This is a genomic window from Serratia sp. CY82433 (assembly GCF_052166535.1).
Taxonomy (GTDB): domain Bacteria; phylum Pseudomonadota; class Gammaproteobacteria; order Enterobacterales; family Enterobacteriaceae; genus Serratia; species Serratia sarumanii.
The window spans coordinates 226,330-340,056 of sequence record NZ_JBJNOR010000001.1 but is presented as its reverse complement, the minus strand read 5'-3'; the positions used below and the strand labels follow the sequence as shown (position 1 = coordinate 340,056).

Sequence of the window (113,727 nt, the reverse complement as noted above, 5' to 3'; positions counted from 1 at the left end):
GTTTGACGATGCGGGCATTGTGACACGTCACAATTTCGAAGGCGGCAAGTCCGTGTTCGAGCTGACCCAACAGCATCACCACGATCACCTGATTTGCCTGGACTGCGGCAAAGTGATTGAATTCAGCGACGAATCCATCGAAGTTCGCCAGCGTGATATCGCCAAGCAGCACGGCATCAAGCTCACCAACCACAGCCTGTACCTGTACGGCCACTGCGAAACCGGTGACTGTCGTGAAGACGAAACGCTGCACGACAAGAAATAAGCCTGACCGGCTATGAAAAACCGCCTCACACCGAGGCGGTTTTTTTATGCCCGCCGTGCAACGGGCAAAAAAATCCCCGGACAAGCCGGGGAAAATCATGTCATGAAATATCACAATTGCAGCGGCACTGCGACTCCACGTACTACTCTCACTTCAACGTCCACCCCGCGCCGACACGCGCGAAGGCAGACGCATTCCCCCTTCGTTATACGGCCTGCCGCCGGGCAGCAGGCCGTTGCACCGGGCTTAAACCTTCTCGGCGCGGCTGTAGCGTTTACCGTCCGGGCTGACCGAACGCACCTGAACGTCACCGGAAACCGCCGGTTTGGCCTTTGCGTCATAGCGCTGCCACTGCTTGCCGCCGTCGGTGGAATACTCGATGCCCAATCCCGGCAGCGCGATATTCGCCTCCAGCTTGCCGCCCGCTACGCGCGCGCCCGGCACCGGCAGACGGTAAGCGACGCCGCCTTTGTCCAGCTTGGCCAGTTCACGCTGGCCCAGAATATTGGCGAAGCGCAGCCAGTCTTTCTCCAGCGCCTTGGTATCGACAAAGTGGGTTTCCCCGCCTTTGTATTCGCGGCCGGCGCGATAGTCCTGCTCCCAACCGGCGCGGTGCCAGGCGCGTTCCGCCACCGACAGCGCGCGTGGGAAGATCATGTATTCCATCTGCGGATCGGTGCGCTGGGTTTCGCTCCACAGCTGAGCGGACAGCCCGTAGGCACCCGGCCACGGCTTGTCGCTCTTGGCGCTGAAGGGGTTGCCGTCGCGGTCGACCGAGGTTTCCGCGTTCTGCGGCATGTTGTCCGGCGCAAAGCTGAACACCTTGCGCTCGTCGCTGAAGCGGGTGCCCCAGTAGTAACCGCGCTCGTCCGGGTTCACCTCGTAAGGGAAGTCCATATAGACGTAGTCCGGGTTGGAAACCACCACTTCATACCCTTTGTTGGCCCAGTCGTTGACGCTATCGAAACCGCCCCAGTACAGGGTATCCCAGAAGTTGACGCCTACGCGCGAGGTGGCGAACGCCTTCGCGCTCTCGGCGTCTTTCAGGCCGTCCTGCCAGGCCTGCATTCTGTCGATGCCGTGCGCCTTCACCAGCTTGCTGACCTCTTGGCCGAAGTAGCTCGGCAGGTGCTCCATGTCGGCCACCTTGCCTTCTTTGATCATCGTCTGGCACACCTGCGACTTGGCCCACGGCTTGTCTTCGTTGCTCTGATCGATGATGCCTTTGCCCGGCTCCGGTTTCGCCTTGTCGGTATAGCCGGCGCCTAGGCGAATATTTTTCGCTTCGTCGCCGCCGAAGTGCCAGGTCTTGATCGGCTGGCCGGCTTCTTTATGCATCTGGGCGATCTCGCCGATCACCTTGTCGACAAAGCGCTGGGAAGAGTCCAGGCATGGGTTCAGGTAGCTCTGGCGGTTAAAGAACTGCACGGAGGTGGTGTTGGAGGTATCGGTCGGATCCACCAGGCGGAATTCGTTGGCCTCCTGCTCTTTCCCGGCGGCATGCAGCTTTTTATAGCGCGCTTCCATCGAGACCACCGCGGCGCGGGCGTGCGCCGGCATGTCGATCTCCGGGATCACTTCAATCTGGCGCGCCTGGGCGTATTTGATGATGTCGATATAGTCCTGACGGCTGAAGAAGCCGCCGTAGACGTCCGGCCCCTGGCCGTACTGCGGCAGCAGGCAGGTGGTTTCGCTCAGATCGTGGCAGCGCTGGCCGCCGACTTCCGTCAGCTCAGGCAAACCGGGGATCTCGATGCGCCAGCCTTCGTCATCGCTCAGGTGGAAGTGGAATTTGTTGAGCTTGTAGGCCGCCATCTGATCCAGCAGGCGCAGCACCGCGTCCTTCTTATGGAAGTTGCGCGCCACGTCGAGGAAAATGCCGCGATACTCGAAGCGCGGTGCATCGCTGGCGTCCAGCGTGGCGATCTTGCCGCTGCCGTCGCTCGGCACTAACGACAGGATCGACTGCAGCCCGTAGAACACCCCGGCCTGATCGAAACCGATCACTCGCGCCTCTTTCTTGCCGATTTTCAACTCATAGGCGCCTGACACCGCCATCGCGCCTTTAAACTTGCCCGGCTGAATGTCGGTCTTGATAGGATAGCCGTTGGCCTGAACCGGCACGCCCAGCAGCGCAAAGCGCTGGTTGACGGCGTCCGCCGCCGGCTTGACCAGCGTGCTCAGATCCGGTGCCACGCCGTTACGCAGATCGGCATCCTGCGCGTGCACTTTCACCTGCATCGGCGTCGGCACGATCTGGCCGCGCAGCGCGCCGGCAGGCAGCGTCTGCAGATCGGCATTGCTGACAAAGCGCGAAGCCGGCGTCATCAGAATGTTTTTGTCGTCCTTGGTGCGCTTCCACTGGTCGCCGGTGAACGGCGCCACGAACTGATCCAGATTTTCGGTATCGGTATTCGCCAGCATTTTCGGCTTGGCGTCGCCGGACGTGGCATACCAGCGCGGCAGGAAGTCGTTTCTGAACAACTGCCAGTATTCGGCCACCACTGGAATTTCCACCGCCTTACCGGCCGGGAAACCGCTGAATTTGGCGGTCGGCTCCAGCTTGTACAGATCGCCGGTGAGGTGAGCGATCTTGAACTGGTCGTTGTCCACCCGCAGAGTCTGGCGCGGGCTGTGGAAATAGATGACCCAGTCTTTGCCGTCGATCGCCTGGCCGTCGTTGCTGAGGGTGAACAACACCCGGTTGCAAGAGGCCCAGTCGGCGCCCAGCGCCGCGCAATCCACGCCGTTTTCGCCGGCGCGGTTATCCAGCATTTTCACGTTCAGCTTCAGCTGACTCAGTTGATCCACCAGCTGTTGATCAGCCATGGCGTTTCCCATGCCGCCCAGGAATCCCATCGTTGCCGTCAAAGCGGCTAATGCGCTCAGTTTGAATGCGTTCATGTTCTTGTCCTTCTTAATTATTGTTATCGCGAATTTCTTGCCACAGCTTGCCGCACTTGGCGTCGTAAGCCTGACCGTTGCCGCTGTGAACCGCCATAATGCAGTTCTGATAATCCATCACCCGCACCGTTTCCTGCGCGGCGAACTGCTGGTGCTGCTTCTCTTGCTTCAGCACGTTCAGCACCGCCTTGCAGGGCTGCAGACGCTCCGGCGAACCTTCGGCGGTGTTGATGCAGGCGCTGTAAGCCTGCTTCAATTTGGCGTCTTCCGGCGGCGCGGCGGGTTGCGCGCAGGCGCTCAAGGCCGCGGCGGCCGCCAACATCAGCATGATTTTTTTCATCGTTGAATTCCCTTAACTGCCCCCGGCGGCGAGGCCGGGGAACGCATCAGAAGATGGTGAATGGCGCGATGACCATGAACTTGACGTCTTTCTCGTCCTGGAAGATGTTGCCGTAACCGCCGCCCCAGCTCGGGATGTTGGTGTGGTTGTCATACTGGGTGTAGTGCAGCTTGATCAGCGTGCCCTTGGCGCGCCCTTCCTGGATGGTGTACATCGCGTCCAGGCTCCAGGCGCTCTCTTTCAGGCGCTGGCTCTGATCGTAGATCGGGTTGGTGCTCGGCTTGGCGTCCCAGGCGTAAACGTAGGAGCCGCCGACCGCCATGCCCGGCAGGTTCCAGTTGCTGAGGTCATACATCACGCCGGCGTACACCGCTTTCTCGCCGTTGGCGTTAAAGTCAGAGCGGTTGTCCCACCACACGTCCAGACGGCCGTTGGATGAGGCGTAGGTTGGGGTCATGCGCTGCAGGAAGAAGCCCTGGTTGCCTTCCGCCTTGACCATGGTGCCTTCCAGACGCCAGTTGAACTGCCCGGTGGTGTAACCGAAGGTCAGCGCCTGCAGCCAGGCCAGGCCGTCGTAGATGCTGTTTGGATCGTTCTTGTCGCTGATGCGGTCTTCCGCACCGTAGAACTGGTAACTGGTGGTCAGCGGGTTGCCCAGCAGATCGAATTTGTAAGACGCTTTAGTGAAGTATTGATTCACGTATCCCTGCGCCTGGCCGAAGGCGGCTTCCAGCACCAGATCGTTTTTGAAATCGTATTTGGCGCCCAGCGAGTGCAGGTAGGAGACGCGGGTTTTCCTGTCGTTCTGGCGGAAGTCGTCCACCTCGATATGCCACGGTGCCTTGTATTTGTCGGCCCACATGTAGGAGAAGCTCAACGCGCCGGCATCGCCGTAGTCGAACTTGGCGCCGGCTTCGGCCCCCTGATAGGTGCCCGGCATAAAGCTCCAGTGTGGCGCCAGCAGGGTTTGGCCGCTCGGCTGAATATAGCCGGCGCGCGCCCAGACCGGGCCGTATTTGAATTTGGCGGCGGCTTTGTACAGGCTGATGCCGCCCTTGTCACCGGAATAGTCTTCGTCGTAGGTCCGGTTTTTCGAGGAAAACGCGATCTCGTTCGGGTGGCCGCTGGCGCTGGATTCCGCCAGCTCGATAGCGGTGAAGGCACCGACGTCCAGACCGAACATATCCCAGGCGTAGCCCGAAGCGAAATCCAGGCTCAGGTTGGCGGTGGAGTGCGACAGGTTGGTGGTATATTGGTTGTAGTCCTTGCTGTCCGGATTGAGATCTTTACGGTCGCGCTCACGTTGCCAGTAATAGATGCCGCCGGTCAGCGTGGAATCATCGATAAACCCTGCGGCTTTCGCCTCAGGCGCCATGGCAAACCCTGTTCCCAACAGCGCGCCCGCGACTGCGAGCGCCAGCGTTTTACGCTGAGCACCGTGCGTACCCATATTGAAATTCCTCTTTGACTTAACTTAAAAGTTGCAGCCGCCTGTGTTCACCACTGCCCTGCACGACTGCCAATAAAAAACCCGAACGGGTAAAAAATATTGCCGACGAGATGTTATTCCCACAGCACTAATTGCTACAGACAGACTATTTTTCGCGACGCGAATTATCAAATGAAAAATGCGGGAGATTTGTCAAAGTATGACAAGGAGCACATATCAGTGAGATTTTGTTACGCCGGTGATCATGGAAGGTGTCGAATAAAAAATTCAATTAAATCAGAATAAATTGAGATACCAGGTCAACCAGAGACGATTAATGGTTTCAGCCTGACTAAATCCGTCAGTCAGGCGATAAAAATTGAAAGCGCTCTCTAAATGAAATTAATTCGCATCACGAATATATAAGCAAATATTAAGACTAACAAGGCCAATATCAGAAAGCTTATGGGTTAATGCGCCGTGATTAATTAAACGCGCTCCGGTTAAAATCAGAGAGGAATAGATCGCAGGTGAAACCATAGGCAAAAAAAAGCGCGGCCTAAGCCGCGCTGATTCATTAATTTTCTAGGCGAATAAGATTAGCCCTCGATTTTCGCCCAGGTGTCGCGCAGGCCGACGGTGCGGTTAAACACCAGATGCTCGGCCGACGAATAGCGACTGTCGGCGCAGAAGTAACCTTCACGCTCGAACTGATAGGCTTTCTCCGGCTGTGCGGCCGCCAGGCTCGGCTCGACGAAGCCGTGCTTGATCACCAGCGATTCCGGGTTGATGGTGGAGAGGAAATCTTCCGCCGCGCCCGGGTTAGGCACGCTGAACAGGCGATCGTACAGGCGAATTTCCGCCGGCAGCGCGTGCGCCGCGGACACCCAGTGGATCACGCCCTTCACCTTGCGGCCGTCTGCAGGATCTTTGCTCAACGTTTCCGCATCGTAGCTGCAGAAGATGGTGACGATCTCGCCCGCTTCGTCCTTCTCGACGCGCTCGGCCTTGATCACGTACGCATTGCGCAGACGCACTTCCTTGCCCAGAACCAAGCGCTTGTACTGCTTGTTGGCTTCTTCGCGGAAGTCGGCGCGATCGATATAGATCTCGCGGCTGAACGGCACATCGCGGCTGCCCATTTCCGGCTTGTTCGGGTGGTTAGGCATGGTGACCATTTCCACCGCATCGCCCATGTTCTCGATGACGATTTTCACCGGATCCAGCACCGCCATGGCGCGCGGCGCGTTCTCGTTCAGATCGTCGCGGATGCAGGATTCCAGCGCCACCATCTCGACGTTGTTGTCTTGCTTGGTCACGCCGATGCGCAGGCAGAACTCGCGAATCGAGGCGGCGGTATAACCGCGGCGGCGCAGACCGGAGACGGTTGGCATCCGCGGGTCGTCCCAGCCTTCGACGATCTTCTCGGTCACCAACTGGTTCAGCTTGCGCTTCGACATGATGGCGTATTCGAGGTTGAGACGCGAAAACTCGTACTGACGCGGGTGGCAAGGAATGGTGATGTTATCCAACACCCAGTCATACAGACGGCGGTTATCCTGGAATTCCAGGGTACACAGCGAATGGGTGATCCCTTCCAGCGCATCGGAAATGCAGTGGGTGAAATCGTACATCGGGTAGATGCACCATTTATTGCCGGTCTGGTGGTGTTCGGCGAACTTGATGCGGTACAGCACCGGATCGCGCATCACGATAAACGGCGAAGCCATATCGATCTTGGCGCGCAGGCAGGCGGCGCCTTCGGCGAACTCGCCGTTGCGCATCTTCTCGAACAGCGCCAGGTTCTCTTCCACGCTGCGATCGCGGTACGGGCTGTCTTTGCCCGGCGCGGTCAGGGTGCCGCGATATTCACGGATCTGCTCCGGCGACAGCTCATCGACGTAGGCCAGCCCCTTGGTGATCAGCTCGACCGCATACTGGTGCAGCTGATCGAAATAGTCTGAGGAGTAACGAACGTTGCCGCTCCACTCAAAGCCCAGCCACTCCACGTCGTGCTTGATTGACTCCACGAACTCGATGTCTTCTTTCACCGGGTTGGTGTCATCGAAACGCAGGTTGCACTGGCCCTGATAGTCCTTGGCGATGCCGAAGTTCAGGCAGATGGACTTGGCGTGGCCGATATGCAGATAGCCGTTAGGCTCCGGCGGGAAGCGGGTATGTACCGACGTGTGTTTCCCCGACGCCAGATCTTCATCGACGATCTGACGGATAAAATTGGTTGGGCGGGCTTCAGCCTCACTCATTTCACTGTTCCTCAATGCAAAGCGCTACACATAACCGCCTATGATCCAACAAGCCACGTCTGGAAACAACCGTTTGTTGCACGAAAAATGCGGCGCGTTGCCCCCTCGGCGCGCAGCGCACCGCCGTGGGGCGAAACGGGATAAAAAAAGCGGGAAGAGATCGCTCTCTTCCCGCCAAATCGGGGCAAACTCCGCCATGATGCGTGGCCGGCCCCCGGTACTACTCAGGTAAAAACGGCCTTACTTTTGGATCTCGTACAGCTTGGTCTGACCGGCGACCACCGATCCGCTGGCCAGCGCCGCCAGGCCGGCGTAGTCGTCAGAGTTGCTGACCACCACCGGGCTTATCATCGAACGCGCGTTGGCGTTGAGATAATCCAGATCCAGTTCCAGGATCGGTTGACCGGCTTTCACTTCCGCGCCCTCTTCCACCAGGCGTTTGAAGCCCTGGCCTTCCAGCGCGACGGTGTCGATCCCCATGTGCACCACGATCTCGGCGCCCTTGTCGGTTTCCAGGCAGAACGCGTGGTTGGTATTGAAGATTTTCACCACGGTGCCGTCCGCCGGCGCCACGACGATGTTGTCGGTCGGGCGAATCGCCAGCCCGTCGCCTACCGCCTTGCTGGCGAAAGCTTCGTCCGGCACCTGATCGAGCGCCACGACTTCACCGGTCACCGGCGCTACCAGCGTTTCAAACGCGGCTTTCGGCGCGTTCGGCACCGCCTGCGGTTTGGCTTCCGCGGCAGGGGCCGCCGCCGGGGCCGCCGCAGCCGCTACCGGGCCGGCTGCAATCACGTTGCGCATTGCGCTGGCGATAAGTTCAGCACGGGTGCCGACGATCACTTGCACGCTCTGCTTGTTCAGGCGGATAACGCCGGATGCGCCGAGGCGTTTCGCCAAGGCGTCGTTCACCAGCGCGGAGTCTTTCACATTCAGACGCAGGCGGGTGATGCAGGCATCGATGCCGGTCAGGTTGTCGGAACCGCCGATCGCGCCGACGTAGCGACGGGCCAGCGTGGTGGTTTCGTTTTCGTCTTTACCGGCGTTGCTGTCGACGTTGACGTCATAACCGTCGGTTTCGTCACCGGCAACCGCCAGTTCGCGGCCCGGGGTCATCAGGTTGAATTTCTTGATGGTGAAGCGGAACACCACGTAGTAGATGACGAAGAACACCAGGCCTTGCGGGATCAGCATGTACCAGTGGGTCGCCAGCGGGTTGCGGGACGACAGCACCATATCCACCAGCCCGGCGCTGAAGCCGAAACCGGCGATCCAGTGCATGCTGGCGGCGATGAACACCGAGATACCGGTCAGCACGGCGTGGATCACGTACAGCACCGGTGCCACGAACATGAAGGAGAACTCCAGCGGTTCGGTGATGCCGGTAAAGAAGGCGGCGAACGCGGCCGCCAGCATGATGCCCGCCACTTTGGCTTTGTTTTCAGGACGCGCGCAGTGATAGATGGCCAGCGCTGCACCCGGCAGACCGAACATCATGATCGGGAAGAAGCCCGCCTGATAACGGCCGGTGATGCCAACAACCGCTTTACCGGCTTCGATTGACTGCTGGCCGCCGAGGAAGTTAGGAATATCGTTGATGCCGGCCACGTCGAACCAGAACACCGAGTTCAGCGCGTGGTGCAGGCCGACCGGGATCAGCAGACGGTTGAAGAAGGCGTAAATGCCGGCGCCGACCGAACCCATTTTCTGAATGTGTTCACCGAAGTTCACCAGACCGTTGAAGATCACCGGCCAGATGTACATCAGAATGAAAGCGACCAGGATCATCAGGAAGGAAATGAGGATCGGCACCAGGCGGCGGCCGCTGAAGAACGACAGCGCCTTAGGCAGCTCGACGCCGCTGAAGCGGTTGTACACTTCGGCGGAGATGATACCCACCAGAATACCGACGAACTGGTTCTGGATCTTGCCGAACGCGGCAGGCACCTGATCGAGCGGGATCTTCTGAATCATCGACACGGCGGCCGGTGAACAGAGGGTGGTCAGCACCAGGAAGCCGACGAAGCCGGTTAACGCGGCGGCGCCGTCCTTGTCTTTGGACATGCCGTAGGCCACGCCGATAGCGAACAACACCGACATGTTGTCGATGATAGCGGAGCCGGATTTAATGAAGAAAGCGGCGAGCGCGTTGTCGCCGCCCCAACCAACAGGGTCAATCCAGTACCCGACGCCCATCAAGATGGCGGCGGCGGGCAGCGTGGCGACCGGCACCATCAGCGCCCGTCCCACCTTTTGCAAATAACTAAGAATGTTCACCTTTTCCCCCTATGTTGTCCGCGGACGGACCCTATTAGTAGTTTATTTGGAGCTCTCACTACCTTTTTAGAAACAACGCATGGCACGTATCACTCATGCCGAGTGTAAAAAATTTATTTTGTATCGCAAATTAAAACCTCCCTTTTTGTGATAAATATCACCAAAAAGTAGTCTTTCCCTCCCGGATTGCTGGCCATCACACAAAACTTATTTTATCATTCAAAAAATCAACCGGACGGACGATTCACGCGAGAATCATAAAGCTGGGTTACGCTTAGGACTCCCGCAGGCCCGTACAGTATAGCTTTAGTTTACTTATCCCAAGAGGTGTTAGATGAGACTTATCCCACTGAAAGATACCGCACAAGTCGGCAAATGGGCCGCGCGTCATATCGTTCAACGCATCAACGCATTCAAGCCAACCGCAGAGCGCCCGTTTGTCCTCGGCCTGCCTACCGGCGGCACGCCGCTGGAAGCCTACAAACATCTGATTGCGATGCACAAAGCAGGTGAAGTAAGCTTTAAGCATGTTGTGACTTTCAACATGGACGAGTACGTTGGCCTGCCGCAGGAACACCCGGAAAGCTACCACACCTTCATGTACCGCAACTTCTTTGATCACGTTGATATCCCTCGTGAAAATATCAACCTGCTGAACGGCAACGCCGCGGATGTCGACGCCGAGTGCCGCCAGTACGAAGAGAAGATCAAGTCTTACGGCAAAATTAACCTGTTCATGGGCGGCGTGGGCATCGACGGCCATATCGCGTTCAACGAACCGGCTTCGTCCCTGGCTTCGCGCACCCGCATCAAAACGCTGACCGAAGACACCCGCATCGCCAACTCGCGCTTCTTCGGCGGCGACGTCAGCCTGGTGCCGAAATATGCGCTGACCGTCGGCGTGGGTACGCTGCTGGATGCCGAAGAAGTGATGATCCTGGTGACCGGTCACGCCAAGGCGCAGGCGCTGGAGGCCGCGGTGGAAGGCAACATCAACCACATGTGGACCATCAGCTGCCTGCAGCTGCACGCCAAAGCGGTGGTGGTGTGCGACGAGCCGGCCACTATGGAACTGAAAGTCAAAACCGTCAAATATTTCCGCGAGTTAGAAGCGGAAAGCGTGAAAAGTCTTTAATCTTTGCAGGGGGCTACGATGTTCGCTTTAACCCACGGCCGAATCTATACCGGCCACGACGTACTTGATGACCATGCAGTCATTATCGCTGATGGGCTGATCGAGAGAGTCTGCCCGGCGGCTGAATTGCCCGCCGGCATCGAAACGCGCGACCTGGGTGGCGCCATCCTGGCCCCCGGGCTTATCGACGTGCAGCTGAACGGCTGCGGCGGCGTACAGTTCAACGATTCGCTGGAAGCGATTTCGGAAGAAACGCTGGAGATCATGCAGCGCGCCAACGAGAAATCCGGCTGCACCAGCTATCTGCCGACGCTGATCACCAGCAGCGACGAATTCATGAAGCACAGCGTCGAGGTGATGCGCGCCTATCTGACAAAGCACCAAAACCAGGCGCTGGGCCTGCACCTGGAAGGGCCGTACCTCAGCCCGGTGAAAAAAGGCACCCATAACCCGGCGTTCATTCGCAAGCCAACGCAGGACATGATCGATTACCTGTGCGCCAACGCCGACGTGATCACCAAGGTGACGCTGGCGCCGGAGATGGTTGAGCCGCACGTTATCAAGCAGCTGACCGAGGCCGGCATCGTGGTCTCCGCCGGCCACTCGAACGCCACCTACGATCAGGCTCGCACCGGCTTCGCCGCCGGCATCAGCTTCGCCACCCACCTGTACAACGCCATGCCGTATATCACCGGCCGCGAACCGGGGCTGATGGGGGCGATCTTCGACACGCCGGAGGTCTATACCGGCATCATCGCCGACGGCCATCACGTAGCCTGGGCGAGTATCCGTAACGCCAAACGCCTGAAAGGTGATAAATTGGTATTGGTCACCGACGCGACCGCACCGGCAGGTGCAGATATTGACCAATTTATTTTCGCCGGTAAAACAATATACTATCGGGATGGGCTGTGCGTGGATGAGAACGGCACCCTGAGCGGTTCCGCGCTGACCATGATCGAAGCGGTGCAAAACAGCGTCGAACATATCGGCATCGCGCTGGACGAAGCGCTGCGCATGGCGACGCTGTACCCGGCGCGCGCCATCGGCGTCGAGCACCGTCTGGGCACCATCGAAGCCGGCAAGGTGGCTAACCTGACCGCCTTCACCCGTGATTTTAAAATCACCAAAACGCTCGTTAACGGTAACGAGGTTTAATTCAATGAACAGCGAGTAACATTATTGATGAGCACCGGCGGACAAGCACAAATAGGGAACGTTGACTTAGTCAAACAGCTTAACGGCGCGGCAGTTTACCGCCTGATCGACCAGCAGGGCCCGATCTCGCGCATTCAAATTGCCGAACTCAGCCAGCTTGCCCCCGCCAGCGTCACCAAAATTACTCGCCAGCTGCTGGAGCGCGGGCTGATCAAGGAAGTCGATCAGCAAGCCTCCACCGGCGGCCGCCGCGCGATCTCCATCGTGTCGGAAACCCGTCATTTCCATACCGTCGCGGTGCGTCTCGGCCGCCACGACGCCACCATCACCCTGTATGACATGAGCGGCAAATCGCTCGGCGAAGAACACTATCCGCTGCCGGAACGCACCCAGGAAACGCTGGAGAATGCGCTGTTCGCCGCCATCGCCCAATTCATCGAAGCGAATCAGCGCCGCCTGCGCGAGCTGATCGCCATAGCGGTGATCCTGCCCGGCCTGGTGGATCCGGCGCTGGGCGTGGTGCGCTACATGCCGCACATCAGCGTCAGCAACTGGGCGCTGGTGGACAACCTGCAGCAACGTTTCAACGTCACCAGCTTCGTCGGCCACGACATCCGCAGCCTGGCGCTGGCGGAGCACTACTTCGGCGCCACCCGCGACTGCGAAGACTCGATTCTGGTGCGCCTGCACCGCGGCACCGGCGCCGGCATCATCGTCAACGGGCAGATTTTTCTCGGCAACAACGGCAACGTCGGCGAGATCGGCCATATCCAGATCGATCCGCTCGGCGAACGCTGCCACTGCGGCAACTTCGGCTGCCTGGAAACGGTGGCCGCCAACGCGGCGATCGAACAGCGCGTGCGCCAGCTGCTGAGCCAGGGCTACCCGAGCAAACTGACGCTGGAAGACTGCGGCATCAACGCCATCTGCAAGGCCGCCAACCGCGGCGATCTGCTGGCCAGCGAAGTGATCGAACACGTCGGCCGCTATCTGGGCAAGGCGGTGGCCATCGCCATCAACCTGTTCAATCCGCAGAAGGTGGTGATCGCCGGTGAGATCACCGAAGCGGACAAAGTGCTGCTGCCGGCGATCCAGAGCTGCATCAATACCCAGGTGCTGAAGGACTTCCGCAAGAATCTGCCGGTGGTGACCTCCGAACTCAATCATCGCTCGGCGATCGGCGCTTTCGCCCTGGCCAAACGCGCGATGCTCAACGGCGTGCTCTTGCAGCGATTGCTGGAAAGCTGATCCGCCGCTTCTGGCAGGTGTGTTATCGTCACCCCTTGCCTGCCGTAATCATGAGAAACAGCGACAAATGAAAATCAAAAACGTTATATGCGATATCGACGGCGTGCTGCTGCATGACAATACGCCGGTGCCCGGCGCCGATCTGTTCCTGGCGCGCATCCAGGAGCAAGGCATGCCGCTGGTGGTGCTGACCAACTACCCGTCACAGACCGCGCAGGATCTGGCGAACCGCTTCGCCGCCGCCGGGCTGGAGGTGCCGGAGAGCGCGTTTTACACCTCGGCGATGGCCACCGCCGATTTCCTGCGCCGCCAGGAAGGCAAAAAAGCCTACGTGGTCGGCGAAGGCGCGCTGATCCATGAGCTGTACAAAGCCGGTTTCACCATCACCGACATCAACCCGGATTTCGTGATCGTCGGGGAAACCCGCTCTTACAACTGGGACATGATGCACAAGGCCGCCTACTTCGTCAGTAACGGCGCGCGCTTTATCGCCACCAACCCGGATAGCCACGGCCACGGCTTCTCGCCGGCCTGCGGCGCGCTGTGCGCCCCCATCGAGAAGATCACCGGCCGCAAGCCGTTTTACGTCGGCAAGCCCAGCCCGTGGATCATTCGCGCCGCATTGAACAAAATGCAGGCGCACTCGGAAGAGACGGTGATCGTCGGCGACAACCTGCGCACCGACATTCTGGCGGGCTTCCAGGCCGGCCTGGAAACCGTGCTGGTGCTGTCCGGCGTCTCCACGCTGAGCGACATCGAAACCATGCCTTTCCGCCCGAGCTACGTCTACCCTTCCGTTGCCGATATCACTATTTTCTGACGCATTTATGGCGGCTGCCCGGCCGCCATTATTTCCCTCTTCCTGACCGCAGTTTGAATTTAATTCGTTCATGGCCGCAAAAGGTTTCAGCCTGCCCGCGCTAAAAACCCTCATTATAACCTTACGCCCCGCCAATAGCTGATATTGCCGGCAGGCGAAAATCCCTTACCCTAATTAATGAGGCTACCATGAGCACAAATAACATTATTAATGCCGCCGATGACGCAGCCATTATGCCGACTATCGCCAATAAAAAAATCCTGATGGGTTTCTGGCACAACTGGGCCGCCGGCGCCAGTGACGGTTATCAACAAGGCCAGTTCGCCAATATGAACCTGACCGACATTCCCGCCGAATATAACGTGGTGGCCGTCGCCTTTATGAAAGGCCAGGGAATCCCGACCTTCAAGCCTTACAACCTGTCCGACGCCGAGTTCCGCCGCCAGGTGGGCGTGCTGAACAGCCAGGGCCGCGCGGTGCTGATCTCCCTCGGCGGCGCAGACGCGCACATCGAACTGAAAACCGGCGACGAAGACCGGCTGAAAGACGAGATTATTCGCCTGGTGGAAGTCTACGGCTTCGACGGCCTGGATATCGATCTGGAACAGGCGGCGATCGGCGCCGCCAATAATAAAACCGTCTTGCCTGCGGCGCTGAAAAAAGTAAAAGACCATTACGCCGCGCAGGGGAAAAACTTTATTATCAGCATGGCGCCGGAATTCCCTTATCTGCAGGCTAACGGCAGCTATGGCGATTATATTAATGCGTTAGATGGCTATTATGACTTTATCGCGCCGCAATATTATAACCAGGGTGGCGACGGCATCTGGGTTCCCGAGGCCAATAACGGTGCCGGTGCCTGGATTGCCCAAAACAACGACGCCATGAAAGAAGACTTCCTCTATTACCTGACGGAAAGTCTGGTCACCGGCACCCGCGGATTTATCCGAATTCCAGCCAGTAAATTCGTTATCGGCCTGCCGAGCAACAACGATGCCGCCGCCACCGGCTACGTGATCGACAAACAGGCGGTGTATAACGCCTTCTCGCGTCTCGACGCCAAAAACCTGTCGATCAAGGGCCTGATGACCTGGTCAATCAACTGGGACAACGGCAAAAGCAAAGCCGGCGTGGCCTACAGCTGGGAGTTCAAAACCCGCTACGCGCCGCTGATTCAGGGCGGAGTCACCCCGCCGCCGGGAAAGCCTAATGCGCCGACGGCGCTGACGGTCTCCGAGTTGGGCGCCACCTCGCTGAAGCTGAGCTGGGCCGCCGCCACCGGTGCCTTACCGATCGCCAGTTACACCGTTTACCGCAACGGCAACCCGATCGGCCAGACTGCCGGCCTGTCGTTGGCCGACAACGGCCTGGCTCCGGCCACCCAGTACAGCTACTTCGTTACCGCAACCGACAGCCAGGGCAATACCTCGCTGCCGAGCAGCGCGCTGGCGGTCAAAACCGCCAACGACGGCACGCCGCCCGATCCGAGCGCGCCCGAGTGGCAGAACAACCACAGCTACCAAGCCGGCGACGTGGTGAGTTATAAAGGCAAGAAATACACCTGTATTCAGGCGCACACCTCCAACGCCGCCTGGACGCCGGACGCCGCCTTCACCCTGTGGCAGCTCATCGCCTAATCGCTAATCGATTGCCGGTCAAACCGGCCGGCAATCCCGTCATTACGCTAAAAATTGCATAATCGCTAATTTTCCCCGCCGATAACTGAAAATCCGTCAAAAATCGCGCCCAGGCAAACAACTATTTCTCAGCGTATGGCTAAAACGCTTGCATCTCATGCAGCTTTAGGCGCATTTTCATAACCACAGCGCAGCAAAACCGCGTTATCGCTGATGAATCGGCAATGCTGCCCATAACAGTAAAAAACAACATCACAGTCATAAAAGCCCGTTAGGAGAGTTGTATGTGTTCTATTTTCGGTGTGCTCGATCTGAAGTCCGATCCCGTTGAACTGCGTAAGAAAGCGCTGGAGCTGTCGCGCCTGATGCGCCATCGCGGCCCGGATTGGTCCGGCGTTTACGCCAGCGACAAAGCCATTTTGGCCCACGAACGCCTGTCGATCGTCGACGTCAACAACGGCGCTCAACCGCTGTACAACGCTGCGCACACCCACGTTTTGGCGGTCAACGGCGAAATTTACAACCACCAGGCGCTGCGCCAACAGCTGAGCGACCGCTACGCGTTCCAGACCGGTTCCGACTGTGAAGTGATCCTGGCGCTGTATCAGGAGAAAGGCCCGGACTTCCTCGACGATCTGCAAGGCATGTTCGCCTTCGCCCTGTACGACACCGAAAAAGACGCCTACCTGATCGGCCGCGATCATCTGGGCATCATCCCGCTGTACATGGGCCACGACGAGCACGGCAACCTGTACGTCGCCTCGGAAATGAAAGCGCTGGTGCCGGTGTGCCGCACCATCAAGGAATTTCCGGCCGGCAGTTACCTGTGGAGCCAGGACGGCGACATCCGCGAATACTATCGCCGCGACTGGTTCGATTACGACAGCGTCAAAGACAACGTGACCGACGCCACCGCCCTGCGCACCGCGCTGGAAGAGTCGGTGAAAAGCCACCTGATGTCCGACGTGCCTTACGGCGTGCTGCTGTCGGGCGGGCTGGATTCCTCGGTCATCTCGGCGATCACCAAGAAGTACGCCGCGCGCCGCGTGGAAGATCAGGAACGCAGCGAAGCCTGGTGGCCGCAGCTGCACTCCTTCGCCGTCGGCCTGGAAGGCTCGCCGGATCTGCGCGCCGCGCAGGAGGTGGCCAACCATCTGGGCACCGTACACCATGAAATCCACTTCACCGTGCAGGAAGGCCTGGACGCCATCCGCGACGTGATTTACCACATCGAAACCTACGACGTCACTACCATTCGCGCCTCGACGCCGATGTACCTGATGTCGCGTAAAATCAAGGCGATGGGCATCAAGATGGTGCTCTCCGGTGAAGGCGCGGACGAAGTGTTCGGCGGCTACCTCTACTTCCATAAGGCGCCGGACGCCCGCGAATTCCACGAAGAGACCGTACGCAAGCTGCTGGCGCTGCATATGTTCGACTGCGCGCGCGCCAACAAGGCGATGTCCGCCTGGGGCGTCGAAGCCCGCGTGCCGTTCCTGGACAAGAAATTCCTCGACGTGGCGATGCGCATCAACCCGAAAGATAAAATGTGCGGCAACGGCAAAATGGAAAAACACATCGTCCGCGAATGTTTCGAGTCCTATTTGCCGGCCAGCGTGGCCTGGCGCCAGAAAGAGCAGTTCTCCGACGGCGTCGGCTACAGCTGGATCGACACGCTAAAAGAGGTCGCTGCGCAGCAAATCAGCGATCAACAGCTCGAAACCGCGCGTTTCCGCTTCCCGTACAACACGCCGACTTCGAAAGAAGGCTACCTGTACCGCGAAATCTTCGAGGAGCTGTTCCCGCTGCCGAGCGCCGCCGAATGCGTGCCGGGCGGCCCGTCCGTCGCCTGCTCGTCCGCCAAGGCCATCGAATGGGACGAATCGTTCAAGAAGATGGACGATCCTTCCGGCCGCGCCGTCGGCGTGCACCAGGCCGCCTATAAATAATCGCGCGGCGCTTTCCCTCGGGGCGGGCCTTTTGGCCCGCCTTTTTGTTGCCTTTTCCCCCCGCCAACTGCCTGAATTGCCGATTTTATCGCCATAATGTTCACAACCCAGACAAACGGCGCTTCTGGGCACTTTTTCGGGAAAAAACTTGTTGACGCAAATCGGTCATATACGCATAATGCGCCCCGCAACGCCGATGAAGGCAAAGCAAAAAAAGAGGGCTACGTAGCTCAGCTGGTTAGAGCACATCACTCATAATGATGGGGTCACAGGTTCGAATCCCGTCGTAGCCACCATCTCTTTTTTGCATTTGCGGGAGTGGCGAAATTGGTAGACGCACCAGATTTAGGTTCTGGCGCCGCAAGGTGTGCGAGTTCAAGTCTCGCCTCCCGCACCATTTCTCTTCATCGTCGGCGCAGTATGTTGATGGGGTATCGCCAAGCGGTAAGGCACCGGTTTTTGATACCGGCATTCCCTGGTTCGAATCCAGGTACCCCAGCCATATTCTTTCGGGAATGGGGTTTCAACATAAGATTTGTTTGCAGGTGGGGTATCGCCAAGCGGTAAGGCACCGGTTTTTGATACCGGCATTCCCTGGTTCGAATCCAGGTACCCCAGCCATAACAAACTGCTTGCAAATCAAAGAAGTAAAAAGTACCATCGGCTACGTAGCTCAGCTGGTTAGAGCACATCACTCATAATGATGGGGTCACAGGTTCAAATCCCGTCGTAGCCACCATAATTGGGGTGTCGCCAAGCGGTAAGGCTCTGGTTTCTGATACCAGCATACCCAGGTTCGAATCCTGGCACCCCAGCCATATTTAGAAAAGCCCGCTTCGGCGGGCTTTTTGCTTTCCGGCGCTCGGCCAATCCTAACGAGCCCAGCCGCAGCCGAGCCCTGTCGGTTACAATCCCAACGCGTACTTCAACGCATGCTCTTTCAGCTTGCCCGCCCGCTGCGCGGCCATCAGCGCCAGATTGCGCGCCACGTTCAGCGGCGCCAGGTTATTGCTGAAAGCGGTATAGAACAGATCCATGCCGCTCTGCATCAGCAGATTGTCGGTACGGCGGCGGCGCTGATAGCGCAGCAGTACCGCCTCGCTGCTCCAGTCCTCTCCCTGCTCCCGCGCATCGCTTAATACGTTCAGTAAGGCATCCACGTCGCGATACCCCAGATTGACGCCCTGCCCGGCCAGCGGATTGATGGTATGCGCCGCATCACCCAACAGCGCCAGCCCCGGCAACACGTAGCGCTGCGCATGACGCCGCGTCAGCGGGAACGAACCGGCGGCGTGCACCTTGACCGGGCCCAGTCGCGCCGGGAAAGCGGCGGCGATCTCGCGCTCCAGTTGCGCCGGCGGCATCGCCTGCAGCTGGCGAATGCGCTGCGGGCTGTCATACCACACCAGCGACGCCCAGCTGTCGTACAGCGGCAGGAAGGCACGCGGCCCGGATGGGAAGAAGCGCTGCCAGGTCACATCCTGCTGCGGCGCGCCGGTATCGACGGTGATCAACATGCACGCCTGACGATACTGCCAGCCGTTGGTGCCGATCGCCGCCAGCTTGCGCACCTGCGAGTTGGCGCCGTCAGCGCCGACAACCATGCGCGTCTGTAGCGTCTCACCACCGTCCAGCGTCAGTTGCCAGGCATTGTCCGCCCGCTGCAGCGATTGCAGCCTGGCGGGGCACAGCAGCGTCAAATTGGCGCACTGCGCGAACTGCTGCCACAGCGCCAGCTGCAGAATGCGGTTTTCCACCATAAAGCCCAGCTCCGGCAGCCCCAGGGACACCGCGTCGAACGCCACGCGCGACGACGCCCACTCCCAGGTCTCCAGCCGGCGATACGGCGCCGTGCGCATCGCCGTCACGGCCTGCCAGGCGCCGAGCTGTTTCAGCAGCCCCACCGAGGTGCAGCCGATAGCGGAAATGCGCAGATCCGGCGGGCTTTGCGCCTCGAACGCCTGCGGCGCCTGATGTTCCAGCAACGCCACCGACCAGCCCGCCTGCGCCAGCCCCAGGGCCGCCGCCGCGCCGACCATGCCGCCGCCGACCACCACCGCGTCATACCGATTTTGAGATGTCTTCATATTGGCTATGTTTTCTGTGTGAATGCTCGCCATCCCACCCGGTATGGCGTTTTGCGCAGTGTACCGGATTTTCGCTCCGGCTTCAGGTTGCGTGCCATTTTCCCCCGCGCTGGTCACAACGGCGGCAAATGATTACAATACGCGCCCTGCATGTCGCGTAACGCAACTTTCGCTCCGCACTGAGTAATGGCAAGTCAATGACGAAAAAACTACATATCAAAACCTGGGGCTGCCAGATGAATGAGTACGATTCATCGAAAATGGCCGACCTGTTGAACAGCACGCACGGCTTCGAGTGGACCGAAAACGCCGAAGAGGCGGACGTGCTGCTGCTGAACACCTGCTCGATCCGTGAAAAGGCGCAGGAGAAAGTTTTCGCCATGCTGGGGCGCTGGCGCTTGCTGAAAGAAAAGAACCCGTCGGTGATCATCGGCGTCGGCGGTTGCGTGGCCTCGCAAGAAGGTGAACTGATCCGCAGCCGCGCGCCCTGCGTTGACGTGGTATTCGGCCCGCAGACCCTGCACCGCCTGCCGGAAATGATCAATCACGTTCAGGGCACCCGCAGCCCGGTGGTCGACATCAGCTTCCCGGAGATCGAAAAGTTCGACCGTCTGCCGGAACCGCGCGCCGAAGGCCCGACCGCATTCGTGTCGATCATGGAAGGCTGCAACAAATACTGCACCTTCTGCGTGGTGCCTTACACCCGCGGCGAGGAAGTGAGCCGCCCGAGCGACGACGTGCTGTTCGAAATCGCCCAACTGGCGGCGCAGGGCGTACGCGAGGTCAACCTGCTCGGCCAAAACGTCAACGCTTACCGCGGCGCCACGCATGACGGCGATATCTGCACGTTCGCCGAACTGCTGCGCCTGGTGGCGGCCATCGACGGCATCGATCGCATTCGCTTCACCACCAGCCACCCGATCGAGTTCACCGACGACATCATCGCGGTGTACGAAGACACGCCGGAGCTGGTCAGCTTCCTGCATCTGCCGGTGCAGAGCGGTTCGGATCGCATCCTGACCATGATGAAACGCGCGCACACCGCGCTGGAGTATAAGGCGATTATCCGCAAGCTGCGCAAGGCGCGCCCGAACATCCAGCTCAGCTCCGATTTCATCGTCGGTTTCCCGGGCGAAAGCCAGGCCGATTTCGAACAGACCATGAACCTGATCGCCGACGTCAATTTCGACGTCAGCTTCAGCTTCATCTATTCGTCGCGCCCGGGCACCCCGGCGGCGGACATGGTCGACGACGTCAGCGAAGAAGAGAAAAAACAGCGGCTGTATATTCTGCAGGACCGCATCAACCAGCAGGCGCTGCAGTTCAGCCGCCGCATGCTCGGCACCGTCCAGCGCATTCTGGTGGAGGGCACCTCGCGCAAAAGCGTGATGGAGCTGGCCGGGCGCACGGAGTGCAACCGTGTGGTAAACTTCGAGGGCACGCCCGACATGATCGGCCAGTTCGTCGACGTGGAAATTACCGAGGTGCTGACCAACACCCTGCGTGGCGCAGTGGTGCGCACCGAACAGCAGATGGATCTGCGCGTACATGAATCCCCGCAGTCGGTGATCGCCCGTACCCGCAAAGAAAACGCGCTGGGCGTCGGCATTTACCAGCCCTGACGCCGCGGCGGCCGCCTTATCGCCGCCCATTCGCGCTACTCCTTACCGTTTCTCCGCCGGGCGTCCGCGCCCGGTGATTTGCTTTTTTATTGTTGAAGAGGCGACATAACATGCAACTCCCACACTGCCCGAAGTGCAACTCCGAATACACCTACCAGGACAATGCCCTGTTCATCTGCCCTGAGTGCGCCCACGAGTGGAGCGACAGCGCCCCGGCGGAAGATCAGGACACGCTGATCGTCAAAGACGCCAACGGCAACCTGCTGGCGGACGGCGACGCGGTCACCGTGATCAAAGACCTGAAGGTCAAAGGCAGCTCCTCGATGCTCAAAATCGGCACCAAGGTGAAAAACATTCGCCTGGTCGAAGGCGATCACAACATCGACTGCAAAATCGATGGCTTCGGCCCGATGAAGCTGAAATCCGAGTTCGTGAAAAAGAACTGATTCCCAGCGGCCTTGTTCTGTGATGACGCGGCGGGCTTTGCGCCCCGCCGCGTTTTTTCCTTTTCTTCCCTTGAATTTCGCCGACGGCGCACAGATAGATCAGCGGTAAACTTGCGCCGTTGCGGCGCACCATGAATAATTCAAGAAAGAGAGTATTCAGGCTCGCCCTGAACGCGCGCGTCCCGGACGCGCTATGTGACATCAACCAGGCCCGATGTGACCTAGAGGAATAGTTTGAACGTCGCAACACAAGAAATTTTGTTAGAGCCCGCAGACAACAAGCGTTTGCTCAGCCTGTGCGGCCCGTTTGATGACAACATCAAACAACTCGAGCGCCGATTGGGCATCGAAATCAATCGCCGCGACAACCGTTTCAAGCTGGTCGGCAAAAACCTGTGCGTGGCCGCCGCCGCCGATATCCTGCGCCATCTGTACGTGGATACCGCGCCGATTCGCGGCGTGATCCCGGATATCGATCCGGAGCAAATCCACCTGGCCATCAAAGAGAGCCGGGTGCTGGAACAGGTAGCCGACAGCGTGCCGGATTACGGAAAGGCGGTCACCATCAAAACCAAGCGCGGCATGGTGAAACCGCGCACGCCCAACCAGGCGCAGTACATCGCCAACATTCTCGATCACGACATCACCTTCGGCATCGGCCCGGCGGGCACCGGCAAGACCTACCTGGCGGTCGCCGCCGCGGTAGATGCGCTGGAGCGCCAGGAAATTCGCCGCATTCTGCTGACCCGCCCCGCGGTCGAAGCCGGCGAAAAGCTGGGCTTCCTGCCGGGCGATCTGAGCCAGAAGGTCGATCCCTATCTGCGCCCGCTGTACGACGCCCTGTTCGAAATGCTGGGCTTCGAGCGCGTGGAGAAGCTCATCGAGCGCAACGTGATCGAAGTCGCGCCGCTGGCCTATATGCGCGGCCGCACGCTGAACGACGCCTTTATCATTCTGGATGAGAGCCAGAACACCACCATCGAACAGATGAAGATGTTCCTGACGCGCATCGGCTTCAACTCGAAGGCGGTCATCACCGGCGACGTCACCCAGATCGACCTGCCGCGCAACCAGAAATCCGGCCTGCGCCACGCGGTGGAAGTGCTGTCGGACGTGGAAGAACTGAGCTTCAACTTCTTCCACAGCGAAGACGTGGTGCGCCACCCGGTGGTGGCCCGCGTGGTCATCGCCTATGAGGCCTGGGAAGCGGCCGAACAGAAACGCAAAGACGCGATTGCCGAACAACGTAAGCGCGAGGCGCTCGCCGCCTCCGAGCAGGAGACACCATGACCCAGGTGATTTTGGATCTGCAGATTGCCTGTGAAAGCGGCGACGGCCTGCCGGATGAGGCCACCTTCCAGCGCTGGCTGGAAGGCGTGCTGCCGCAATTTCAGGAAGAGGCCGAGGTGACCGTGCGTCTGGTTGACGAAGCGGAAAGCCACGAGCTGAACCTGACCTACCGCGGCAAAGACAAGCCGACCAACGTGCTCTCTTTCCCGTTCGAGGCCCCGCCGGGCATCGAGCTGCCGCTGCTCGGCGATCTGATCATCTGCCGCCAGGTGGTTGAACAGGAAGCGATTGAGCAAGGCAAGGCGCTGGAGGCCCACTGGGCGCATATGGTTGTCCACGGCAGTCTTCATCTGCTAGGGTATGACCACATCGAAGACGATGAAGCCGAAGAAATGGAGTCTTTGGAAACCGAAATCATGCACGGACTGGGCTATCCTGATCCGTACCTGGCGGAAAAAGACCCCGTCTGACGTCAGCCGTTTACCCTACAGCCCCCTGCGGGGCTGTCGCTGACGCCCCTTAACTCTGACATGAGTGACAGTAACGAAAACGCCATGAGCGACGACCATTCACAAAGCAATGACAGCCCCAGTCCCAAGAAGGGGTTCTTTACTCTTATCCTTAACCAGCTGTTCCACGGCGAGCCCAAAAACCGTGGCGATCTGGTCGAGCTGATCCGTGATTCCGAACAAAACGACCTGATCGATCCCGATACTCGCGACATGCTGGAAGGCGTGATGGATATCGCCGAGCAGCGCGTGCGCGACATCATGATCCCCCGCTCCCAGATGGTGACGCTCAAGCGCAACCAGACGCTGGAAGAGTGCCTGGACGTGATTATCGACTCCGCCCACTCGCGCTTCCCGGTGATCAGCGAAGACAAAGATCACATCGAAGGCATTCTGATGGCCAAGGATCTGCTGCCGTTCATGCGCGCAGACTCCGAGCCGTTCAGCATCGACAAGGTGCTGCGCACCGCGGTGGTGGTGCCGGAAAGCAAGCGCGTCGACCGGATGCTGAAAGAGTTCCGCTCCCAGCGCTATCACATGGCGATTGTCATTGACGAATTCGGCGGCGTGTCCGGCCTGGTCACCATCGAAGACATTCTGGAACTGATCGTCGGCGAGATCGAAGACGAATACGACGACGAAGACGATCTGGATATCCGCCAGCTCAGCCGCCACATGTACACCGTGCGCGCATTGGCCCCGATCGAAGACTTCAACGAAGCCTTCGGCACCCATTTCAGCGACGACGAGGTCGATACCATCGGCGGTCTGGTGATGCAGGCCTTCGGCCACCTGCCGGCGCGCGGGGAAACCATTGAAATCGAAGGTTACCTATTTAAAGTTGCCATGGCCGACAGTCGACGTATTATCCAGGTTCATGTAAAAATTCCGGACGATTCTCCACCACCGAAACTGGAAGATTAAATCCAACATGGCTAAAGCCTCATTACTTGAACGCCAGCGGGTTCGCGCCCTGCTGGCGCTGTTGTCAGGTGCCGGCGGGACGCTGGCGTTCTCACCCTACGACTTCTGGCCAGCGGCCATCGTCTCCCTGTTCGGCCTGCTGGCCGTTACCCTCAATCGCACCGCCAAACAGTCCGCCCTGCTCGGCTTTGTCTGGGGCTTCGGGCTGTTCGGCAGCGGCATCAACTGGGTGTATGTCAGCATCGCCGATTTCGGCGGCATGCCTTTCGCCGTCAACGTCTTCCTGGTGGTGCTGCTCGCCGCTTACCTGTCGCTGTATACCGGGCTGTTCGCCGGGCTGTTGACGCGCCTGTGCCCGGCCACCCGCTGGTGGCGGCTGGCCATCGCCGCGCCGGCGCTGTGGCAGGTGACCGAATTCCTGCGCGGCTGGGTGCTGACCGGCTTCCCCTGGCTACAGTTCGGCTACAGCCAGATCAACGGCCCGCTGAAGGGCATCGCGCCGCTGCTGGGCGTCGACGCCATCACCTTTGTGCTGATGGCCATCGCCGGCCTGCTGGTGTATGCCGTCAATCAGCGCCGCCTGTCGGCTGCGGTCATCGCCGCCGCGCTGCTGCTGTTGCCGTGGCCGCTGCGCCAACTGCAGTGGTTTACCCCGCAGCCGGAGAAAGCGGTGAACGTCGCCATGGTGCAAGGCAACATCGCCCAGTCGATGAAATGGGATCCGAAAGCGCTGGTCAGCACGCTGCAAACCTATCTGGACGAAACCCGTCCGTACGTGGGCAAGGCGCCGATCGTCATCTGGCCGGAGTCCGCCATCCCGGATTATGAAGCCAACCAGAACGGCTTCCTGACCATGATGGACGACCTGATGCGGGCGAAGAACAGCAGCCTGATCACCGGCATCGTCGACGTGCGCGCCACGCCACAGGGCCAGCAGATCTACAACAGCGCCATCGTGCTCGGCGAGCCGACGCCGTACAGCTACCCGGACAAGAATCGCTACAACAAGCACCACCTGGTGCCGTTCGGCGAATTCGTGCCGCTGGAGACGCTGCTGCGGCCGCTGGCGCCGTTCTTCGATCTGCCGATGTCTTCCTTCAGCCGCGGCGACTATGTGCAGCCGCAGCTCAGCGTGCGCGGGTACAACCTGACGGCGGCCATCTGCTACGAAATCGTGCTGGGCCAGCAGGTGCGCGATAACTTCCGCCCGGACACCAACTTCCTGCTGACCATCTCCAACGATGCCTGGTTCGGCCACTCCATCGGCCCGTGGCAACACTTCCAGATGGCGCGCATGCGGGCGCTGGAGCTCGGCCGGCCGCTGCTGCGCAGCACCAATAACGGCGTCACCGCCGCGGTGGACGCGAACGGCGAGGTGATCGCCGAAATCCCGCAGTTCACCCGTCAGGTGCTCGAAGTGAAGGTCACGCCGACCACCGGCGTCACGCCTTATGCGCGCTTCGGCGCCACGCCGCTGTGGGTGATTACCCTGCTGCTGGGCGGCTGGGCGCTGATGTTGGGCCTGCGCCGCAAATAATCCTCTCCGTCGGGGCGCGCCCGCCGCGCCCCACTTTCCCGTCAATATCCCCACCTCAGTCAGAAAATGCCGTTAAATCAACGCGGCTGGCACACTCCTTGCTTTTATCTATGGCGACCTCGCGCGCCGGTTTACTTTTGCTGACGTTTTGTCGCACCTGCGCACATTTTGGGTGCGTCGAGCGCACCGCACGAGTGCGTCAGCGTTTTGTTGCATTGATTTGGTGCGCGCGGCGTCTCAAAAAATGAAACATTTTAGTTTCAAGATATTCACAATCGGTTATTTTTTAACGGCTATCCGTTCTAAGACTATCTTTATAACTTGAGCAATAAATAGTCGGTTTAACCTGACGCTCTTTAGTCAGAGCCACCACAACAGCAAAGGAGTTGGACCATGCAAATGCGTAAATTGGCGTTATCGTTACTGCTGCTCGGTATGGCAGGTAGCGTGGCGCATGCGGAAGACCTGACCGGTACGCTGAAGAAAATCAAAGACAATGGCGTGATCGTTGTCGGCCACCGCGAATCGTCAGTGCCGTTCTCCTACTACGACAACCAACAAAAAGTTGTGGGCTACTCTCAGGACTACTCCAACCAAATCGTTGAAGCCGTTAAGAAAAAGCTGAATGCACCGAATCTGCAGGTGAAAATGCTGCCGATTACCTCGCAGAACCGCATCCCGCTGCTGCAAAACGGCACCTATGATTTCGAGTGCGGCTCCACCACCAATAACCTCGAGCGCCAGAAACAGGCCGCCTTCTCCGACACCATTTTCGTGGTCGGCACCCGCTTGCTGGTGAAAAAAGGCTCCGACATCAAAGACTTTAAAGACCTGGCAGGCAAACCGGTGGTGGTCACCTCCGGCACCACCTCCGAAGTGCTGCTGAACAAGCTGAACGACAGCGGCAAGATGAACATGCGGATCATCAGCGCCAAAGATCACGGCGATTCCTTCCGCACTCTGGAAAGCGGCCGCGCCGTGGCCTTCATGATGGATGACGCCCTGCTGGCGGGCGAGCGCGCCAAGGCCAAGAAACCGGATCAGTGGGAAATCATCGGCACGCCGCAGTCGAAAGAGGCCTACGGCTGCATGCTGCGTAAAGACGACCCTGAGTTCAAAAAACTGGTCGATGACACCATCGCCCAGGCGCAAACTTCCGGTGAAGCGGCCAAGTGGTTTGACAAATGGTTCAAACAGCCTATCCCACCAAAACAGCTCAACATGAACTTCGAACTGTCGGACGACATGAAGCAACTGTTCAAAGAGCCTAACGACAAAGCGTTGAACTAAATAGAACAAAAGCCGGGGCGGCCGCCAGGCCAAACCGGCCCAGTTGATGACTGGGACAGACAGGAATGAGGGGGGCCGTTCCCCTCCCTCATTTTCCCCAAGGCGCGCCACCGACATCCGTACACAACAAGCCAGCCAGACTGGCCGCGCGGCGATCGGCGCTCATCAAGTCATCAATCTTCGGCGCCCTGCGCCCGTTTATCGGAGTTTGTTATGTCAATAGATTGGAACTGGGGTATCTTCCTGCAGCAGGCCCCGTTTGGGAACACCACTTACCTCGGCTGGATCTGGTCCGGCTTTCAGGTCACGGTGGCCCTCTCCGTCTGTGCATGGATTATCGCTTTCTTCGTCGGTTCGCTGTTCGGTATCTTGCGTACCGTGCCCAACCGCTTTCTTTCCACTCTCGGCACCTGTTACGTCGAACTGTTCCGCAACGTGCCGCTGATCGTGCAATTCTTTACCTGGTATCTGGTGATCCCCGAGCTGCTGCCGGTCAATATCGGCACCTGGTTCAAGACCGAGCTGGATCCCAACGTGCAGTTCTTCGTCTCTTCCATGCTTTGTCTGGGGCTGTTTACCGCCGCCCGCGTTTGCGAGCAGGTGCGCGCCGCCATTCAATCCCTGCCGCGCGGCCAGAAAGCCGCCGGGCTGGCGATGGGCCTGACGCTGCCGCAAACCTACCGCTACGTGCTGTTGCCGAACGCCTACCGGGTGATCGTGCCGCCGATGACCTCGGAGATGCTCAACCTAGTCAAAAACTCCGCCATCGCCTCCACCATCGGGCTGGTGGACATGGCCGCGCAGGCCGGCAAGCTGTTGGATTACTCCGCACACGCCTATGAATCCTTTACCGCCATCACGCTGGCTTATATCGGCATCAACGCCGTTATCATGCTGTTTATGCGTCTGGTCGAAAAGAAAGTGCAGTTGCCTGGCAACCTGGGGAGTAAATAATGTACGAATTTGACTGGGCGTCGATCGTCCCAAGCTTCCCTTATCTGCTGCAGGGCATGGTGATCACGCTGAAGATCACCGTGACCGCCGTCGTGGTCGGCATCCTGTGGGGCACCGTGCTGGCGGTGATGCGCCTGTCGCCGTTCAAACCGATCAGCTGGTTCGCCACCCTGTACGTCAACCTGTTCCGTTCGGTGCCGCTGGTGATGGTGCTGCTGTGGTTCTATCTGGTGGTTCCAAGCTTATTACAACAGGTTCTAGGGCTGTCGCCGAAAACCGATATTCGCCTGATCTCGGCTATGGTAGCCTTTTCCCTGTTTGAAGCGGCTTATTATTCGGAAATCATCCGCGCCGGCATTATCAGCATCTCGCGCGGCCAATCTTCCGCCGCGCTGGCGCTGGGCATGACCCACTGGCAATCCATGCGGCTGGTGATCCTGCCGCAGGCGTTCCGCGCCATGGTGCCGCTGCTGCTGACCCAGGGCATCGTGCTGTTCCAGGATACCTCGCTGGTTTACGTACTGAGCCTGGCCGACTTCTTCCGCACCGCGTCGACCATCGGCGAACGCGACGGCACCCAGGTTGAAATGATCCTGTTCGCCGGCTTTGTCTATTTTGTTATCAGCCTCGCCGCCTCGGCGCTGGTAAGCTATTTGAAGAAAAGGACTGTTTGATGATATCCCTGAAAAATGTTTCCAAGTGGTACGGTCACTTTCAAGTGTTGACCGATTGCACCACCGAAGTGAAAAAAGGCGAAGTGGTCGTCGTCTGCGGTCCTTCAGGTTCCGGCAAGTCCACCCTGATCAAAACCGTCAACGGCCTGGAGCCGATCCAGCAGGGAAGCATCCTGGTGAACGGCACGCCGGTTAACGACAAGAAAACCAACCTGGCGCAGCTGCGCGCCAAGGTCGGCATGGTGTTCCAACACTTTGAACTGTTCCCGCACCTGTCCATCATCGACAACCTGACGCTGGCGCAGGTAAAAGTGCTCAAGCGCGATAAGACCGCCTCGCGCGCGAAGGGCCTGAAGCTGCTGGAACGCGTCGGCCTCACCGCCCATGCCAACAAGTTCCCCGGTCAGCTGTCCGGCGGCCAGCAGCAGCGCGTCGCCATCGCCCGCGCGCTGTGCATGGATCCGATCGCCATGCTGTTCGATGAGCCGACCTCGGCGCTCGATCCGGAAATGATCAACGAAGTGCTGGACGTGATGGTCGAACTGGCGAACGAAGGCATGACCATGATGGTGGTGACCCACGAAATGGGCTTCGCCCGCAAGGTGGCGAATCGCGTGATCTTTATGGACGAAGGCAAAATCGTCGAAGACCGCAACAAAGACGATTTCTTCAACAACCCTGAATCCGATCGCGCCAAGGACTTCCTGGCCAAGATCCTGCACTGATCGCGCAGTCCCCTAAACCCAAGCGCCCCAAGGGGCGCTAGTTTTTCGGCGCCCATGCGCCTGAATGCCCCTCATTGCCGCCTCAACAAAGTTAGGATTTATCTTAAACCCCCCGTCGCGATGACCGTAAACAACGCGCGATCCTGCAGGCTGTCCTACCTTTGATGATTAACTCACCCATCAGAGAGGCTGGCATGATTCAACTGGTACAAGCGGAGTACAACATCAAATCCGGTTATCCGATTGTTCGACGCACGTTGGAAGACAAGAAGAAACTGATTGAAAAACCGGGTTACGGGCCTGAGTCCTGTTGCGCCACCATCGAATACCAGCTACGCGGCAGCACTCGCTATGCCTTTGGCAATAGCCAGATGAAAATGGAGATGCCGCCGGATATCTACACCCATAACTGGGTCAAGCTTCATGCCGAAATGGCCGCGCTGATTGCGGCGATAAGGCGCATCGAACGCTTTGACGCCGATAAGGAGCAGGTGCCGATCACCAACGTGTATATCGAGCTGCGCCCCTGCGAGGCCAACTGCATGCAGGCACTGCAAAATATCTTGCCCGACGGCACTACCGTCTATTACTCCTTCTTGCACCCAACCGAGGTGGAAGAATGGAAACGCAGCGCTCATGAACTCTGCGGTGTCTGAACGCCTTATCCTGTCGCGCTAACGCCCGGCACTAAAAGCGCTTGTTTCTCCCCGGTTTTGATCCGATGCTCGCTGGATAACAAACAGAGGAGAAAGAACATGCCCCGCCCTATTATCATCGATTGCGATCCCGGCCTCGACGACGCCATCGCGCTGGCCATGGCGCTGCGTTCGCCGGAGCTGGACGTCAAAGCCATCACCACCTCCGCCGGCAACCAGACGCCGGAGAAAACCCTGCGTAACGCGCTGGGCCTGTTGACTCTGATGGGGCGCGAGGACATACCGGTCGCCGCCGGCGCCGGCGGCCCGCTGATGCGCGAGCTGGTGATCGCCGACTATGTCCACGGCAAAACCGGCATGGGTAACACCCACCTGCCGGCGCCGACCCTCAAACCCGATCCCCGCGGCGCCATCGAGCTGATCGCCGGCCTGCTGCGCGCCAGCCCGCAGCCGATAACCCTGGTGGTGACCGGCCCGATGACCAACATCGCCCTGCTGTTGGCCCAGCATGCCGAGCTGAAAAGCCGCATCGAACGCATCGTATTTATGGGCGGCGGCATGAACGCCGGCAATACCACGCCGGTCGCGGAGTTCAACATCTTCGTCGATCCCGAAGCCGCCGAAATGGTGCTGAAATCCGGCGTGCCGCTGACCATGGCCGGGCTGAACGTCACCCATCAGGCGCTGGTGTTGCCGCAGGATATCGAACGCATTCGTCAGATAGCCAATCCGGTCGCGCAGGCGGTCGCGGAGATGCTCGATTTTTACCTGCCGCTGTACCTCAGCCATCCGCGCGGCCTGCCCGGCGCGGCGATGCACGATCCCTGCACCATCGCCTGGCTGCTGGCGCCGCAGCTGTTTACCGGCGTAGAGCGCTGGGTGGGGGTGGAAACCAAAGGGGAATACACCGTCGGCATGACGGTGGTGGACTATTTCCAGCAAACCGGCAAAGCGGCCAACGTGGAAGTGCTGACCGGCATCAACCGCGAAGGCTTTATCGATCTGCTGGCCGAGCGCGTAGCGCGTTATTGATCCCATCGGGGCGCATTCGCGCCCCTAGTTCAATTTTTTTGATTTAACTCAGCGAATTTTTGCGCTATCACTGTTCCTGGCTTGCCTCTAACATGCGTTTACACCGACTGACATCGTCACCGATTAGACTTCGCCTGGAGATAAGCCAATGAGCCGCGTACTGGTCCTGAAATCAAGTATTCTGGGTGAATATTCCCAGTCTGGAAAATTAGTCGATTTTTTTGTTGAACAATGGCGTGAAACTCACCCTGAAGACAGGTTCACCGTGCGCGATTTGGCCAACCCGACGCTGCCGGAGCTGGATGGTGAAGTGATGGCCGGTTTTACCGCCGGCGATAAACCGCTGACGCCGCACCAGCAAAGCACCCTGGCGCTGTCCGATGAGCTGATTGCCGAGCTGAAGTCGCACGACACGCTGATCATCAGCGCCCCGATGTACAACTTCAACATCCCGACGCAGCTGAAGATCTACTTCGATCTGATTGCCCGCGCCGGTCAGACGTTCCGCTATACTTCCGCCGGCGCCGAAGGGCTGGTGACAGGCAAGAAAGCGATCGTCATCTCCAGCCGCGGCGGCATCCACGCCGACACGCCGACGGATCTGATCACGCCGTACGTGAAGCTGTTCCTGGGCTTTATCGGCATCACCGACGTTGAATTCGTGCTGGCGGAAGGCTTCGCCTACGGCCCGGAAGCGGCGGAGAAAGCCGCCCAGGACAGCCGCATCGCGGTCGCGCAGAAAATCCCGGCCGGCGTCGCCGTACCGGCCAGCGCACCGGCGCAGGCGCAAGCCGCCCCGGCTACCGTCAGCGGCGGTTTCCTCAGCAACCTGCTGAAGAAACTGTTCCGCTAAACGCCGGCCTTAGCGTTCCCCGCCCTGCCGGGGAACGCCATCAAGGTTCAAACGGCCGCCGCTGGAACTGGTCGTGGCCGCATTTCGGGCACAGCGGCAGCACCTCCGGCGTGTAGAACGCCAGGTGGTAGTGACACTGCTCGCACACCAGATTGCCCAGCCCCACCACTTCACCGCTGTGGTAAACGCCGTGGTGGCTGACATCCTTGAACACCTCGCGCCACTCCAGCTGGGTTTTGTCGGTGATATCCGCCAGTTCCTGCCACAGGCTCTCTTTGATCACCCGCATAAACACGCTGTCGGTAAACTCGTCCCGGCTCTCCTGATAGCTGCGGGCGAACTCTTCCAGATCGCGCCGCACCGCCTGCGTCACCTGCCGCACCTCATCGCGGGTCAGATCCTCGGCCTCGTTCAACCGCCGCTCCGCGCTGGCCACCAGTTCGTCGATATCGCGTTCACCGTTTTTCAGGCGTTCGGTCAGCGATGCCACCAATTCGCGGTAATACTGAGCAACCTTGTTCATAGACTCTCCTCGATAAACGCTGCGCCGGACTTGGCTGTAGGGATACCCCTAAGCTACTTGTTCTTATTTTAGCCGTAAATGACTGATGTCACTTGGCAAGACGCGGGATCCGCAGGTTGTGAGCCGCGTCATGACGACGCTTTTTTTAAATGCGCCGAGTCAGGCGCTTGGAGTTGTTGCCGGGAGGTCTTATCAGCTATGCTATGCGGATCTACGAATACTAAATGTTCATTGCGTTGCCTCTGACCGGGGCAACGGTTTACACCTACAGGACCACCGGCCGCCATGCAAGAGCAATACCGTCCAGAAGACATAGAATCGAACGTACAGCTTCACTGGCAAGAGAAGCAGACTTTCAAAGTTACCGAAGACGACAGCAAGGAAAAGTACTACTGCCTATCCATGCTGCCTTACCCGTCCGGCCGACTGCACATGGGCCACGTTCGTAACTACACTATCGGCGACGTGATCTCGCGCTATCAGCGCATGCTGGGCAAAAACGTGCTGCAGCCGATCGGCTGGGATGCGTTCGGCCTGCCGGCGGAAGGCGCGGCGGTGAAAAACAACACCGCACCGGCCCCGTGGACCTACGACAACATCGAATACATGAAGAACCAGCTGAAATTGCTGGGCTTCGGCTACGACTGGGATCGCGAAATCGCCACCTGCCAGCCGGAATACTACCGCTGGGAACAGTGGTTCTTCACCAAGCTGTATGAAAAAGGCCTGGTCTACAAGAAGACCTCGGCGGTGAACTGGTGCCCGCACGATCTGACCGTGCTGGCCAACGAACAGGTTATCGACGGCTGCTGCTGGCGCTGCGACACCAAGGTCGAGCGTAAAGAGATCCCGCAGTGGTTCATCAAAATCACCGCCTACGCCGATCAGCTGCTGAACGATCTGGACACGCTTGAAAGCTGGCCGGAGCAGGTGAAAACCATGCAGCGTAACTGGATTGGCCGCTCCGAAGGCGTGGAAATCACCTTCGACGTGGCGGACAGCGAAGAGAAGCTGACGGTTTACACCACCCGTCCCGACACCTTCATGGGCGCCACCTACGTGGCGGTCGCCGCGGGCCACCCGCTGGCGCAACAGGGCGCGCGCAACAACCCGGCGCTGACCGACTTCATCGACGAATGCCGCAACACCAAAGTTGCCGAAGCCGAAATGGCGACGATGGAGAAGAAAGGCATGCCGACCGGCCTGTTCGTTGTCCACCCGCTGAGCGGCGAGAAGCTGCCGGTGTGGGTCGCCAACTTCGTGCTGATGGAATACGGCACCGGCGCCGTGATGGCGGTACCGGCGCACGACCAGCGCGACTGGGAATTCGCCACCAAATACGATTTGCCGATCAAACCGGTGATCCTGAACCTCGACGGCAGCCAGCCTGACGTGAGCGCCGAAGCGATGACCGACAAAGGCGCGCTGTTCAACTCCGGCGAGTTCGACGGCCTGGACAATGAAGCGGGCTTCAACGCCATCGCCGACAAACTGGTCGCCAAGGGCGTAGGCCAGCGCAAGGTCAACTACCGTCTGCGCGACTGGGGCGTTTCCCGTCAGCGTTACTGGGGCGCGCCAATCCCGATGGTGACGCTGGAAGACGGCACCGTGATGCCGACGCCGGAAGACCAGTTGCCGGTGATCCTGCCGGAAGACGTGGTCATGGACGGCATCACCAGCCCGATCAAGGCCGATCCTGAGTGGGCGAAGACCACCGTCGACGGCCAGCCGGCGCTGCGTGAAACCGATACTTTCGACACCTTTATGGAGTCTTCCTGGTACTACGCGCGCTACACCTGCCCGCAGTATGACCAAGGCATGCTGGATCCGGCCGCCGCCAACTACTGGCTGCCGGTCGATCAATATATCGGCGGCATCGAACACGCCATCATGCACCTGATGTACTTCCGCTTCTTCCACAAGCTGATGCGCGATGCGGGCCTGGTGGATTCCGACGAGCCGGCCAAGCGCCTGCTGTGTCAGGGCATGGTGTTGGCCGACGCCTTCTACTACACCGGCAACAGCGGCGAGCGCGTCTGGGTGTCCCCGGTTGACGCCACCGTCGAGCGCGACGACAAGGGCCGCATCATCAAGGCCACCGATCCGCAAGGCCGTGAACTGGTCTATGCTGGCATGAGCAAAATGTCGAAGTCGAAAAACAACGGCATCGACCCGCAGGAGATGGTGGAAAAATACGGCGCGGACACCGTGCGTCTGTTCATGATGTTCGCTTCACCGGCAGAAATGACGCTGGAGTGGCAGGAATCCGGCGTGGAAGGGGCTAACCGCTTCCTGAAACGCGTGTGGAAACTGGCCTACGATCACGTGGAAAAAGGCGCGGTGCAGCCGCTCGACGTAGCGGCGCTGAACGAAGATCAGAAAGCGCTGCGCCGCGATCTGCACAAAACCATCGCCAAGGTGACCGATGACATCGGCCGCCGTCAGACCTTCAACACCGCGATCGCCGCCGTGATGGAGCTGATGAACAAGCTGGCCCGCGCACCGCAGGAGAGCGAGCAGGATCGCGCGCTGCTGCAGGAAGCGCTGCTGGCCGTGGTTCGCATGCTGTATCCGTTCACCCCGCACGTATGCTTCACGCTGTGGCAAGCGCTGGGCGGCGAAGGCGACGTAGACACTGCGCCATGGCCGGTTGCCGACGAGCAGGCGATGGTCGAAGACTCCAAACTGGTGGTGGTGCAGGTGAACGGCAAGGTTCGCGCTAAAATCACCGTATCCGCCGATGCGACCGAAGAGCAGGTGCGCGCGCGCGCTGCCGAAGAGCATCTGGTGGCTAAATATCTGGACGGCGTCACGATTCGCAAAGTGATCTACGTTCCGGGCAAACTGCTTAACCTGGTTGTGGGTTAACACAAGGAGGAATTGTGCGACAACGCATTCTGACGCTGTTGCTGGGGTTGGCGGTGCTGGTCACCGCCGGCTGCGGTTTTCACCTGCGCGGCACCACGCAGGTGCCTAATGAAATGAAAACGCTGATCCTGGACAGCGCTGACCCTTACGGCCCGTTGACGCGCTCGGTGCGCGAACAGCTGCGTCTGAACGACGTGACTATCGTCAGCGATCCGAAGCGTAAAGACGTGCCTTCCCTGCGCATCGTCGGCGCGACGGAAAGCCAGGATACCGCTTCGATCTTCCAGGACGGTAAAACCGCCGAGTACCAGATGGTGCTGACCGTGCAGGCGCAGGTGCTGATCCCGGGCCATGACCTGTATCCGCTGTCGGTGAAAGTGTTCCGTTCCTTCTTCGACAACCCGTTGACCGCGCTGGCCAAGGACTCCGAACAGGAGATCATTCGCCAGGAAATGCGTGAGCAGGCGGCGCAACAGCTGGTGCGCAAACTGCTGGCCGTGCATGCGGCGGAAGAAGATAACCGGCAGAAAGCCGCTGCCGCCGGTGAACGAGCGGCAAGCCAAACCGCACAATGATCCGCATTTATCCGGAACAACTTGCCGCGCAGCTCCGAGAGGGGCTGCGCGCTTGTTATTTATTGAGCGGCAATGAACCGCTGCTGCTGCAGGAGAGTCAGGATTTGCTCCGGCAGGCCGCGCAACAGCAGCAGTTCAGCGAGCACTACAGCATTTCCCTCGACGCCCATACCGACTGGGACGCCATCTTCGGCATCTGCCAGGCGATGAGCCTGTTCGCCAGCCGCCAGACGCTGCTGCTGATCTTCCCCGAAAACGGCCCGACGGCGCCGATCGGCGAACAGCTGACCAAGCTCGCCACGCTGCTGCACGAGGATATCCTGCTGATCCTGCGCGGCCCGCGCCTCACCAAAGCGCAGGAAAACAGCGCCTGGTTCAAGGCGCTCAGCCCGCACGGCGCCCTCGTCAGTTGCCAGACGCCGGAACAGGCGCAGCTGCCGCGCTGGGTCGCCACGCGCGCCAAGGCGATGAAGCTGGAGTTGGACGACGCCGCCAATCAGCTGCTGTGCTACTGCTATGAAGGCAACCTGCTGGCGCTGTCGCAGGCGCTGGAGCGGCTGTCGCTGCTGCACCCGGACGGCAAGCTCACGCTGCCGCGCGTCGAACAGGCGGTGAACGACGCCGCCCACTTCACGCCGTTCCACTGGCTGGACGCCCTGCTGGCCGGCAAGAGCAAGCGCGCCTGGCATATTTTGCAGCAGCTGCAGCAAGAAGACGTGGAGCCGGTGATCCTGCTGCGCACCCTGCAGCGCGAACTACTGCTGTTGCTGACGCTGCAGCGCCGCATGGCTTCCGCGCCGCTGCGCACGCTGTTCGATCAGCACAAGGTCTGGCAGAACCGCCGCCCGCTGGTGACCCAGGCGCTGCAACGCCTGTCCGGCCCCCAGCTGCAGCAGGCGGTACAGCTGCTGACGCAAATCGAGCTGACCCTCAAGCAGGACTATGGCCAGTCGGTCTGGCCGGAACTGGAAACCCTGTCGATGCTGCTGTGCGGCAAACCCTTGGCCACGAGTTTTACCGATGCCCACTAACCCGGAACACCCCACCGTTTTGCACGCGCTGTTCGGCGGCACCTTTGACCCGATCCACTACGGCCACCTGCGGCCGGTGGAAGCGTTGGCCGCCGAAGTGGGCCTGAATCGCGTCACGCTGCTGCCTAACCACGTGCCGCCGCACCGCCCGCAGCCGGAGGCCAATGCGCAGCAGCGCCTGAAGATGGTCGAGCTGGCGATCGCCGGCAATCCACTGTTTGCCGTCGACGATCGCGAACTGCACCGCACCACCCCCTCCTACACCATCGAGACGTTGGAAACGATTCGTAAAGAGCGTGGCGCCGCCCAGCCGCTGGCGTTTATCATTGGTCAGGACTCGCTGCTGACGCTGCATAAGTGGCACCGCTGGCAGGCGCTGCTGGACGTGTGTCATCTGCTGGTGCTGGCGCGCCCGGGCTATAACGATCGCATGGACACGCCGGAACTGCAGCAGTGGCTGGAACGCCATCGCACCGCCGACCCGGCGCTGCTCAGCCGTCGCCCGCACGGCCATATCTATTTGGCCGATACGCCGGAGCTGGAAATTTCCGCCACCGAGATCCGTCAGCGCCGCCATCAGGGCCTCAACTGCGACGATCTGCTGCCACGCCCGGTGCAGCGCTATATCGAGTTGCAGGGTTTATATCGCTAGCGAAAGGTGCGTGATATACTGCGCCGCTATTTTTCAGGTATCCGCTGAAAACCCCGGAAACCTTAGCTGGCCGGGCAGTCACCAGTTAGCTGGCTTTCAGCGGCAGCCTGCCGAAACCATTATCCGGTTACGCCGCGGCGCGCGCATTTTGCCCGCCGCAGCCGACTGAACAGAACACACCCGAGGGGGAACCTTTGCAAGGTAAAGCGCTCCAAGATTTCGTCATCGATAAAATCGATGATCTGAAAGGCCAAGACATTATCGCTCTGGACGTCCAGGGCAAATCCAGCATCACCGATTGCATGATCATCTGCACCGGCACCTCGACTCGCCACGTGATGTCGATCGCCAGCCACGTGGTGCAGGAATCCCGTGCCGCGGGCATGGAGCTGTACGGCATGAAAGGCCAGGAAGCCTCCGACTGGATCGTGGTCGATCTGGGCGAAGTGATCGTGCACGTGATGCAGGAAGAGAGCCGTCGCCTGTATGAGCTGGAAAAACTCTGGAGCTAAGCGGTGAAACTGCAATTGGTGGCGGTCGGCACCAAAATGCCAGACTGGGTGCAAACCGGCTTTATGGATTACCTGCACCGCTTTCCAAAAGATATGCCGTTTGAGCTGACCGAGATCCCGGCGGGCAAACGCGGCAAAAACGCCGACATCAAGCGCATTCTGGACAAGGAAGGCGAACAGATGCTGGCGGCGGTGGGCAAAGGCAACCGCATCGTTACGCTGGACATCCCAGGCACGCCGTGGGAAACGCCGCAGCTGGCGCAGCAGCTTGAACGCTGGAAGCAGGATGGCCGCAACGTCAGCTTGCTGATCGGCGGCCCGGAAGGGCTGGCGCCCGCCTGCAAAGCCGCTGCCGAGCAGAGCTGGTCACTGTCTCCGCTGACGCTGCCGCATCCTTTGGTGCGCGTCCTGGTGGCCGAAAGCCTCTACCGCGCCTGGAGTATTACTACAAATCATCCTTACCACCGGGAATAGCCGGTGGTGACCGTGACAGAGTGAAATAAAGCAGCGGGATGAAAATAGAACGTAACCCTTTTCGCGACTATACGGCTGAATCCGCCCTGTTTGTACGCCGCGCCCTGGTGGCGTTTCTGGGCATCCTGGTGCTGTCCGGCATCCTGATCGCCAACCTGTATAATCTGCAAGTGCTCCGCGTCGAGGATTACCGCACCCGCTCCAACGAAAACCGCATCAAGCTGGTGCCCATCGCGCCCAGCCGCGGCATTATCTACGATCGCAACGGCACCCCGCTGGCGCTCAACCGCACCATTTATCAGCTGGAGCTGATGCCGGAGAAGGTCGACGATCTCAAGGCCACGCTGCAGGCGCTGCGCACGGTGGTCGACCTGACCGACGACGACATCACCAATTTCGAAAAAGAGCGCAAGCGTTCGCGCCGCTTCGTCTCCATTCCGGTGAAAACCGCGCTGACCGAGGTGCAGGTCGCCCGCTTTGCGGTCAATCAGTTCCGCTTCCCCGGCGTGGAAGTGAAAGGTTACCAGCGCCGCTACTATCCTTACGGCTCCGCCCTCACCCACGTCACCGGCTACGTGTCGAAGATCAACGACCGCGACGTCGAACGCCTGGACAAAGACGGCAAACTGGCCAACTACGCCGCCACCCACGATATCGGCAAACTGGGCATCGAACGCTATTACGAAGACACGCTGCACGGCAAAACCGGTTACGAAGAGGTTGAAGTCAACAACCGCGGCCGGGTGATCCGCCAATTGCACGAGCAGCCGCCTTCCGCCGGTCAGGACGTCTACCTGACGCTCGATCTTGAGCTGCAGCGCTACATCGAGCAGCTGCTGGTGGGCAGCCGCGCCGCGGTGGTGGTGAGCGATCCGCGCACCGGCGCCATCCTGGCGATGGTGTCCAACCCGAGCTACGATCCGAACCTGTTCGTGGACGGCATTTCCAGCAAGGATTATCAGGGGTTGCTGAACGATCCGAATCGCCCGCTGATCAACCGCGCCACGCAGGGGGTTTACCCACCCGCGTCGACGGTGAAACCTTATATCGCGGTGTCGGCACTCAGCGCCGGCGTGATCACCAAGAACACCGTGGTGTTCGATCCCGGCTGGTGGCAGCTGCCCGGCTCGGAAAAACGCTTCCGCGACTGGAAAAAATGGGGCCACGGCCGCCTGAACGTCACCAAGGCGCTGGAAGAGTCCGCGGATACCTACTTCTATCAGGTCGCCTATGACATGGGGATCGATCGGCTGTCGAGCTGGCTGACCAAATTCGGTTATGGCCAGTACACCGGCATCGATCTGGCCGAAGAGCGTTCCGGCCTGATGCCGACGCGCGAATGGAAGCTGAAACGCTATAAAAAACCGTGGTATCAGGGCGACACCATTCCGGTGGGCATCGGCCAGGGCTACTGGACCGCCACGCCGATCCAGATGGCCAAGGCGCTGAACACCCTGATCAACGACGGCACCGTCAAAACGCCGCACCTGCTGCAGAGCACCCGCGTCAACGGCGCGCTGGTGCCGTTCAAACAGGAAGAGAGCACGCAGATCGGCGATATTCACTCCGGCTTCTGGGAAATCGCCAAAGACGGCATGTACGGGGTGGCCAACCGTCCGAACGGGACGGCGCGCAAGTACTTTGCGGACGCACCTTATAAAGCCGCGGCGAAATCGGGTACCGCACAGGTATTCGGCTACGAAACCTACAACGCCCACAAACTGGCGGAGCACCTGCGCGATCACAAGCTGATGACCGCCTTCGCGCCGTTCAACAACCCGACGGTGTCGGTCGCCATCATTCTGGAAAACGGCGGCTCCGGTCCGGCGGTGGGCACCATCACCCGCCAGATCCTCGACCATATCATGCTGGGCGACAACAATACGCAATTGCCAAGCGAGGCCCCGCTGCCGCCTGGCGTAGAAGGTGACTAAGGTAGAACATGACTGAAAGCCAACAAAAAGGCTCGATCTGGACCAAAATCCACATCGACCCGACGTTCCTGCTGCTGATCCTGGCCCTACTGGTCTACAGCGCCTTCGTGATGTGGAGCGCCAGCGGCCAGGACATCGGCATGATGGAGCGCAAGATCGGGCAGATCGTCATGGGGCTGATCGTGATGGCCGTCATGGCGCAAATCCCGCCGCGCGTGTACGAAAGCTGGGCGCCCTATCTGTATATCTTCTGCGTGATTTTGCTGATCCTGGTAGACGCCTTCGGGCAGATCAGTAAAGGCGCGCAGCGCTGGCTGGATCTGGGCGTGGTGCGCTTCCAGCCGTCGGAAATCGCCAAGATCGCCGTGCCGCTGATGGTGGCGCGCTTTATGAACCGCGACGTCTGCCCGCCTTCGCTGAAAAACACCGCCATCGCGCTGGTGCTGATCTTCCTGCCGACGCTGCTGGTGGCCGCACAGCCGGATCTGGGCACCTCGATCCTGATCGCCGCCTCCGGGTTGTTCGTGCTGTTCCTGTCGGGCATGAGCTGGAAACTGATCGCCGTCGCCGCCGTCGCGCTGGCGGCCTTTATCCCGGTGCTGTGGTTCTTCCTGATGCACGGTTATCAACGCGACCGCGTCATGATGCTGCTCGATCCGGAAAGCGACCCGCTCGGCGCCGGCTACCACATCATTCAGTCGAAGATCGCCATCGGCTCCGGTGGCCTGTCCGGCAAGGGCTGGCTGCACGGCACCCAGTCGCAGCTGGAGTTCCTGCCGGAACGCCATACCGACTTTATCTTTGCCGTGTTGGCCGAAGAGCTGGGGCTGATCGGGGTATTGGTGCTGCTGGCGCTCTACCTGCTGGTGATCATTCGCGGGCTGATGATCGCCGCCAAGGCGCAAACCACCTTCGGCCGCGTGATGGTTGGCGGCTTGATGCTGATTTTGTTCGTTTATGTCTTTGTTAACATCGGTATGGTCAGTGGCATTTTGCCGGTAGTTGGCGTACCTTTGCCTCTGGTCAGTTACGGGGGTTCGGCGCTGATAGTGTTGATGGCCGGTTTCGGCATCATCATGTCGATCCACACGCATCGGAAAATGCTGTCTAAAAGTTTATAAGAGGTGAGTAATGCGTAAGGAATGGCTTTGGATCGGCGTCGCGGCGGTGTTGCTCTCCGCCTGTACCGCCCCGACCACGGAACAGCAGGCGCCACAGCAGCCGTACAACGGCCCGGTGGTGGAAATCGGTGGCGTCGAGCCTCAATATGAACCCTATAACCCTAACAACATGCAGGATTATAAGGTTAATGGCGATACTTACCGCATCGTAAAAGATCCGCAGAACTTCTCGCAGACCGGCCTGGCGTCCTGGTATGGCGAAGAGGCCAACGGCAACACCACGGCGCTGGGTGAGCAGTTCGATCCCAACGGCCTGACCGCGGCGCACCCAACGCTGCCAATCCCAAGCTATGTGCGCGTCACCAACCTGGCCAACGGCCGTCAGTTGGTGGTGCGCGTCAACGATCGCGGGCCATACACCAAGGGCCGCATCATCGATCTGTCGAAAGCCGCCGCCGACCGCCTCAACCTGTCCAACAACACCAAGGTCAAAGTCGATTTCATCAACGTGGCGCCGGACGGCACGCTGAGCGGCCCGGGCACCATCGGCACCATCGTGGCGAAACAGAGTTACGCCCTGCCGGCACGCCCGGATCTCGGCGCCAGCGGCATGGGCACCCCGATCCAGCAGGATGTGCCGGTCGCCGGCGGCGCGGCGGTGCGCCCGATCGATAACAGCACCCTGCGCACCGACGATGGCGCTCCGGCAAACGCCGGCAACGGCCGCAGCGGTTTCCTCGGCGCGCCAAGCGCAGTACCGGCCGGCGTGCTGGAAGGTTCCGAACCGGAAGCCGCCGCCGTGGCCGCTCCGGTTGCGGCCGGCGCTGCGGCGGCCGGCATGGCAGCCGCTTCTTCCTCCGGCGGTTACGTGGTGCAGGTCGGTGCGCTAAGCAGCGCCGAACGCGCCCAGAGCTGGCAGCAAAGCCTGAGCCAACAGTTTGGCGTGCCGGGCAAAGTGGCGGCCAACGGCAACGTTTATCGCGTCCAGCTCGGCCCGTTCAGCAGCCGTCAGCAGGCGGCCCAGCTGCAGCAACGCCTGGCCAGCGAAGCGCAACAACAGTCTTTCGTTACTGCTGCACCCTAAGCGTTATGCCCGGCGGGCATTCGCGGCTGATACGCGGTTATTTAGCTGAAACATTTTCTTGCAGCTAAAAGGTCTTTAACCGCAATTAGTCAGATGAATGGATAATGCCTGCCGGGATCGCATCTGCTATAGTGTGGCTCGTTTTTTAACTTTACTTTCACGGATGTTGTAGTCCCGATCATGAAACAAGTAACTTCTTTTCGCTTAATCAAAAGCATCGCACTCGGCACCGTTATCGCAATGAGCGCAGCCTCCGTTGCACATGCCGATGACGTTAACATCAAAACCATGATCCCAGGTGTCCCGCAGATCGATGCGGAAGCGTACATCCTGATTGATTACAATTCCGGCAAGGTGCTGGCCGAGATGAACGCCGACGCGCGTCGCGATCCGGCCAGCCTGACCAAAATGATGACCAGCTACGTCATCGGCCAGGCGCTGAAAGCGGGTAAAATCGGCCAGGACGATCTGGTGACCGTCGGTCAGGACGCCTGGGCGACCGGCAACCCGGTGTTCAAAGGCTCCTCGCTGATGTTCCTGAAGCCAGGCGATCGCGTGCCGGTCTCCAAACTGACCCGCGGCATCAACCTGCAATCCGGTAACGACGCCTGCGTGGCGATGGCCGACTACGTCGCCGGCAGCCAGGACGCGTTCGTTAACCTGATGAACACCTACGTCAGCAAGCTGGGTCTGCAGAACACCCACTTCCAGACGGTACACGGCCTGGATGCCCAGGGCCAGTACAGCTCGGCGCGCGACATGGCGCTGATCGGCCAGGCGCTGATCCGCGACGTGCCGGACGAGTACGCGATTTACAAAGAAAAAGAGTTCACCTTCAACAATATCCGCCAGATGAACCGCAACGGTCTGCTGTGGGATAACAGCCTGAACGTCGACGGCATCAAAACCGGCCACACCGACGCGGCGGGTTACAACCTGGTGGCTTCGGCGACCGAAGGCCAGATGCGCCTGATCTCCGCCGTGATGGGCGGCCGCACCTACAAAGGCCGCGAAGCCGAGAGCAAGAAACTGCTGACCTGGGGCTTCCGCTTCTTCGAAACCGTGGCGCCGCTGAAGGTCGGTAAAGAGTTCGCTTCCGAGCCGGTCTGGTTCGGCGATGCCGACCGCGTTGAGCTGGGCGTGGACAAAGATGTCTACCTGACCATCCCGCGCGGCCGCATGAAAGATCTGAAGGCCAGCTATGTGCTGAACACGCCGGAAATTCACGCGCCGCTGGCGAAAAACCAGGTGGTCGGCAGCATCAACTTCCAGCTGGACGGCAAAACCATCGACCAGCGTCCGCTGGTGGTGATGAACGAAGTGAAAGAAGGCGGTTTCTTCAGCCGCATCGTGGACTACATCAAACTGATGTTCCACCACTGGTTCGGTTAACGGTTGAAACGGGCGAAATTGGCCCCATATAGTGAATAACACTAACTCCCGCCCCGGCGGGAGTTATACTTTATAGATTAGCTAGCACTCTGGAGCGCACGCACATGCAAAAAACTAAACTGAACGAACTGCTCGAATTCCCTTGCCCGTTTACCTACAAGGTGATGGGCCTGGCGCAGCCTGAGCTGGTTGACCAGGTAGTTGAAGTGGTGCAGCGCCATGCGCCGGGCGACTACAACCCGCAGGTCAAGCCGAGCAGCAAAGGCAACTACCACTCGGTCTCCATCACCATCAACGCCACTCACATCGAGCAGGTCGAAACCCTGTACGAAGAGTTGGGTAACATTGAAATTGTTCGCATGGTGCTGTAATTCCAGCATAAACCCCTGCTTATCAACCCGGGATGGCGCAGCGTCTTCCCGGGTTGCGCATTTTTGGTCAGCGAAAGGCTGGCCGCAGACCGGAGCGCCCGGTATAATGGCTTTACCACTTCTGTAACCTGACGATGACTCTTTTGCAACCAGACAAGATCATTTTGCGTCAGCTGGGGTTGCAGCCCTACGCGCCTGTATCCCAAGCCATGCATAACTTCACCGACAGTCGTACCGAGACCACGCCGGACGAGCTGTGGCTGGTGCAGCATCACCCGGTGTTCACCCAGGGCCAGGCCGGCAAAGCCGAGCATGTGCTGATGCCCGGCGATATCCCGGTGATTCAGAGCGATCGCGGCGGCCAGGTGACCTACCACGGGCCGGGCCAGCAGGTGATGTACGTGATGGTCGATCTGAAACGCAACAAGGTCGGCGTACGCCAATTGGTCACGGCGATAGAAGATACGGTTATCAACACCCTCGCCCACTTCCGCCTCGAATCGCGCGCCCGTCCGGATGCGCCGGGCGTGTACGTGGGGGAGCAGAAAATCTGTTCGTTGGGTTTGCGGATCCGCAAAGGCAGCTCATTCCACGGCCTGGCCCTGAATGTGGCGATGGATCTCAGCCCCTTCCAACGCATCAACCCTTGCGGTTACGCCGGCATGCAGATGACGCAGGTCAGCGCGCTGGCGCCCGGCGTTGGCATTGAAGACATACACCCAATCCTGGTACAGGAATTTGTTCATTTACTCGGCTACCAGACGGTCGAGCTTCGTAACTGGAACCTGCACGATTATGAGTAAACCAATTCAGATGGAACGCGGCGTCAAATACCGCGATGCTGACAAAATGGCGCTGATCCCGGTCAAAACGGTGGTCACCGAACGGCAGGAGCTGTTGCGTAAACCCGAGTGGATGAAGATCAAACTGCCTGCCGACTCAACGCGCATTCAGGGCATCAAAGCCGCCATGCGTAAAAACGGCCTGCACTCCGTCTGTGAGGAAGCTTCGTGCCCTAACCTGTCCGAGTGTTTCAACCACGGCACTGCCACCTTCATGATCCTCGGCGCCATCTGTACCCGCCGCTGCCCGTTCTGCGACGTGGCCCACGGCCGCCCGATCGCGCCGGACGCCAACGAGCCGGAAAAGCTGGCGCAAACCATCGCCGACATGGCGCTGCGTTATGTGGTGATCACCTCGGTTGACCGCGACGATCTGCGCGACGGCGGCGCTCAACACTTTGCCGACTGCATCTCGGCCATCCGCGCCAAGAGCCCGAACATCAAAATTGAAACGCTGGTGCCGGACTTCCGCGGCCGTATGGATCGCGCGCTGGAAATCCTCACCGCCACGCCGCCGGACGTATTCAACCACAACCTGGAAAACGTGCCGCGCGTATATCGCCAGGTGCGCCCGGGCGCCAACTACGAGTGGTCGCTGAAGCTGCTGGAGCGCTTTAAAGAAGCGCACCCGGATATCCCGACCAAATCCGGCCTGATGGTCGGCCTGGGCGAAACCAACGCGGAAATCGTCGAAGTGATGCGCGATCTGCGCCGCCACGGCGTGACCATGCTAACGCTGGGGCAATACCTGCAGCCGAGCCGTCACCACCTGCCGGTGCAGCGCTACGTCAGCCCGGCCGAGTTCGACGAGATGAAAGAAGAAGCGATGGCGATGGGCTTCACCCACGCCGCCTGCGGCCCGTTCGTGCGTTCGTCTTACCACGCCGATCTGCAGGCCAAAGGGATGGAAGTGAAATAACGCGTAATAGTTTGTTACGCTAAAGACGGCGGAAACGCCAAAAAAACGGATGTCCGCAAGGCATCCGTTTTTTATTGCGCGCCACCAGGCGGGGTTAAACGTCTTTCTTTTCGACGCTCTGCTGAGCGGACTGGCTTTCAGCGGCGTTGTTGCCGGCGGCCGGCGGCGTGCTGTCGTCGCCCACGGCTTTTTTAAAGCCTTTCAGCGCCGCGCCAAGATCGGCGCCGAGCGTACGCAGTTTGCTGGTGCCGAACAGTAAAATCACCAACACCGCAATCACCAGAAGTTTGGTAATGCTGATACCTTCCATACTCACCTTCTTATCATAGAGCGCTGCGTGAACAGCGAGAAAAACTGACCTTGCCTGCGAATATTTAGCGACTTTCCTTCGGCTCGCACAACCGCAACATGTAACAGAGTGAGATCCGTCGCAGGAATGCCACGCGGCCGCACGGCACGGATTCCAGACTATTCTTAGTTTATCGCCCGCATGATACGCTGCCGTGATACTTATCAGGGAGATGCCGGATGTATATTGCTCCACCCATTTTCGATGCCCGAAAATCCGGCCTCAGCTTCGCCAAACGCACCTATCTGCCCCGCGTCGCCGGCCTGGGACTCGGCTTTATCTGCGTCTGCGCCGCGCTCTACCCCTTGGCTCCGCCCACGGCGGTCTGGCTATTGCTGGCCTTTCACGGCTTTCTCTGGCCGCATCTTGCCTACCACCTGGCCCGCCGCGCCAAAGATCCGTTCAAAGCCGAGATCCGCAACCTGCTGATCGACTCCGCCTTCGGTGGCTTCTGGGCCGCGATGATGGCGTTCAATGCGCTGCCGGCGATCGTCATCCTGTCGATGATGAGCATGAACAACATCGCTTCCGCCGGCAAAGCGCTGTTTGTCAAAGGGTTGGCGATTCAATTGGCCACGGCGGCGCTGACCGGCGCGCTGCTCGGCTTCCCGTTTCAACCGCACAGCACGCCGCTGCAAATCTATCTGTGCCTGCCGATGATCTACCTGTACCCGACGCTGCTCGGGCTGGTGACCTACCGCACCGCCAAGCGGCTGGCGAAAAAGAAACAGGAGCTGCAACGCATCAGCACTCGCGATGGGCTGACCGGCTTGTACAACCGCCGCCACTGGGAGCACCTGCTGCATCGCCAGTTTGACAGCTGCCGCCGCTACCAGGACAACGCCACGCTGATCCTGATGGATATCGATCGCTTCAAAACCATCAACGACACCTTCGGCCACGCTTTAGGGGATGAGGCCCTGGCGGCGCTGGCGGAAGAGCTGCTGATCGGCTTGCGCAACGTGGATATCGTCGGGCGCTACGGCGGCGACGAGTTTGGCGCAGTGCTGCCGAACACCAGCGCCGAACAGGCGGTAACCGTCCTGCGGCGCATCCAGCAGCGGCTGGACGCCGTCATCTTCAAAGAGGCGCCACAGCTGCGGCTGCAGATCAGCGCCGGCATCGCCAACTACCACCCCGCGCTGGGCGGTTATCTGGACTGGCTGAAAGCGGCCGACGGCGCGCTTTACCGGGCGAAGCAAAATGGCCGTAACCGGCTGGAAACGGCGGCGCCGACGGGCGACTAACTGACTGGTTTAATAACTTGGCAAAATACTTCGGCGCTTCGACAAAGCCTTCACGCCGGTAAAACGCATGCGCCCGCTCGCTTTCCACCGCCACCAGCAGCGCCTCGGTGCCGGGATAATCCAGCGCCGTCATTAATTCGGCGATCGCTCAGGCGCGCCGTTCTGATTTTCATGGGGTGACCTCGCAGATTGTCGATACTACAAAATAGGCGGCGTTAGGTGTAACATCCATCCGGTGCGGCGAAAAAGGCCGTGCGGCACGCTGGAGATGACATTCCTCCCTAACCGCCTTCACAGGCTGATGATGTCTACGTAACCTCTCGGAGAGAGGCGCGTAGCGTTACGCCTGTCCCTTTCCGAACCCCGTGAATTTCTCTGATTGAAAGGGAGTTGCCCCATGTTGAGCTCTTTACTGGCCGTATTTATCGGCGGCGGCGTCGGCAGCGTTTTGCGCTGGGCGGTAAGCATGAAAATGAACCCGCTGAACGCCCACATTCCGCTCGGTACGCTGATGGTCAATCTGCTCGGCGGTTTTATCATCGGCCTGGCGATGGCGATTTTCACCCGCATGACGCATCTGGATCCCACCTGGAAATTGCTGATCACCACCGGCTTCTGCGGCGGCCTGACCACCTTCTCCACCTTTTCGCTGGAGGTGGTATACCTGATGCAGGATGGCCGCTTCGGCTGGGCGCTGGCCAACATGCTGCTCAACCTGGCCGGCTCGCTGGCGATGACGCTGCTGGCTTTCATGCTGGTGATGTGGGTCAACGGGCGCTAAGCCCTTAATGTTTCCTTAATCTTGCATGCGCATAATCTCATCCAGTACTCCTGACTGGATGAGAAACCGCTATGTTTAGCCTGCCGAAAACCGCCGCCGAAGCGATTGCCGTTGCGCTGTGCGTGCTGATCGTCGCCGCCTTTATCAAATCCTACCTGTTCGCTTAAGCGCTTTTTCCCGCAGCACGCGTTCATGTTGCGTCTTTCCCGCCGGTTACACTACAATTGAGAATGAACGTTCACACCCAGAAATGTGAACCTGGCTCACGCGTAGCAAAGGATCGGGCAGATGCTCTCCCCCAACGACAGTAAACAGGCCAAGGTGCAGGCCCGCCGCGATCAGATCGTCGAAGCGGCGAAAACCAGCTTCCGCCGCCACGGCTTCCACGCCGCCAGCATGGCGGAGATCGCCCAGGGCTCGCAGCTCAGCGTCGGGCAAATCTATCGCTATTTCGCCAATAAAGACGCGATTATCGAAGAGATCGTCAACCGCATCATCGCCAGCAAGATGCAGCGGCTGGAAAACCTTGGCGATCACATCAACCTGATCGCCGACACGCTGGCGGCGCGCACGCTGTTTCAGCAGCCGGGCGAGAGCGAAACCGATCACATGCTGATGCTGGAAGTGACCGCCGAGGCCACGCGCAACCCGGTGGTAGCCAAAATGCTCAGCGATGCGGAAGCGCGGCTGTTTCGCCACGTGTGCCACAACCTGCAGCGGCTGTATCCCGATTTCAGCGCGGAAGAGATCGCCGCGAGGGTGGAGTTTATCGCCGTCATGAGCGAAGGCACCGGTTACCGTATCCTTACCACGCAAAAAGCCGATGCGTCCCTGCTGCGCGATCTGTATCAGCAGGCCATTTCTCACCTGTTCAGGAAACGCTAATCTCCCATGACCAAACACATAGCCAGACAACGTCTGGTGTACGCCGTCGTGCTTGGCCTGTTGGCCGCGCTGGGGCCGCTGTGCACCGATCTCTATCTACCCGCCCTGCCGGAAATGGCGGGCGAACTGAATACCTCCACCGCCGCCGCACAGCTCAGCCTGACCGCCGGGCTGCTCGGCCTGGGCGTCGGCCAGCTGATTTTCGGCCCTTACAGCGACAAACTGGGCCGCATGCGCCCGCTGTTGCTGTCGCTGATCCTGCTGCTGGGCGCTTCGCTGTGGTGCGCCCTCGCGCCCACCATCGACCAGTTGCTGATCGCCCGTCTGCTGCAGGGCATCGCCGGCGCCGGTGGCGCGGTGATTTCTCGCGCCATCGCCCGCGATCTGTACGCCGGCCATGAGCTGACCCGCTTCTTCGCCCTGCTGATGCTGGTCAACGGCCTGGCGCCGATCGTCGCGCCGGTGCTGGGCGGCGTGATGCTGCAGGTGATGAACTGGCGCGGCATCTTCGGCGTGCTGGCGGCCATCGCCGTGCTGCTGTTCAGCCTGTCGGCGCTGAAGCTGCGCGAATCCCTGCCGGTAGAACGCCGCAGCCAGGGCGGTATCCTGGCGATGCTGATGTCGCTGGGCGGGTTGCTGACCCAGCGCTATTTCATGGGCCTGTGCCTGACGCAAGGCTTCGTGATGGCCGGCATGTTCGCCTATATCGGCGCCTCGCCTTTCGTCTTGCAGCAGATCTACGGCCTCAGCCCGCAGATGTTCAGCCTGTGCTTCGCCATTAACGGCGTCGGGCTGATCATTGCGGCGCAGCTGGCCAGCCGCCTCAGTTCGCGTTGGGGGGAGCGTCGGGTATTGAAGAGCGGGCTAACGCTGGCGGCCGCCGCATCGCTGTTGCTGCTGTTGGCCGCCGCGCTGCATGCGCCGCTGGTCGTATTGCTGGTGCCGCTGTTCTTTTCGGTGGCGGTGATCGGCATCGTCGGCCCGACCGCCTCTTCGCTGGCCATGCAAAGCCAGGGTGACAAAGCGGGCAGCGCCTCGGCCTTGATCGGCGTATGCATGTTCGCCCTCGGCGCCTGCGCCGTGCCGCTCACCGGGCTGGGCGGCACCTCGGGCCTGTCGATGGCGCTGACCATCGTCGGCTGTTACGCCATCGCCATCCTGCTGTTCAGCCTGTTGGCCCGCCGCAGCGAGGCATAACGCGCCCAATAAAAAACCCGCTCAATGAGCGGGTTTTAAGAAATTCAGCTACGCAGCTTAGATAGCAGTAACGTTAGCGGCAGATGGGCCTTTGGCACCGTTCGTGATTTCAAACTCTACACGCTGGCCTTCAGCAAGCGTTTTGAAACCGTTGCTAACGATGGCAGAGAAGTGAACGAAAACGTCCTTGCTACCATCTTCCGGAGTAATGAAACCGAAGCCTTTGGATTCATTAAACCACTTAACGCTACCTTTAATCTTAGACATCAAACTTACCTTTAACGTGAATGAAAGACACAAAACCTGTGTCGATTACAGTACAGCAAGCAGGCAGGATTTTGTCCACCACCGCGATCACAGAAATCCGATAAAGAGTGAAAAAATCCGTGTAGCCCGGTGTAAATGGATTGCACCGGTTGCGATAAGCTCCCGTTCCAGGTCAATCCTCTCCACGCGCCGGCGAACAATGCGCGAACGGCCAAACCCGCCCGCTTACCCCAGCGTTGACGCCCCCATGCAGACGCAATCGCTATGAAATATAACCAGATGGTCTTTTTGCTTCGGCGGCCACTGCACTAGGGTTAGGGTTTATTTCCCACTGTGAGCCAAGCCTATGACCAGCCAGTTGGCAGACAAAATCATCGCCTATCGGCGTGAGCTGCACCAAAACCCGGAGCTTTCCAATCACGAATTCGCCACCACCGCCCGGCTGACCCGCTGGCTGCAAGAGGCGGGCATTCGCCTGCTGCCGTTGGCGCTGAAAACCGGCGTCGTGGCGGAGATTGGCAGCGGCAAGGGGCCGATCATCGCGCTGCGCGGTGACATTGACGCCCTGCCGATCGACGAAATCGCCGACGTGCCCTTCAGCTCGCAAAACCGCGGCGTGATGCACGCCTGCGGCCACGACTTTCACACCTCGGTGATGCTCGGCGCCGCACACCTGCTCAAAGCGCGTGAGGCCGACCTGCCCGGCACGGTGCGCATCTTCTTCCAGCCGGCGGAAGAGACCTTCAACGGTGCCCGACATCTGATCGACGCTGGCGCGCTGGATAACGTTGCGGCGGTATTTGGCCTGCATAACGCGCCGGAGCTGCCCACCAGCACCTTCGCCACCCGCGCCGGGCCGTTCTACGCCAACGTCGATCGCTTCCAGATCCTCATCACCGGCAAAGGCGCGCACGCCGCCAAACCGGAACAGGGCGTCGACACCATCGTCACCGCCAGCCAGATCGTCGGCGCACTGCAGACGCTGCCCAGCCGCAGCTTCAGCTCGCTGGAATCGCTGGTGGTGAGCGTAACGCGCATCGAAGGCGGCAATACCTGGAACGTGCTGCCGCAAACCGTGGAGCTGGAAGGCACGGTGCGCACCCACAGCGACGCGGTGCGCCGCCAGGTACCGGACAAAATTCGCCAGGTGATCGACGGCGTTGCCGCCGCGCTGGGCGCGCAGGCCGAACTCCGCTGGCAGCCGGGGCCGCCGGCTGTAATCAATGATCCGCATTGGGCGGCGTTCAGCAAAACCGTCGCCGCCGAGGCCGGCTACCGGGTCGAAGAGGCGGAACTGCAGATGGGCGGTGAAGATTTCGCGCTGTATCTGCACCATGTGCCGGGCGTATTCGTCAGCATCGGCTCCGCCAGCGAATTCGGCCTGCATCATCCGCGTTTCAATCCCGATGAACGCGCTCTGTTCCCCGCCGCGCAATATTTCACGCTGCTGGCGGAACGCACGCTGCAACAATTAACCACCACGCCGGAAAAAGCCCTCAGCAACGCCTGAATAACGGTAAAGCGTATTTCCCCGACGCAGAGGATGCCGCGTCGGGGATTATTTTTTCGCTCGCCGTGATATTTGCAATTTTCAACATTTGAATATGCTGTTTTGTTGTTTTACATCCCGCCGCCGCTCATCAATAGTGGGCACATCAGACACCGCGCGCCTCTGCGGCGCATGACAGGATAATCACGATGAGCGACAACGCGACTAATCAACGGCAATTGCGGCTGGGCGCCATTCTGCATGGCGCATCGGGAAATATGTCCGCCTGGCGCCACCCGGACGCCACCGCCGACGCCAGCATCAACCTCGAATTTAATATCGCCACGGCGAAAAAAGCCGAACAGGGGAAATTCGATTTCGTCTTCGTCGCCGATGGGCTATATATCAACGAAAAGTCCATTCCGCATTTTCTTAATCGTTTCGAACCGCTCACCCTGCTGGCCGCGTTGTCCGCCGCCACCGATAAAATCGGCCTGGTGGGCACCCTCTCCACCTCCTACAGCGATCCGTTCACCGTCGCCCGCCAGTTCGCCAGCCTCGATCACCTGAGCAACGGCCGCGCCGGCTGGAACGTGGTGACCTCGCCGCTGGAAGGCTCGGCCAAAAATTTCTCGCGCAAAGAACACCCGGAGCACAGCCTGCGTTACCGCATCGCCGGCGAGTTTCTCGACGTTGCCAAAGGGCTGTGGGATTCCTGGGAAGACGACGCCTTCGTGCGTAATAAGGCCAGCGGCGAATTCTTCCGCGCCGGCAAACTGCACACTCTCAATCACCAGGGGGAGTTCTTCTCGGTGCAGGGACCGCTGAACATCGGCCGCACGCCGCAGGGGCGCCCGATCCTGTTCCAGGCCGGCGCCTCCGAAGACGGCAAACGGCTGGCGGCCCAACACGCCGATGCGATCTTCACCCATCACGACACGCTGGAGCAGGCGCAGGATTTCTACCAGGACGTGAAGCGGCAGCTGGTGGAACAGGGGCGCGAACCGGACGATCTGCGCATCTTCCAGGGCGTCAGCGTGATCGTCGGCGACGACGACGCGGACGTCGAGCGCCAGTACCAGGAGACCGCCCGCCTGGTCAGCATCGAGAATGCCCTCAACTACCTCGGCCGCTACTTCGAGCATTACGATTTCGCCCGCCATCCGCTGGACGCCCCCTTCCCCGACATCGGCGATCTGGGGCAAAACAGCTTCCGCAGCACCACCGACGCCATCAAGCGCAGCGCCCGCGAGCGCAACCTCACGCTGCGCCAGGTGGCGCTGGAAGCCGCCTCGCCGCGCCCGGTGTTCAGCGGCACGCCGGAAGCGGTGGCGGATGGCCTGCAACGCTGGTTCGACGGCGAAGCCGCCGACGGTTTCATCATCAGCGGCGGTACGCCCAACGCCTTCGGCCACTTCGTCGATCGGGTAGTGCCCATCCTGCAGCAACGTGGCCTGTTCCGCCAGGCGTACCACGGCGACACGTTGCGTGAACATCTAGGCCTGAAGCGCCCGTTGAACAGATTCACCCAATAATAAGATCGCTTTCAGGGATACCCGCTATGCAGAAAACCGTTACCGCCGCCCTCGTGGCGGCCTTGCCGAGCCTGACCGGCGCCGCACAGGCGGGCACCGGCATCGATTTGCAGACCTATGCCCCCCCTATTCACGCGCCGAAGAACCCGCAGGCGAACGCCATGGTCAACCGCTGGGGCGAGAGCGCCGAACGCCTTGCGCAGTCGGAAATCAACCCGCCCGGCCAGGGCGATTAGGAGCGCGCGATGACGCAAGACACCTTCATTCAGACGCTGCCGACCGACCCGCTGATCGCCCCGGTGATCGAAGGGCTGTTCGGCGAATATCGTCAGCGCTACGGCGACTATTTTGGTGACCAGGAACCGGAAGCGCTGGATCTATACGCGCCACCGCAAGGAGCCTTCATCGTGCTGCTGCGCGCCGGTGCGCCGATCGCCATGGGCGCCTTCAAACGCTATGACGCGCTAACCGCCGAGCTGAAGCGCATCTGGACGCGGGGCGACCTGCGCCGCCAGGGCCTGGCGCAGCGGGTGCTGCAGCAGCTGGAAACGCTGGCGCTGGCGCAGGGATATCGCCGGCTCTATCTAACCACCGGCTTTCGCCAGCCCGAAGCGGTGGGCCTGTATCTGAGCAACGGGTATCAGCCGCAGTTCGATCCCACCGTCGACAGCGAGATATACAGTCGCCCACCCTACGATGGCCGCCTGCCGTTCCGCAAAAGCCTGATTGCAGAGGACGCGTGTTGTTGCGCGTCGGAAAGGAAAATCGCCTAAGGCCCCTTAATCTGTATCAGGAGACATGACATGTCCAAACAAGAAGTCTTGAAAGTGGTGCCCGCCCGCTATCCGCTGCGGCTGATCGGCGCGCTGTTTTCGCTGTTTATTCTGGCCGCCATCGTGCAATCGGTGGCGGGCAACGCGCGCTGGGAATGGGGCGTGTTCGCCGAGTGGTTCTTCGCGCCGGCGGTGCTGGCAGGGCTGGGGCAAACCCTGCTGCTGACGCTGCTCGGCACGCTGTTCAGCATCCTGTTCGGCACCCTGCTGGCGCTGGCGCGGCTGTCGCGCTCTTACCTGCTGGCGTCGCTGGCCTGGGGTTATATCTGGCTGTTTCGCTCGCTGCCGCTGATTCTGGTGCTGATCATCCTGTACAACTTTTCCTATCTGTATGACGCCATCTCGCTGGGCATTCCCTTCACCTCCGTGGTGTTCGCCAGCTACCCGACCATCGACATTCTCGGCCAGTTCGCCGTGGCGGTGCTGGGCCTGACGCTGGTGCAGTCCGCCTACACCGCCGAGATCATCCGCGGCGGCATCCTGGGCGTGGATTACGGCCAGCACGAAGCGGCGGCGGCGCTGGGGTTGCCGGGCTATCGCCGCACCTTCCGCATCATTCTGCCGCAGGCGCTGCGCTCCATTATTCCGACCGGCTTCAACGAGATCATCAGCCTGGCGAAAGGCACCTCGATCGTTTACGTGCTGGCGCTGCCGGAGCTGTTTTACACCATTCAGGTGATCTATAACCGCACCCAGCAGGTGATACCGCTGCTGATGGTCGCCACCGTCTGGTATCTGTTCATCACCACCGCGCTGTCGGTGATCCAATACTACATCGAGCGCTATTTCGCCCGGGGCGCGGTGCGCGAACTGCCGCCGACGCCCTGGCAGCAACTGGCCGGCTGGCTAAAACGTTAGGAGACCCGCATGTCTGAAGCCATTGATTATTACGCCTTGCCCGAACAGCCGGCGCGCAATCTCACCCCGGTGCCGGCACGCGGCCTGATCGAAATCAGCAACGTCAGCAAGTTCTTCGGCAAGCACAAGGCGCTGGACGACGTCAGCCTGACGCTGCAGCCGGGCACCGTCACCGTGATCCTCGGCCCTTCCGGCTCCGGTAAATCGACGCTGCTGCGGGCGATCAACCACCTGGAACGCGTGGACGAAGGCTTTATCCGCATCGACGGCGACTACGTCGGCTACCGCCGCAAAGGCAACCGGCTGTATGAGCTGAAGGAAAAGGCCATCCTTCGGCAACGCATCAACGTCGGCTACGTGTTCCAGAATTTCAACCTGTTCCCGCACCTGACGGTGCTGGAAAACATCATCGAAGCGCCGGTGGTGCACAAGATCCACTCTCGCGAACGGGCGAAAGCGGTGGCCTATGAACTGCTGGATACCGTCGGACTACGCCACAAGGCGGACGCCTACCCGCGCCACCTCTCCGGCGGCCAACAGCAGCGCATCGCCATCGCGCGCGCGCTGGCGCTGAACCCGAAGGTGATCCTGTTCGATGAACCGACCTCCGCGCTCGATCCCGAGCTGGTCGGCGAAGTGCTGGATGTGATAAAGGGGTTGGCGGATCTGGGCGTCACGCTGGTGGTGGTCACGCATGAAATCGGCTTTGCGCGCGAAGCGGCGGATCGGGTGGTGTTTATGGTCGATGGACAGATCGTCGAGCAGGGCGACGCCAGGCAAGTGCTGGCCCAGCCGCAGCATCCGCGCACCGTCAACTTTCTCAACAAAGTGCTGTGATCGTCGGGGCGCCGCGGCGCCCCGTACCCGAGCTGCTTACCGGCCGGCGAAGCGCCGCTTCTCGGCGGCGAAATCCAGCGGGCGGATCCCCTGCTGGTTTTTGTCCTCGTCGGTCAGCAACGCCGGCGGAATAAACCACGTCACCTCGAACAGCAGCCCGTCCGGATCGTGGCCATAAATGCTTTTGTGCACGCCGTGATCCTCTTCCAGCCCGAGAATGCCGCGTTCGGCCAGCTGGTGACGAATGCGCTCCAGCTCTTCCAGGCTGTCCACTTCCCAGGCCAGATGGTACAGCCCGGCCGCTGGCTCATGCTCCGCCGGCGGCTCGTTGTTGGCGCGAAAGACCCCGGCGCGCTGCTGGCCCAGGTTCTTGCTGAACAGCGCCAAATCGTGATCGTTGTCCGAATCGGCGGCCTGGGTAAACACCGCCCGATCGGGGCTGTCGGACGGCTTGAGCTTGAACCCCAACACCTGATGATAAAAGTCGGCGCTCTGCCGCACGTCGCTGACATACAGCACGGCGTGATTGAGACGTTTGATGCCCATCGCTATTCCTTTACGCATTGAATGAAGTCAGCATGAACATAGCATGTGGGGGGAAAGCCGCTAAATGCCGTTATCGCATGACGAAATGCCGCCCGCGCAATCTGTCGCTGCAAGGCATTCCGCGCTATCATAAGCGCTGTATAGAACCCTTTTGTGAGAATAGCGATGAACGGCAAGATAACGACTTTTTTTGAAGACAAAGGCTTCGGCTTTATTACCGACGAGAACGGAGAAAATCGTTATTTTCACGTGATTAAAGTGCAAAACCCGGAGCTGATTAAGAAAAACGCGGCGGTGACCTTCGAACCGACCAACAACACCAAAGGCCCGTCGGCTTATGCGGTTAAAGTGTTGGCGCCCAGCAAATACATCATCATCGCCAATGAAAGAATCAAGATCGCCAGCATCAAGTCGTTCAATACCTTCACCAAGGAAGTGCCGGCCAAAGCCGACGTGGATAAAGAGAACACTGTGCTGTCGGTCGGCCTGCTGATGAACCGCATTCGCCCGCAGTCAGAAGATCAGGCGCAGACCATGCAAACGCTGCGCATGCTGACCATTACCACCTTCCAGAACACCACCCATACCTTCTCCGAGCACGAGATCGATATGGATGAGACCATTAAGGCGCTGAAAAGCCTGTAAGCGCCGGTTGCCCAGCGTCGAGCCCTAGCGGAACAGGATATGCTCGACGCTGTTGCCGCTCACCACGTTGAACGACTCCACCCGATTACGCCCCTGCGATTTGGCGCGATACAGCGCGATATCCGCCATATTCATCAGTTGCTCCAGCGATTTCACCTCATTCATCGCCAGGCTGGCGACGCCGACGCTGATGGTGATTTTCAGCGTCTGTTTGCCTTCCGCCTGCAGTTCCGCCTGCTCCACCAGCCGGCGCAGATGTTCCCCCAGCGCCACGCCCTGCGCCGCCAGCGCGCGCGGCAGCATGATGGCGAACTCTTCTCCGCCCAGGCGGCCGAACAGCTGATCGTGCCGCAGCTCGCGCCGCACGATGTGCGCGAACGACGCCAAAACCTGATCGCCGGCGCTGTGGCCGTGCGTATCGTTGATCTGCTTAAAATGGTCGATGTCGATCAGCAGTAGCGACACCGCCTCTTTCGAGCGGTGCTTGTGTTCCAGCAGCTCGCCCGCTTTGCGCGTCATCGCGCTGCGCGCCAGCACCCCGGTCAGAAAATCGTGGTTGGCGCTGTGCTCCAGACGCCGCATCAGTTTGCGGTTGGCGGCGATAGAGCTGGCGAGGATCAGCGGCCCCATCACCAGCATGGCGATGCCCAAGCGGGCGGACATCAGCGTGTCGAGGAAGGCGTTGTGGTTGTTCGGCGTTTCGTACAGCACCAGGTTGGCGGAAATGCTGCTGATCTCGGTCATGCCGGTCAACAGCGTCAGCAACGTCACGGGGAACAGCGGGTAGCGCACCGCGCACCACAGCAGCGCCGGGATCGGGAAGGCGATAGCGCCCGGCCCGCCGATATAGACGCTGAATATCAGCGACAGCAGCAGCGCCAGCAGCGGCAGGCAGCCCTTCAGGCGCCAACGCACCTGCATGCGCAGCAGCTGCTTCAACCGCGGCGCCGCCATCAGCACCGGCAACAGCAGCAAGGTCGTCGAGAACTGCTCGCTGAACCAGGCCAGCCAGGCGACCACCACCGTGTTGTTGTACAGGCTGTCGTTGCGCAGCACCGACAGCGTCGACGCCACCGCCGCGCCGGCCAGGCTGGCGCTGAACATATAGAGTATCGCCTGGGGTTTGCCCATGCGCCGTTGAGATTGGGGCAGCATCAGCATGATGCCGTAACCGACGGCGATCAGCGACATGTTGCAGGCGTTCAGCCACAGCGCCAGAGACCAGCCTTCGCCGGTGCTGAGATCGGCGGCGACCATGCCCAGATAGGTGGTAAGCCAGCCGAGCGGCGTGGCGTAAACGGGTTTTCGCAGCAGCAGGCCGAGCAGAATCGCATTCACCGGCCAAAATAAGGAAAGCGAGCCAATCGGCCGGCTAAGAATACCCACCAGGGAAAGTAAAAAGGCCAGCATGAAAAGATTGATCAGCTGAACCGTTAGCGGCAGGCCATGCCTGGCGTTTATTCTGGCGTTCATCGCCTCGCCCATATTTTGCTAATAACCAGAATAATAATGTGCATACTCTCTCGCCCGGCCAGTGAGGGATAGTCAATCCGAGTTTCAACCAAAAAAGCCAGACAAATCAATAATAAAAAGCATTAACATTTAATTAACAGACTTTTCTTAGCCTGATGCGCCTGCGGCGAACTCCCCCCGCATAGCGTCAGCAAATAATGCCCACTCTGCTGTCAGCATAGCGCATAGCGTAATAGGCCGCCGAGGGCGTTAATTACATTAATAAGTTTATGGTTATTGGTCGTTGAATGCTGTTTGAATAACTGCGCGATTATTTTCCTGCAACTGGGCCGCCCGTGCAATAACAACCCCAAAAAAGCCCGCATAGCGCGGGCTTGCCTGAACAACAGCAAATCGACAGTTACAACACGGCCATGCCTTGCATGCCCGTGCTGCCGCGCAGTATAGCGGTGCAAGCTTAAGCAGACCTTAGCAACAAAAAACCCGGCCTAGGAACCGGGAATATTTGTACGAAATGCAGTGTTAGCCCAAGCAGGCTAATAACATTTCGCAGCTTACACGCCAATTGTGCAGAGAAAATGAACGCGGCGTCCGCTCAACCGCACCGCCGCCCTCTCTGCACGGAAGGGCTTACGCCAGTTTGGCGGCAAAGCCCGCTACGCGCTGGCCATAGAGCTTGGCGGTCGCCAGATCGCCCGACAGCATCTCATCCACGCCGGCATCCGCCGGGGTCTGCACCAGCAGCCCCACCGAACCGCCCAGGTTATTGACGTCGGTGCGCTGCGCCGATTTGGTGTTGGCCGGCAGCAGCCCCAGGCTGACCCACAGGCCGCCATGTTGTGAAGCCAGCGTCTGCAGCGCGATCAACGTCACCTGCTTGTCGCCGTTCAGGCTGGCACTGTTGGTAAAGCCGCCGAACACTTTGTCCTGCCACTTGCGGCCGAACCAGGCCTTGGAGCTGGCGTCGGCGAATTTCTTGAACTGCCACGACGGCCCGCCCATATAGGTCGGCGAACCAAAGATGATGGCGTCCGCCTCATCCAGCGTCTGCCAGGCTTCGTCGCTGATATCGCCGTTCTGATCGATGGCGATCAGTGCCGCCCCGGCGCCTTCCGCCACGACTTTCGCCAAACGCTCGGTATGGCCGTAGCCGGAATGAAACACCACTACTGTCTTCGCCATAGAAATTCTCCACTCATTGCACAAAGACGCCGACGGCGCCCCTCTCGCGTTCAATCTAATCAAGCGCGCAGCGGCTGAATACCGAATAAAACTGACGGTGTTATTCAAAAAAATCGCGTTACTCTGCCAGGCATGCGCAGATAAAAAAAATCCCGCGCAAGGCGGGATAAACTTAACAGGGATGGGGTAATACACTACAGGGAATGGATAACACACAACATCATCGGGTAGAGCTACAGTACCAATCCCAATGTATAGAACTGTCATCCCCGCGTAAGTTTGCTCGGCCAGATGTAACGCCGAATGGGAAATATGACATTTTTCTCAACGCACCACGAACAGGCGCGACTCAAACCGCCGCTCTTGAAGATGCCGGTATTGCCCCCCCGGCGACGAACGGCCGAAGTTCGAAAAATCGGCGCAATCAGCGCGGCGCCGCACGGCCCTCAGCGGATTTCAACAGTGATATCCGGGTAAGCTTGCTCGCCGTCGCTGAGGTAATGCCCCAACGCCCGGTAAGCCATAACGTATAGCACGGCGGCGGCGCACAGGCACAGCAAGGTCACGAGCAGGAATCTGGATTTGCGCACGATAGGCTCCGTGGAGAAATTTTCGCCTATTGTAGCGCGGCAAAATAAACGAAGGTTCAATTGCCGGTGGGTCAAGCGCCTCGCACTCACTCGGCGAGGCGGCTTCATATCATTTCTTCAGCATGTAGATAAACGAATCGACGGTTTCGCCGCCGGCGGTGGTGACGCTGACCGCCACTCGTTCATAACCCTCACCTTCAAACGCATCGAGAGTCGGCCAGTGGTTGACGAGGTTAGCTGAACGGAACAGAAACCCGTTCACCCGATTGCCACTGTTATCCAGCACGATGCCCGGGTAGCCCATCTCGGCGCCCCAGCCTTCGTTAAGCAGCGAGCCGCCGACGCTGCCTTCTTCCCAGCTGCCGCCGATGGCTTCCATAATGTGCGCGTTGGGCCTGCCCGGCCCCAGGGTGCCGTAAACGAATAAGCTTTGCATTTTTCTCTCTACTACTCACTGAAAGTTAACGCATGAACATAGCATGACGTTCAGCGGCGAGCCAACGGGAGTACGGGTAGCGCAGTCGAGTTTTCAAGGGAACAAGTAGGGGGAAGAAAATCAAGGGAGTAATGGCACGCCCTATAGGATTCGAACCTATGACCTACGGCTTAGAAGGCCGTTGCTCTATCCAACTGAGCTAAGGGCGCATTGAGATGCGGCAACCTGCGGCTGCGGGTTGGGATTATACGGTCAGAGGTTAGCGAGTCAATGCCTTTTCATGACGTTACGGCGGCGGCCGTGCTTTATGGCGTTTTTTCCGCCAGCGCCCGCGCGGCGAGGGTTCCCGTCAACCGGGCGCCGCCATGCTGAGCCAGACCAAAGCCTACGTAAATCGGCGCGCGCTCAGCACCTTGCCGCCCATCGCCCCGCCGCAGGCAAAGGCGGGCGGACTGCACCACCGCCGTAATGTCGCCCCAATCGGCATGCTCAACCACCTGCATGTTGCAGGTCGCCTCCCCTCTTTTCCCCAGAGCGGAGTCAGGGCGTGCGCTGTTTAAAGAAGCCTGGCTCCCCGATGCCCAAACCAGCAACAGCGCGCAGCCTGCCCAGGCACAGCCTTTCATGCGCACAGCCTCCGCCACAGCGCGCTCAGGCGCGCCCGCCACGACGGCACTCCTTCATGCTTGCCGAGCCGATGCAGCGCGGTGAGTTGCGCGCTGTCCGCCGGATGCAGCGAAGAATCGAACACCGTTTCCCCTATGCGTTTAGGCTCCGCCGGTTGCTCGTCAGGCTGATGATGCAACGGGTAAAGCCGGGTTATCGCCCTCATGATCCTGCCCTCTTTCGCCCTGTGAACCGCCCCAGCGTATCCAAGTGCCGGTAAAAATGGCGTAGAGGATCCTGAGGCCGGCATAAAAAAAGCGTAAATCGGCGTCGGCAACGGCCGCGAGGGTGATTCTGCGCCTGACAGCGCGCTCAGCTTCTGCCAGAATAGCGGCATCCCCGCTTTTCTTAATTGATGGATTTCCACACTGATGTCAGCAAAGATTATTGATGGTAAAACGATTGCGCAGCAGGTTAGAAACGAAGTGGCTGAGCAAGTGAAACAACGTCTGGCGGCCGGCAAACGCGCCCCAGGGCTGGCGGTTGTGCTGGTCGGCGAGAACCCGGCTTCGCAAATTTACGTCGCCAGCAAGCGCCGCGCCTGCGATGAAGTCGGCTTCCTTTCCCGCTCCTACGACCTGCCCGCTGCCACCAGTGAAGCCGAGCTGCTGGCGTTGATCGACCAGTTGAACGCCGATCAGGAAATCGACGGCATTCTGGTGCAACTGCCGCTGCCGGCCGGCATCGATAACGTCAAGGTGCTGGAACGCATCCACCCGGACAAAGACGTCGACGGCTTCCACCCGTACAACGTCGGCCGCCTGTGCCAGCGCGCCCCCAAACTGCGCCCGTGCACGCCGCGCGGCATCGTCACCCTGCTGGAGCGTTATAACATCGATACCTACGGCCTGAACGCCGTGGTGGTCGGCGCCTCCAACATCGTCGGCCGCCCGATGAGCATGGAGCTGCTGCTGGCCGGCTGCACCACCACCGTCACCCACCGCTTCACCAAGAATCTGCGTCATCACGTCGAGAACGCCGATCTGCTGGTAGTAGCAGTTGGCAAACCGGGCTTCATTCCGGGCGACTGGATCAAACCGGGCGCCATCGTGGTGGACGTCGGCATCAACCGCTTGGAAAGCGGTAAAGTGGTGGGCGATGTCGATTTCGACGCCGCCAGCGAGCGCGCCGCCTACATCACCCCCGTGCCGGGTGGCGTTGGCCCGATGACCGTTGCTACACTGATCCAAAATACCTTGCAGGCCTGCGAGGAATATCACGACGTTCAACCTAAATAAGTAAGGCAGTATGGAAATTTTCAATCTGGACAATCATCCCCACGTCGAACTGTGCGACCTGCTGAAGTTCCAGGGCTGGTGTGAAAGCGGCGGCGCCGCCAAAGAAGTCATCGCTGAAGGGCTGGTGAAAGTCGACGGCAAGGTCGAAACCCGCAAGCGCTGCAAGATCGTCGCCGATCAGGTGGTGGAGTTCAACGGCGGCAAGGTCATGGTTAAACCCTGACCCGCCGCCATAGGAAAAGGCGCTGAATTCAGCGCCTTTTTTGTTTTTCCCTGCGGCCGGATTACTTACGGCGCCAGGTGGTGCCCTGCGGGCCGTCTTCCAGCACGATGTTCATCTCGTTCAACCGATCGCGGGCGGCATCCGCCAGCGCCCAATCCTTCGCGGCGCGCGCTTCGTTACGCTGTTTGATCAGCGCTTCGATCTCCGCCACTTCGCCGTCGTCAACCTGAGCGCCCCCTTGCAGGAACTGCTCCGGCTCCTGCTGCAGCAGGCCGAGCACCTTCGCCAGCTTGCGCAGTTCCGCCGCCATGCCGTTGGCCGCCGCCATGTCTTCACCCTTGAGGCGGTTAACCTCGCGCGCCAGATCGAACAGCGCCGAGTAGGCTTCCGGGGTGTTGAAGTCGTCGTCCATCGCTTCGCGGAAGCGGGCTTCGAACGCTTCGCCGCCGGCCGGCACGGCGTCGGCGTCGGTGCCGCGCAGCGCGGTATAGAGGCGCTCCAGCGCGGTGCGCGCCTGCTTGAGGTTCTCTTCGCTGTAGTTCAGCTGGCTGCGATAGTGGCCGGACATCAGGAAGTAACGCACCGTCTCCGCATCGTAATGGCCGAGCACGTCGCGGATGGTGAAGAAGTTATCCAGCGATTTGGACATCTTCTCTTTGTCGATCATCACCATGCCGGAGTGCATCCAGTAATTGACGTACGGGCCGTCGTGGGCGCAGCTCGACTGTGCGATCTCGTTCTCGTGGTGCGGGAACATCAGATCGGAACCGCCGCCGTGAATGTCGAAGTGGGTGCCCAGCTGTTTGCAGTTCATGGCGGAGCATTCGATGTGCCAGCCCGGACGGCCCGGCCCCCACGGCGACTGCCAGCTCGGCTCGCCCGGCTTGGACATCTTCCACAGCACGAAGTCCATCGGGTTGCGCTTCACGTCGTCGATCTCCACGCGCGCGCCGGCCTGCAGCTGATCCAGATCCTGACGCGACAGCAGCCCGTATTGCGGATCGCTGTCGATGGAGAACATCACGTCGCCGTTGCTGGCCACGTAGGCGTGATCGCGATCGATAAGGCGCTGGGTGATCTCGATGATCTCGGCGATGTGCTGGGTCGCGCGCGGCTCTTGATCCGGGCGATCGATCAGCAGCGCGTCGAAGTCGGCGTGCATTTCCGCCAGCATGCGTTCGGTCAGCTGGTCGCAGGTCTCATGATTTTCCGCCGCGCGGCGGATGATTTTGTCGTCCACGTCGGTGACGTTGCGCACGTAGTTCAGCGAATAGCCGAGATAGCGCAGGTAACGCGCCACCACGTCGAAAGCGACAAAGGTACGACCGTGCCCGATGTGACACAGGTCATAGATGGTTACCCCGCACACGTACATGCCCACTTTCCCGGCATGAATGGGTTTGAATTCCTCTTTTTGACGACTCAGGGTATTAAAAATCTTTAGCATCGGGAGATTCCGTGGTGTGCGTGATAACAAAAAAGATAACCGGGCTTCAGGTTTCCGCCCGGTAGCGTATTGAAACCTGAAGCCTGATCTATTGCAAGGTTAAGGCCATGCTTTGCTGATTTCACGCGAATAAAATGCGTGAAATTCGGCGGCTGGCGCAATTGTTATAATATAACACAAATGCGATTACCACAGACAGTGCGCGGTTGAGCCGCTGCTGACTCGCTGGGGCGGATATGTTATAAGGGCGGTCTGAATGTTCACTCGCTTTACGTGACGTCTCACTTCACCTTGTTAGGATTAAAACTATGGTTACTTTCCACACCAATCACGGCGATATCGTTATCAAGACCTTTGCTGACAAAGCGCCGGTTACCGTTGAAAACTTCCTGAACTACTGCCGCGCCGGTTTCTACGACAACACCATCTTCCACCGTGTGATCAACGGCTTCATGATCCAGGGTGGCGGTTTCGAGCCGGGCATGAACCAGAAAGCGACCAACGCGACCATCAAGAACGAAGCCAACAACGGTCTGAAAAACACCATCGGCACCCTGGCAATGGCGCGCACCAACGATCCGCACTCCGCCACCGCACAGTTCTTCATCAACGTGGCTGACAACGACTTCCTGAACTTCCGCGGCGAAAACGTGCAGGGCTGGGGCTACTGCGTGTTTGCTGAAGTGGTTGAAGGCATGGACGTGGTCAACAAGATCAAAGGCGTGAAAACCGGCCGCAGCGGCATGCACCAGGACGTACCGGTAGAAGACGTGGTGATCAACAGCGTGACCGTCAGCGAGTAATCGCGGCTGCATGAGTACGCTGTTCATCGCAGATCTGCACTTGTGCGCACAGGAACCGGCAATCACTGCCGGTTTTCTGCGTTTTTTACGGCACGAAGCGGTGCACGCCGACGCGCTGTACATCCTTGGCGACCTGTTTGAAGCCTGGATCGGCGACGACGATCCCGAGCCGCTGCACGCGGAGATCGCCGCGGCGCTGAAAGCGCTGCAACAGGCCGGCGTGCCCTGCTACTTCATCCACGGCAACCGCGATTTTCTGCTCGGCAAACGCTTCGCCCGCGCCAGCGGCATGCAGTTGCTGCCGGAAGAGAAAGTGCTGGAGCTGTACGGCCGCAGGATCCTGATCCTGCACGGCGACACCCTGTGCACCGACGATCACGCCTATCAGCAATTCCGCCGTAAAGTGCACAACCCGCTGATTCAAAAATTGTTCCTGGCGCTGCCGCTGCGCTGGCGATTGAAGATCGCCGCCAAAATGCGCGCCCGCAGCCAGCAATCCAACCAGGACAAGTCGGAAGCCATCATGGACGTCAACCCGCAGGCGGTCGAGCAAAGCATGCTGCGCCACGACGTGCACTGGATGATCCACGGCCATACCCATCGCCCGGCGGTGCACCGGCTGGCGTTGAGCAACGGCGAAGCCCATCGCGCGGTGCTGGGCGCCTGGCACGTCGAAGGATCGATGATCAAAGTCAGCGCCGACGCCGTCGAGCTGATCCAATTCCCATTCTGAATTCCGGACTGGCGCGCGAGTGAAAATTCGCGCTTTCGACGGTGAAAACCGGCGACGCAACCGTTTTCCTCGCCGTGCGCTCATGGTATGCTCTACGCCCTCATTCGGCCCTCAGCCGACGCCAGACAAATCACAGGAGCCTTACACCCATGGGAGCCAACGCCGCTTCAGCCGCCACTACCGGGGCGAAAATCGCAATTGTAATGGGATCGAAAAGTGACTGGGCCACCATGCAGTTCGCCGCCGAAGTCCTGACCCAGCTCGATGTCCCCTTCCATGTCGAAGTCGTTTCCGCCCACCGCACGCCGGACAAGCTGTTCAGCTTCGCCGAGCAGGCTACCGCCAACGGTTTTGACGTGATCATCGCCGGCGCCGGCGGTGCGGCGCACCTGCCGGGCATGCTGGCGGCGAAAACCCTGGTGCCGGTGCTGGGTGTGCCGGTGCAAAGCGCCGCGCTGAGCGGCGTAGACAGCCTGTACTCCATCGTGCAGATGCCGCGCGGCATTCCGGTGGGCACGCTGGCGATCGGCAAAGCCGGCGCCGCCAACGCCGGGCTGTTGGCGATGCAGATCCTGGCGCTGCACGATGCCGCGCTGGCGCAGCGTTTGGCGGACTGGCGTCAGGCGCAAACCGAAGACGTCTTGAACCACCCCGACCCGCGGGAGGATGCATGAAGCCGGTTTGCGTACTGGGCAACGGCCAGCTGGGGCGCATGCTGCGCCAGGCCGGCGAACCGCTGGGCATCGCCGTTTACCCTGTCGGCATCGATGCCGAACCCGAGGCGGTGCCGTATCAGAATAGCGTCATTACCGCCGAGATCGAACGCTGGCCGGAAACCGCGCTGACGCGCGAGCTGGCGACCCACAGCGCCTTCGTCAACCGCGACATTTTCCCGCGCCTGGCGGATCGCCTGACGCAAAAACAGCTGCTCGATCAGCTCGGCCTGGCGACCGCGCCGTGGCAGCTGCTGGCGAGCGCCGCCGAATGGCCGCAGGTATTCGCTTCGCTGGGCGAGCTGGCGATCGTCAAACGCCGGGTCGGCGGTTATGACGGCCGCGGCCAGTGGCGCTTGCGCCCGGGGCAGGAAGCCGAACTGCCGGCCGATGCCTATGGCGAGTGCATCGTCGAGCAAGGCATCAATTTCTCCGGCGAAGTGTCGCTGGTGGGCGCGCGTGGCCACGACGGCCGTTCGGTATTCTACCCGCTGACCCACAACCTGCATGAAGACGGCATCCTGCGCACCAGCGTGGCGCTGCCGCAGCCCAACCCGGCGCTGCAGCAACAGGCCGAGCAGATGCTGGCGGCGATCCTGAACGAGCTGAACTACGTCGGCGTGATGGCGATGGAGTGCTTTATCGTCGGCGATCGGCTGCTGATCAACGAACTGGCGCCGCGCGTGCACAACAGCGGCCACTGGACGCAAAACGGCGCGTCCATCAGCCAGTTCGAGCTGCACCTGCGCGCCATTCTCGGCCTGCCGTTGCCGCAGCCGGTGGTGAGCACGCCGTCGGTGATGGTCAACCTGATCGGCACCGCCGTCAACGAACAGTGGCTGTCGCTGCCGCTGGTGCATCTGCACTGGTATGAGAAAGAGGTGCGCCCGGGCCGCAAGGTCGGCCATCTCAATCTGAACGACCCGAGCGCCGCCGTTCTGCGCCAGGCGCTGCAGGCGCTGGCGCCGCTGCTGCCGGGCGAGTACCAAAGCGGGCTGGCCTGGGCGCAGCAGAAGCTGGCTTAACGGTTTAAGCCGCCGAAAAAGAAGAAGGTTCAGCCCAGGCTGAACCTTTTTTTGCCGCAAAGATCAACGCGAGCCGATGTTACGCAACGGTTTGCCGGCCATCAGATTACGTTCAATATGTTCCAGAGAAATATTTTTGGTTTCCGGGATCAGCGCCAACGTGATGAAAACAAACAGCACGTTAAGCCCTGCATAGACCCAAAAGGTGTGCGCGCTACCCAACGAATTCAGCATGGTCAGGAACGTCGCTCCCACAATCATATTGGCGATCCAGTTAGTGGCGGTGGAGCAGGTGATGCCGAAATCGCGGCCTTTCAATGGCTGGATCTCTGAACACAGCACCCAAATCAGCGGGCCGGCGCTCATGGCAAAGCCGACGATAAACATCAGCAGCATGACGATAGCGAAATATTGCGCCACCGCCGAGTTCATGCCGATATTCATCATGGTTCCCAGCGCCCCCATGCCGACGGCCATCACGATAAACCCAAGGATCAAGGTGGGTTTGCGGCCCCAGCGATCGACCAGCCCAATAGCGATAAAGGTGGCCAGCACGTTGACCAGACCGACGATCACCGTGCCCCACATCTGCTGTTCCGTGCTGGCGAAGCCCGCCAGACCGAAAATCTTCGGCGCGTAATACATGGTGACGTTCATCCCGGTGAACTGCTGCATCACCTGGAGAAGAACGCCAAGGAAAACCGCGCGGCGGAAATTTTTATTGCCTTTGAACAACGCCCAACCGCTTTGCTTCAGTTTGAGGCTTTCACGAATTTCATTCAGCTCATGCTGCGCCTGGGCACTGCTGTCGCGCAGCTTCTCCAACACCTGGCGCGCCTGCTCATGACGATTGCGCGAGGCCAGCCAGCGCGGGCTGTCAGGTAAAAAGAACACGCCAACCAACAACAGCCCGGCCGGGATGGTGATGACGCCCAACATCCAGCGCCAGGCGCCGGTATAGCTGAATGCCGTATCAGACAGGTAAGCCGCCAAAATACCGATGGTGATCATCAATTGATACATCGAGATCATGCTGCCGCGGATTTTCTCCGGCGCGATTTCAGAAAGATAAATCGGCGCGGTATAAGAAGCGATACCCACCGCCAATCCCAGCAGAATGCGTGAAACGATCAGCACCTCCACGTTGGGGGCGAACGCTGAACACAGCGATCCCGCGACGAACAGAATGGCGCCGATCATCAAACTGTATTTGCGCCCCAGCCGGAAGTTCATCCAGCCGCTGCCGATGGCGCCGACGGCGGCGCCAAACATCATCGAGCTGACCACCCACTCCTGCTGAGAGCTGGTGATATGAAAAGTGTCGGTAATAAACGGCAGAGCGCCGGCGATTACGCCGATATCCAAGCCAAACAACAGGCCGGCCAAGGCGGCCAAAAAACAGACGAAAAAAGTCATGCCGACATGGGTCGGGCTTTTCTCCGCCGGTGCAACTTTAACGGTAGCGCTCATACAGCCTCCAGGAGAAAACGGTCATCAGTTGTGCGACATGATAGGAGGCAATGCGTCGCAGATAAGTGAGTACGATCACATTAGTGGAAGCGGTTACATAATTTTAAACCTTAATTCTACGCGTCAACAGACGACAAACTCGTTTGGTTACTGTGTAACTCATTATTTATATGCATAAAAAAGTAAGCGAAGGCCTGAGTTTGGTAAGAGCATTGCCAATACGCATTGTATCGATAGAGTACAAATGTAATCGATTTCACAAAAATCAGCGTGACGTGCGGAAGGGCACAAGGAGAAAAGCCACGGTAACGCGCGGCGGAAAATCGGCAGGCCCGGCCGCGCTTGGCAGCAACGGACCTGCGATAGCAAGATCAGCCATCATAACTGCGGAACAGCGCCCGGCCGCGCAGCAGGCGCACGCCCAGCCAGCCGCCGCACAGCGACAGCAGCAGCGCGCTGGCCAGCGGCAACGCCCACCACAGCACCGGCGTCGGCGTCCACGGGAAGTCGAACACCCGGCTCTGCAGCAGCCACAGCGCCGCCTCGGCGCCCACCGCCGCCGCGATGCCCGCCACCAGCCCCAGCAGGGCGAACTCGCACCACAGCGTGCGGCGCAGCAGCCGTTTGCCGGCGCCCAGCGTGCGATACACCACCAGCTCCTGGCGGCGCTGACGCATGCCAACCTGCACCTGCGCCAGCAGCAGCAGGCCGCCGCACAGCACCACCAGCACCACCATCACCTCCAGCGCGCGGCTGACCTGCTGCAGCACGCCGCCGACCTGTTTCAGGATCGCGCCGATGTCCATCAGGCTGAGCGTCGGGAACTGGCGGTTGAGCTGGGTCAGCATCTGACCGTCGCCGTCGTAGCGGAAGCTGGTAAGCCAGGTCTGCGGCTGGCCGTCCAGCGCGCCCGGCGGGAAGATAAAGTAAAAGTTCGGCTTCAGGCTTTCCCAATCCACCTGGCGCAGGCTGGTGACCTTGGCGCTGAACGCCTGGGTATCGCCGCTGAAGGTCAGCGTGTCGCCCAACTTGATCTTCAGCCGCCCGGCAATGCCTTCATCCATCGAAACCTCGCCGGCTTTCGGCGGCCAATTGCCCGCCACCAGCGGATTGTGATCCGGCAGATCGGCCAACCAGGTCAGGTTCAGCTCGCGGTTCACCGCCTCGCCGCCCGGATCGTCTTCATGCACCCGCTCTGTCGCTACCTGCTGGTTTATCTCGGTCAGGCGCACCCGGACGATCGGATAATAGGTTTCCGGCTTGATCTGGTGCTGCTGCAGGAAGGTTTTCACCTGCGGCACCTGCGCCTCGGTCATGTTGAGCAGGAAATAGTTCGGGCTGTCCGGCGGCAGCTGTTGCTGCCAGCGGTCGAGCAAATCGCCGCGCAGCACCAGCAACAGCGCCAGCAGCATAAACGACAGCGAGAACGCCGCCAGCTGGCTGATGGTCACCCACGGTTGATGCAGCAGGCGGTTGACCGCCAGCCGCAGCGCCAGGCTCTTGAGCGTGATGCGGCGCAGCAGCTGCAGGCTGCCCCAGCCGATGCCGCCCAGCAGCAGCGCCAGCACCGCCATGCCCGCCAAGATCGCCCACAGCAGCGTGCTGGCCCCCATCAGCGTCACCAGCAGCGCCACCACGATCGCCGCCGTCACCGGCAGGAAGTAGCGCAGCGGCCAGACGTTGGCCACTACGTCGCGGCGCAGCACCCGCAGCGGTTGGGTGGCCAGCAGCTGACGGTACGGCCGCAGCCCGACCAGCAGCGAAATCAGCACCAGCGCGCCGAGCGCCCACAGCCACGGCCAGGCGCCGGCGGCGGGTAACGCGGCCGGCAATACCGGCTTCAGCAGGCGAATCAACAGCGCTTCGAACGCCAGCCCGATCGCCCCGCCGCACACCGCCGCCAGCGCCATCACCGCCAGCCACTGGCCGACGATCAGTTTACGCAGCGCGCCGCGCCCGGCGCCGAGGGTTTTCAGCACCGCGATCAGATCGTAGCGGCTGCGGCAATAGTGGCTCATCGCCACCGCCACGGCGGCGATCGACAACAGCAGCGTCAGCAGGGCCGACAACAGCAGGAACTGTTGGGATCGCTGCAGCGACTTGCCGAGCGCGCTGCCGGACTCCTGCAGCCCGAACCAGCGCTGATCCGGCGTCAACTGCGGCGTCAGCCGCTCCTCGTAACGCTGAATATCCGGCTCGGCGCCGGCGAACATGTAGCGGTAGGTCAGGCGACTGCCCGGCTGCACCGCGCCGGTCTTATCGACGTCCGCCAGGTTGATCATGATGCGCGGCGCGGTCTGGAACGGGTTGAAGCCGGCGTCCGGCTCCTGGATGATTTCACCGGCGATGCGCAGCGTGGTGTCGCCCACCTCGAGCGAATCCCCCACTTTCACGTTCAGCAGCGCCAGCAGACGCGGCGCCACCAGCACGCTGCCCGGTTCGGGCTTGATGTTGGCCGGGCGCGTTTCCAGCTTGCCATACAGCGGATAGGCCAAATCGGTGGCTTTCACGTCCGCCAGCTGCGGCCGGTCACCGGCATAGGTCATGGTGGTGAACGACAGCTGGCGGCTCAGCGTCAGACCCTGCTGTTGCGCGTCCAGCAGCCAGCCTTCCGGCACCGGATGCGCGCTGCGCAGCACCCGATCGCCGGCGATAAAATCGCGGCTCTGCTGGCTGAGCCCTTTGTCCATGCGATCGCTGATGCTGCCCAGCGCCAGCACGCAGGCCACGGAGAGCGTCAACGCCAGCCAAACGATCAGCAGCGACGGCGAGCGCCATTCGCGCCAGAACCAGCGCCAGATCATGCTTCCTCCCACAGCTTGCCTTCGCGCAGCCGCAGCCGCCGCTGGCAGCGCGCCGCCAGGGTTTCGTCATGGGTCACCAGGATCAGGGTGGTGTCAAAATCGCGGTTGAGAGAGAACAACAGGTCGGCGATGCGATCGCCGGTCTGGCGATCGAGGTTGCCGGTCGGTTCATCGGCGAACAGCACCCGTGGCCGGCCGCTGAAGGCGCGCGCCAGCGCCACACGCTGCTGCTCGCCGCCGGACAGCTGCGCCGGCAGGTGATCGAGCCGTTTGCCCAATCCCAGCTGTTCCAGCAGCTGCACCGCCTGCTCGCGGCTCTGCCTGTCGCTCTCGCCGCGCAGCAGCGCCGGCAGCTGCACGTTTTCCAGCGCGTTCAGCGTCGGCACCAGCATGAACGACTGAAACACGAAGCCGACGTTCCTGGCGCGCAGCGCGGCGCGGCCTTCTTCGTCCAGCGCGGTCAGCGACTCGCCCAGCAGGCGCACCTCGCCCTCGCTGCCGTCATCCAGCCCGGCCAAAATGCCCAGCAGGGTCGATTTCCCCGATCCGGATTCGCCGATCAGGGCGATCGTCTGCGCGGGTTTGACAAGCAGCTCGACTCCGGTAAGGATGGTGAGCTGATGCTCACCCTGACCAACGTGTTTACTAAGATGATGAACTTCAAGAACGTTTTCCGCTGGCATCTTCCCTTCCTTTTGCTGTTGGGATTATTCAGTTTACGCGCTGTCGCCGCCGATACCTTGTTGATTTTGGGCGACAGTTTAAGCGCCGGCTACCGCCTGCCGATCGAGCGGGCCTGGCCGACGCTGTTGGCCGAACAGTGGCAGAAAAAACCGGGCGCGCCGCAGCTGGTCAACGCCAGCATCAGCGGTGACACCGCCGCACAGGGGCTGGCGCGTCTGCCCGCGCTGCTGAAACAGCATCAGCCACGCTGGGTGCTGATCGAGCTGGGCGCCAACGACGGCCTGCGCGGTTTCCCGGCGCAGGACATGCAGCGCGATCTCGGCCAGATCATCACGCGGGTGCAGCAGGCCGGCGCACAGCCGCTGCTGATGCAAATTCGCATCCCGCCGAACTACGGCCGCCGCTATACCGAAGCGTTCAGCGCCGTCTACCCGGCGCTGGCCAGGCAGTTCAACATTCCGCTGCTGCCGTTCTATATGGAACAGGTGGTGGTGAAGCCGGAATGGATGCAGGATGACGGATTGCACCCCAATGGGGACGCCCAGCCGTTTATCGCCACCTGGATGGCGGAGCGCCTGGAACCGCTAGTAAAACATGAGTCTAACTAAATTAGGGTCGTACACTAGGTAAAGTTATGCAAAAAGCAGTATTGATAACCGGCTGCTCCAGCGGAATTGGATTGATTGCGGCGCAGGATCTGCGCAACCGCGGCTACCGGGTGCTGGCCGCCTGCCGCAAGCCGCAGGACGTGGAAAACATGCGCCAGCTCGGGCTGGAAGGCATCGAGCTGGATCTGGACGACAGCGCCAGCGTCGAGCGCGCCGCCGCCGAGGTGATCGCGCTGACCGGCGGCCGCCTGTACGGCCTGTTCAACAACGGCGGCTTCGGCGTTTACGGCCCGCTCAGCGGCATCTCGCGCAGCCAGCTGGAGCGGCAGTTCGCCACCAACCTGTTCGGCACCCACCAGTTGACCCAGCTGCTGCTGCCGGCGATGTTGCCGCACGGCGAAGGGCGCATTATCCAGACCAGCTCGGTGATGGGCCTGGTCTCCAGCGCCGGGCGCGGCGCCTACGCCGCCAGCAAATTCGCGCTGGAAGCCTGGTCAGACGCGCTGCGCATGGAGCTGCACGGCAGCGGCATTCAGGTCAGCCTGATCGAACCGGGGCCGATTTCCACCCACTTTAGCCAGAACGTCAATCAGACGCAGAGCGACAAGCCGGTGCATAACCCCGGCATCGCCAAGCGCCTGACGCTGCCGCCGGAGGCCATTCTGCCCAAGCTGCGCCACGCGCTGGAAAGCCCGCGCGCCAAACTGCGCTACCCGGTGACCCTGCTGGCGCACGCGATGAGCGTGCTGCGCCGCATTCTGCCGGGCCGCTGTCTGGATTGGCTGCTGCGCAGCAACGCTTAATTCGCCCGCCGGGGTTGAAGAATGGCGGCGCGCCCCCATCTACACCCCATGGCTCCGCACGATCAGAGAGAAAAAAGATGCTAGCTCAAGCTGTTGTTGATATTAACGAAACTAACCTGCACCAGACGCTGGAACAGTCGATGTCCATTCCGGTGCTGTTCTACTTCTGGTCCGAGCGCAGCCAACACTGCCTGCAGCTCACGCCGGTGCTCGACAAACTGGTGGCGGAATACGCCGGCCAGTTCATTCTGGCCAAGGTGGACTGCGACGCCGAACAGATGATCGCCTCCCAGTTCGGGCTGCGTTCCATTCCGACCGTCTACCTGTTCAAAGACGGTCAGCCAGTCGACGGCTTTCAGGGCCCGCAGCCGGAAGAAGCGATCCGCGACTTGCTGCAGCGTTTCCTGCCGAAGGAAGAAGATCTGAAACTGGCGCAGGCGCAGGAACTACTGGCCGCCGGCAACGCTGCCGAAGCGCTGCCGCTGCTGAAAGACGCCTGGCAGAGCAGCCAACAGCGCAGCGACATCGGCCTGACCCTGGCCGAAACTCAGATCGCGCTCAGCCGCAGCGAAGACGCCGAAGCGGTGCTGGCGACCATTCCTCTGCAGGATCGCGATACCCGCTATCAGGGCCTGGTGGCGCAGATTGAACTGTTGAAGCAGGCGGCGGACACGCCGGAAATCCAACAGCTGCAACAGCAGGTGCAGCAGCAGCCGGACAACGTCGAGCTGGCGGTGCAGCTGGCGCTGCAGCTGCATCAGGTCGGGCGTAACGAAGAAGCGCTGGAACTGTTGATGGGGCATCTGAAGAAAGATCTGGCCGCCGCCAACGGCAACGCGCGCAAGACCCTGATGGACATTCTGGCCGCGCTCGGCACCGGCGACGCGCTGGCCGCTAAGTATCGCCGCCAGCTGTACTCCCTGCTGTACTGATATACCCTTCGTCTTTCCAGCCGCATCGTTGTTGGCTGCACGTTCGAACCCCAGTCACTTGTTATCTAAGCTCCTGGGGTTTCTCACGTTTGCCGCCTAGACGCAACTGGAAATCCATTGGGTATATGTGTTGTCCCAAAGTAAATATTGAAGGGTATCCCCTAAATAGTTCGAGTTGCATCAAGGCGGCAAGTTTGTAAGTCCCCGGGAACTTACTCAAGTAAGCGACCGGGGCGCGCAAACGCAGCCAACACAGATGCAGCTTGAAATATGACGGGGATATCAGCGATAGACCCGCACCCCGCCTTCCACGCCCGCCGGGCTGAACAACACCTGCCACAGCTGAATGTTGCGCGAACGGAACGCGCCGGCGCAGGCGTTCAGGTAATAAGTGAACATGCGTTCGAAGCGCTCGGAATAGCCGCCGGCCAACTCTGGCCACGCCCGTTTGAAGTTCTCCAGCCAGGCCATCAGCGTGCGATCGTAATCGGCGCCAAAGTTGTGCCAATCCTCCATCACGAAACGCCCTTCGCTGGCCTCGGCGATATGCCGCACCGAAGGCAGGCAGCCGTTGGGGAAGATGTATTTGTCTATCCAGGCATCGACGTTGAGATCGGTCTGATTGGAACCGATGGTGTGCAGCAGGAACAGGCCGTCGGGCTTCAGGTTGCGCGCCGCGACGCTGAAATAGGTCTCGTAGTTTTTCGGCCCGACGTGCTCGAACATGCCGACCGACACGATGCGATCGAACTGGCGATCCAGATCGCGGTAATCCTGCAGCAAGATCTCGACGTCCAGCCCGGCGCAGCGTGCCTGCGCCAGCTTCTGCTGCTCGGCCGAAATGGTCACGCCGTGCACCGAGACGCCGTAGTTTTGCGCCGCAAACTGCGCCAGCCCGCCCCAGCCGCAGCCGATATCCAGCAGCGTCATGCCCGGTTTCAGCTGCAGTTTCTCGCAGATCATCCGCAGCTTGGCCTGCTGCGCCTGCTCGAGCGTCTGCGCCTCTTTCCAGTAACCGCAGGAGTATTGCATGTAGGGATCGAGCATCGCCCGGAACAGGTCGTTGCCGATGTCGTAGTGCTCTTTGCCCACCTGCCAGGCGCGCTTGCGCGATTGGCGGTTGAACAGCCGGGCATAGGCGATGCGCGCGATGTCGCTCAGGCTTTTCGGCAGCCGCTCATCGACGCCGGCCTGCAGAATGCGGGTGAACAGCATGTCCAGCCGTTCGCACTCCCACCAGCCGTCCATATAGCCTTCGCCGAAACCGAGCGAGCCTTCCTGCAAAATGCGTTTGAACAGCGCCGGGTTGTGCACCCGGATATCCCAGGCGCGCGGGCCGTTGATGGCGACGCCGGCTTCCGCCAACATCTCCTCCACAATGCGATACCAGCGATCCTTCTTCTGGGCGAGTTCATCAACACTGAGCGAATCCATAACAATCCTTGGCCGAAATGTCATTTCAAAAAGCATAGTCGCAAATAAAAATGACAAATTTTTGACGGTAAACACCGGGGTGTTTTTACTCTAGCCAAGGCGAGCAACATCATGAAATGAATAAAAATTATTGAAATCATGCCATTTAGGCATACTTATCCGCGCCAGCGCGGGCGCGGATAAACCGACGGCGGCTAAGGCAAAATAGAGGTGCCGGCCTGGCCCGCCAGCACCGCGTCGATATCCTGCAGGCCACCGATATGGGCCGTCCGCCCGGTGCGATCGACGAAGCGGCTGACCGCCATGATCTTCGGCCCCATGGCGCCGTCCGCCACCGCCATCGGCGCCAGCTCTTGCGTGGTGGCGCGCCGAATGGCGCGCTGGCGCGGCGTGCCCCACTCCTGGTACACCGCGTCGGCGTCGGTGAGGATCACCAGATGATCGGCCCCCACCTGCTCCGCCAACAGCGCCGCCGCCAGATCTTTGTCGATCACCGCTTCGCTGCCCGTCAGCCCATGCTCGTCGGCGATCATCGGGATGCCGCCGCCGCCGTTGCAGATCACGATGTGCCGCTGCGCCAGCAGCAGCGTGATCGCCTCGATGTCGAGGATCTTTTGCGGCGCCGGCGAAGGCACCACCCGGCGGATGTAGTTGCCGTCCGCCTTCAGCGTCCAGCCGTATTTGGCCTCCAGCGCCTGCCGCTGTTCCGGCGCATACACCGGCCCGATGAACTTGCTCGGCGCCAGATAATCCGCATCCTGCGCATCCACCAGCACCCGCGTCAGCAGCGTGGACACCGGCTGCTGCGGATGGCTGGCGCTCAACTGCTGCGCCAGCATATAGCCGATCATGCCCTGGCTTTCGGCCACCAGAATATCCAGCGGATAGGGCGGCACATCGCGGTACGCCAGGTTCTGCAACGCCAGCAGCCCCACCTGCGGCCCGTTGCCGTGCACGATGGCGATGCGGTATTTCTGCGCCAGCTTGCCGATGGCGTCGGCGATAAGGGCGATGCTCTTATACTGATTTTCCGCAGAGAGCACGGCTCCGCGCTGCAACAGGGCGTTGCCGCCCAACGCAATGACCAAGGTTTTCATGGTTTGCACCCGTAGTTGAAATCATACCGTCCCGGCCGGATCCGCGATCCGGCCCTCGTGTTCACACCGCGCGCCGCACAGTGCGTTAATCGTCGTCATCCCCAGCCACACGCCCAGCAGCGTGTCCGCTCCCGAAAAGTGCCCCAGGCTCAGCACCGCTTCCACCGCCGCCGATACCTCTTCAGGCGCCCGCAGTCCCTGCGCCAACGCATGCAGCGGCGTGGCGAACACGCCCTGTTCGGCGTAACGCAGGTAGTGCGCACTCACCAGCGTGGTCAGCGCGTCCAGCGGTGGCGTCTGGGCGAAAAACGGCGCCAGCCCGGCGACCTGAATGCGGCTGTCGAGGTGCGCGCTCAGCAGCAGGCCGAGCAAGGTGTCGTCGTTGCTCGGCGTCAGCCCCGGCCCCTTGCCCAGCGCCTGGCGCCAGTCGACCGTGTCGCCCCGCAGCCAACGGGAAAAATCCCGCGCCAGCGCGGCCGGCTCCGGCGTTAACGGCCGCTTCACAAATCGGCCCAGCTCGCCGTGTAACCCGCACTGCGCCGTGCAGCGCTGCAATACCGCCGTCAGCGGCCGATCGGCAATGGCCGCGCGCGATGTCAGCGCCAGATCCCGCGCCGCCGCGGCGGGCCGCACCAGGAGCGCATCCAACGTGATGCCTGCGGCGGAGAAGGCGCAGCGCCCTACGGACGGCACCGCACGCCGCACGCGATCGAAATCCCGCGCGCCGAGCTGCCACCCCATCGGGCTCAGGCCGCTGCCGGCGCGGTGCAGCGTCAGCAGCCGCGCGCGTTCCGTCAGGAAATTGATCGCGTTGTTGAAGCTGCCGACGCAGCGCAGCGCGCCGTAGTCTTGCGTCGCATGGCGGCTGCTGGCCAACGCGATAATGTCCATACGCCCCTCCGTTCGCTTACGCCGTGATGCCGAGCTTATCGGCCAGCGCTTCGATCGCTTTCTCGAAGCAGCCGAGCGGCGCGCGCACCGTGCCGGCGCCAATTTGCCCGACCCCGGCTTCGCGGTGGGCGATGCCGGTGTTGATCAGCGGCGTGATGCCGGTTTCCACCACCCGCCGCGCATCCAGCCCCAGGCAGGCGCCCTGGAAGTCCCAGGTCGGGATCTGCAGCATCATGTTGCGCTCGAGGTAGATCTCCGCCATTTCCTCGGAGATGTCGGTGGCGGCGCTCATGCCGCCGGAAGCTCCGACGAAGCGCGTCACGCCCGGTGCCGCGACCATCGCCGCGCCGCCAATGCCGAAGGTTTCGGTGATCGCGCTGTCGCCGATGTCCGGGTTGGCGTCCGCCTGGCTGAAGCCGGAGAAGAACAGCCCTTCCGGCGTATTGACGGGGGCGGTGAACCAACGATCGCCCATCCCGCTGATCTTGATACCGAAGTTCTTGCCGTTGCGGGTCATTACCGTGACGATGGTGCCCTGCTCAATCTCGGCCCCGGCGTCCATCGCCGCCTTGCAGTAGGCCATCGCCAGATTGAGGAAGAACTGATCGGTGATGCTGAGGAACTGCATCACCTGCGCCAGCTCCGCCTTATCGCGCGGCAGCAGGCTAATCTCCGGCGCCAGCCTGCGCATCAGCAGCGCCGAGGCCGCGATATTGCGCTGGTGGAATTCGTCCCCCATGCTGATCGCCTGCGCCATCAGCGCGGTCAGATCGATCCCCTCCTCCAGCGTCGCCAGTACCGCTTTCAACACCGGGGCCAGCGAGTCACGCATCCAGCGCAGGCGATGCTGCACGTCCTCGCCGTAGGCGCCGAAGCGCATCACCTTGCCGATGCCTTCGTTCATGTTGCAGTAGGCGTAGTTGCCGTGAACGGTGTTCCTGACCACTACCATCGGCATGTGGGCCGAGGTGATGCCGCCCATCGGCCCCACCGCGCTCACGCTGTGGCACGGGATGAACTCGATCTCCCCCTGCTCCAGCAGCGCCAGCGCCTGCTGCTCATCCTGCGCCCAGCCTTCGAACAGGCAGGCGCCGATGCAGGCGCCGCGCACCGGGCCGCTCATCTCTTGCCAGGTGACCGGCGGGCCGGCGTGCAGCAGCTTGCGTCCTTCGGCCAGCTGCGGGATCAAACGGTGCGCCAGATCCACATCCTGCCAGTGCGGGCGCGCCTCGCGGATACGGGCGATAACGGCGGCGTTTGCTTGCTCAATCGTTGCGTACATAGCGGTTCCTTACTTTAATTTTTTCAAGATGTTGGCTAATCGTTGATCGCCACCGGCCACCGGCGCCCACTGGTAATGCACCACCGGAATGTCGCTGGTTTGCAGGTCATCGGCGAAGCTGCGCAGCCCGGCGTTGATCACCGCGACGCCGTCCAGCAAGGCCGGCCGTTCGCGTTCAGGTGCGGGTAAGACGGGGGTAATCAGCTGGTGCGCCAGCGCGACCGCCGCCGGCAGCGACGGCATCACCGCGATGCCGGCTTCCTGCAGAGTGGCGATTTGCCGCGAGCGCTGCTGTGGATCCTGTTCGGTGCCGGTGACGGTGGCGATCGCCGCCAGCGGGTGGGCCGCGCCGCGCACCGCACGCACGTTGGCCACCTCGGCCGCCAGCGACGCCGCCGGATCGTCCTGAGCGCCGAAGCCGATCACCACATCCAGCAGCAACACGCCGGTCTGCGGCTGCTGCGCCAGGCGGGCGATTTCTTGATTGCGGGCGGTCGGGTCAATCATCGGGTGCGGTCGCCCCTGGGTATAAAAGTCATCGCCCATGTCGATAATGCGATGGCCGTCGGCCACCAGCATGGCGCCGCGCGGGTGCTCGCTATCCACCGGCAGGGACAGTTTTTCCGCCAGCAACATCGCGCATTCGGCCGCCAGCGTGCCGCCGGCATACAGCCCGGCGATTTTGCCGCCGGGCACCGCGGGCTGTTGCGCCGCCTGTTGCTGCACGTAGCCCAGCATCGCCGCCAGCCGCGCCGCTTCATCCAGCGTGGCGGCGAACGTGATGTTGCCCTCCTGACGCACGGCGGACTGCGCGCCGAGGAACAGCGCCACTACCGGCTTACCGAGCGCTTTCATCTCGTCGATCACCCGCTGGCGCACCTCGGGCGCCGGCGGTTTGGACACGAACGCCAGCACCAGACTCTGCGGATCCGCCGCCAGCATGCGCAGCGCGCTGATGGCGCTGATGCCGCCGATCTCCGCCGTCAAATCCCGCCCGCCGAGGCCAATGGCGTGCGAGATGCCCTGGCCTGCCAGGATAATTTGCGAAATAAGCTCCTGAATGCCGGTGCCGGAGGCGCCCACTACGCCGATAGATCCGGCGGGCGCCACGTTGGCGAACGCCAGCGGCGCGCCGGCGATGCAGGCGGTGCCGCAGTCCGGCCCCATCACGATCAGCCCGCGTTCGCGCGCCTTGGTTTTCAGCGCCACTTCCTGCGCCGGGCTGACGTTGTCGGAGAACATCATCACGTTGCAGCCGTCTTCCAGCGCGCTATCCGCCAGCTCCGCCGCATATTCGCCGGCGATCGAGATCAGCGCCAGATTGGCGGCGGGCAGCTTCTGCCTGGCGGTGCGCCAGCTGCGCGCCCGCAGCAGTTTTTTGCCGCCCTGGCTGCCCTGCGCAATCGCCTTGAGCGTCGTCTCCAGCGCCGCGCCGATCTCCTCGGCGATCGTCTCGTCGGCGGACTCCGCCTTGATCGCCACGCAAATATCGTTCGGCGTCGCTTCGCTAAACTGCGGGTGCCAGAAACCAGTCACCTCCAATAAGGATTTATTGGCCGGTGTCCCCATCATGACGGATATTTCCTCGACCTTGGGAGATTCACTGAGTTTGCGGGAGATCAACATCAGGCTGACGGAATCCTGAAAGCTCCCCTTTTTAATAAAAGCATGGATCATGGTGATATCCTTAAGACAGCATTTAATAATATCGGCAATATTTCCCGCACCGGCGGTACGGCGACGCATTGAATTCAGCGAAAAGGTTAATTATCAAGCTACAAATTAAAACCGCGCCCCGAGGTGAGTACGGTCACACTTTATCCATTGTTAGAAAAAATAACTTAATCGCCTGAATATTAGTTAATCCAGAAGGGAAAAAACATTTATAAAAAAACTTCTAACAATGGCGATTTAATTCAACGAATTTTTAATCCAATCGGATAAAACGCATCTGGATCACATTATTCCCCCCCGGTATTTATACATTACAACGCAGAGGCGAATTAAATAAACCGTAGTGATAAAAGGACTGTATATGAAGGTCTCTAAACAACAATTACATCAGCTTATCCAGCAAAAAATTCACGCCGCCGGCCTGAGCCAGGAACACGCCGGCATCGTCGCCGACGTGCTGGTTCATGCCGATGCGCGCGGCATTCATTCTCACGGTGCGGTCAGGGTCGAATACTATTCCGAACGCATCAGCAAAGGCGGCACCAATAATCACCCGCATTTCACCTTTGAGAAAACCGGCCCCTGCAGCGCCATTTTCGACGGCGACAACGGCGCCGGGCACGTGGCGGCCAAGCTGAGCATGGATCGCGCCATTGAAATGGCGAAAGAGAACGGCGTGGCGGTAGTGGGCGTGCGCCGCATCGGCCACAGTGGAGCGCTGTCCTACTTCGTGCAGCAGGCGGCGCGCGCCGGCATGGTCGGCATTTCGCTGTGCCAGTCCGATCCGATGGTGGTGCCGTACGGCGGCGCCGAGGTCTACTACGGCACCAACCCCATCGCCTTCTCCGCGCCGGGCGAAGGCGACGAGCTGATCACCTTCGATATGGCCACCACCGTGCAGGCCTGGGGCAAAGTGCTGGACGCCCGCTCGCGCAACGCCGCCATCCCCGACACCTGGGCGGTGGACGCCGAGGGCAAGCACACCACCGATCCGTTCGCCGTCAGCGGGCTGCTGCCGATCGCCGGGCCGAAAGGCTACGGCCTGATGATGATGGTCGACGTGCTGTCGGGCATTTTGCTCGGCCTGCCGTTCGGCAAACACGTCAGCTCGATGTATCACGATCTCAGCGCCGGCCGGGAATTGGGGCAATTGCATATCGTCCTGAATCCGGGTTATTTCACCAACGAATCGGCGTTCCGTAAAAATATCAGCCAGGTCATGAAAGAGTTGAATGCCGTTAAGCCGGCGCCGGGCGTCAGCAAAGTGCTTTATCCAGGGCAGAACAGCCATGCGCGTGAAATGGAAAGCGAGAAAAACGGCATCGAAATCGTCGATGATATTTATCAATACTTAATTTCAAATGCTATTTACCAGCGTTCTTACGACCATAAAGATCCCTTCGCCAGTTAACGCTCTCTTATTATCGTGGGCTTTTTACGCCGCGGCTCGCGGTTGATATTTCAGAGCCGGGGAGAAAAAAGAAAACCTTCATCAGCGCGCTCAGCGCAATAGGTCGGCCGGCGGCGAATAGCCTCCGCCCTGGCCGCATCGCCGCTGAGACACAACATGCGGGCAGGTAAACATGAAAGACTTCCAACAAGAAATCCGTGATATTTCCGGCTGGTTATCGAAAATCGGCGCCGACCCCAGCGGCGGCATGACGCGTCTGCTTTATACCCCGGAATGGATCGAAGCGCAGCACGCGCTGAAAACCACCTTCGAGGCCGCCGGGCTGAGCACCCATTTTGATGCGGTCGGCAACCTGTTCGGCCGACTGGAGGGCAGCAAATACCCCGACCAGGTGATTCTCTCCGGTTCGCACATCGACACGGTGGTCAACGGCGGCAACCTCGACGGCCAGTTCGGTATCGAAGCCGCCTTCATGGCGATCAAACACCTCAAGGACACCTACGGCCCGCCGCTGCGCAGCCTGGAAGTCATCGCGCTGGCGGAAGAAGAAGGCAGCCGCTTCCCTTATGTGTTCTGGGGCAGCAAGAACATCGTCGGCCTGGCCCGGCGGGAAGACGTGCAGCACATTACGGACGCCAAGGGGGTCGGCTTCGTCAATGCCATGCGCGACGCCGGTTTCGATTTCCCCCCGCCGCATCAGCCGCTGCGCAGCGACATCGCGGCCTTCGTCGAGATCCATATCGAACAGGGCAAGGTGCTGGAAACCGAAGGCAAAACCATCGGCGTGGTGACCAGCATCGTTGGCCAACGGCGTTATGACGTGCGGCTGCAGGGCGAAGCCAACCACGCCGGCACCACCCCGATGAGCTACCGCCGGGATACCGTGCACGCCTTCAGCCGCATCTGCTGCGAATCGATCGCCAAGGCGCGCGCCGAGGGCGATCCGCTGGTGCTGACCTTCGGCAAGGTGGAGCCGAAGCCGAACACCGTCAACGTGGTGCCGGGCTTCACCCACTTCACCCTCGACTGCCGCCACACCGATCAGGCCGCGCTGCTGCGCTTCACGCAGGAGATCGAGCAGGATATCCTGCGCATCTGCGCCGAGATGGGCATCGAGGCCGAGATCGATCTGTGGATGGACGAAGCGCCGATCCCGATGAACGAACAGCTGGTGGCCTGCGTCAGCCGCCTGTGCGAAACGCAGCGGCTGAATTACCGCATGATGCACAGCGGCGCCGGACACGACTCGCAAATCTTCGCCCCGCGCGTGCCGACGGTGATGATGTTCGTGCCGAGCATCGCCGGCATCAGCCATAACCCGGCGGAAAAAACCGCCGTCGCCGATTTGAACGAAGGGGTGAAAATCCTGGCGCAGACGCTGTATCAGCTGGCCTACACCGAACAGGGGGCCGAGGCATGAGTAACGACATCGACCCGCGCTACTGGAAAAAGATCGTCGTCGTGCTCTGTCTGGGCTGGGCGGTGATCTGGATCTATCGCACCGTCCTGACGCCGATCTTCCCCGAGATCCAACAAACCATCGGCGCGCACTCCAATGCGGAAATGGGGCTGATCGCCAGCTTCTACTTCTTCGCCTACACCGGGATGCAGATCCCGGCGGGCATCCTGGTGGACAAATTCGGCAAGAAGGTGGTGCTGATCCCGGGCTTCTGCCTGTTCATCATCGCCACGCTGCTGATCGGCAACGCCACCAGCCTGACCATGGTCTATGCCGGCAGCCTGCTGGCGGGCATGGGCTGCGGCTCTTACTACGGCTCGGCCTACTCCCTGTCGTCGGAGAATATCCCGCTGGAACGCCGTGGCCTGGCGACCGCGGTGATCAACAGCGGCTCGGCGCTCGGCATGGCCATCGGCCTGATCGCCTCCAGCCTGCTGGTGAAAAGCTTCAACATGAACTGGCAGATCATGCTGTTCATCATCACCGGCCTGCTGGTGGTGATGACGCTGGTGTTCGCCGTGGTCATCAAAGGCTCGCAGCCTCACGCCCCGGCGGCCGTCAGCCAGACCGTTGCGCCGACGGCTGCCGAGCCCGAAGAGGACGGCCAGCCCAGCGGCCTGTTCAGCCTGCGCATGATCTCCGCCTACGCGATGTACTTCGCCACCTGCTACGGCTACTACATGATAGTCACCTGGCTGCCCTCGTTCCTGCAGCAAGAGCGCGGCTTTGAAGGGGTGGCCATCGGCTTCTCCTCCGCCCTGGTGGCGTTCGCCTCGGTGCCGGGCGCGCTGTTCTTCAGCCGCATGTCCGACCGTTTCCGCAACAAGAAGGTGCAGCTGATCATTTTCCTCGAGCTGTGCGCGGCGGTGATGCTGGTTTGCACCGTCATTTCGCCGGACTCCACCATGCTGCTGATCAGCCTGATCCTGTACGGGTTGCTGGGCAAGCTGGCGGTCGATCCGATCATGATCTCCTTCGTCGCCGACAACGCGCCGAAGAAAGGCTATGGCACCAGCTTCGGCGTGTTCAACTTCTTCGGCATGTCCTCGTCGGTGATCGCCCCCTTCCTCACCGGCGTGATCTCCGACAGCACCGGCTCCAAGGTGATGGGCTTTTACATCTCCGCCGCCATCCTGCTGGTGGGGACCGCCATTTTCTTCACCGTCAACGTCTTGATGAAACGCACTACGCCAACCCGAACGGCCACCGAGGCCTGACGGCGCTTTTTTACCGGGCGCCGCCGCGGCGCCCTTTCAACGATCAGGAGAATCAACGTGGGTTACTTCAACAATCAAACCGGATATCCAACCGACATTCTGTCAACGCGCGCCATCATCAAACGCGGCAACTATGCGCTGATCCCGCCGAACGGCCTGGTGCGCAACGTCATTCCCGGTTTTGAAAACTGCGACGTCACCATCTTGTCGACGCCGAAACTGGGCGCCACCTTCGTCGATTATCTGGTAACGCTGCACGACTGCGGCCGCAACACCAAAGGCTTTGGCGGCGAAGAGATCGAAACCTTCGTGTACGTCATCGACGGCGCCATCACCGCTTCCGCCGACGCCACCGACTACCCGCTGACCGCCGGCGGCTATCTTTACTGCCCGGCGGGCGTCACCCTGCGGCTGGAAAACGCCAACGGCGGCCAATCCAGCCGCCTGTTCCTCTACAAGCGCCGCTACCAGCGCATCAAGGGTTACGAGGCGCACGTGGTCAGCAACAACGTCGCCAACCTGGAAAAGATCCACTACGAAGGCATGAGCGAGGTGATCCTGCAGGATCTGCTGCCGAAAGATCTGGGCTTCGACATGAATATGCACATCCTCTCCTTCGCCCCCGGCGCCAGCCACGGCTACATCGAGACCCACGTGCAGGAGCATGGCGCCTACATTCTCAGCGGCGCCGGTGTGTACAACCTGGACAATGAATGGATGCCGGTGAAGCAAGGCGACTATATCTTCATGGGCGCCTATGTGCAGCAGGCGGGCTATGCGGTGGGCCAGGAAACCTTCAGCTACATCTACTCCAAGGACTGCAACCGCGACGTCGAGCCGTAAGCGCTTCGCCGCCAAAACCAAGGCCACCTGCTCGCGCAGCGTGGCCTTCTTTTTTATCCCAATCGCCGGCCGATGCGCATCGCGCGGGCGACGTTGGCGGCGCTGCGCTGCAGGTTGAGCTCCCCTTGCGACAGCGCGGCCTCCAGCGCACTCAGGCGCGGCAGAATGCTGAACATCGCGTCTATTCCCTGCGCGTGCAGCGCCTCCGCCCCTTCCTCCACCACGCCGGCCAGCGCGATGACCGGCAAACCGCGCGCCCGCGCCAGACGGGCGACGCCGGACAGCGCCTTGCCGCCCAGCGTTTGGCTGTCGATGCGCCCTTCGCCGGTGATCAGCAGATCGGCCTCCGCCAGCGCCTGCTCCAGGCCCAGCGCCGCCATCACGATCTCGATACCCGGCTTCAGCGTTGCGCCGAGAAACACCTGGCAGGCGATCCCCATGCCGCCCGCCGCCCCGCCGCCGGCGACGTGCCGCACGTCGTGACCGGTGCTCTGGCGGATCACCTCAGCATACTGCGTCAGGCCCTGTTCCAACTGCGCCACCATCGCCGCCGTCGCACCCTTCTGCGGCCCGAACACCGCCGCCGCGCCGCGCGGCCCCACCAGCGGATTGTCTACGTCGCAGGCGACCTCGATCCGGCACTGCCGCAGGCGTGCGTCCAGCGCGGAGAGATCGATGCCGCTCAGCGTCGCCAGGTCGCCGCCGCCCCACGGCAGCGCCTTGCCGTCCGGGCGGTAGAAGCGCCCGCCCAGCGCCTGCACCATGCCGACGCCGCCATCCACCGTGGCGCTGCCGCCGATGCCGAGGATCAGGTGGCGAATGCCCTGATCCAACGCATGCCGGATCAGTTCACCGGTGCCGTAGCTGGTCGCCAGCAGCGGGTTACGGCGCGCCGCCGGCGTCAGCATCAATCCGCTGGCCGCCGCCATTTCGATCACCGCCGTCTTGCCGTCGCCGCTGATGCCGTAAAACGCCGCCACCCGTTCCCCCAGCGGCCCCGTCGCCGATACCGTCACCTTGCGCCCGCCGGTGGCGGCCACCAGCGCGTCCACCGTGCCTTCGCCGCCGTCGGCGATCGGCAGGCAGACGCACTCGGCATCGGGATAAACCTCGTGGAAACCGCGCGCGATCGCCCACGCCGCCCGTTCTGCGCTGACGCTTTCTTTAAATGAATCCGGTGCAATAACAATTTTCATGCTGCCTCCTTTATTCGAGACGAAATAAAAATGGCCATGCCTTCCCCCGCTGAAATAATCAGATGAGAAATGCATGGCGAAATAAAATAAAACTGTTGCCGACTATTTAATGAAGATGAAGGGAAGCGTTATTTATTGACCCATTTCGCCGGCACGCTGTAGGTTAATATCGCCCCCAGTATCATCATTGTCGACAAGACGCACATCGCCGCCAAATTGCTGTGGGTCAGCTGTTTGAAATAGCCGATGATATAAGGCGAAATAAAACCGCCGATGTTGGCAATGGAATTGATGAGCGCAATGCCCGCCGCGGCGCAGGTGCCGGTAAAGATGGCGTTCGGCAGGCTCCAGAACAGCGGCGACGGCACCAGGCTCGACGCCACCGCCACGCACAGCGCCGCCATCACCACATGCTTGTTGTCCGGGAACAGGCCGATGAAGATCAGCGACACCGCGGCGATGCAGAACGGCACGATGATGTGCCAGCGCCGCTCGCGATGCTTGTCCGAACTGCGCGCGGCCACCAGCATCGCCACCACCGCCAGCATGTACGGCAGCATGGTCAGCAGGCCGATATCCATCACCGAGGTCACACCGGTGTCGCGAATGATGGTCGGCACCCAAAACGCCAGCCCGCCCTGGCCCATCACGGTGCAGAAGCAAATCAGCCACATTTTGGTGAACGCGGACGATCTCAGCATGCTTTTCATCGTCCACTCCTGCCCGCCGGCGGCGCCCTGGCGCGGCGCGCTCTGCGCCATATCCTCTTTGATCAGCGCCTTCTCCTGCGGGCTTAGCCACTTGGCGCTCTGATAGGTGTTATCCAGGAAACAGAAGATGACGATGGCGATCAGCAGCGCGCGCGGGCCGCTGATGAAAAACAGCCACTGCCAGCCGGAGAGATTCATCAGGCCGTTCATGTGCTCGATGATCCACCCGCACAGCGGGCCGCCGATGATGTTGCTGACCGGGATACCGCACACGAACAGCGCGGTCATTTTGGCGCGCTGGCTGGACGGGAACCACAGCGTCAGATAGAGGATCACGCCGGGGTAGAAGCCGGCCTCCGCCAGCCCCAGCAGGAAACGCGCCAGGTAGAATTGCCAGGGGTTGGTGATAAAGATGCTCAGCATCGAAATCGCCCCCCACACCACCATCAGCAGCGCGATGATCTTTCTGGCGCCGTAGCGGCTCAGCAGAATATTACTGGGTACCCCGGCGATGATATAGCCGATGAAAAACACCCCGGCGCCCAGCCCGTAAACGGCTTCGGCCATCGAGACATTGCCGTTCAGAATATCGGGCATCATTTGAAATTTCGAAAACGAAATGCCAACCCGATCGAGATAACCGACGATATAGCTCACTAATAAAATGGGCATAATGCGCCAGGCGATTTTTCGATATAAACGGTTTTTGTCAGGGGCGGTAAGAATATCTTTATCAATAACAGCATTATCGGTTGCCATATTCAGTGTCTCCTCGGTTGGCATCCTGCTTTTTACTTTTTATTGTGCTGAATCATTTTTTATTGGATTGGCGGGGACCCTCTTTATTTATCATAAAGAGGGCGTTATTAATGTCGAACATCTCTGATTCTAACGATAAGCCGGCAAATCAAATGCCGGGGGTGCTCTTAGCCGGCCACCCGGTGGTTGCCCATGATTTCCAGCGCACGCACCAGCGCGGAGTGATCCAGCTCGCCGTCGCCATTGGCGGCGCAGACGTTGAACAGCTCCTGGCAGGTGGCGGTATTCGGCAGGCTGAGCGCCAGCGCCTTCGCGCCCTGCAGCGCCAGGTTGAGATCCTTCTGGTGCAGCGAGATGCGGAACCCCGGCGCGAACGCCCGCTTGATCATCCGCTCACCGTGCACCTCCAGAATGCGCGACGAGGCGAAACCGCCCATCAGGGCTTCGCGCACCCGGGCCGGATCGGCGCCGGCGCGCGAGGCGAAGACCAGCGCCTCGGAGACCGCTTCGATGGTCAACGCCACGATGATCTGGTTGGCGACCTTGCAGGTTTGCCCGTCGCCGTTGCCGCCGATCAGCGTGATGTTCTTGCCCATCAGCGCCAGCAGTGGCTGCACCCGTTCGAAGGTCGCTTCCTCGCCGCCCACCATGATGGTCAGCGTGCCCTGTTTGGCACCCACTTCGCCGCCGGAAACCGGCGCGTCCAGATACTGGGCGCCCAGCTGGTTGATACGCTGCGCGAATCGCTTGGTCTCCAGCGGTGAAATGGAGCTCATGTCCACCACCACTTTGCCGTTCAGCTTGCCGGCGGCGCAGCCGCGTTCACCGAACAGCACCTCTTCCACCTGCGGCGTATCCGGCACCATGATAAAGATCACGTCCGCCTCATCCGCCACCTGCTGCGGATCGCGGCAGGCGATGGCCCCTTGCTGCAACAGTGCCGCTGGCACCTCATGCCGGGTGTGGGCGTAAAGCGTGTGCCCACCCGCCAGCAGTTTTTCCGCCATCGGCGCGCCCATGATGCCCAGACCGATAAATCCCACTTTCATTTTCATCTCCTCAAGACAGGTATTTTTTAATCCATGACAGGCCGCTTTCCGTGGTGGTGAGCGGTTTGTATTCACAGCCGATCCAGCCGCGATAACCCATGCGATCCAGCTGCGCGAAGATAAACTCGCAGTTGATTTCACCGGTGCCCGGCTCGTGCCGCCCCGGATTGTCGGCGACCTGAATGTGGTCGATCTTCGCCAGCAGGCGCTCAAGGGTCTGCGTCAGCTCTCCCTCCATGCGCTGCATGTGGTAAAGGTCGTACTGCAGATACAGGTTGGGGCTGCCGATCGCCTCGATCAGTTCGATCGCCTGCCGGGAGGTTTGCAGGTAGAACTGCGGCATGTCGTAACGGTTGATCGGTTCGATCAGCAGACGGATATTCTGCCGCGCCAGAGCGTCGGCGGCGTAGCTCAGGTTCTCCTTCACCCGTTCGTCGGTGGCGTGGCGGCCGACGGCGGGATCCGGATTGCCGATCAGGCAGTTGATGCGATCGCAGCCCAGCGCCTGCGCATACTCGATCGCGCGCCCGACGCCGTCGCGGAACTCCGCTTCGCGCCCCGGCAAGCAGGCGATGCCCCGTTCGCCCGCCGCCCAGTCGCCGGCCGGCAGGTTGAACAGCACCTGGCTCAGGCGATGCGCCTCCAGTTCGCTGCGCAGCGCGGCGATCGGGTAGTCATAGGGGAACATGTATTCCACCGCGCTGAAGCCCTGCTCCTTCGCCCGGCGGAAGCGCTGCATGAAATCGACTTCGGTGAACAGCATGGACAGGTTAGCTGAAAATTTCGGCATGGTAAGGTTCCTCAACGGTAATCAAAGAAGTTGACCGAGGTCGGCGCGTCTTCCGGCGTTGCCGCCACCGGTTCGAACTCGTTGACGTTATCCAGCTCGGTGCCCATGGAAATATTGGTGACGCGCTCCAGGATGATTTCCACCACCACCGGCACCCGGTGCTGCTGCATCAGCTCCTGGGCCTGACGAAACGCCGGCGCAATCTCTTCCGGTTTGAACACCCGCAGCGCCTTGCAGCCCAGCCCTTCCGCCACCTTGACGTGATCGACGCCGTACTCGCCAATCTCCGCATTGTTAATGTTTTCAAACGACAGCTGCACGCAGTAATCCATGTCGAACCCACGCTGCGCCTGGCGGATCAGCCCCAGATAGGCGTTGTTCACCAGCACGTGGATATAGGGCAGTTTGAACTGTGCGCCGACCGCCAGCTCTTCAATCATAAATTGGAAATCATAGTCGCCCGACAGCGCGACCACCTTGCGCTGCGGATCGGCGGCGCACACGCCCAGCGCCGCAGGCAACGTCCAGCCCAGCGGGCCGGCTTGGCCGGCGTTGATCCAGTGACGCGGCTCGAAAACGTGCAGCATTTGCGCGGCGGCGATCTGCGACAGCCCGATGGTGGTGACGTAGCAGGCGTCGCGGCCGAAGGCACGGTTCATCTCTTCATACACCCGCTGCGGCTTGACCGGCACGTTGTCGAAGTGGGTCTTGCGCAGCAGCGTTTGCTTGCGCTGCAGACAGGCGGCGCACCAGGCGTCGCGATTCGGCAACTCGCCGCGCTCGAAGCGGCGCTTTGCCGTGTCCACCAGCATTTGCAGCGCGATGCGCGCGTCGGAAACGATGCCCAGATCCGGGCAGATCACCCGGCCAATCTGCGTCGGCTCGATATCGATGTGCACCACCTTGCGCCCGGCGGTGTACTTGTCCACCGAGCCGGTGTGGCGGTTGGCCCAGCGGTTGCCGATGCCGAACACCAGATCTGAATCCAGCAGGTTGGCGTTGCCGTAGCGATGCGAGGTTTGCAGGCCCGCCATGCCCGCCATCAGCGGGTGATCGTCCGGAATGGCGCCCCAGCCCATCAGCGTCGGGATCACCGGCACGTTGCAGATCTCCGCCAGCTGCTGCAGCAGATCCGCCGCGTCGGCGTTGTGAATACCGCCGCCGGCGATGATCAGCGGTTTTTTCGCCGCGCACAGCAGATCCAGCGCTTTGTCGATCTGCGCCTGGGTGGCCGCCGGCTTATAGGCGGGCAGTGAAGAGTAGGTGTCCGGATCGAACTCGATCTCCGCCATCTGCACGTCGAAAGGCAGGTCGATCAGCACCGGGCCCGGCCGGCCGGAGCGCATCAGGTGGAACGCCTGCTGCAGCACGCGCGGTACCAGCGCCGGTTCCTGCACGGTGACCGCCATCTTGGTCACCGGCTTGGCGATCGATTCGATGTCTACCGCCTGAAAATCTTCTTTGTGCAAACGCGCACGCGGCGCCTGGCCGGTGATGCACAGGATCGGGATCGAGTCGGCGGAGGCGGAGTAAAGGCCGGTGATCATGTCGGTGCCCGCCGGGCCGGAGGTGCCGATGCACACGCCGATGTTGCCGGCGGCGGCGCGGGTGTAGCCTTCCGCCATGTGCGAGGCTCCTTCCACGTGCCGCGCCAGGTAGTGTTTGATGCCGCCGTGCCGCCGCATCGCATCGTAGAACGGGTTGATCGCCGCGCCGGGCACGCCGAACGCGGTGGTGATCCCTTCTTTTTCCAGCACGTGCATTGCCGCGTCTACCGCTCGCATAATTGCCATGTGATGCTCTCCTCAATTTATTGGAAAATTTTTCCAACTTAAAATTACGCTCAAAAAAACCCGTTTGCTCATCAAACGGGGAGTCTTGCTCCGCACCGGTTCAGCCCGGCGCGCGACGTTTACGCCTTGCTGCGCGATTCGCCCAGCGCGGCGCTGATGTCTCTGGCCACTTCACCCACCAGTTCGCCCAGCTCCTTGAACCGCTCCTTGCCGACCCGCGAACTGGGCCCGGAGATGGAGATGGCGGCGATCACGTTGTTGTTGCGATCGAAAATCGCCGAAGCCAGGCAGTTCAGGCCGAGCGCGTGCTCTTCATCGTCGATGGTGTAGCCCTGTTCCAGCGACTGATGCAGATCCTTGCGCAGCAGGTTCACGCTGGTCAGCGTCTTCGGCGTATAGGATTGCAGCCCCGAACGCACGATCAGATCCAGCATCTCCTCTTCCGCCAGCGGGTACAGCAGCGCCTTGCCGGCGCCCGAAGCGTGCAGCGGCAAGCGGCTGCCCAGCGGCGCGCACATGCGCACCATCGCCTGGCACTCGCATTGGCGAATCAGCACCGCGTCGAAATTGTTGCGGATCGCCAAGTTGGCGGTCTCGCCGGACAGCAGCATCAGCCGGCGCATGAACGGTCCGGCCACCGATACCACGTCGCGATCGTTCATGTAAGCGGAACCGACGGTGAACGACTGAATGCCGATATGCCACCAGCCCAGCTGTGGATCCTGAAAGACGAATTCCGATTTCTCCAGCACTTTCAACAACCTGAAGGTGGTGGAAAGCGGCAACTCCAGCTTTTCGGACAGCACGGAAACCGACGAACTCCCCCCGGCGTTGGCCAGGTACTGGAGGATCTCCAGCCCGCGATCCAACGCCTGCGCTCCTTTGGTGGCGCCGGCTTCGGTGGCGGGGCGTCCTTTCCTGCGTAATTCGGTCATTCAAGCTTCCTTTGTCAGTGACGGCATGGGTGACGCTATGATAAACGCCCAGCGCGGCGTGCGGCCAGCGCTATGCCAAAACTATGCGATACGGCTCCGGCAAGCGGCTGACCACGCAGTTGTCGGCGCCCGCGCGGTCGATGGTGAAAAAGTCGGTGACCTTCGCATAGGCGAACAGCGGGTGGTGCCAGACATTGCGATGATAGTTGATCCCCTGTTTGCCGTTGGTGATAAAGGCGCGCAGGGTGCCGACGGGGATGGTTTCGCCTGGTTCGGCGACGATCACCACGAAGCGTTCGCCGTTCATCGGCACAAAGGCCTGCGACGAGAGCGGATGCTTTTCCAACAGGGAAAAGGTCATCGGCAGATCGCAGGGTTCCGCCCGGTTGATGCTGGCCAGCACCCGGTTGCCGTCGGACACCTCTATCCTGGCGAGATCGTGATAACGCTCAGTTTTCCCGTCATTGATATGAAAGAAACGCGAGCCCTCTATCTGCAATACATCGCCATAAGGCGCAAAGGCCGCCGGCGTTAATTCTTCGATGACTAAATCCATGTGATTCTCCCAAGCGCATGACCCAGACGACGATTGAACGGCGATATTTCACCCAACGCCTTCACTCTAGACAGCGCGTGGTGAATTTGACAGCATTTTTTTGGAAAATTTTTCCACAACAAGATCGCCAGCACACTTTATGATCGAAGAGTAATATTAGTTGCCTTAAATCAATGAATTAAAAAACCGCCTGATTCATCATCGGGCAAAATGGGGCGGCGCATATTCATCGCTATCGGGTGATTCTGTGACCGGGATCGTGGGGTTGCGCTTTGCCGCTGCCTATCGCGCCGCAACATCAGTAGATTCTTCTCACCGATAACCGAAAAGGCGGTGTCAGCCAAGGACCCCTCATGCTGGATCACGAAACCATTCGTTCGTTTATCAAGGTTGCCGAGTGCCAAAGTTTCTCCCGCGCGGCGGAGCTGCTGCACAAAACCACCGCCACCATCAGCTACCGCATCAAAACGCTGGAAGAGAGCATCGGCACGCAGCTGTTTATCCGCACCACCCGCACCGTCAACCTGACGCCGGCCGGAGAGTATTTGCTGGAACGCTGCCGCCAGTGGCACACCTGGCTGGACGCCATGCCGGGCGAGCTGCGGCAAATCAACGACGGCGTAGAGCATCAGGTGAATATCGTGATCAACAACCTGCTGTACGACGCCGCCGCCGTAGCCGGGCTGTTAACTCACCTGCACGACAAATACCCGTTCACCCAATTCCACATTTCCCGCCAGGTGTACATGGGCGTGTGGGACGCGTTGCTGAATGAGGATTGCCATCTGGCGATCGGCGCGGCGGGCAACGAATCGCTGGAAAACAGCATCAAGGTGCTGCCGCTGGGCAAAATAGAGTGGGTGTTCGCCATCGCGCCGACGCACCCGCTGGCCGCCGCCGCCGATCCGCTGAACGAAACGCAGCTGCGCCCTTACGCCGCGATCAACGTCGAAGATACCGCACGCCATTTGGCCAAGCGCACCGCCTGGCTGCTGTCGGGCCAGCAGGAAATCAAGGTGCCGGATCTGCGCACCAAGCTGGAGTGCCATCTGCGCGGTCTCGGGATCGGTTTCCTTCCGCGCCGGCTGTGCCAAACTTATCTGGAGAGCGGCGAGTTGGTGGCCAAACAGCTCAAATACCCGCGCCAGTCTTCTCCCCTGTCGCTGGCCTGGTCCGATGCTCGCGGCGGCGAAGCGGTGCGCACCCTTATCAACCTGTTCCAGACGCGGGATCCGCTGATCGCGGGTTTGATCGGCGCTCTGGATTAAGTCTCGGTATCGGTAGGCATTTTTCCGGCGCTGACGTAATATCTGTTTACATATGTCTGACAGGAGGTTTGCATGCTTACTTTTATCCCCATCGTGATCGTCGTCGCGCTGATTGTGGTGTTCGCCGGCGTCAAAATTGTGCCGCAGGGGTTCCAATGGACGGTAGAACGCTTCGGCCGCTACACCAAAACGCTGATGCCGGGCCTGAACCTGGTGGTGCCGTTCATGGACCGCATCGGCCGTAAAATCAACATGATGGAACAGGTGCTGGACATTCCCTCACAGGAGGTGATTTCCCGCGATAACGCCAACGTCGCCATCGACGCGGTGTGCTTTATCCAAGTGGTCGATCCGGCCCGTGCCGCCTACGAGGTCAGCAACCTCGAACAGGCGATCGTCAACCTGACCATGACCAACTTCCGCACCGTGCTCGGCTCAATGGAGCTGGACGAAATGCTGTCGCAGCGCGACAGCATCAACAGCCGCCTGCTGCACATCGTCGATGAAGCGACCAATCCGTGGGGGGTGAAAATCACCCGTATCGAGATCCGCGACGTGCGGCCGCCGGCGGAACTGATCGCCTCGATGAACGCCCAGATGAAGGCCGAACGGACCAAGCGCGCCGACATCCTGGAGGCGGAAGGGGTGCGTCAGGCAGCCATTCTGCGCGCCGAGGGGGAGAAACAGTCGCAGATCCTGAAGGCCGAGGGCGAACGCCAGTCGGCATTCCTGCAGGCGGAAGCGCGTGAACGCGCCGCCGAGGCCGAGGCGCGCGCCACCCAGCTGGTGTCGGACGCCATCGCCAGCGGCAACATTCAGGCGGTGAACTACTTCGTGGCGCAGAAATACACCGACGCGCTGCAGAAGATCGGTTCCTCCAACAACAGCAAAGTGGTGATGATGCCGCTGGACGCCAGCAGCCTGCTCGGCTCGATCGGCGGCATTACCGAACTGCTGAAAGAAAGCAAAGGCAAATAATCATGCTCGAACTGATCGCGGCGAATCCGCTGTGGTTTTGGCTTTCCCTCGGGGGCGTGTTGCTGGCGGCGGAAATGCTCGGCGCCGGCGGCTACCTGCTGTGGAGCGGCGTGGCGGCGCTGTTGGTCGGCGTGCTGATCTGGCTGCTGCCGCCGCTTTCCTGGGCGTGGCAGGGCATGATCTTCGCCGTCCTGACCGTCGTCGTCGCCTATCTGTGGTGGTACTGGCTGCGCCGGCGCCCGGCGGCCGCATCCGGCGGTTCGCCGGTGCTCAACCAGCGCAACCGCCAGTTGATCGGCACCCGCGCCACGCTGACGGAGCCGATGCACAACGGTATGGGGCGCATCAATATCGGCGACAGCAGCTGGCGCGCGCAGGCGGCGGAAGATCTGCCCGCCGGCACCGAAGTGGAAGTGGTGGCGGTGGAAGGGGTCACGCTGGTGATCCGCGCCATCGGCCGCTAATTTGAACGACAGCATCCTGCCAGGTTGTTGATGATGGGGCACTCCGCCCCCTCGTCGCCCGGACATTGATCGGCCAGCGTCACCAGGCGCTGGCGCATTTCGCCCAGTTCGCTGATGTGCCTGTCGATCTCCGCCACCTTCTGCAGCGTGCGCGCCTTCACGTCGGCGCTGTGGCGGGCCGGATCGTTGAACAACGCCACCAGCTCGCGGCACTCGTCCAGGTTGAAGCCCACCTGCCGCGCCTGGCGCAGCAGCGTCAGCTCTTCAACGTGCCTGGCGGAATAATGGCGGTAACCGTTATCGCTGCGGATTGGGGCGGTAATCAGCGCTTTCTCTTCGTAAAAACGAATCGTTTTGCTGGTTAACCCGGTTTTTTTCGCGACGTCGCTAATATTCATTTTCCCTCCTTGACCTTACCCTTGCTGGAAGGTTTAAGCTCCATTCTTAGTGAAAACAGGTCCGGCGGTCAACCTTTAAACACCGCCTTTTAAGCAAGGAGTTCAATCATGTCACACACCACTATGCTGGCATTGCAGGGGCTGTCCTGCATGAACTGCGCGCAGCGGGTGAAAAAAGCCCTGGAAAGCCGCAGCGATGTCGAACAGGCGGACGTTAACGTGCATTACGCCAAAGTGACCGGCGACGCACCGGACAGCGCGCTGATCGACAGCGTGATCGCCGCCGGTTATCAGGCCGAAGTCGCGCCGCGCGCCGATACCGAACTGCAGCTGAGCGGCCTGAGCTGCATGCACTGCGTCGGCACTACCCGCAAAGCGCTGGAAGCGGTGCCGGGCGTGTTCGCCGCCGACGTCACTATCAACAGCGCGAAAGTGTACGGCGATGCCGATCCGCAGGCGCTGATCGCCGCGGTGGAAGATGCCGGTTATCACGCCGGCGTAGCGGGCGCCGCCGCCCCAAAAACTGAGCCGTTGACTGACGCAACACCTTCGTTGCCGGACGTTCAGCCAGCGGCGCAATCTCCCCTTCCGGCAACCGACGGCGCGGACGACAGCGTACAGCTGCTGCTCAGCGGCATGACCTGCGCCAGCTGCGTCAATAAAGTGCAGCAGGCGCTGCAAAGCGTTCCCGGCGTAGAACACGCGCGCGTCAACCTGGCGGAGCGCAGCGCGCTGGTGACCGGCGCCGCCGATGCGCAGGCGCTGGTGGCGGCGGTGGAAAAAGCCGGCTACGGCGCCGAAATGATTCAGGACGAGACCGAACGCCGCGAGCGCCAACAGCAGACCGCACGCGCCAACATGAAGCGCTTTAGCTGGCAGGCGGCGCTGGGTCTGGCGTTGGGTATCCCGCTGATGGCCTGGGGGCTGTTCGGCGGCAGCATGACGCTGACGCCGGAAACCCAGCGCCCCTGGCTGCTGGTCGGCGTCATCACCCTGGCGGTGATGGTGTTCGCCGGCGGGCACTTCTACCGCAACGCCTGGCGCGCGCTGATGAACGGCAGCGCCACCATGGATACCCTGGTGGCGCTCGGCACCGGCGCCGCCTGGCTCTATTCGATCGCCGTCAACATCTGGCCCGATTTCTTCCCGATGGAGGCGCGCCACCTCTATTACGAGGCCAGCGCGATGATCATCGGTTTGATCAACCTCGGCCATGCGCTGGAGCAGCGTGCTCGCCAGCGTTCTTCGCAGGCGCTGGAGCGGCTGCTGGATCTGACGCCGCCTACCGCACGGCTGGTGACCGACGACGGCGAGCGCGATATCCCGCTGGCGGAGGTGCAGCTCGGCATGACGCTGCGGCTGACCACCGGCGATCGCGTGCCGGTCGACGGTGAAATCGTGCAGGGCGAAGTCTGGCTCGATGAAGCGATGCTGACCGGCGAAGCGGTGCCGCAGCAGAAAGGCCCCGGCGATACGGTGCATGCCGGGACGGTGGTCGACGACGGCAGCGTGCTGTTCCGCGCCGCCGCCATCGGCAGCCAAACTACGCTGGCGCGCATCATCAAACTGGTGCGCCAGGCGCAGAGCAGTAAACCGGCGATCGGCCAACTGGCCGACCGCGTCTCGGCGGTGTTCGTGCCGACGGTGGTGGCGATCGCCCTGTTCAGCGCGGCGATATGGTACTTCTTCGGCCCGCAGCCGCAGCTGGTCTACACGCTGGTGATCGCCACCACGGTGCTGATCATCGCCTGCCCGTGCGCATTGGGATTGGCGACGCCGATGTCGATCATCTCCGGCGTGGGCCGCGCGGCGGAGTTTGGCGTGCTGGTACGCGACGCCGACGCCCTGCAGCAGGCCAGCCAGTTGGACACCCTGGTGTTCGACAAAACCGGCACCCTGACCGAAGGGAAGCCGCAGGTGGTGGAGATCCTGACCTTCAATCAGGTCAGCGAACGGCAGGCGATCGGCTGGGCCGCCGCGCTGGAGCAAGGCTCCAATCACCCGCTGGCGCGCGCCATCATGGAACGCGCCGCCGGGCAAACGCTGCCGCAGGTGGCGCAGTTCCGCACCCTGCGCGGCGCCGGCGTCAGCGGGGAGATCGACGGCGTGCAGTTGCTGCTGGGCAACGCCGCGCTGCTGGAGCAGCATCAGGTCGCGATCGCCGAACTGGAAGCGCCGATGCGCGACCAGGCCGAACGCGGCGTGACGCCGGTGCTGCTGGCCGTTGACGGTAAACCGGCCGCGCTGTTCGCCATTCGCGATCCGCTGCGCGAGGACAGCGTCGCGGCGCTGCAGCGCCTGCACCAGCAGGGGTATCAGCTGGTGATGCTGACCGGCGACAATCCGGTGACCGCCAACGCCATCGCCAAAGAGGCCGGTATCGATCGGGTGATTGCCGGGGTGCTGCCGGACGGCAAAGCAGCGGCGATCAAACAGCTGCAGGCGCAGGGCCAACGCGTGGCGATGGTCGGCGACGGCATCAACGACGCCCCGGCGCTGGCGCAGGCCGACGTGGGCATCGCTATGGGCGGCGGCAGCGACATCGCCATCGAGACCGCCGCCATCACCCTGATGCGCCACAGCCTGCACGGCGTGGCGGATGCGGTGGAACTGTCGAAGGCCACGCTGCGCAACATGAAGCAGAACCTGTTCGGCGCCTTTATCTACAATACGCTGGGCATCCCGATCGCCGCCGGCGTGCTCTACCCGCTGACCGGCGCGCTGCTCAGCCCGGTGGTGGCGGGCGCGGCGATGGCGCTGTCGTCGATTACCGTGGTCAGCAACGCCAACCGGCTGCTGCGTTTTAAACCCAGGAAGTGATCTCAGGGGCGCCGTCATGGCGCCCCGCCGTTTTCCGGGCTTTCCTGCGCGGCGGATAGCGTTTAGCATGAATGACGATTTTTCCTCGCCTTTCATGCTGAAACGCGCACCCGTTATTCAGGAGCCACGCCGTATGGGTCAACTGTTACGCCGCCTCGCCGCCTTTCTCGGCCTGATCTCGCCCAAACGATACGCTTATCCGGCGCTGGACATCACTCTGCCGGGCGATCGTCGGCTGCATCTGGTGGGCAGCATCCATATGGGCACCGTCGATATGTCGCCGCTGCCGGCGCGGCTGGCCGCCCGGCTGCTGCAGGCCGACGCGCTGATCGTCGAGGCCGATATCACCGGCGCCGCCTCCCCTTTTGACCACGCAGAACAGCAGCCGGCGCTGGAACAGCGCCTGTCCGCCGAAGAATATCAACGGCTGCTGGCACTTTGCCACGAGCTGGGCGCCGATCCGCACGCCTTCGCCACCCTGCCCGGCTGGCAGGTGGCGCTGATGATGCAGGCGCGCCAGGCTCAGCGTCTGGGGCTACGGGCGGAGTACGGCGTGGACTATCAGCTGCTGCAAGCCGCCCGCGCGCAGGACAAACCGGTGATCGAGCTGGAAGGGGCGCAGCAGCAGTTGGCGATGCTGGAACAGCTGCCGGAAGGCGGCATCGCGCTGCTGCGCGATACGCTGGAGCACTGGCACACCAACGCGCGGCTGCTGCAAACCATGGTGAGCTGGTGGCTGGACGCCAAACCGCGCGGCACGCTGGACACCCTGCCCGCCACCTTCAGCGCCGGGCTGTACGATGTGCTGATGCATCAGCGCAATCGCGACTGGCGGCATCAGTTGGAGGCGCTGCCGGCGGGTGACTATGTGGTGGCGGTTGGCGCATTGCACCTGTACGGCGAGGATAACCTGCCGGCGATGCTGCAGCCACAGGGCTAAAAAAGAGGCCAATATCGCTATTGGCCAGTCAAAGAGGAATTTCTTGTATTGTAGTTATACGCATAGCAACCGTGTTAACGGTTACAACAAACAGGGTAGCAACCCGGTGAATATCTTGGCAACCCGCTTTATGTAACAGCCGCTCAGGTTGCCGGGCGGGTTGGATTTTTGTATTTTTAAGGCTGGTTATCACCCCTTCCCCGTTAGGGACATTTTGGACAATACATTATGACGCCCGCAGTCGTTCTGCTCGAGAAACAAAAGGTCGCCTTCACCCTTCATCCGTATCACCACGACAGCGACGAAACCAACTTCGGCGACGAAGCGGTGAGAAAGCTGGGGCTGGATGCCGATCGGGTTTACAAAACGCTGCTGGTGGCGCTGAACGGCGACGCCAAACATCTGGCGGTGGCGGTCACGCCGGTCGCCACCCAGTTGGATCTGAAAAAGGTCGCCCGCGCGCTCGGCGCCAAAAAGGCCGAGATGGCCGATCCGCAGCTGGCCCAGCGCGTCACCGGGTATCTGGTGGGCGGCATCAGCCCGCTGGGGCAGAAAAAACGGCTGCCGACGGTGATCGACAGCCCGGCGCAAGCGTTCGCCACCATCTACGTTTCCGGCGGCAAACGCGGGCTGGACATCGAACTGGCCGCCGCCGATCTGTGCCGCCTGCTGGCCGGCAGCTTCGCCGACATCGCCAAGCGCGACTGACGCCGCCTTCTCAGCGGCACACCACCGTGGCGTCACAGGCCGCCAGCGTCTCGACCAGGCGATCCTCCAGCGCTTTCACCTCTGCGCCGGGCACCAGGTAGTTGTTGCTGATGATGGCGAACGCCAGCGGCCGCCCGGTCGCCGAGTCGACATAGCCGCTGAGCGACGATACCCCGGTCATGGAACCGCTCTTGGCGTGGGCGCGGCCGGCAGCCGCGCTTTTCACCATGCGGCTCCGCAGCGTGCCGCCCACCAGCAGCCCCGGCTGGCCCGCGATGGGCAAGGCGTTATACCAGTCGGCGAACCACGGCTGTTTTCTGGCCGCCAGCAGCAGCGTCGTCAGCTGCTGCGGCGTGATCTGGTTCATGCGCGACAGCCCGGAACCGTCCACCTGGCGGTACGCGCCGGCCTCGATGCCCTGGCTTTGCACAAACCGGCCGATCGCCTGCAGGCCGGCGGCCCAGTCCCCCTTGCCCTGCGTCTTGCGGCCCATCGCTTTGGTCAATACCTCGCCGTAACCATTGTTGGACACTTTCAGGAAGGTGACGGCCAATCGGGAGAGCGGCGGCGAGGTTTTTTCCGCCAGCAGCCGGGCGCCCGCAGGGGTCACGCCTTCTTCAGCGTTGCCGCGCAGCGTGATGCCGTGCGCGCGCAGGGCATTTTGCAATAAGGCGCCAACCACACGGGCGGGCTGATCGACGGTAATCAAGCGTGAGCTGGCCTCCGCCTGCGCGGCGACGGTGCCGCTGACCACGATTCGGTTGCTGCCCGGCTGGCGATCGAACGTCAGTGCGGTGTCACCGCCGGTGGTGGTGCGGTTGACCAGCGTCACCGCGTCATTGGCGGGATAGAAACTCACCCGCCCTGGCGCACCGGCGCGGGCGCCCGGCTGCACGTCCACCTGCACCACGTTGATATCGCCGCCGGGGGTAAAGGCGTAGTTCAGCGCCGAGATCGGCGCGGCGAAGGCAAAGGGTTCGTCGTCCCAGCTCCAGCCGGCGCCGAATGGCGTTTGATCGAACGCGCTGGCATCCAGGATCAGCCGCCCATGGATATGGCGAATGCCACGCTGCGCCAGCGTGGCGGCGAAGCTGTCGAGATCGTCCGGGTGCAGCGTCGGATCGCCGCTGCCCTGCAGATAGAGATCCCCCCGCAAGGTGTCGCCGCGCTGCTCGCCGGTGGTCAGCAGCCGGGTTTCAAACCGGTAATCCGCCCCCAGCACACCGAACGCCGCCAGAGACGTGAACATCTTCATGTTGGAGGCCGGCGCCAAACGCTGCTCCGCGTGCGCCTGATACAGCACGGTGCCGCTCTCGGCGTCGCGCACCATCACGCCGCTCGACGCCCCAATCAGCGCCTTGTCCTGGCCGAGGGCCGTCAGCGCCTGGCTAAGCGTTTGCTCATGACGTTGGCCGGATGACGAACACCCCGCCAGCGCCAGGATGGCGGGCAGCAGCCAGCCTGCGGTTTTCAACATGTCATCTTCCTGCTTGCGTTATCAAAACCAAATTGCCGCTCAGGCTATCATTAGAAGGCGGCGACGTCCTGTTTTCCATTCGCTGAACAAAGATTTTTGCCTGTTGATATTATAAAACAAACAATAATAAGAATTGCTAAACAATCCAGGCAATAAAGTTTGAATATGAACTATATTATGTGAAACAACCTTTAATATAATGTTAATGTTTTTAATGTGTCGTGTTGACAATATACAAAGCCAAAGCTATCGTTACTCCCCATTAAAACCCACAACCTATTATTAATAACAATTTACTTATATGAATTTTAAAATGTGATCTCACTCACTGACTTCCATAGGGAATAACACGCCATGTCTGCAAAAACAGGGCCCGATGGTCATCATGTTATTTTTGATGGCGCGGGCATCGGTGACTTTTGTCCTGAAACGTCGCTGCTTGAAAACTTTGAAAGATTAAATATCGACATCCCCAACCTATGCCGAAAGGGGAGGTGCGGCTGTTGCAAATTACTTCTAATCAGCGGAAATATACGCCATGAAAAACAGAGTGCCTTATGCGAAGAGGAGTTAGAAGAGAATATTATTCTAGCCTGCTGTGCCTATTCACAATCGGATATTGAAATAGAACTCTATTAATAAGGATTAACCGATGAGCCTCATTGAAACCACGTTGAAAAAATGGGATCGCGCCGCGATTGTCCGCTCCCGTCCTCGTCGCCTTCTCAACGAACAGGACAGCCAATCAACCCTTTTCTTCCCCTTGGAACGTCTGCCGCTGTGCCTCCATCCGCGCGTTGCCGCGCTCGGTGAACAAGCATTGCGCTATATTCAGGTGCAAACCCTCTACCACTACCTGAATGGCATCGCCAACATCGAGTTGGATATCATCAATGATTCCAGTTACAAGCTCTACAAAAACGCGGTCGGCGTAGACTTTCCGCTTGAAATGCGCTTAGACGCGCTGACCGTGGTCGTGGATGAGTCCTATCACGCCCTGGTGGCGCTGGATCTGATCAATCAGGTAGAGCAGATGACGTCCATTGCGCCGCTGCCGATGCCAAAAGACACCGAGGCTTCCTATGCCCTGGCGCAATCGTTGGCAATGGGGGACGAACGGCTGCGCGAACTGCTGCGACTGGTGTGCGTGTCTCTGTCGGAGCAGGCGCTGACGACCGATCTTATCGATGTGATCAACAACGAAGATATTTTCCCGACCTTCTATCTGGTGATGAAAGATCACGTTGCGGATGAAGGCCGCCATGCCCGCTTCTCACAGCAGGTGCTAAGCCATATCTGGCGCCACAGCGACGCGGCGACCAAGCAAGCGTTGCAACAACCGATTTTGGCTTTCCTGGAAGGCTACGCAACCGACGCTATCGCCAAAGATTTCAGCGCCTGCATGTTGCGCCAACTCGGTCTGGCCGAAGCGGAAATTATCGACATCATCGCAGATACTTATCCAGCAACGCATGTTAAACCGTGGGAAACCAATAATATCGTCACGGAACAAATGCTGGTGGCACTGAATAAATCAGGCATTCTGGCCGATTTGCCTATCGCCGATGCGCTGCATGCAAAAATCTAATTAACCGGCATAAAAAGTCAGCACCCTTTGATATTCCGCAAGGGAAATCATTATTCTCAGGAAGCAAAAATGGAATTACTTCATATTGGCTATTTCGGCGACAGTGCCTGCGGTAAATTATTAACAGACGAAATCCAGGAATACGGCCATCAGGTTAGTTTTATCAGTCTCGAACGCCGTCCAATCGAAAAATTCGATCTTATTATCACCACTGAAAATAACGCTGAAACAATACGACGGCTGCAACAGCAGGGAAAAAATCTGCTGACGATCGTAACCAATAAAAAAAATATTAGCGACATTGATACCCTGCAAAACCAAGAACACTTTTCTCTGTACTTTAGCTCCGCCGGCCAAACCGCTTATCTGTGCGACGCGCTGTCCGATATGGCCGCAGGCGCCCAACTTCCCCTGCTGCAGGAAAAGCTTGTCGACATTGTGGTCGAGCTTTCGCGTGGCGGCTTACCGCACGCGCAAGACACTCCCTACCGTTTGGCGCGTAAATACTATGCCGAATCACCGACGCGCATGCGCGAGTTGACCGCATTGCTGATGGAACGCCTTGGCGATCAGATGCAGGGGCGTTGCGGCAGCGATCTCTGCCATCTCACCTGGCAACCCGGCGCCGACTTCCATACGCTGCCGGTGGCGGACATCACGTCCCCCGCACAGCTGCAACATTTCTTCTTTAATGAAACCGGCGCGCTCAAACAGGGGCGCTATGCCCAGCCACGAGCGATGGTCGACGTAGCGGCTTGCGGTGACGGCACTCAGCTTACCCTGTATGGCGACGACATGCGTTTCAACGCGTTCACCGACTATCTTGACGCGCTATTGGCAGATCCGGCCGATCCCGTCGCCGCGCCCATTGTTACTCAACCTCAAACGTTGCATCGCCTGAGCCAATTCAACGCAACCGACGATGCCAAGCTGCTGGCGCACGACGTCATCGCTTTGTTCCGCCACGCCGCCGCCGCTCATCCGCAACAGGCCGCGCTGCATGCCGATGGCCAGATATACAGCTATGGCGAGATCGATCGCGCCTCGGATCAGTTTGCCTGTTGGCTGCTTGAACACAGCGGGGCCGCCAGCTCGGTCGTCGCCGTCTCGATGGACAAGTCAGAGACGCTGCTGATCGTGCTGTTGGGGATACTGAAAAGCAATAAAACCTATGTACTGCTCGATCCGCAGGCGCCAACGGCGCGCAATCAAAGCATTCTTGACGACGTGCAGCCTGCGCTGATTTTGGCCGACTCGCCGTTGCACTCTGGCGACGCGCCGTGCATTGCGCCATCAAGCATTGACTACCGTTCGCTGAACATCCATGCGGAGCAACTCCCTCAATCGCGAGACGCACTGGCCTACGTCTGCTATACCTCCGGGACAACCGGCAAACCCAAAGGCGTCATGATAGGGCGTGAGGGCCTGAGCAACGTGGCGCAAAACCACCGCGATTTCATTGGCCTGGCGCAAGGCAGTCGCGTGCTGGCCATCGCCTCGTTGGGTTTCGACGCCTTCGGCTGGGACGTCTATGGCGCGTTGGTCAGCGGTGCGACGCTTTATCTGGCGCCCTCGGAGCTGCATACCGATGTCGGCGCGCTGCACGATTATCTGACTCGACACGATATCGGCCATATCACTATTACACCGGCAATTCTGGAATTATTGCCCCGCGAGATGTGGCCGGGACTGCGGACAATGATCGTCATGGGAGACGCACCGCCAGCGGACGTCGTCACCTGGTGGGCCGAGCGCACCCGATTGTGCAACGGTTACGGGCCGACCGAGGCTTCTATTGCCACTTCGCTGTGCGAGTATCGTCCAGGTGTTCCCTGGAACTGTATTGGCAAACCGCTGAAAAACTACCGTTGTCACATCCTTGATCCCCACCACAATCCACTGCCGGTCGGTTTTGAGGGCGAACTGTGCATCGCCGGCAGCGGCCTGGCGCACGGTTACCTGCATCAAGAGGCGCTGAGCGCAGAGAAGTTCATTACCTGTCGGCTACCGTATATGGCGGCCGAAGAGCGCCTTTATCAAACCGGTGACATCGCCAAATGGGACGAACAGGGCAACATTATTTTCGTCGGCCGCCGTGATCACCAGGTGAAGATACGCGGTGTACGCATCGAAATGGGTGAAGTGGAAAGCGCCGTCCGCAGTCACCCCCTGGTTGAAAGCGCCTGCGTGGTGGCTCGCAGCCAGCCCTCGGGCAAAATTCTCGCCGCCTTCGTACAACCCGCTTCGCCTGAGCTGACGATCGACGCGCTGCGTCACGCGTTGGTCACACAGCTCCACCCCGCCGCGATCCCCAGCGTCTTTATTTTCTTGCCGGCGCTGCCGCTGACCATCAATGGCAAGATCGCCCGTCAACAGTTGGAAAACTGGCCGCTGGATGAACGAAATGAGCGCCTGACGCCACCGGAAACAGAAACTGAGGCCATTCTCGAGCGCATCGTGGCCAACGCCATCGGCTGTCCGCAAGCCGACGTCACACAGGAGTTCATCAACCTGGGCGCACACTCGCTGACCATGAGCAAAATCGTCGCGCTCGTCGCACGCGATCTTTGCTGCCACCTGAGCATCGCCGATCTGTTCCGCCATAATACGGTACGCAAACTGGCCGAATATATCGAGAATAAGGCCGTTGCCGCGGAGCGCGCCATCGCTATCTGCGACGAACGCCGCGCGCCGCTCAGCCCTCAGCAGAACCTGCTCTGGTACCTGAGCGCATTGAATCCTGACGACTGCAGTTACAACCTGCCGCTGGCGATAGACATCCAGGGCTCGCTCGATCTGGCGCGCTTTGAACAGGCGATCAATTTTATCTATGAAAAACATGAAAGCCTGCGCACTCGCTTCGCCGAAACCGACGGTGTCGCCTATCAGTTGGCAGAACCGCATACCCCGATTCGTCTTGCCGACCACTGGGTGGAAGGCCAAACGCTGTCGGCAGAGAAGTGGGTGCGCCAACTGTGTGCCACGCCTTTCGACATCACCGCTCGGCCGCCGCTGGTGCTTCGGCTGGTACAGTATCATCAGCAGCACCATGTTTTGATTTGGGTAAAACACAACATAATTACCGACGCCTGGAGCGAACAGCTGATCCTTAACGATCTGTGGCAGCGCTATAACGAGCTCGACGATCACAATGGGTTTGACGCGCCGCAACCGCAGATCCAAACCATTGACATCGTCAACAGCGGCATCGCGCCACCTGCGCCGGCGGATGTCGCTTACTGGCAACAGCAACTGCAAGGCTGCCGCGAACTGGACTTCCCGCTGGATAAACCACGCCCGCTAATGCCGACACACGCCGGAGAACGCATCCATTATCAGCTGCAGCCCGACGTGGCCGGTCTGCTGGCGTCACGGGGCAAAGCGCTGGGCGCCACGCCTTTCGCCTTGCTCTGCGCGGCATTAAGTTTACTGCTCAGCCGTTATACCCAGCAGCAGGATATCGTCATCGGCACCGCCATTGCAGCGCGGGACAACCTGGATCAGGCGCAGGTCAGCGGCTTCCATGTCAATACCGTACCGCTGCGTATCCAACTGAGCGAACAGGACACCCTGGCCGAGCTGATCGGTAACATGATGGAAACCTGTATCGGCGCCTATCAGCATCAGCAGCTCTCGTTCGACCGGATCTTGCACCAGATCGAATACGAGCGAATGTCGAACAAAAATCCGTTATTCCAAATCATGGCGATCCTGCAGAACGCCGGCGACGTATGCCAACAAAACCTGCACGATTGCACGCTGCATCGCTTGCCACTTTCGTCCGGCTTCTCGATGTTCGATATGACCTGGAACTTTAGTGTGGAACAGGACGCCGTCTCCATCGAACTCGATTACGCCAGCGAACTGTTTTATCCCGCCAGCATGCAGATGCTGTTGGACAACTATCAGCAAACGCTGCGGCAACTGCTCACCCTGCCGGCCAACACGGCGCAGCGTGCCCTCAACCCGCTATGCGAACGGGAGCAACATTGGCTGCAACAGTTGGCCGTCAGCTCGGACGCAGGTTCAGGTGACTCGCTGCTGGTGCAAATTGATCGCTTGGCACAAACCCAGCCTGACAGCCTCGCCGTCAGCTGCGAACGGCAACAGTACAGCTACCGTCAGCTGTGGGCACAGTCTGAGCGCATCGCGCATGCATTGCAGCGCATCGACAGCAAGCCTTTTTCGGTCGGCGTCATGATGGAGAAAAGTTGCCACGTCGCCGTACTCCTGCTCGGCGTGCTGAGAGCCGGCAAACACTACGTGCCGATTGACGTACACTACCCGGCCGACCGCGTGAGCTACATGATCGAGAACGCGCAAGCCCGGTTGCTGGTGACCGATGGTGAGCCAGAGCAACGTTGGGCCAGTCCCGCCGTCGGTTTCGACTCGCTGGTTTCTCAACCTGCAGCGGCCGACACATTGCCGATCCCAGCCGACGATACGCTGGCCTACATCATGTACACCTCAGGCTCAACCGGTAACCCCAAAGGCGTGATGATCACCCACGGCAACCTGAATAATTTCACCCACGACTTCGTCGGGCGGCTGGCGCTGAGCGCGAGCGATAAGGTGCTCAGCCTGACCAGCATCAGTTTCGATATTTTTGGGTTGGAACTGTTCTGCTCGCTGGCCGGCGGCGCGCACGTCACGCTGTGTCCACGAGAAACCGCCATGGATCCGGTCAAGTTGTATCACTTTATCGAGCGACAGCAGCCCAGCGTGATTCAAGCGACACCTACCGTCTGGAGCACCATCGTCCACCATCTGCCGGCGGCGGGCCAGCGCCCCCTGACCGTGCTGTGCGGCGGCGAGAAGATGCCGGCGGCCTTGTTGACGCAATTGCGACGCATCGCGACACGGGTGCTGCAGGTGTATGGCCCGACGGAAACCACCATCTGGTCGACCTGCGCCGATCTGACTCACGAAGGCGCGAGCGACTGTATCGGCACGCCGATACAGTCGACTGACGTTCTGGTCATGGATCAGGCCGGCAACCCGATGCCAAGCGGCGCATTTGGTGAGCTATGGCTGGGCGGCGCAGGGGTATCACCGGGGTATTGGCGCAACCCGACGCTGAGCGATAAGGTCTTTCTACGGCGCCAGGCGTTCGGCACCGAGCGCTATATGTACCGCACCGGCGACATTGTGCGGTTTAATCGTCAGGGGCAGCTGGAATACCTCGGCCGGAACGATCACCAGGTCAAAATTCGCGGCCACCGCATCGAATTGAGCGAAATCGATCTCAGTTTATCCTCTCTCGACAATATCGAGCGGTCGCTCAGCTTAATTGTCGGTGAAGGCCAGCAGGCCCGCATCGTCAGCTACCTGCAGTTAACGCCGGGAGAGGAGCTGAATGAAAAAGCGGTGCGCACGGCGCTGAAAGCTCGTTTGCCGAATATCATGATCCCGTCCGGTTTTGTGGTGCTGTCGGCCTTCCCGCTCACCAACAACAATAAAATCGACATTCGTCGGCTACCGGCGCCGGAAACCCGCTACTCGGCTTCCGAAGCGGACTACACGCCTGCGGCCAACGAGGCGGAAAGCGCCATGCAGCATATCTGGCAACAAGTCTTGTCGCAGACGCAGATCAGCGTCTGCGACAGCTTCTTCAGCCTGGGTGGAAATTCACTGCAGATCCCGCAACTGCTGCACGCCATTCGTCAACAGATGGGCGTCTCGCTGACTATCCGCGAATTCATCATGCACAGCCAGATCCGCGAACTCACCGCGCTGGCCTTGAGCAAAACTGCCGGGATCGCCGATGAAACGCATTGAGGTGTACCACCATGGACGTTGTCATCACCTTGACTACCGAGAGCCGCTGCGGCTCTCGGCCAGGCTGGACTTCACCGATAACCCGACCAACCTTTATGGCGTGGCCCCCGCCGATTCGGCGCCGCTGAGTTACGGCGATACCGTCGCCAGCGTGCGTCATGGCGGGGTCTGCAACGCCGAGCGTATCAGCCTGGTGCCACACTGCCACGGCACGCACACCGAATGCATCGGCCATATTCTTCCTGAAACGCACAACGTGGCGGATTTGCCGCTTGAACCGTTCATTGCCGCCACCCTGATTCGCGTCAGGCCGCAACGCGCGGACGGGACCACGGAGAGCTATAACGCCAGCGCTGCCTCTGAAGATTGGCTGATTACCCGGGCGGCGCTCGATGACGCGCTGGCGCCGTTGTCGGGCGACTACCTGCAGGCTTTGGTGATAGCGGTCGAGACGCCGAGCGATTTCCGCGCCGCAGCCTGCGCGCCCTACTTCAGCCATCAAGCTCTGGCGCGCATCGTCGAACTCGGCGTCCAGCATTTGTTGGTGGATATTCCGTCGATCGACCGGCTATACGACGGCGGACGCATGGACAACCATCGCCGTTTTTGGGGGCTTGATGCCCCCGACAGGCCGCACTCCGGGCGCAAATACGCCTCCGTGACCGAGCTGATTCAGGTTCCCGCGCACGCCGCGGCGGGACACTATTTTCTGACCATTCAACTGCCGGATTTGAGCGGGGATGCCCTTCCCAGTCGGCCCGTCCTATTTTCGTTTTCTACAGGGAAAGTGACATCATGAATTACGCCAGCTATCTGCAGCTAAACCAGCTGCTGTCACTGCAACAGCCAGCCTCGCCGTCTGCGGAACACCGCAATGAAAACTTGTTTATCATCACTCATCAAACCTACGAGCTCTGGTTCAAGCAGTTGATCGATGAGCTTCATCTGGCGATTGCGCTGATCGAAGAAGGAGATATACCGGCGGCGATCGAAACGATGACGCGCGTCAATGCCATTACCCAAACCGTGGTGAATCAGATCGCTGTGATTTGCACGCTGAAGTTTCATGAATTCCAGCGTTTTCGCAGCTATCTCGGCACCGCCAGCGGTTTCCAATCCTACCAGTTTGCCGGCATAGAAGCGCTGCTCGGCAAGGAAAACCCAAAGAAGCTACAACAGTATCAAGGTGATGAAGAGGCTCAGCGCCGATTGGCGGCTATTATCCAACCGGTTTCCCTATGGCAGGCGATACGCGGCCACCTGATGCGTCTCAATGACCAGCCCAATCAGGCGGCGCAAGGCTTCGACGACATCATCAGGCAATCGCTGACGCGTTCAGGCTGCGAGTCGCTGCTGCTCAACCAACTGCTTGATTTGGATTCACTGCTGCAAGAGTGGCGTTACCGCCATGTGAAACTGGTGGAGCGGACGATCGGGCAGCGGAAAGGTACCGGCGGTTCATCGGGTTCGGACTATCTTAAATCTACGCTGTTCACGCCGATCTTCGATGAATTGTGGAACGCCATCAACTGAGTGCATTCCCTTAACGCCAAGGAAGCTCAGGCTTCCTTGGCACCCCTGAAAATACGGATTTTCGCCATGCATTGCACCCACTTTCCCAACGCCCCCCTCGGCCTGAAACCGCTGACGCCGGGTCGCCAGGGCAGCCTGCGGCTGATCGCTTTTCCCCACGCCGGCGCCGGAGCCACTGCCTTTCAGCGATGGAGCCCCACGTTGCATCAGGACATCGAACTCTATGCCGTGCAATACCCCGGTCGAGAGGAGCGGGCGCACGAAGCGCCGCTCTGCCAACCCCAATCGCTCATCAATCAACTGATACCGGCACTGCAGCCACTGCAAGATAAACCGCTGATCTTTTTCGGCCACAGTCTTGGCGGACGGGTTGCGCTGGCGTTAGCGATGGCGCTGCCCCAACCGCCGCTGCAGTTGATCATTTCCGCCAGTTCATCGCCTTTTCTTGCGCGCCACAGCCAGTTGCTGAGGATGCCTCGTGCCGCTTTGTTGAACGCGCTTTGTGCCGGTGAGGGCCTGGATGAGTCTCTCATCGGCGACAGCGCGCTGGTCGATTACTATCTGCCGCTGATCCGTGCCGATCTGTTGCTGTCCAGCCAATTGCTTTTCCCTGCGCAACCGGGTTACCACGCCCCGCTGGCGATGTTCTATGGTGAAAACGACGAGTTGATCGATCGGCAGGATTTGCTCGACTGGCGCCGGATCGCGCAAGGCGATTTTCAGCAGCGCACTTTTGCCGGCGGACATATGTATATCACCACGCAGCGCGAGGCGGTGATAGCCGGCGTTCACCAGTTGCTGGCTGGCCGCCTGAGCGAACCGGCCAGCCGGTAACACTCAGGCGTTTTCACGCTCAGGCAACGCCAAACGGCGCTCGTTGTGCACCACCCGCCACGCCAACAGCAGCACGCACAGGCTGCAGAGCGACAGCACGGCGCCCAGGTGCTGCGACAGCCCGGCCAGCACCAAGCCACCGCCAAGCATCAGGTAATACATCAGGCCAAGGATCGCGCCGGCGGTGCCCATGCAGTCTTTATAATGCCGCAGCGCGCGCGCC

Annotated in this window: 104 protein-coding genes, 7 tRNA genes and 1 riboswitch (2 of these 112 cut by a window edge); of the genes, 75 read left to right on the top strand and 36 right to left on the bottom strand. The window is 60.5% G+C overall.

What is annotated here, in order from left to right; all coding sequences use genetic code 11:
* Positions 1-265 carry the 3' portion of a ferric iron uptake transcriptional regulator gene (gene fur, locus ACJ8PI_RS01695; protein ID WP_019454058.1) on the top strand. The gene continues 182 nt to the left of window position 1, outside the view, so the window shows 265 of its 447 coding nt (coding positions 183-447); the start codon falls outside the window, past its left edge; it ends in the stop codon at positions 263-265.
* A gap of 246 nt (positions 266-511) precedes the next feature.
* On the opposite strand, the gene ACJ8PI_RS01690 is transcribed toward fur, so the two are convergent.
* From ACJ8PI_RS01690 to nagE, 5 genes are all read right to left on the bottom strand, one after another.
* Complete coding sequence (locus ACJ8PI_RS01690) at positions 512-3,169, bottom strand: beta-N-acetylhexosaminidase (protein ID WP_041033874.1); 2,658 nt, start codon at positions 3,167-3,169, stop codon at positions 512-514.
* Between the two features lie 13 nt (positions 3,170-3,182).
* Positions 3,183-3,509 (bottom strand): ChiQ/YbfN family lipoprotein, encoded by a 327-nt coding sequence (chiQ, locus tag ACJ8PI_RS01685; RefSeq protein WP_004939944.1) that lies wholly within the window; start codon positions 3,507-3,509, stop codon positions 3,183-3,185.
* Positions 3,510-3,555: 46 nt separating this feature from the next.
* Positions 3,556-4,959, bottom strand: a complete 1,404-nt coding sequence (gene chiP, locus ACJ8PI_RS01680) for a chitoporin ChiP (RefSeq protein ID WP_033655304.1) — start codon at positions 4,957-4,959, stop codon at positions 3,556-3,558.
* Between the two features lie 578 nt (positions 4,960-5,537).
* Positions 5,538-7,202, bottom strand: a complete 1,665-nt coding sequence (gene glnS / locus ACJ8PI_RS01675) for a glutamine--tRNA ligase (protein WP_033655303.1) — start codon at positions 7,200-7,202, stop codon at positions 5,538-5,540.
* A gap of 240 nt (positions 7,203-7,442) precedes the next feature.
* Positions 7,443-9,479: an N-acetylglucosamine-specific PTS transporter subunit IIBC gene (nagE, locus tag ACJ8PI_RS01670; RefSeq protein WP_047568893.1), complete on the bottom strand. Its 2,037-nt coding sequence runs from the start codon at positions 9,477-9,479 to the stop codon at positions 7,443-7,445.
* Between the two features lie 334 nt (positions 9,480-9,813).
* Here nagE and nagB point away from each other — a divergent pair, with 334 nt between their 5' ends.
* From nagB to ACJ8PI_RS01610, 12 genes are all read left to right on the top strand, one after another.
* On the top strand, positions 9,814-10,614 hold the full coding sequence (gene nagB, locus ACJ8PI_RS01665; protein WP_004939952.1) for a glucosamine-6-phosphate deaminase: 801 nt from the start codon (positions 9,814-9,816) through the stop codon (positions 10,612-10,614).
* A gap of 18 nt (positions 10,615-10,632) precedes the next feature.
* Positions 10,633-11,772 carry an N-acetylglucosamine-6-phosphate deacetylase gene (gene nagA / locus ACJ8PI_RS01660; RefSeq protein WP_049213567.1) on the top strand — a complete coding sequence of 380 codons (1,140 nt, stop codon included), beginning with the start codon at positions 10,633-10,635 and terminating at the stop codon, positions 11,770-11,772.
* Between the two features lie 27 nt (positions 11,773-11,799).
* Positions 11,800-13,020: a DNA-binding transcriptional regulator NagC gene (gene nagC, locus ACJ8PI_RS01655; protein ID WP_033637448.1), complete on the top strand. Its 1,221-nt coding sequence runs from the start codon at positions 11,800-11,802 to the stop codon at positions 13,018-13,020.
* 67 nt (positions 13,021-13,087) lie between these two features.
* Positions 13,088-13,840, top strand: a complete 753-nt coding sequence (locus ACJ8PI_RS01650; protein WP_004939957.1) for an HAD-IIA family hydrolase — start codon at positions 13,088-13,090, stop codon at positions 13,838-13,840.
* 188 nt (positions 13,841-14,028) lie between these two features.
* Positions 14,029-15,477 carry a carbohydrate-binding protein gene (locus ACJ8PI_RS01645; protein ID WP_033655299.1) on the top strand — a complete coding sequence of 483 codons (1,449 nt, stop codon included), beginning with the start codon at positions 14,029-14,031 and terminating at the stop codon, positions 15,475-15,477.
* A gap of 284 nt (positions 15,478-15,761) precedes the next feature.
* Positions 15,762-17,426, top strand: a complete 1,665-nt coding sequence (gene asnB / locus ACJ8PI_RS01640; protein WP_164134425.1) for an asparagine synthase B — start codon at positions 15,762-15,764, stop codon at positions 17,424-17,426.
* 219 nt (positions 17,427-17,645) lie between these two features.
* Positions 17,646-17,722, top strand: a tRNA-Met gene (locus ACJ8PI_RS01635).
* 16 nt (positions 17,723-17,738) lie between these two features.
* Positions 17,739-17,823: transfer RNA gene (locus ACJ8PI_RS01630), tRNA-Leu, on the top strand.
* Between the two features lie 30 nt (positions 17,824-17,853).
* Positions 17,854-17,928 (top strand) — tRNA-Gln (locus ACJ8PI_RS01625).
* Positions 17,929-17,972: 44 nt separating this feature from the next.
* Positions 17,973-18,047, top strand: a tRNA-Gln gene (locus tag ACJ8PI_RS01620).
* A 41-nt stretch (positions 18,048-18,088) separates the two neighbouring features.
* A tRNA-Met gene (locus tag ACJ8PI_RS01615) sits at positions 18,089-18,165 on the top strand.
* A gap of 4 nt (positions 18,166-18,169) precedes the next feature.
* Positions 18,170-18,244, top strand: a tRNA-Gln gene (locus tag ACJ8PI_RS01610).
* Positions 18,245-18,331: 87 nt separating this feature from the next.
* On the opposite strand, the gene ubiF is transcribed toward ACJ8PI_RS01610, so the two are convergent.
* The gene (gene ubiF, locus ACJ8PI_RS01605; protein WP_041033865.1) at positions 18,332-19,513 is read right to left on the bottom strand and encodes a 3-demethoxyubiquinol 3-hydroxylase; all 1,182 of its coding nucleotides are present in this window, start codon (positions 19,511-19,513) and stop codon (positions 18,332-18,334) included.
* Positions 19,514-19,710: 197 nt separating this feature from the next.
* On the opposite strand from ubiF, the gene miaB reads away from it, so the two are divergent.
* The 13 genes from miaB (at position 19,711) to ACJ8PI_RS01540 (ending at position 32,025) form a co-directional block, all read left to right on the top strand.
* Positions 19,711-21,135, top strand: coding sequence for a tRNA (N6-isopentenyl adenosine(37)-C2)-methylthiotransferase MiaB (miaB, locus tag ACJ8PI_RS01600; protein ID WP_049235229.1), 1,425 nt, complete (start codon positions 19,711-19,713; stop codon positions 21,133-21,135).
* A 110-nt stretch (positions 21,136-21,245) separates the two neighbouring features.
* Entirely contained in the window at positions 21,246-21,581 is a 336-nt protein-coding gene (locus ACJ8PI_RS01595; RefSeq protein WP_049195580.1) for a zinc ribbon domain-containing protein YjdM, read from the top strand.
* Positions 21,582-21,815: 234 nt separating this feature from the next.
* Positions 21,816-22,871 carry a PhoH family protein gene (locus tag ACJ8PI_RS01590; protein ID WP_033637443.1) on the top strand — a complete coding sequence of 352 codons (1,056 nt, stop codon included), beginning with the start codon at positions 21,816-21,818 and terminating at the stop codon, positions 22,869-22,871.
* The gene (gene ybeY, locus ACJ8PI_RS01585) at positions 22,868-23,341 is read left to right on the top strand and encodes an rRNA maturation RNase YbeY (RefSeq protein ID WP_060443891.1); all 474 of its coding nucleotides are present in this window, start codon (positions 22,868-22,870) and stop codon (positions 23,339-23,341) included. Before ACJ8PI_RS01590 ends, ybeY begins: the two co-directional genes overlap by 4 nt.
* Positions 23,342-23,425: 84 nt before the next feature.
* Positions 23,426-24,304 (top strand): CNNM family magnesium/cobalt transport protein CorC, encoded by an 879-nt coding sequence (gene corC / locus ACJ8PI_RS01580; protein ID WP_004939973.1) that lies wholly within the window; start codon positions 23,426-23,428, stop codon positions 24,302-24,304.
* A 7-nt stretch (positions 24,305-24,311) separates the two neighbouring features.
* Positions 24,312-25,841: an apolipoprotein N-acyltransferase gene (lnt, locus tag ACJ8PI_RS01575; protein WP_033647194.1), complete on the top strand. Its 1,530-nt coding sequence runs from the start codon at positions 24,312-24,314 to the stop codon at positions 25,839-25,841.
* A 393-nt stretch (positions 25,842-26,234) separates the two neighbouring features.
* Positions 26,235-27,131: an amino acid ABC transporter substrate-binding protein gene (locus ACJ8PI_RS01570; RefSeq protein WP_033637439.1), complete on the top strand. Its 897-nt coding sequence runs from the start codon at positions 26,235-26,237 to the stop codon at positions 27,129-27,131.
* A 213-nt stretch (positions 27,132-27,344) separates the two neighbouring features.
* Positions 27,345-28,085 carry an amino acid ABC transporter permease gene (locus ACJ8PI_RS01565; protein WP_033647195.1) on the top strand — a complete coding sequence of 247 codons (741 nt, stop codon included), beginning with the start codon at positions 27,345-27,347 and terminating at the stop codon, positions 28,083-28,085.
* Positions 28,085-28,759, top strand: a complete 675-nt coding sequence (gltK, locus tag ACJ8PI_RS01560; RefSeq protein ID WP_033637438.1) for a glutamate/aspartate ABC transporter permease GltK — start codon at positions 28,085-28,087, stop codon at positions 28,757-28,759. The genes ACJ8PI_RS01565 and gltK overlap by 1 nt, the downstream gene beginning before the upstream one ends.
* Positions 28,759-29,484: an amino acid ABC transporter ATP-binding protein gene (locus tag ACJ8PI_RS01555; RefSeq protein WP_049235227.1), complete on the top strand. Its 726-nt coding sequence runs from the start codon at positions 28,759-28,761 to the stop codon at positions 29,482-29,484. The genes gltK and ACJ8PI_RS01555 overlap by 1 nt, the downstream gene beginning before the upstream one ends.
* Before the next feature lie 194 nt (positions 29,485-29,678).
* Entirely contained in the window at positions 29,679-30,140 is a 462-nt protein-coding gene (locus ACJ8PI_RS01550; RefSeq protein WP_164134426.1) for a hypothetical protein, read from the top strand.
* A 99-nt stretch (positions 30,141-30,239) separates the two neighbouring features.
* Positions 30,240-31,172, top strand: coding sequence for a pyrimidine-specific ribonucleoside hydrolase RihA (gene rihA / locus ACJ8PI_RS01545; protein ID WP_164134427.1), 933 nt, complete (start codon positions 30,240-30,242; stop codon positions 31,170-31,172).
* Between the two features lie 148 nt (positions 31,173-31,320).
* Positions 31,321-32,025, top strand: coding sequence for an FMN-dependent NADH-azoreductase (locus tag ACJ8PI_RS01540; RefSeq protein ID WP_033647198.1), 705 nt, complete (start codon positions 31,321-31,323; stop codon positions 32,023-32,025).
* A 40-nt stretch (positions 32,026-32,065) separates the two neighbouring features.
* Here the strand turns inward: ACJ8PI_RS01540 and ACJ8PI_RS01535 are convergent, their stop codons facing one another.
* Entirely contained in the window at positions 32,066-32,548 is a 483-nt protein-coding gene (locus ACJ8PI_RS01535; protein WP_025301844.1) for a zinc ribbon-containing protein, read from the bottom strand.
* Between the two features lie 285 nt (positions 32,549-32,833).
* Between ACJ8PI_RS01535 and leuS the strand changes: the two genes are divergently transcribed.
* The 13 genes from leuS (at position 32,834) to lipA (ending at position 46,323) form a co-directional block, all read left to right on the top strand.
* Positions 32,834-35,416: a leucine--tRNA ligase gene (gene leuS, locus ACJ8PI_RS01530; protein WP_033637432.1), complete on the top strand. Its 2,583-nt coding sequence runs from the start codon at positions 32,834-32,836 to the stop codon at positions 35,414-35,416.
* A gap of 14 nt (positions 35,417-35,430) precedes the next feature.
* Positions 35,431-35,991, top strand: coding sequence for an LPS assembly lipoprotein LptE (gene lptE, locus ACJ8PI_RS01525; protein WP_033637431.1), 561 nt, complete (start codon positions 35,431-35,433; stop codon positions 35,989-35,991).
* Complete coding sequence (gene holA, locus ACJ8PI_RS01520) at positions 35,988-37,022, top strand: DNA polymerase III subunit delta (RefSeq protein WP_033647201.1); 1,035 nt, start codon at positions 35,988-35,990, stop codon at positions 37,020-37,022. The genes lptE and holA overlap by 4 nt, the downstream gene beginning before the upstream one ends.
* The gene (gene nadD, locus ACJ8PI_RS01515) at positions 37,012-37,674 is read left to right on the top strand and encodes a nicotinate-nucleotide adenylyltransferase (protein ID WP_015376938.1); all 663 of its coding nucleotides are present in this window, start codon (positions 37,012-37,014) and stop codon (positions 37,672-37,674) included. The genes holA and nadD overlap by 11 nt, the downstream gene beginning before the upstream one ends.
* A 194-nt stretch (positions 37,675-37,868) precedes the next feature.
* Positions 37,869-38,186, top strand: a complete 318-nt coding sequence (gene rsfS, locus ACJ8PI_RS01510; RefSeq protein ID WP_016928774.1) for a ribosome silencing factor — start codon at positions 37,869-37,871, stop codon at positions 38,184-38,186.
* A gap of 3 nt (positions 38,187-38,189) precedes the next feature.
* Entirely contained in the window at positions 38,190-38,660 is a 471-nt protein-coding gene (rlmH, locus tag ACJ8PI_RS01505) for a 23S rRNA (pseudouridine(1915)-N(3))-methyltransferase RlmH (protein ID WP_004940002.1), read from the top strand.
* A gap of 38 nt (positions 38,661-38,698) precedes the next feature.
* Positions 38,699-40,594 (top strand): peptidoglycan DD-transpeptidase MrdA, encoded by a 1,896-nt coding sequence (gene mrdA / locus ACJ8PI_RS01500; RefSeq protein WP_033637428.1) that lies wholly within the window; start codon positions 38,699-38,701, stop codon positions 40,592-40,594.
* Between the two features lie 8 nt (positions 40,595-40,602).
* Complete coding sequence (mrdB, locus tag ACJ8PI_RS01495) at positions 40,603-41,715, top strand: peptidoglycan glycosyltransferase MrdB (RefSeq protein WP_004940006.1); 1,113 nt, start codon at positions 40,603-40,605, stop codon at positions 41,713-41,715.
* A gap of 10 nt (positions 41,716-41,725) precedes the next feature.
* The gene (rlpA, locus tag ACJ8PI_RS01490; protein WP_041033851.1) at positions 41,726-42,799 is read left to right on the top strand and encodes an endolytic peptidoglycan transglycosylase RlpA; all 1,074 of its coding nucleotides are present in this window, start codon (positions 41,726-41,728) and stop codon (positions 42,797-42,799) included.
* 180 nt (positions 42,800-42,979) lie between these two features.
* A complete protein-coding gene (gene dacA, locus ACJ8PI_RS01485; protein WP_033637426.1) occupies positions 42,980-44,191 on the top strand; it encodes a D-alanyl-D-alanine carboxypeptidase DacA in 1,212 nt (403 codons plus the stop codon).
* A 104-nt stretch (positions 44,192-44,295) separates the two neighbouring features.
* Positions 44,296-44,562, top strand: coding sequence for a DUF493 family protein YbeD (gene ybeD / locus ACJ8PI_RS01480; protein WP_033637425.1), 267 nt, complete (start codon positions 44,296-44,298; stop codon positions 44,560-44,562).
* Positions 44,563-44,696: 134 nt separating this feature from the next.
* The gene (gene lipB / locus ACJ8PI_RS01475; protein ID WP_033637424.1) at positions 44,697-45,365 is read left to right on the top strand and encodes a lipoyl(octanoyl) transferase LipB; all 669 of its coding nucleotides are present in this window, start codon (positions 44,697-44,699) and stop codon (positions 45,363-45,365) included.
* A complete protein-coding gene (gene lipA, locus ACJ8PI_RS01470; protein WP_025301835.1) occupies positions 45,358-46,323 on the top strand; it encodes a lipoyl synthase in 966 nt (321 codons plus the stop codon). The genes lipB and lipA overlap by 8 nt, the downstream gene beginning before the upstream one ends.
* A gap of 94 nt (positions 46,324-46,417) precedes the next feature.
* On the opposite strand, the gene tatA is transcribed toward lipA, so the two are convergent.
* Entirely contained in the window at positions 46,418-46,633 is a 216-nt protein-coding gene (gene tatA / locus ACJ8PI_RS01465; protein WP_004940019.1) for a Sec-independent protein translocase subunit TatA, read from the bottom strand.
* Positions 46,634-46,851: 218 nt separating this feature from the next.
* Between tatA and ACJ8PI_RS01460 the strand changes: the two genes are divergently transcribed.
* The 4 genes from ACJ8PI_RS01460 to ACJ8PI_RS01445 all read left to right on the top strand — a co-directional run bounded on the left by ACJ8PI_RS01460 (position 46,852) and on the right by ACJ8PI_RS01445 (position 50,782).
* A complete protein-coding gene (locus ACJ8PI_RS01460) occupies positions 46,852-47,919 on the top strand; it encodes a diguanylate cyclase (RefSeq protein WP_060429631.1) in 1,068 nt (355 codons plus the stop codon).
* A 255-nt stretch (positions 47,920-48,174) separates the two neighbouring features.
* A riboswitch (Fluoride riboswitch) is annotated at positions 48,175-48,237 on the top strand.
* Between the two features lie 79 nt (positions 48,238-48,316).
* Positions 48,317-48,700: a fluoride efflux transporter CrcB gene (gene crcB / locus ACJ8PI_RS01455; protein ID WP_060429629.1), complete on the top strand. Its 384-nt coding sequence runs from the start codon at positions 48,317-48,319 to the stop codon at positions 48,698-48,700.
* A gap of 288 nt (positions 48,701-48,988) precedes the next feature.
* On the top strand, positions 48,989-49,585 hold the full coding sequence (locus tag ACJ8PI_RS01450; protein WP_164134428.1) for a TetR/AcrR family transcriptional regulator: 597 nt from the start codon (positions 48,989-48,991) through the stop codon (positions 49,583-49,585).
* Positions 49,586-49,591: 6 nt separating this feature from the next.
* Entirely contained in the window at positions 49,592-50,782 is a 1,191-nt protein-coding gene (locus tag ACJ8PI_RS01445) for a multidrug effflux MFS transporter (protein WP_164134429.1), read from the top strand.
* 57 nt (positions 50,783-50,839) lie between these two features.
* On the opposite strand, the gene cspE is transcribed toward ACJ8PI_RS01445, so the two are convergent.
* The gene (gene cspE / locus ACJ8PI_RS01440) at positions 50,840-51,049 is read right to left on the bottom strand and encodes a transcription antiterminator/RNA stability regulator CspE (protein ID WP_004940030.1); all 210 of its coding nucleotides are present in this window, start codon (positions 51,047-51,049) and stop codon (positions 50,840-50,842) included.
* A gap of 346 nt (positions 51,050-51,395) precedes the next feature.
* Here cspE and ACJ8PI_RS01435 point away from each other — a divergent pair, with 346 nt between their 5' ends.
* From ACJ8PI_RS01435 to ACJ8PI_RS01410, 6 genes are all read left to right on the top strand, one after another.
* Entirely contained in the window at positions 51,396-52,559 is a 1,164-nt protein-coding gene (locus ACJ8PI_RS01435) for a M20 peptidase aminoacylase family protein (protein ID WP_060438995.1), read from the top strand.
* A 188-nt stretch (positions 52,560-52,747) separates the two neighbouring features.
* Entirely contained in the window at positions 52,748-54,073 is a 1,326-nt protein-coding gene (locus ACJ8PI_RS01430; protein ID WP_039566954.1) for an LLM class flavin-dependent oxidoreductase, read from the top strand.
* Between the two features lie 26 nt (positions 54,074-54,099).
* Complete coding sequence (locus ACJ8PI_RS01425; protein ID WP_239509785.1) at positions 54,100-54,309, top strand: hypothetical protein; 210 nt, start codon at positions 54,100-54,102, stop codon at positions 54,307-54,309.
* A 9-nt stretch (positions 54,310-54,318) separates the two neighbouring features.
* Positions 54,319-54,846 carry a GNAT family N-acetyltransferase gene (locus ACJ8PI_RS01420; protein WP_033653215.1) on the top strand — a complete coding sequence of 176 codons (528 nt, stop codon included), beginning with the start codon at positions 54,319-54,321 and terminating at the stop codon, positions 54,844-54,846.
* A 30-nt stretch (positions 54,847-54,876) separates the two neighbouring features.
* Complete coding sequence (locus ACJ8PI_RS01415) at positions 54,877-55,764, top strand: amino acid ABC transporter permease (protein WP_033647216.1); 888 nt, start codon at positions 54,877-54,879, stop codon at positions 55,762-55,764.
* A gap of 9 nt (positions 55,765-55,773) precedes the next feature.
* Complete coding sequence (locus ACJ8PI_RS01410) at positions 55,774-56,601, top strand: amino acid ABC transporter ATP-binding protein (protein ID WP_015376924.1); 828 nt, start codon at positions 55,774-55,776, stop codon at positions 56,599-56,601.
* A 36-nt stretch (positions 56,602-56,637) separates the two neighbouring features.
* Here ACJ8PI_RS01410 and ACJ8PI_RS01405 read toward each other — a convergent pair whose 3' ends face one another.
* Positions 56,638-57,147 (bottom strand): VOC family protein, encoded by a 510-nt coding sequence (locus ACJ8PI_RS01405; RefSeq protein WP_049235220.1) that lies wholly within the window; start codon positions 57,145-57,147, stop codon positions 56,638-56,640.
* A 165-nt stretch (positions 57,148-57,312) separates the two neighbouring features.
* On the opposite strand from ACJ8PI_RS01405, the gene ACJ8PI_RS01400 reads away from it, so the two are divergent.
* Positions 57,313-57,792 carry a cold-shock protein gene (locus tag ACJ8PI_RS01400; RefSeq protein WP_033647218.1) on the top strand — a complete coding sequence of 160 codons (480 nt, stop codon included), beginning with the start codon at positions 57,313-57,315 and terminating at the stop codon, positions 57,790-57,792.
* Between the two features lie 24 nt (positions 57,793-57,816).
* Here ACJ8PI_RS01400 and ACJ8PI_RS01395 read toward each other — a convergent pair whose 3' ends face one another.
* The 7 genes from ACJ8PI_RS01395 to ACJ8PI_RS01365 form a co-directional block, all read right to left on the bottom strand.
* A complete protein-coding gene (locus ACJ8PI_RS01395; RefSeq protein WP_033653356.1) occupies positions 57,817-59,265 on the bottom strand; it encodes a GGDEF domain-containing protein in 1,449 nt (482 codons plus the stop codon).
* A gap of 630 nt (positions 59,266-59,895) precedes the next feature.
* On the bottom strand, positions 59,896-60,447 hold the full coding sequence (locus ACJ8PI_RS01390) for a flavodoxin family protein (RefSeq protein ID WP_041033835.1): 552 nt from the start codon (positions 60,445-60,447) through the stop codon (positions 59,896-59,898).
* 446 nt (positions 60,448-60,893) lie between these two features.
* Positions 60,894-61,037, bottom strand: a complete 144-nt coding sequence (locus ACJ8PI_RS01385; RefSeq protein WP_162882640.1) for a hypothetical protein — start codon at positions 61,035-61,037, stop codon at positions 60,894-60,896.
* A gap of 109 nt (positions 61,038-61,146) precedes the next feature.
* Complete coding sequence (locus ACJ8PI_RS01380; protein WP_033647222.1) at positions 61,147-61,473, bottom strand: gamma-glutamylcyclotransferase family protein; 327 nt, start codon at positions 61,471-61,473, stop codon at positions 61,147-61,149.
* Positions 61,474-61,605: 132 nt separating this feature from the next.
* Positions 61,606-61,682: transfer RNA gene (locus ACJ8PI_RS01375), tRNA-Arg, on the bottom strand.
* A 96-nt stretch (positions 61,683-61,778) separates the two neighbouring features.
* Positions 61,779-62,099 carry a hypothetical protein gene (locus tag ACJ8PI_RS01370; protein WP_070099211.1) on the bottom strand — a complete coding sequence of 107 codons (321 nt, stop codon included), beginning with the start codon at positions 62,097-62,099 and terminating at the stop codon, positions 61,779-61,781.
* Positions 62,096-62,305 (bottom strand): hypothetical protein, encoded by a 210-nt coding sequence (locus ACJ8PI_RS01365; protein ID WP_172668113.1) that lies wholly within the window; start codon positions 62,303-62,305, stop codon positions 62,096-62,098. Before ACJ8PI_RS01365 ends, ACJ8PI_RS01370 begins: the two co-directional genes overlap by 4 nt.
* A 205-nt stretch (positions 62,306-62,510) precedes the next feature.
* Here ACJ8PI_RS01365 and folD point away from each other — a divergent pair, with 205 nt between their 5' ends.
* A complete protein-coding gene (gene folD, locus ACJ8PI_RS01360) occupies positions 62,511-63,377 on the top strand; it encodes a bifunctional methylenetetrahydrofolate dehydrogenase/methenyltetrahydrofolate cyclohydrolase FolD (protein ID WP_033637396.1) in 867 nt (288 codons plus the stop codon).
* A gap of 10 nt (positions 63,378-63,387) precedes the next feature.
* On the top strand, positions 63,388-63,600 hold the full coding sequence (gene ybcJ, locus ACJ8PI_RS01355; protein WP_015376914.1) for a ribosome-associated protein YbcJ: 213 nt from the start codon (positions 63,388-63,390) through the stop codon (positions 63,598-63,600).
* Positions 63,601-63,661: 61 nt separating this feature from the next.
* On the opposite strand, the gene cysS is transcribed toward ybcJ, so the two are convergent.
* Positions 63,662-65,047, bottom strand: a complete 1,386-nt coding sequence (cysS, locus tag ACJ8PI_RS01350) for a cysteine--tRNA ligase (protein ID WP_041033731.1) — start codon at positions 65,045-65,047, stop codon at positions 63,662-63,664.
* A gap of 308 nt (positions 65,048-65,355) precedes the next feature.
* Between cysS and ppiB the strand changes: the two genes are divergently transcribed.
* The 4 genes from ppiB (at position 65,356) to purK (ending at position 68,321) form a co-directional block, all read left to right on the top strand.
* Positions 65,356-65,850: a peptidylprolyl isomerase B gene (gene ppiB / locus ACJ8PI_RS01345; protein ID WP_004940183.1), complete on the top strand. Its 495-nt coding sequence runs from the start codon at positions 65,356-65,358 to the stop codon at positions 65,848-65,850.
* A gap of 10 nt (positions 65,851-65,860) precedes the next feature.
* Positions 65,861-66,583 carry a UDP-2,3-diacylglucosamine diphosphatase gene (locus tag ACJ8PI_RS01340; RefSeq protein WP_060387367.1) on the top strand — a complete coding sequence of 241 codons (723 nt, stop codon included), beginning with the start codon at positions 65,861-65,863 and terminating at the stop codon, positions 66,581-66,583.
* Positions 66,584-66,732: 149 nt separating this feature from the next.
* On the top strand, positions 66,733-67,257 hold the full coding sequence (purE, locus tag ACJ8PI_RS01335; protein ID WP_033653219.1) for a 5-(carboxyamino)imidazole ribonucleotide mutase: 525 nt from the start codon (positions 66,733-66,735) through the stop codon (positions 67,255-67,257).
* The gene (purK, locus tag ACJ8PI_RS01330) at positions 67,254-68,321 is read left to right on the top strand and encodes a 5-(carboxyamino)imidazole ribonucleotide synthase (protein ID WP_164134430.1); all 1,068 of its coding nucleotides are present in this window, start codon (positions 67,254-67,256) and stop codon (positions 68,319-68,321) included. Before purE ends, purK begins: the two co-directional genes overlap by 4 nt.
* A 63-nt stretch (positions 68,322-68,384) precedes the next feature.
* On the opposite strand, the gene ACJ8PI_RS01325 is transcribed toward purK, so the two are convergent.
* The 3 genes from ACJ8PI_RS01325 to ybbA form a co-directional block, all read right to left on the bottom strand.
* Complete coding sequence (locus ACJ8PI_RS01325; RefSeq protein WP_033647230.1) at positions 68,385-69,791, bottom strand: sugar porter family MFS transporter; 1,407 nt, start codon at positions 69,789-69,791, stop codon at positions 68,385-68,387.
* A 371-nt stretch (positions 69,792-70,162) separates the two neighbouring features.
* Positions 70,163-72,595 carry a putative ABC transporter permease subunit YbbP gene (ybbP, locus tag ACJ8PI_RS01320; protein WP_074026638.1) on the bottom strand — a complete coding sequence of 811 codons (2,433 nt, stop codon included), beginning with the start codon at positions 72,593-72,595 and terminating at the stop codon, positions 70,163-70,165.
* Positions 72,592-73,278 carry a putative ABC transporter ATP-binding protein YbbA gene (gene ybbA, locus ACJ8PI_RS01315; protein ID WP_004940192.1) on the bottom strand — a complete coding sequence of 229 codons (687 nt, stop codon included), beginning with the start codon at positions 73,276-73,278 and terminating at the stop codon, positions 72,592-72,594. Before ybbA ends, ybbP begins: the two co-directional genes overlap by 4 nt.
* Between ybbA and tesA the strand changes: the two genes are divergently transcribed.
* The 3 genes from tesA (at position 73,249) to ACJ8PI_RS01300 (ending at position 75,622) form a co-directional block, all read left to right on the top strand.
* Positions 73,249-73,887: a multifunctional acyl-CoA thioesterase I/protease I/lysophospholipase L1 gene (tesA, locus tag ACJ8PI_RS01310; protein WP_164050083.1), complete on the top strand. Its 639-nt coding sequence runs from the start codon at positions 73,249-73,251 to the stop codon at positions 73,885-73,887. The two genes, ybbA and tesA, sit on opposite strands and share 30 nt — an antisense overlap.
* A gap of 26 nt (positions 73,888-73,913) precedes the next feature.
* Positions 73,914-74,690, top strand: coding sequence for an SDR family oxidoreductase (locus ACJ8PI_RS01305; RefSeq protein WP_033637386.1), 777 nt, complete (start codon positions 73,914-73,916; stop codon positions 74,688-74,690).
* Positions 74,691-74,767: 77 nt separating this feature from the next.
* Positions 74,768-75,622: a co-chaperone YbbN gene (locus ACJ8PI_RS01300; RefSeq protein ID WP_164134431.1), complete on the top strand. Its 855-nt coding sequence runs from the start codon at positions 74,768-74,770 to the stop codon at positions 75,620-75,622.
* A gap of 282 nt (positions 75,623-75,904) precedes the next feature.
* On the opposite strand, the gene cfa is transcribed toward ACJ8PI_RS01300, so the two are convergent.
* From cfa to ACJ8PI_RS01275, 5 genes are all read right to left on the bottom strand, one after another.
* Complete coding sequence (cfa, locus tag ACJ8PI_RS01295; RefSeq protein ID WP_033637384.1) at positions 75,905-77,056, bottom strand: cyclopropane fatty acyl phospholipid synthase; 1,152 nt, start codon at positions 77,054-77,056, stop codon at positions 75,905-75,907.
* 194 nt (positions 77,057-77,250) lie between these two features.
* On the bottom strand, positions 77,251-78,153 hold the full coding sequence (locus ACJ8PI_RS01290; protein WP_060452719.1) for a carbamate kinase: 903 nt from the start codon (positions 78,151-78,153) through the stop codon (positions 77,251-77,253).
* 21 nt (positions 78,154-78,174) lie between these two features.
* The gene (locus tag ACJ8PI_RS01285; RefSeq protein WP_164134432.1) at positions 78,175-79,044 is read right to left on the bottom strand and encodes a DUF2877 domain-containing protein; all 870 of its coding nucleotides are present in this window, start codon (positions 79,042-79,044) and stop codon (positions 78,175-78,177) included.
* A gap of 16 nt (positions 79,045-79,060) precedes the next feature.
* Positions 79,061-80,326, bottom strand: a complete 1,266-nt coding sequence (locus ACJ8PI_RS01280) for a DUF1116 domain-containing protein (protein ID WP_041033722.1) — start codon at positions 80,324-80,326, stop codon at positions 79,061-79,063.
* Between the two features lie 9 nt (positions 80,327-80,335).
* Complete coding sequence (locus ACJ8PI_RS01275; RefSeq protein ID WP_164134433.1) at positions 80,336-82,003, bottom strand: acyl-CoA synthetase FdrA; 1,668 nt, start codon at positions 82,001-82,003, stop codon at positions 80,336-80,338.
* Positions 82,004-82,361: 358 nt separating this feature from the next.
* Between ACJ8PI_RS01275 and allD the strand changes: the two genes are divergently transcribed.
* The 4 genes from allD to allE all read left to right on the top strand — a co-directional run bounded on the left by allD (position 82,362) and on the right by allE (position 86,930).
* Positions 82,362-83,411: an ureidoglycolate dehydrogenase gene (gene allD, locus ACJ8PI_RS01270; protein ID WP_015376901.1), complete on the top strand. Its 1,050-nt coding sequence runs from the start codon at positions 82,362-82,364 to the stop codon at positions 83,409-83,411.
* A gap of 172 nt (positions 83,412-83,583) precedes the next feature.
* Positions 83,584-84,831 carry an allantoate deiminase gene (allC, locus tag ACJ8PI_RS01265; protein WP_161725977.1) on the top strand — a complete coding sequence of 416 codons (1,248 nt, stop codon included), beginning with the start codon at positions 83,584-83,586 and terminating at the stop codon, positions 84,829-84,831.
* Positions 84,828-86,087, top strand: coding sequence for an MFS transporter (locus ACJ8PI_RS01260; protein WP_033647239.1), 1,260 nt, complete (start codon positions 84,828-84,830; stop codon positions 86,085-86,087). Before allC ends, ACJ8PI_RS01260 begins: the two co-directional genes overlap by 4 nt.
* A gap of 57 nt (positions 86,088-86,144) precedes the next feature.
* Positions 86,145-86,930 (top strand): (S)-ureidoglycine aminohydrolase, encoded by a 786-nt coding sequence (gene allE / locus ACJ8PI_RS01255; RefSeq protein ID WP_033637377.1) that lies wholly within the window; start codon positions 86,145-86,147, stop codon positions 86,928-86,930.
* Positions 86,931-86,983: 53 nt separating this feature from the next.
* Here the strand turns inward: allE and ACJ8PI_RS01250 are convergent, their stop codons facing one another.
* The 7 genes from ACJ8PI_RS01250 to ACJ8PI_RS01220 all read right to left on the bottom strand — a co-directional run bounded on the left by ACJ8PI_RS01250 (position 86,984) and on the right by ACJ8PI_RS01220 (position 94,718).
* Positions 86,984-88,126 (bottom strand): glycerate kinase, encoded by a 1,143-nt coding sequence (locus ACJ8PI_RS01250; protein WP_164134434.1) that lies wholly within the window; start codon positions 88,124-88,126, stop codon positions 86,984-86,986.
* Between the two features lie 128 nt (positions 88,127-88,254).
* Complete coding sequence (locus ACJ8PI_RS01245) at positions 88,255-89,508, bottom strand: MFS transporter (protein WP_223307168.1); 1,254 nt, start codon at positions 89,506-89,508, stop codon at positions 88,255-88,257.
* A 254-nt stretch (positions 89,509-89,762) separates the two neighbouring features.
* Complete coding sequence (gene glxR / locus ACJ8PI_RS01240) at positions 89,763-90,644, bottom strand: 2-hydroxy-3-oxopropionate reductase (protein ID WP_033647242.1); 882 nt, start codon at positions 90,642-90,644, stop codon at positions 89,763-89,765.
* A 10-nt stretch (positions 90,645-90,654) separates the two neighbouring features.
* Positions 90,655-91,434: a hydroxypyruvate isomerase gene (gene hyi / locus ACJ8PI_RS01235; RefSeq protein WP_033647243.1), complete on the bottom strand. Its 780-nt coding sequence runs from the start codon at positions 91,432-91,434 to the stop codon at positions 90,655-90,657.
* Positions 91,435-91,445: 11 nt separating this feature from the next.
* Positions 91,446-93,227 carry a glyoxylate carboligase gene (gene gcl, locus ACJ8PI_RS01230; RefSeq protein ID WP_033637372.1) on the bottom strand — a complete coding sequence of 594 codons (1,782 nt, stop codon included), beginning with the start codon at positions 93,225-93,227 and terminating at the stop codon, positions 91,446-91,448.
* Between the two features lie 119 nt (positions 93,228-93,346).
* The gene (gene allR / locus ACJ8PI_RS01225) at positions 93,347-94,162 is read right to left on the bottom strand and encodes an HTH-type transcriptional repressor AllR (protein ID WP_015376892.1); all 816 of its coding nucleotides are present in this window, start codon (positions 94,160-94,162) and stop codon (positions 93,347-93,349) included.
* Positions 94,163-94,232: 70 nt separating this feature from the next.
* Positions 94,233-94,718, bottom strand: a complete 486-nt coding sequence (locus ACJ8PI_RS01220; protein WP_033653231.1) for an ureidoglycolate lyase — start codon at positions 94,716-94,718, stop codon at positions 94,233-94,235.
* A gap of 353 nt (positions 94,719-95,071) precedes the next feature.
* Between ACJ8PI_RS01220 and allS the strand changes: the two genes are divergently transcribed.
* From allS to ACJ8PI_RS01205, 3 genes are all read left to right on the top strand, one after another.
* Positions 95,072-95,986 carry an HTH-type transcriptional activator AllS gene (gene allS, locus ACJ8PI_RS01215; RefSeq protein ID WP_033653232.1) on the top strand — a complete coding sequence of 305 codons (915 nt, stop codon included), beginning with the start codon at positions 95,072-95,074 and terminating at the stop codon, positions 95,984-95,986.
* Between the two features lie 72 nt (positions 95,987-96,058).
* Complete coding sequence (locus ACJ8PI_RS01210) at positions 96,059-96,964, top strand: SPFH domain-containing protein (protein WP_004940203.1); 906 nt, start codon at positions 96,059-96,061, stop codon at positions 96,962-96,964.
* Positions 96,965-96,966: 2 nt separating this feature from the next.
* On the top strand, positions 96,967-97,428 hold the full coding sequence (locus ACJ8PI_RS01205; protein WP_033637369.1) for an NfeD family protein: 462 nt from the start codon (positions 96,967-96,969) through the stop codon (positions 97,426-97,428).
* Here the strand turns inward: ACJ8PI_RS01205 and cueR are convergent.
* Positions 97,425-97,826: a Cu(I)-responsive transcriptional regulator gene (cueR, locus tag ACJ8PI_RS01200; RefSeq protein WP_033637368.1), complete on the bottom strand. Its 402-nt coding sequence runs from the start codon at positions 97,824-97,826 to the stop codon at positions 97,425-97,427. The genes ACJ8PI_RS01205 and cueR overlap by 4 nt on opposite strands.
* A gap of 108 nt (positions 97,827-97,934) precedes the next feature.
* Here cueR and copA point away from each other — a divergent pair, with 108 nt between their 5' ends.
* The 3 genes from copA to ybaK all read left to right on the top strand — a co-directional run bounded on the left by copA (position 97,935) and on the right by ybaK (position 102,294).
* Positions 97,935-100,646 carry a copper-exporting P-type ATPase CopA gene (gene copA, locus ACJ8PI_RS01195; protein WP_164134435.1) on the top strand — a complete coding sequence of 904 codons (2,712 nt, stop codon included), beginning with the start codon at positions 97,935-97,937 and terminating at the stop codon, positions 100,644-100,646.
* Between the two features lie 133 nt (positions 100,647-100,779).
* Entirely contained in the window at positions 100,780-101,586 is an 807-nt protein-coding gene (locus ACJ8PI_RS01190) for a TraB/GumN family protein (RefSeq protein WP_164134436.1), read from the top strand.
* Positions 101,587-101,814: 228 nt separating this feature from the next.
* Positions 101,815-102,294: a Cys-tRNA(Pro)/Cys-tRNA(Cys) deacylase YbaK gene (ybaK, locus tag ACJ8PI_RS01185; protein WP_004940240.1), complete on the top strand. Its 480-nt coding sequence runs from the start codon at positions 101,815-101,817 to the stop codon at positions 102,292-102,294.
* A gap of 10 nt (positions 102,295-102,304) precedes the next feature.
* On the opposite strand, the gene dacB is transcribed toward ybaK, so the two are convergent.
* Positions 102,305-103,771, bottom strand: a complete 1,467-nt coding sequence (gene dacB / locus ACJ8PI_RS01180; protein ID WP_039566973.1) for a D-alanyl-D-alanine carboxypeptidase/D-alanyl-D-alanine endopeptidase — start codon at positions 103,769-103,771, stop codon at positions 102,305-102,307.
* A 354-nt stretch (positions 103,772-104,125) separates the two neighbouring features.
* Between dacB and ACJ8PI_RS01175 the strand changes: the two genes are divergently transcribed.
* The 6 genes from ACJ8PI_RS01175 (at position 104,126) to ACJ8PI_RS01150 (ending at position 113,504) form a co-directional block, all read left to right on the top strand.
* On the top strand, positions 104,126-104,410 hold the full coding sequence (locus ACJ8PI_RS01175) for a 2Fe-2S iron-sulfur cluster-binding protein (RefSeq protein WP_071883774.1): 285 nt from the start codon (positions 104,126-104,128) through the stop codon (positions 104,408-104,410).
* Between the two features lie 13 nt (positions 104,411-104,423).
* On the top strand, positions 104,424-105,359 hold the full coding sequence (locus tag ACJ8PI_RS01170) for a diiron oxygenase (RefSeq protein ID WP_033647255.1): 936 nt from the start codon (positions 104,424-104,426) through the stop codon (positions 105,357-105,359).
* A gap of 69 nt (positions 105,360-105,428) precedes the next feature.
* Positions 105,429-111,137, top strand: a complete 5,709-nt coding sequence (locus ACJ8PI_RS01165) for a non-ribosomal peptide synthetase (protein WP_164134437.1) — start codon at positions 105,429-105,431, stop codon at positions 111,135-111,137.
* A complete protein-coding gene (locus tag ACJ8PI_RS01160) occupies positions 111,124-111,936 on the top strand; it encodes a cyclase family protein (RefSeq protein WP_041033694.1) in 813 nt (270 codons plus the stop codon). Before ACJ8PI_RS01165 ends, ACJ8PI_RS01160 begins: the two co-directional genes overlap by 14 nt.
* Positions 111,933-112,670 (top strand): tryptophan 2,3-dioxygenase family protein, encoded by a 738-nt coding sequence (locus ACJ8PI_RS01155; protein WP_033647260.1) that lies wholly within the window; start codon positions 111,933-111,935, stop codon positions 112,668-112,670. Before ACJ8PI_RS01160 ends, ACJ8PI_RS01155 begins: the two co-directional genes overlap by 4 nt.
* A 36-nt stretch (positions 112,671-112,706) precedes the next feature.
* The gene (locus ACJ8PI_RS01150; RefSeq protein ID WP_126171837.1) at positions 112,707-113,504 is read left to right on the top strand and encodes a thioesterase II family protein; all 798 of its coding nucleotides are present in this window, start codon (positions 112,707-112,709) and stop codon (positions 113,502-113,504) included.
* Between the two features lie 3 nt (positions 113,505-113,507).
* Here the strand turns inward: ACJ8PI_RS01150 and ACJ8PI_RS01145 are convergent, their stop codons facing one another.
* A protein-coding gene (locus ACJ8PI_RS01145) for a multidrug effflux MFS transporter (protein ID WP_049196335.1) crosses the window boundary here: on the bottom strand, positions 113,508-113,727 show its final stretch. 944 nt of this gene lie beyond the right edge of the window; 220 of the gene's 1,164 nt are visible here — the last part of the coding sequence; its start codon lies beyond the right edge, outside the window — the gene reads right to left on this strand; the stop codon is at positions 113,508-113,510.

What these genes read in the sequence shown, in the direction of transcription:
- ybcJ (WP_015376914.1), top strand. Translation starts at nt 63,388, where the DNA reads ATGGAAATTTTCAATCTGGACAATCATCCCCACGTCGAACTGTGCGAC.
- ACJ8PI_RS01190 (WP_164134436.1), top strand. Translation starts at nt 100,780, where the DNA reads ATGGGTCAACTGTTACGCCGCCTCGCCGCCTTTCTCGGCCTGATCTCG.
- ACJ8PI_RS01645 (WP_033655299.1), top strand. Translation starts at nt 14,029, where the DNA reads ATGAGCACAAATAACATTATTAATGCCGCCGATGACGCAGCCATTATG.
- ACJ8PI_RS01425 (WP_239509785.1), top strand. Translation starts at nt 54,100, where the DNA reads ATGCAGAAAACCGTTACCGCCGCCCTCGTGGCGGCCTTGCCGAGCCTG.
- crcB (WP_060429629.1), top strand. Translation starts at nt 48,317, where the DNA reads ATGTTGAGCTCTTTACTGGCCGTATTTATCGGCGGCGGCGTCGGCAGC.
- ACJ8PI_RS01650 (WP_004939957.1), top strand. Translation starts at nt 13,088, where the DNA reads ATGAAAATCAAAAACGTTATATGCGATATCGACGGCGTGCTGCTGCAT.
- ppiB (WP_004940183.1), top strand. Translation starts at nt 65,356, where the DNA reads ATGGTTACTTTCCACACCAATCACGGCGATATCGTTATCAAGACCTTT.
- ACJ8PI_RS01205 (WP_033637369.1), top strand. Translation starts at nt 96,967, where the DNA reads ATGCTCGAACTGATCGCGGCGAATCCGCTGTGGTTTTGGCTTTCCCTC.
- ACJ8PI_RS01690 (WP_041033874.1), bottom strand. Translation starts at nt 3,169, where the DNA reads ATGAACGCATTCAAACTGAGCGCATTAGCCGCTTTGACGGCAACGATG.
- ACJ8PI_RS01165 (WP_164134437.1), top strand. Translation starts at nt 105,429, where the DNA reads ATGGAATTACTTCATATTGGCTATTTCGGCGACAGTGCCTGCGGTAAA.
- ybbA (WP_004940192.1), bottom strand. Translation starts at nt 73,278, where the DNA reads ATGCCAGCGGAAAACGTTCTTGAAGTTCATCATCTTAGTAAACACGTT.
- ybaK (WP_004940240.1), top strand. Translation starts at nt 101,815, where the DNA reads ATGACGCCCGCAGTCGTTCTGCTCGAGAAACAAAAGGTCGCCTTCACC.
- ACJ8PI_RS01275 (WP_164134433.1), bottom strand. Translation starts at nt 82,003, where the DNA reads ATGATCCATGCTTTTATTAAAAAGGGGAGCTTTCAGGATTCCGTCAGC.
- ACJ8PI_RS01220 (WP_033653231.1), bottom strand. Translation starts at nt 94,718, where the DNA reads ATGGATTTAGTCATCGAAGAATTAACGCCGGCGGCCTTTGCGCCTTAT.
- ACJ8PI_RS01245 (WP_223307168.1), bottom strand. Translation starts at nt 89,508, where the DNA reads ATGCCCATTTTATTAGTGAGCTATATCGTCGGTTATCTCGATCGGGTT.
- rlpA (WP_041033851.1), top strand. Translation starts at nt 41,726, where the DNA reads ATGCGTAAGGAATGGCTTTGGATCGGCGTCGCGGCGGTGTTGCTCTCC.
- dacA (WP_033637426.1), top strand. Translation starts at nt 42,980, where the DNA reads ATGAAACAAGTAACTTCTTTTCGCTTAATCAAAAGCATCGCACTCGGC.
- ACJ8PI_RS01550 (WP_164134426.1), top strand. Translation starts at nt 29,679, where the DNA reads ATGATTCAACTGGTACAAGCGGAGTACAACATCAAATCCGGTTATCCG.
- corC (WP_004939973.1), top strand. Translation starts at nt 23,426, where the DNA reads ATGAGCGACGACCATTCACAAAGCAATGACAGCCCCAGTCCCAAGAAG.
- ACJ8PI_RS01305 (WP_033637386.1), top strand. Translation starts at nt 73,914, where the DNA reads ATGCAAAAAGCAGTATTGATAACCGGCTGCTCCAGCGGAATTGGATTG.
- purE (WP_033653219.1), top strand. Translation starts at nt 66,733, where the DNA reads ATGGGAGCCAACGCCGCTTCAGCCGCCACTACCGGGGCGAAAATCGCA.
- ACJ8PI_RS01395 (WP_033653356.1), bottom strand. Translation starts at nt 59,265, where the DNA reads ATGAACGCCAGAATAAACGCCAGGCATGGCCTGCCGCTAACGGTTCAG.
- lnt (WP_033647194.1), top strand. Translation starts at nt 24,312, where the DNA reads ATGGCTAAAGCCTCATTACTTGAACGCCAGCGGGTTCGCGCCCTGCTG.
- copA (WP_164134435.1), top strand. Translation starts at nt 97,935, where the DNA reads ATGTCACACACCACTATGCTGGCATTGCAGGGGCTGTCCTGCATGAAC.
- cysS (WP_041033731.1), bottom strand. Translation starts at nt 65,047, where the DNA reads ATGCTAAAGATTTTTAATACCCTGAGTCGTCAAAAAGAGGAATTCAAA.
- ACJ8PI_RS01540 (WP_033647198.1), top strand. Translation starts at nt 31,321, where the DNA reads ATGAGCCGCGTACTGGTCCTGAAATCAAGTATTCTGGGTGAATATTCC.
- ACJ8PI_RS01370 (WP_070099211.1), bottom strand. Translation starts at nt 62,099, where the DNA reads ATGAAAGGCTGTGCCTGGGCAGGCTGCGCGCTGTTGCTGGTTTGGGCA.
- ACJ8PI_RS01300 (WP_164134431.1), top strand. Translation starts at nt 74,768, where the DNA reads ATGCTAGCTCAAGCTGTTGTTGATATTAACGAAACTAACCTGCACCAG.
- ACJ8PI_RS01290 (WP_060452719.1), bottom strand. Translation starts at nt 78,153, where the DNA reads ATGAAAACCTTGGTCATTGCGTTGGGCGGCAACGCCCTGTTGCAGCGC.
- nagA (WP_049213567.1), top strand. Translation starts at nt 10,633, where the DNA reads ATGTTCGCTTTAACCCACGGCCGAATCTATACCGGCCACGACGTACTT.
- ACJ8PI_RS01460 (WP_060429631.1), top strand. Translation starts at nt 46,852, where the DNA reads ATGTATATTGCTCCACCCATTTTCGATGCCCGAAAATCCGGCCTCAGC.
- rihA (WP_164134427.1), top strand. Translation starts at nt 30,240, where the DNA reads ATGCCCCGCCCTATTATCATCGATTGCGATCCCGGCCTCGACGACGCC.
- ACJ8PI_RS01430 (WP_039566954.1), top strand. Translation starts at nt 52,748, where the DNA reads ATGAGCGACAACGCGACTAATCAACGGCAATTGCGGCTGGGCGCCATT.
- mrdA (WP_033637428.1), top strand. Translation starts at nt 38,699, where the DNA reads ATGAAAATAGAACGTAACCCTTTTCGCGACTATACGGCTGAATCCGCC.
- ACJ8PI_RS01450 (WP_164134428.1), top strand. Translation starts at nt 48,989, where the DNA reads ATGCTCTCCCCCAACGACAGTAAACAGGCCAAGGTGCAGGCCCGCCGC.
- glxR (WP_033647242.1), bottom strand. Translation starts at nt 90,644, where the DNA reads ATGAAAGTGGGATTTATCGGTCTGGGCATCATGGGCGCGCCGATGGCG.
- ACJ8PI_RS01420 (WP_033653215.1), top strand. Translation starts at nt 54,319, where the DNA reads ATGACGCAAGACACCTTCATTCAGACGCTGCCGACCGACCCGCTGATC.
- ACJ8PI_RS01555 (WP_049235227.1), top strand. Translation starts at nt 28,759, where the DNA reads ATGATATCCCTGAAAAATGTTTCCAAGTGGTACGGTCACTTTCAAGTG.
- ACJ8PI_RS01535 (WP_025301844.1), bottom strand. Translation starts at nt 32,548, where the DNA reads ATGAACAAGGTTGCTCAGTATTACCGCGAATTGGTGGCATCGCTGACC.
- dacB (WP_039566973.1), bottom strand. Translation starts at nt 103,771, where the DNA reads ATGTTGAAAACCGCAGGCTGGCTGCTGCCCGCCATCCTGGCGCTGGCG.
- ACJ8PI_RS01400 (WP_033647218.1), top strand. Translation starts at nt 57,313, where the DNA reads ATGAACGGCAAGATAACGACTTTTTTTGAAGACAAAGGCTTCGGCTTT.
- ACJ8PI_RS01565 (WP_033647195.1), top strand. Translation starts at nt 27,345, where the DNA reads ATGTCAATAGATTGGAACTGGGGTATCTTCCTGCAGCAGGCCCCGTTT.
- allD (WP_015376901.1), top strand. Translation starts at nt 82,362, where the DNA reads ATGAAGGTCTCTAAACAACAATTACATCAGCTTATCCAGCAAAAAATT.
- ACJ8PI_RS01410 (WP_015376924.1), top strand. Translation starts at nt 55,774, where the DNA reads ATGTCTGAAGCCATTGATTATTACGCCTTGCCCGAACAGCCGGCGCGC.
- ACJ8PI_RS01380 (WP_033647222.1), bottom strand. Translation starts at nt 61,473, where the DNA reads ATGCAAAGCTTATTCGTTTACGGCACCCTGGGGCCGGGCAGGCCCAAC.
- cspE (WP_004940030.1), bottom strand. Translation starts at nt 51,049, where the DNA reads ATGTCTAAGATTAAAGGTAGCGTTAAGTGGTTTAATGAATCCAAAGGC.
- tesA (WP_164050083.1), top strand. Translation starts at nt 73,249, where the DNA reads ATGAACTTCAAGAACGTTTTCCGCTGGCATCTTCCCTTCCTTTTGCTG.
- ACJ8PI_RS01210 (WP_004940203.1), top strand. Translation starts at nt 96,059, where the DNA reads ATGCTTACTTTTATCCCCATCGTGATCGTCGTCGCGCTGATTGTGGTG.
- ACJ8PI_RS01570 (WP_033637439.1), top strand. Translation starts at nt 26,235, where the DNA reads ATGCAAATGCGTAAATTGGCGTTATCGTTACTGCTGCTCGGTATGGCA.
- ACJ8PI_RS01415 (WP_033647216.1), top strand. Translation starts at nt 54,877, where the DNA reads ATGTCCAAACAAGAAGTCTTGAAAGTGGTGCCCGCCCGCTATCCGCTG.
- ACJ8PI_RS01285 (WP_164134432.1), bottom strand. Translation starts at nt 79,044, where the DNA reads ATGGACATTATCGCGTTGGCCAGCAGCCGCCATGCGACGCAAGACTAC.
- ACJ8PI_RS01340 (WP_060387367.1), top strand. Translation starts at nt 65,861, where the DNA reads ATGAGTACGCTGTTCATCGCAGATCTGCACTTGTGCGCACAGGAACCG.
- ACJ8PI_RS01445 (WP_164134429.1), top strand. Translation starts at nt 49,592, where the DNA reads ATGACCAAACACATAGCCAGACAACGTCTGGTGTACGCCGTCGTGCTT.
- mrdB (WP_004940006.1), top strand. Translation starts at nt 40,603, where the DNA reads ATGACTGAAAGCCAACAAAAAGGCTCGATCTGGACCAAAATCCACATC.
- ACJ8PI_RS01155 (WP_033647260.1), top strand. Translation starts at nt 111,933, where the DNA reads ATGAATTACGCCAGCTATCTGCAGCTAAACCAGCTGCTGTCACTGCAA.
- chiQ (WP_004939944.1), bottom strand. Translation starts at nt 3,509, where the DNA reads ATGAAAAAAATCATGCTGATGTTGGCGGCCGCCGCGGCCTTGAGCGCC.
- ACJ8PI_RS01175 (WP_071883774.1), top strand. Translation starts at nt 104,126, where the DNA reads ATGTCTGCAAAAACAGGGCCCGATGGTCATCATGTTATTTTTGATGGC.
- chiP (WP_033655304.1), bottom strand. Translation starts at nt 4,959, where the DNA reads ATGGGTACGCACGGTGCTCAGCGTAAAACGCTGGCGCTCGCAGTCGCG.
- ACJ8PI_RS01280 (WP_041033722.1), bottom strand. Translation starts at nt 80,326, where the DNA reads ATGTACGCAACGATTGAGCAAGCAAACGCCGCCGTTATCGCCCGTATC.
- ACJ8PI_RS01250 (WP_164134434.1), bottom strand. Translation starts at nt 88,126, where the DNA reads ATGAAAATTGTTATTGCACCGGATTCATTTAAAGAAAGCGTCAGCGCA.
- ybbP (WP_074026638.1), bottom strand. Translation starts at nt 72,595, where the DNA reads ATGATCTGGCGCTGGTTCTGGCGCGAATGGCGCTCGCCGTCGCTGCTG.
- ACJ8PI_RS01325 (WP_033647230.1), bottom strand. Translation starts at nt 69,791, where the DNA reads ATGAGCGCTACCGTTAAAGTTGCACCGGCGGAGAAAAGCCCGACCCAT.
- ybeY (WP_060443891.1), top strand. Translation starts at nt 22,868, where the DNA reads ATGACCCAGGTGATTTTGGATCTGCAGATTGCCTGTGAAAGCGGCGAC.
- folD (WP_033637396.1), top strand. Translation starts at nt 62,511, where the DNA reads ATGTCAGCAAAGATTATTGATGGTAAAACGATTGCGCAGCAGGTTAGA.
- ACJ8PI_RS01595 (WP_049195580.1), top strand. Translation starts at nt 21,246, where the DNA reads ATGCAACTCCCACACTGCCCGAAGTGCAACTCCGAATACACCTACCAG.
- allC (WP_161725977.1), top strand. Translation starts at nt 83,584, where the DNA reads ATGAAAGACTTCCAACAAGAAATCCGTGATATTTCCGGCTGGTTATCG.
- ACJ8PI_RS01435 (WP_060438995.1), top strand. Translation starts at nt 51,396, where the DNA reads ATGACCAGCCAGTTGGCAGACAAAATCATCGCCTATCGGCGTGAGCTG.
- ACJ8PI_RS01160 (WP_041033694.1), top strand. Translation starts at nt 111,124, where the DNA reads ATGAAACGCATTGAGGTGTACCACCATGGACGTTGTCATCACCTTGAC.
- asnB (WP_164134425.1), top strand. Translation starts at nt 15,762, where the DNA reads ATGTGTTCTATTTTCGGTGTGCTCGATCTGAAGTCCGATCCCGTTGAA.
- nagC (WP_033637448.1), top strand. Translation starts at nt 11,800, where the DNA reads ATGAGCACCGGCGGACAAGCACAAATAGGGAACGTTGACTTAGTCAAA.
- ACJ8PI_RS01170 (WP_033647255.1), top strand. Translation starts at nt 104,424, where the DNA reads ATGAGCCTCATTGAAACCACGTTGAAAAAATGGGATCGCGCCGCGATT.
- holA (WP_033647201.1), top strand. Translation starts at nt 35,988, where the DNA reads ATGATCCGCATTTATCCGGAACAACTTGCCGCGCAGCTCCGAGAGGGG.
- lipA (WP_025301835.1), top strand. Translation starts at nt 45,358, where the DNA reads ATGAGTAAACCAATTCAGATGGAACGCGGCGTCAAATACCGCGATGCT.
- ubiF (WP_041033865.1), bottom strand. Translation starts at nt 19,513, where the DNA reads ATGAAGACATCTCAAAATCGGTATGACGCGGTGGTGGTCGGCGGCGGC.
- tatA (WP_004940019.1), bottom strand. Translation starts at nt 46,633, where the DNA reads ATGGAAGGTATCAGCATTACCAAACTTCTGGTGATTGCGGTGTTGGTG.
- nagB (WP_004939952.1), top strand. Translation starts at nt 9,814, where the DNA reads ATGAGACTTATCCCACTGAAAGATACCGCACAAGTCGGCAAATGGGCC.
- allS (WP_033653232.1), top strand. Translation starts at nt 95,072, where the DNA reads ATGCTGGATCACGAAACCATTCGTTCGTTTATCAAGGTTGCCGAGTGC.
- ACJ8PI_RS01390 (WP_041033835.1), bottom strand. Translation starts at nt 60,447, where the DNA reads ATGGCGAAGACAGTAGTGGTGTTTCATTCCGGCTACGGCCATACCGAG.
- cueR (WP_033637368.1), bottom strand. Translation starts at nt 97,826, where the DNA reads ATGAATATTAGCGACGTCGCGAAAAAAACCGGGTTAACCAGCAAAACG.
- allR (WP_015376892.1), bottom strand. Translation starts at nt 94,162, where the DNA reads ATGACCGAATTACGCAGGAAAGGACGCCCCGCCACCGAAGCCGGCGCC.
- ACJ8PI_RS01365 (WP_172668113.1), bottom strand. Translation starts at nt 62,305, where the DNA reads ATGAGGGCGATAACCCGGCTTTACCCGTTGCATCATCAGCCTGACGAG.
- nadD (WP_015376938.1), top strand. Translation starts at nt 37,012, where the DNA reads ATGCCCACTAACCCGGAACACCCCACCGTTTTGCACGCGCTGTTCGGC.
- gcl (WP_033637372.1), bottom strand. Translation starts at nt 93,227, where the DNA reads ATGGCAATTATGCGAGCGGTAGACGCGGCAATGCACGTGCTGGAAAAA.
- ACJ8PI_RS01405 (WP_049235220.1), bottom strand. Translation starts at nt 57,147, where the DNA reads ATGGGCATCAAACGTCTCAATCACGCCGTGCTGTATGTCAGCGACGTG.
- gltK (WP_033637438.1), top strand. Translation starts at nt 28,085, where the DNA reads ATGTACGAATTTGACTGGGCGTCGATCGTCCCAAGCTTCCCTTATCTG.
- miaB (WP_049235229.1), top strand. Translation starts at nt 19,711, where the DNA reads ATGACGAAAAAACTACATATCAAAACCTGGGGCTGCCAGATGAATGAG.
- hyi (WP_033647243.1), bottom strand. Translation starts at nt 91,434, where the DNA reads ATGCCGAAATTTTCAGCTAACCTGTCCATGCTGTTCACCGAAGTCGAT.
- lipB (WP_033637424.1), top strand. Translation starts at nt 44,697, where the DNA reads ATGACTCTTTTGCAACCAGACAAGATCATTTTGCGTCAGCTGGGGTTG.
- cfa (WP_033637384.1), bottom strand. Translation starts at nt 77,056, where the DNA reads ATGGATTCGCTCAGTGTTGATGAACTCGCCCAGAAGAAGGATCGCTGG.
- purK (WP_164134430.1), top strand. Translation starts at nt 67,254, where the DNA reads ATGAAGCCGGTTTGCGTACTGGGCAACGGCCAGCTGGGGCGCATGCTG.
- ACJ8PI_RS01260 (WP_033647239.1), top strand. Translation starts at nt 84,828, where the DNA reads ATGAGTAACGACATCGACCCGCGCTACTGGAAAAAGATCGTCGTCGTG.
- glnS (WP_033655303.1), bottom strand. Translation starts at nt 7,202, where the DNA reads ATGAGTGAGGCTGAAGCCCGCCCAACCAATTTTATCCGTCAGATCGTC.
- leuS (WP_033637432.1), top strand. Translation starts at nt 32,834, where the DNA reads ATGCAAGAGCAATACCGTCCAGAAGACATAGAATCGAACGTACAGCTT.
- ybeD (WP_033637425.1), top strand. Translation starts at nt 44,296, where the DNA reads ATGCAAAAAACTAAACTGAACGAACTGCTCGAATTCCCTTGCCCGTTT.